Raw genomic sequence first — 115,343 nt, 5'->3', positions numbered from 1 at the left:
ACGCCATATCAGCCCGGGAAGCAGACGGAAGATGTAAAAAAAGAATTTGGGCTGAGCCGGATTGTCAAATTAGCATCAAACGAAAATCCGTTTGGTTATTCCGGGAAAGTGGATGATTATTTTTCCGGAGACAAACCGGCTCTAAATATCTATCCTGACGGCTACACGTCGGAACTGAGAACTGCACTTTCAAATAAGCTGGGGATTTCCGAACACCAGCTGATCTTTGGTAATGGGACAGACGAGGTTGTACAGATTATTGGACGCGCTTATTTATATCCCGGAGTCAATACGGTCATGGCGACTCCGACATTCCCGCAGTATAAACACAATGCGCTTATTGAAGGTGCTGAAGTCAAAGAAGTACCCACAATAAACGGATATCATGATCTTCCGGGAATGCTGGAGGCAATTGATAATAATACAAATGTTGTCTGGCTGTGTTCACCGAATAACCCGACAGGAGGTCTTATCCCGCGTAATGATTTTTTCGATTTTATTGAAAAATGTCCATCAGATATCCTGGTGGTATTAGATGAGGCATATTTTGAATATGCTGACACTCAGATACAGCCGGATGCTTTACAGCATTTAAATAAATACAAAAACCTAGTGATCCTGCGTACGTTTTCCAAAGCATATGGGCTGGCAGGGTTGCGAATTGGATACGGTGTTGCAAATAAGGAACTGATACCAAGACTTGACGTGGTCAGAGGTCCATTCAACACCTCATCAATTGCTCAAAAAGCGGCATTACTCGCTCTTGAGGATGACAATTTTATTAATGATTCGATTAGCCGCAATAACAAAATAAAACAATCATTCGAACAATTTTTGAATTCAATTGGCTGGCATTTCTATGATTCCCAGACAAATTTCCTGCTTGTCTCCACGCCAATCAGTGGTGAAAAAGCATTTCAGTATTTACAGGAAAATGGGTTTATCGTCCGTCCAGGTGAAGGGCTGGGCTCCCCTAATACAGTCCGCGTGACAATCGGCAATGAAGCGGACATGCGAGAGTTGCAGGAGATCCTATACCAGATGCATCTGAAAGTAAATGAGGGATTATTGACGTGAAAACAACAGTTACCATTATCGGACTTGGCTTGATTGGCGGTTCTTTGGCCAAGAGTCTTCATGAATCCGGAGACAATTACATTATTGGCTGTGACATAAACTCAAAGACACTTGAATTCGCAATGATGAATGAAATCATTGATGAATCCTGTTCAAATGTTACAGAAGCTGCTAAAAAAGCCGATATCGTTATATTAGGTACACCGATTACCGAAACAATTGAATTTTTGAATCAGCTGGATAAGGTCACTTTTGAACATAATGTGATTGTTACAGATGTATCCTCTGTCAAAAGAACGGTCATTGAGAAAGCGAATGCTTTAACAAATCAGCATATACAGTTCGTCGGCGGTCACCCTATGGCAGGATCGCATAAGAGAGGAATTAAGGCAGCCAAGGGACATCTATTTGAAAACGCCATTTATGTGTTGTCTCCAACTGAACATTGCCCGCCAACAGCAGTTGAAACGCTGGAAAATCTGTTAGCAGGTACAAAAAGCCGCATAATCAAATTAAGGGCGGATGAACATGATGAAATGACAGGCGTTATTTCACATTTTCCGCATTTGATTGCATCCGCACTTGTCCGGCAAGCGAAAAAATGGGAAGAAACATATGAATTTATCCCAAAGCTTGCCGCCGGCGGTTTCCGGGATGTTACGAGAATAGCATCCGGCAACCCGGAGCTGTGGCAGGATATTTTTTATCACAATAAACAAAAAATGGTGGGGATGATTGACGATTGGACAAATGAAATGACCGCGTTAAAACAGATGCTCCAAAATGATGGCAAGTCAGAGCTGACAGCCTATTTGAAACAGGCAAAGGATTTTCGCGATGGATTAGGCACAAAAGAAAAAGGTGCCTTTCCGGCTTTCTATGACCTGTATGTTGACATCCGCGACCAGACAGGAGCAATAGCTTCAGTAGCAAATATCCTGGCAGAAGAAGAAATCAGCATTACCAACATAAGAATTCTTGAAATACGTGAAGGTATCACTGGCGTTTTGCGGCTGAGTGTTTCCACCAAAGATGAGCAGCTGAAAAGCTATCAGGTTTTACAACAGTATGGTTATGATGCAATGCTTGAAGAATAAACGAACAGAGGGGTGATTCCTGTTGAAAGAGGTAACATTGACACCATTATCAGCACCACTGACCGGACAATTAAATGTACCGGGAGATAAATCGATATCTCACCGGGCCGTAATATTAGGCGCTCTTGCAGAGGGGACGACAAACATCACGAATTTTTTATCCGGTGAGGATTGTTTACGGACGGTGGAAGCTTTCAGACAGTTCGGTGTATCAATTAAGCAAAAAGGCAATTCGCTTAAAATAGACAGCAATGGACCCGCTCATTTTACAGAGCCTGCAGAGCCTCTTTATTTTGGCAATTCAGGCACCACTGCCAGACTGATGCTCGGAGTTTTGGCAGGACTGCCATTTTTTACTTCCGTTTATGGTGACACCTCCCTGGCTAGCAGGCCAATGAATCGTGTTGTAACCCCGCTTGGAAAGATGGGAGCACAAATTGACGGCCGCTCAGATGGCTCGTATCTTCCAATGGCAATTAAAGGCGGGAATCTTAAAGGGATCGATTATAACTTGCCGATTAAAAGTGCACAGGTTAAATCAGCTGTGCTTTTGGCGGGATTTCTGGCAGAAGGTGTTACAAGCGTAACGGAAGAGACCGCTTCGAGAAATCATTCGGAAAATATGCTGCAGGCGTTTGGTGCTGATATCGCGAACAAGAACCACCAAATCCGTATCACAAACCAGCATCCCTTAAAAGGCACCGATGTTTATGTGCCGGGTGACATTTCTTCAGCAGCATTCTTCATGACAGCTGCAGCGATTATCCCGGGCAGTAAATTGACATTAACAAATGTAGGGCTTAATGAAAGCCGCACCGGCATCATTGACGTGCTTAGGAAGATGGGAGCAGCAGTTGAAATTTCAAACAAACAAACAACTGGCGGCGAGGCGTTTGGAGATGTTACAATTTCTTCCCAAAAACTTAAAGGTGTTGTCATAGAGGGAGACATTATTCCAAGATTGATTGATGAGATCCCGATTATTGCATTAGCGGCTACCCAGGCAGAAGGGGAAACGGTTATCCGGGATGCAGCGGAACTGCGGTTTAAGGAAACAGATCGAATCCGAGCAGTAACGGACGGATTGACCCGTCTCGGTGCCAATGTCAAGCCAACCGAAGATGGGATGATTATTAACGGTGTATCCGGACTTGCCGGCGGAAGAGTGGCAGCATATAATGACCACCGGATTGCAATGATGCATGCCATTGCGTCTTTAATTACAAAACAAAACGTCATAATTGATGATATTTCATCGATCGCAATTTCTTATCCGGACTTCTTTGAACATTTAAACAGCATAACTGACAAAGGATAATAAAAGAAAGATAAAAGGAATCTGTTAAATACAGGTTCTTTTTTCTGCAAGGTATAAACAGTGCTCCGGGTTTTTTCTTGAATAAATAAATTGTTTTCGATATGATGAAATAATCAGAAGATATGGACGCAGAATTGAAAGGATGTTCTTAATGGACAGCACAATAATGGAAGCCGTTCATCTGATGGAGGCAAAAGAGTCGGACAAGGCGATTGCACTGCTTGAAGACTATTTACCTAAAGCAGATGATGAAGATAAATTCACCATCTCGGAATTATATATTCAGTGGGGATTTTTAACGGAAGCAATTGATATTTTAGAGGAATTATCAAATCGTTTCCCGAAAGAAACTGAAATAAAAATCATGCTGGCGGACGTTTATATCGAGCAGGACAATGATGAGGAAGCCATAAACCTGCTTAATGAAATCGAAGAAGATGATCCGGCTTATGTGCAGACACTTATGCAATTGGCGGATTTATATCAGGCTCAGGGATTATTCGAAGTAGCTGAACAAAAATTATTAACCGCCAAACATTACGAACCAAATGAACCAATTATTGATTTTGCGCTGGGAGAATTGCTCTTCTCAAACGGGGATTACCGGGAAGCCATCACGTATTATGAAAAAATACTCCAGGTTGAAAAAGAAATCGCCAACGTGTCGATTAATGACCGGCTGGCAGAAGCGTATGCAGCATCTGGTGAATATGAAATTGCCCTGGAGACTTACCAGAGCATTGACAGTGAGGATCCGGACACTCTTTTCAAATACGGTTTTACTGCCCTGCACGCAGGGCGCCGGGATATTGCCATCCAAGCCTGGAAACATGTCATCGAACAAGATATGTATTATCATACTGCTTATTATCAATTGGCAAAAGCTTACGAAGACGAAGAAATGATCAACGAGGCATATGAAACGGCCAAACAAGGCATTCAAATTGATGAATTTAATAAAGAACTGTACTTTTTCACAGGTTCAATGGCACACCAATTAAATAAAGATGAGGAAAGTGAAAAATGGGTGCGGGAAGCCGTAACACTTGACCCAGATTATAAAGAAGCCATTTTATTTTTAATTGAATTATTTAAGCAACAGGACAAAGAAGATAGCATTGTTGATCTGATTAACGACATCAAAAAAATGGGGGCCAGTGACCCTCTTTATGAATGGGAACTTGCCCGTGCGTACAATGAATTGGAATTGTATAACAATGCATTAAAACATTACCAGGAAGCATATAATAGCTTAAACCAGGATAGCGATTTCCTGAAAGAATACGGTTATTTCCTGACAGAGGAAGGGAGGATCGATAACGCCATCCAAATCTTTGAATCATACTTGCATCTGCTGCCGCTGGACCCGGAAATTGAGGAATTTGTACAACGGTTAAAGGAGTCCGAAAATATATAATCCACATGAACGTTATTTTTAAAGGAGGCTCATTAGATCAATGCAAACTCCTGTTTCTGTAAAGGATAAGAAAAGCTTTATTCAGTGGTTTCTAAACAACTATCAGTTAAAAAAGAGGGAAAGTGTGTGGATTCTCAATTACATTGTCAACCATGATAAACTGCTGTCAAATATTCATTTTGTACGGGAAGCTAAATTTTGTCCGCGCGGATTAATCATGACCAGTAACTGTTCCGATGAGGTACCGTTCCGTTTTTATAAAAAACAATTAGTGACGACCGATGCTGAAAAGTCCTTCCATGACATTCGTATGAATCAGCATGAGCCCTTATATATTCAGTTGAATTTTAATAAATCCCACCAGAATATATTTTATGCAGCGGTACTGGTCGAAAATCCGTTCATTCCGGATGAATACTTCATAACAGAAACGGATCAGAAAACAGCAAAACAATTATTGGATAAAACCATCTATGATTCCCGCCACAAATCACTTCGGGAAAAAATTGACAGCGCTTTAGATGAACGAGATCGGGATACTTTCACTGAATTATCCAAACAATTACATAAATTGGAGCGGGAGAAATCAAATCAGCCTTATTGACTTGGGCAATAGGTTGATTTTTTTTGTCTCAATAGGATAACATATAAGTTATAGTTCGTGTTCAAAAAGGGGGATAACATGGACGGGGAAGTTCGAGGGGCGTAATTTCGAGCTGCGGGATTATGCATTTAGGGAATCTAAACTCAATGTATCATTGTTACCGTACTTTTTGAACGTCCTCTTATATGAGAAATTTTTTCGTTGTATGAAGAATAGACAGGAGGGAAGGTAGTATACTATGAAATGGACAAAACAGGATTTACAGCAATATATTCAGGCAAAAGAGTATGTCGACACCATTATTTTACCATTAATACCTTTTCATTTTTCAACTGACTCAAGTTTAGAAAAGGACGCGTTTCAGCGCGAAGTTTTATCAGTTTTTATCCGCGAACTTGAAAAGGAAATAACCGGCAGGATTCTGCTGTGTCCGGACTACAACTATTTAAAATCAGCCGATAAGCATAATGAAGCCAAGCGAATCAATTCATGGGTCGATAATACCCGGTCACAGCCATTCAATCATTTATTTTTTATAACAGCTGATTCCAGCTGGAAGAAGTTCGAACAAGACTTGAAAGGAACCTTAATCTGGCTTCCGGGAATCGTAACCGAATCAATGCAAGTCAAGGAAAGGCAGTCGGTTATTTACAGTCAGGTTCAACAAGTCAGTGAGTTGATTCGTTCGTATTGGAAGGATAATAAATAACAGAATCCCCCGATTCAGATAAAATATTTGGCGGATTTTCTTAAAATGAATCAATTGATGTAATTCCGGTGAAAGTGCAAATGGATTTATATTGACCCGTTCAACAGATTGCGCTATCATGGTATTGTCCTAGTAATCTGATTTAATAAACTTGTCCGTGAAAAATGTATAGAGGGGGGAAAATCATGAGCGAAGACAAACAACCAGTATCCCGTCGACAATTTTTGAACTATACGCTTACAGGTGTAGGGGGCTTTATGGCAGCAGGCTTGATGGTTTCACCGTTAAGAATGGCAATTGATCCTGTGCTTAAACAAGGTTCGTCTGAAGGTGACTTCACCAATGTCCAGCTGGCGGAAGGAGATATTACAAAAGAGCCTCAGCGTATTGACTGGGAAGTTAAACAAGTTGATGGCTGGTATGAATCCAAGGTCAGCAAAACTGCATGGGTTTATAAAGATGACAATGGCGAAGTAGTTGCACTTTCCCCAATTTGTAAGCACCTTGGCTGTGTTGTTTCATGGGAAGGCAGCGAGGAATATCCGGAACGGTTTTACTGTCCTTGTCATGATGGGCTGTATTATAAAGATGGCGAGAATGTTCCAGGAACACCGCCGACAGCCGGACTGGATATTTATGAGCACAAAATTAAAAACGGTATGTTATTCCTTGGTAAAGCACAACCGAGAGAGGAGGCGTAAGGGGTAATGCTTCAAAAAATATATGACTGGATAGACGAGCGTGCGGATATTACGCCGATATGGCGCGATATCGCAGACCATGAAGTTCCTGAACATGTTAATCCTGCCTATCACTTCTCTGCATTTGTTTATTGTTTTGGAGGATTGACATTTTTCGTAGTGGTTATCCAAATATTGTCCGGTATGTTTTTGACCATGTATTATGTTCCGGATATTGAAAATGCATGGCGATCGGTTTATTACTTGCAGACTGAAGTCGCACACGGTCAGATTGTACGCGGTATGCATCACTGGGGAGCCAGTGTTGTTGTCGTCATGTTACTGTTACATACATTGCGCGTATTCTTTCAGGGCGCATACAAAAAACCGCGTGAACTTAACTGGGTGGTTGGTGTACTTTTATTCTTCATCATCCTTGGCTTAGGTTTCACTGGTTATTTGCTGCCTTGGGATAATAAGGCATACTTTGCAACAGAAGTTGGTTTGAACATTGCACAGGATGTTCCGATAATTGGAGATGAATTAAAGACATTGCTGTCCGGAGATGAAGAAATTGTCGGTGCACAGACATTGGCAAGGTTCTTTGCGATCCATGTTTTCTTCCTGCCTGCTGCTTTGTTCGCCTTATTGGGTGTACACTTTATATTAATCCGCAGACAGGGAATATCCGGACCGCTATAATACAAATGAAGGAGGTTAAGCTGTGCATAAGGGTAAGGGAATGAAGTTCGTCGGGGATTCCCGAATCTCCGCGGAAAGCAAACCGAACATACCAAAAGATTACTCAGAATATCCCGGCAGGACAGAAGCATTTTGGCCCAATTTCCTGTTAAAAGAATGGCTTGCAGGATCCGTGTTTTTAGTAGGTTTTTTATGCCTGACATTAGCAAATCCATCTCCGCTCGAGGGAATGGCCGATCCGACTGATGCAGGCTATATACCTTTGCCGGATTGGTACTTCTTATTCTTATATGAATTGTTAAAATACGACTTTGCAAGTGGACCATATATCTTATTTGGTATCATTATTATCCCCGGATTGGCTTTCGGCGGATTACTGTTAGCTCCTTTTCTGGATAAGGGACCGGGCAGACGGCCGCACCAGCGTCCAATTGCAGTGGGCATGATGCTATTGGGACTTACGTCAACCATCTGGCTTACTTATCAATCAGCATCCGGTGTCGATTGGGAATCACGGGCTGAAGCGAATAAACCAGTCCCGCCGTCAGAACAGGCTGATATTGACAAGGAATCCGAGGGATACGCAGTATTTGAAAACAACTGTATGAGCTGTCACGGCGAAGACCTGCAGGGAGGATCTGCCGGACCGCCGCTTATTGGCATTGAACGTTCTGCTGATGAAATTAAAGATATTGCCCAGAACGGTATCGGCTCCATGCCGCCGGGTCAGTTCAAGGGATCTGACGAAGAGTTAAATAAACTCGCTGAATTTATTATTTCGGTGAATGAAGATCAATAATTTGATGTAAAAAACACCTTTGCCAAACAGAGTTGGTGAAGGTGTTTTTAATACATTTTTAAGAAGGGATTTTGCAATGATCAAATACATACTTCTTGATAAATGGTTTTTATTCCTTCTGTTTATCTTTAACCTGTCAGGCACTGCTTACGGTTATTACTGGTACCGATACCAGTTATCCGAAACGCCTGATATATTCCTCCTGTTTGTTCCTGACAGCCCGACAGCAAGTTTGTTTTTCACGATTGTTCTATTGTTTTTTCTGTTTAGGAGAAACCTGCCTTACATTGAGGCGCTTGCTTTAATCACACTATTTAAATATGGTATCTGGGCAGTAGTCATGAACCTGCTCACCTTAATGGTGGAAGGATCACTTGGATTGACCGGTTATATGCTCATGTTTTCCCATGGGGCAATGGCGTTTCAGGGTTTACTATATGCCCCTTATTATGCGATTAAGCTGCGGCATATCGTGTTCGCAGCTATTTGGACATTGCATAATGATGTCATAGATTATGTGTTTGGCCAAATGCCGGTCTACTCATCTTTGACGGAATATATGGATGAAATTGGCTATTTTACATTTTGGCTGAGTATCCTGTCGATAGGAATAGCATATGCATTGACCATCAAGCCGAAAAATTTGCTTTCATGACGAGTTATATAATGGAATCGCCGCACATACATTAATTATGAAGATGTTATGTGAGGTGACCTCCATGAAACGCATGAAGTGTTTGCTGATTTTCATAATCGGAATATACATGTGCACACTTCTGACAGCTCCAGCCATCGCCTCAGCGCATGAGCCATTGATATTCACAACAAAAAATACCCCCAGTATGAACATGACACCTTTTTATTGGATGGTGGGAATTGTTGGCGGCTCAATAGCCATTACATTATCTTACGTCGGCTGGAGAAAATACAGAGCGGAAAAGAACAGACAATCAGAGGACGATTCAAATAATTGACGTCCAGTGAAATTTTGACTAAAATTGACCTTAGAAGGGGTTGTGCAAAAAGTCCGGCAACCTCCTTTTTTCAACATGCACTGGGAAGCAGATTGTAAAAGTTTATAAAATAAAGATGGAGGAATGAACATGCTAGGTGGTCTTGGTGGATATATAGTTTATATTGCGCTCTTGATGATAATCCCTTTATGGGCTCAATCCAAAGTAAAAAACACGTATAAAAAGTATTCCAAAAAAGCAACATCCTCTGGTATGACCGGTGCTGAAGTCGCACGTAAGATTCTTAATGACAACGGGATTTATGATGTAGAGGTTCGTGAAACAAAAGGGACGTTATCGGATCATTACCATCCAAAAAAGAAAACCGTGAACCTTTCAAGCGATAATTTTCATGGACAATCCATGGCATCATCTGCCATTGCAGCACACGAGGTGGGGCATGCCATCCAGGATGCACAGGACTATGCGTTTCTTCGCTTCAGATCGTCACTGGCTCCCATTGCTGCAACAGGATCAAATATGGCGATTTTCCTGATAATCGCGGGAATCATTTTTAGCCAAGGGTTACTGTTAGTTGGAATCATTTTCTTCTCGGCAGCTGTATTGTTCCAGCTAGTCACATTGCCGGTGGAATTTGATGCGTCCAACAGAGCGATGGCCCAGCTTGTATCAACAGGTGTCATCCGCAATAACGAAGAACGCGAAACGAAAAAAGTATTAAATGCTGCTGCATTGACTTACGTGGCTGCCGCACTTGTGGCTGTTGCTGAGCTGATTCGGTTTATCCTGATTTATGCCGCCAGTGAATAGGGGATATCATATATGTATTTAAAAGGGATGACATACCGTGTCATCCCTTTTAATATTTGAACCAGCATTATTCTATAGGGTTTTTGTTTTCATCCAATGTGAATCCTTCACCAACGACATCATGAACCGAGCTCATGGCGACGAATGCGTGGGGATCTATCTCATTTATAATATTTTTCAGCCGGACAATTTCATTCCTGCCGACGATACAGTAGAGCACATCCCGTTTTTCGCCGGTAAAACTCCCGCGGCCATCCAATACAGTTACACCCCGGTCCATCTCCTTAATGATAGTACCGGCAATTTGCTCACTTTGCCCGGAGATGATTGTTGCACCACGTGCTGCATAGGCACCTTCCTGGATAAAATCAATCACTCTCGCTCCGATATAGACAGCCAGCAGCGTATACATGCCTTGCACCATGTCAAGATAAGCGGCAATGGAAGTTGCTATGACGAAAAAGTCAAAAAGAAACATCGTCCTGCCCATACTCCAGCCCACGTACTTATTGACGAGTCTGGCAATGATATCAACACCGCCTGTTGTGCCGCCATAACGAAAGATAATCCCCAGTCCGACACCGATAAACACACCGGCAAAAAGTGCTGCCAGAGTCATATCCGACTGCAAATCAATTGCAATTGGATTAATCTGAAATATGGCCAAAAACAATGAAACGGCCAGTGTGCCAATTATTGTATAAATGAATGTATTTCGCCCAAGGAATTTCCATCCGATGAAAAAGACTGGGATATTAAGCACAATATTGGAAATGGCCGGATCCCATTCCCATAAGAAATATAAAAGTAATGTTATGCCGGTGAAGCCGCCTTCACCCAGATTGTTTTGCATATTAAAATGGACAATACCAAACGAAAAAATAGCAGATCCAAACAGAATAAATACAATATTTTTAAGTTTTAAGTCAAATATCATCAAAAAACCTCCCGTTCGAGCCGAATAGATGCTTTTTCTATTATAGACAATTAATCTGCAAAGTCAAAAGCCCAATGATTTGTCAAAATAATCCCTTTTAGCTAACATAAAAAGAGATAAGATTTATACAAAGAGGCGATTTAAATGACAGCAAATCATTCGCATTATAGAACGGAAGAAATCCAAAAAAGGGTCGACGATTACATTGGGCAGTTTAAAGAAGGTTATTTTTCACCTTTAAGCCTGATGGCCAGGCTTAGTGAGGAAACAGGTGAGCTGGCTCGTGAAGTCAATCATTACTATGGTGAAAAGCCTAAAAAGACTGCAGAAAAAGAGAAAACAGTTGAAGAAGAACTTGGTGATATTATTTTTGTTTTAACTTGTTTTGCCAACTCGCTTGATATTAACTTATCCGAAGCATTTGAGCGCTCAATCAGCAAAATCGAAACACGAGACAAAGATCGCTGGACACACAAGTGAAACAGACGAAGAACAATCATTGCAACAGGAGGTTTGGACCATGCAAATTAAAATCATATTAGCAGGACCACGCGGAAAGATGGGATCAGAGGCTGTTCGGATGGTACATAATGAAGAATCATTCGACCTCGTTGCCTGTATTGATCGAAAAAATGGGGGAAAAACATTAGAAGATATTGATACACTGCCCGCATTGGATGTTCCAATATATGAAGATCCGGAACAATGCTTTCAAGAAACGGATGCCGATGTATTTATCGATTTAACTATTCCGGAGGTCGGCTTTGAACATGCAAAACTTTCCCTTTTATATGACATACGCCCGGTTGTGGGAACATCAGGGTTCACCAAAGAACAAATTGAAGCATTGGAGGATTTATCCGTCACACACGCCACGGGCTGCATTATAGCCCCGAATTTTGCAGTCGGGGCCGTTCTAATGATGCAATTTGCCAAAACAGCAGCCAAATATTTACCCGATGTTGAAATCGTTGAGAAACACCATGATCAAAAACTGGACGCGCCGTCGGGAACTGCAGTCAAAACCGCAGACATGATAAGGGAGACCCGTAAAACCAAACAACAAGGACATCCCGATGAAAAAGAGACACTTGATGGTGCGCGTGGAGCTGAGACAGATGGCATTCACATTCACAGTGTGCGGCTTCCAGGATTAATGGCACATCAGGAAGTGCTTTTTGGCGGTCCCGGTCAAACATTGACAGTCAAGCACGATTCTTACAATCGCGCATCGTTTATGGAAGGTGTTAAACTGTCTGTCAATAAAGTGATGAAATTAGATAAACTTATCTATGGACTGGAAAATATTATTGAATAGGCGGAGATACGATGAATATCGCATTGATAGCACACGATAAAAAGAAACAGGACATCATAAATTTCACAATTGCATATAAACATGTCCTGAAAAAGCACCAACTGTTTGCAACAGGGACAACCGGCAAAAAAATAGCTGATGGTACAGGACTGGCCATTGATCGGTTTCAGTCCGGCCCGCTCGGCGGTGATCAGCAGATCGGTGCCAAGATAGCTGGCAATGAGATGGATGCCGTGATTTTTTTCAGGGATCCATTAACTGCACAGCCGCACGAACCGGATGTCACTGCGCTGATGCGATTGTGCGATGTTCATCTGATTCCGCTGGCAACCAACCCCGCAGCAGCCGAAATCATGATTCAGGCACTGGCCAGGGGAGATTTTGAATGGCGTCAGATTGTGAAACAAAACCAGCAAGAAGGTATGAATACATGAAGAAAATTGGTATCACATGCTACCCGACAGTTGGTGGTTCAGGTATAATTGCCACAGAGCTTGGCATGCTGATGGCTGAACAGGGGCATGAAATTCACTTTATAACCTCTAGTCTCCCGTTTCGTTTAAACCGGGTGCATCCAAACATTTATTATCACGAGGTTGAGCTTAATCATTATCCTGTTTTTCAATACCCGCCGTTCGATTTGGCACTTGCCAACAAGATGGCAGAAGTTATCGATCAGGAACAACTCGATATTCTTCATGTCCATTATGCAATGCCGCATGCAATATGTGCTATACTGGCTAAAGACATAGCCATACATGATGTCAAAATTGTTACAACTCTGCACGGGACTGATATAACAGTTCTCGGAATCGACCATTCACTAAAAAAAATGATCCGACATGGCATCGAGCAATCTGATGCTGTTACTGCAGTATCCAACAGTCTGGTGAAACAAACACATGAAGTGGTCGGTGCCGATAAGGGCATTCAGGTTATCTATAATTTTGTGAATGAAGCAGAATATGCCAAAGGATCTGACCATTCAATCCGGAACCATTATGGCATCCATCCCGATGATAAAGTAATTATTCATATCTCAAACTTCCGCAAGGTGAAACGAGTCCAGGATGTCATCTATACATTTCAGCAGATTCGGAAAGAAATGAGTGCAAAATTGCTTTTAGTCGGTGACGGACCAGAGTATTCAGAAATGCATCAGCTTGTAATAAAAATGGGGTTGGCTGACAGTGTATTGTTTTTAGGAAAACAAAAAAATGTCAGTGATTTGTTATCGATATCTGATTTAAAATTGCTCATGTCCGAAAAGGAAAGTTTCGGTCTTGTTCTATTAGAAGCTATGTCATGTGAAGTTCCATGTATTGGTACAAATGTCGGCGGGATTCCCGAGGTGATAAAACACAATGAAACAGGGTTTATCGTTGAACTGGGGGAGGCTGAGCAGGCTGCAGCATATGCCATTGATTTGCTGCAGAATGAACCGCGCTTAAAACAATTTTCTGTTAATGCTCTAAAACATGCCAGAAACTTTTTCTATTCACAGGACATTGTACAGCAATATATTGATTTATATGACCAACTTATTACGAATTAATACTGAAGGTGATGCTTGTGCAATTAACCGAGCAGTTCAGACAAGCAAACGGGATATTGGAACAAATCCAATCATTTGGTTACGAAGCCTATTTTGTCGGTGGATGTGTACGTGATTTATTACTGCATCGGAATATAGGGGATATAGATATAGCCACATCTGCCCGTCCGGACGTCATTCAGCAAATTTTCAATAAGGTCATCCCTGTTGGAATGGAACATGGGACGGTTATCGTGCGGCACAAGCATCAATCATACGAGGTAACAACGTTTCGTGTAGATGATGATTACGCCGATCAGCGGCATCCCGACTCCGTTCAATTCGTTAAGACAATTGATCAGGACTTAATGAGGCGGGATTTTACAATTAATGCTCTCGCAATGGACAAAACGGGAATCATAATCGATTTGTTTAATGGGAAAGAGGATATCCGAAAAAGGGTTATCCGGACGGTAGGAGACGGTTATGAGCGGTTTACCGAGGATCCTTTAAGGATTATGCGTGCACTCCGGTTTTCAAGCCAGTTGGGCTTTTCGCTGGATGAACAAACATTAAAGGCGATACAATCCGTTATAAGTGAATTAAAATCGATAGCAGTGGAACGCATTTTACAGGAAACTGCGAAATTCTTTGCTGGGCCACACATTGAAGAGGGTATGAATTATTTCCAAATGATAAACTTAGACAGGCATTTGCCCGTTTTCAAGGATAACCCTGGCATTATGAAACAGCTTCCGGATCAGCTCAAGCCGTTACGGTCTTTTGGAGCGGTTATTGCTATGTTTCATTTTGCCGCACCGGCTATAACAATTGACACATGGACAAAACAGTGGAAGTGTTCCAACAAAATTAAATTTGAGGCAGAGTCCTTCATCAAGGCATTGAACGATTATAAACATGACGGGTTGGGACCGTGGCTCGTATATGGCCTGCATATAACTGGTTACAGTGATTTTGCCTCACTGGTTAATATGCTGTTTGATGACCGATTATCTGAACAAACAGTTTATAAAATGGCTAATAACCTTCCGATTCATTCCAAACGAGAATTGGCGATCAACGGAACAGATATTCGCTGGCTTTTTCCGGACAGACAGCCCGGACCATGGATTGGTGGTGCATTGAAGCAAATAGAAAAGCAAGTCGTTACAGGATATCTCAGCAATAATAAGAATGTGTTAAAGGAATGGGTAAAATGGAATCAACACGCTACCGGTTGATTGAACTTCTTGAAACAAGTGATCATCAATATGTTTCAGGACAGTTTCTTTCGGAAAAATTAAATATCTCCCGCAGCGCAATCTGGAAACATATGAAAGAACTGGAAAAAGATGGATATGAAATTGAGGGCGTCCGGCGGAAAGGCTACCGGATTACCGGATCACCTGACAAGGTGAGTGAGAACACACTGCATTGGGGATTGCAGACAAAGTGGCTTGGTAAAAATATCATACATAAAACCACAACAAATTCCACACAGCAAGTGGCTCATCAAGCTGCCCGAGAAAATGCTGAACATGGAACTGTCATAATTGCTGATGAACAGATAGAAGGGAAAGGGAGGATGGCGCGGGAGTGGCATTCAACCAAAAATAAGGGGATTTGGATGAGTATGATAATGCGGCCATCGATCCCTCCTGCTGCTGCCCCGCAGCTGACATTGCTTACAGCTACCGTCCTGGCTGAAGTTATTACAAAATGCACGTCAGCCGAACCAAAAATTAAATGGCCAAACGATCTGTTAATAAATGATAAAAAAACAGCCGGCATTTTAACTGAAATGCAGGCTGAGCAGGATCAAATCCAATATATCGTGACGGGAATCGGGATTAACGTCAATCATTCAAATGTTGATTTTCCCGGTGAATTAAGCAATAAGGCAACCTCACTTAAAATGGAAACAGGTGACGATCAGCAAATCGTAAAAATCATACAGCAAATCTTAATGTACTTTGAGAGAGCGTATGATGCGTTTATCCGCGATGGTTTTACAAATGTTAAAAATAAATGGGAATCGTACGGATATAAGATCGGAGAATCAATTCGTATTCGAACAAACAGTGAACCATTGGAAGCAACTTTTATCGGTATTGCTGAAGATGGTGCACTGCTTGTCCAGAGTGAAACTGATGAAACCCGCAGAATTTATTCAGGAGAAATTGAATGGTTCCGAAAGTAAGATGATGTATTTACTGTAATATGTTTAATTGAGAGTAAGGTGGCATTATGAATGAGAGGTTTGTTGTAGTCGATCTCGAAACAACAGGGCATTCACCGGCAAATTCTGATAAAATTATTGAAATTGGAATGGTTGTAATCGAAAACGATGAAATTACCGGCGAATTTTCTACGTTTCTTAACCCAAACAAGCCAATCCCGGCTTTTATAACAAATTTAACAGGCATCACGGATGCTGAGGTACAGAATGCGCCTTTATTTCAGGACAAAGCGGCAGAAATAACAGCTTTGTTTGAAAATAGTTATCTTGTGGCACACAATGTACCGTTTGACCTGGGTTTTCTGAACGGTGAACTGAACATAAGCGGTTTTTCTGAACTGAATAACTCGGTATTGGATACAGTGGAACTTGCCCGTATTCTTTATCCGCAGGCTCCAGGTTTTAAATTGGAGCAGTTGGCAGACTATCTGAAGATCAGACATGATGAACCGCACCGTGCATTAGCAGATGCCCATGTGACCGCAAAATTACTGCTAACTTTAATGAGAAAGCTCAGGCAGCTTCCGTATGAAACCATTACCCATATGCTAAATCTGGAAACGGGTATGAAATCAGATTTGAATACCATACTGTGGGAACTGCAACAGGCGCTTGCTTTCTCAAATGATGAATTTGAAGGTATGGATATATATCGGGGTTTAGCTATGAAAAAAATAGCTGATACCAACCAGGAAAAACAATACTTCGATACATCTTTCGGTACCTTCCTTGATGAAATTTATGAAGCCGGCGGCGCAATGGAAGAGTATATGCCCGGGTACGAAAAACGCGGCGGGCAGCGCGAAATGTCCGAGACAGTATTTGATGCGTTTCAGACTAAAAACCATGCCCTTATTGAAGCAGAAACCGGCACAGGGAAAACATTAGCTTATTTGCTTCCGGCGATTCATGAAGCGGTAATCAAAAATAAAAAAATCGTTATTAGCACATATACAACACAATTGCAGTCACAATTGCTTGATGAAGAAATTCCATTAATTCGCCAGCTTGTGTCATTTCCATTTCGTGTCGCTCTGCTTAAAGGCAAACAGCATTATATTAGCCTTGAAAAATTTGAACGTGCACTGGCTTCTGAACAGACTGAGAATTACGATGTCATATTGACTAAAGCCATGCTGCTCGTCTGGCTGACAGAAACTGAAACAGGAGATATTGATGAGATTCAGCTTCCATCAAGCGGCTACCTGTTTTATAAACAGATTTCCACGGACACCGAGGGCACTATCGACCCATCATCGCCATGGTTTTCACGATCATATTATCAACGAGCCCGCAGAAAAGCACAGCAGGCAGATATTCTGATTACCAACCATGCCTTGTTATGTACGGATATGTTTAATGACTATCAGTTACTGCCATCCTATGATAAAGCAATCATTGATGAAGCACATCACCTGGAAGAAACAGCTTCCAAACATTATGGCTTAACACTGCATTATATCCAGGTACAAAACACGCTATCTCAAATAGGAAGAACAGACGATGCCGACTGGGTCGGAAAATTGCTTATGGACCACCCGATTAATGTTAATGATGGTTTTTCAAGCGAGGTCTGGGATGATGTTTTCGGCAATACAAAATATGAAGTCGATGATTTGTTTCGAATGCTGTTTCAATATGTTATTGAACAGAGACAAAAGGATAAATCCCTGAGTGACACCGGCAGGATTCAGTATCGTTTTGACGGTGACAAAGAAGACCCTGAACATTGGAATGTCATTAAAGAAATGGTAAGCAGGTTAACCTTTTACCTGCGTGACCTGATCCATTTGCTTTCGTTATTAAAGCAGCAGCTCGAATCCTTTCAAATACGGGATGACCACTATTTGGAAGATCTGAGAACGCACATGGAAGCACTCCAATCAATAATTGACCGGATGGAGCAGCTATTTTTAATGTCCAGTGAACATGCTGATGTAAAATGGATGGAAATGGAAGCATACGGTGCCAAAAATGCTGTGTATCTGTATAGTGAACCAACGGATATATCGACTTTACTGGCAAACGACTTTTTCAGTCAGAAGGAAAGTGTTGTATTGACAAGTGCTACATTGTCAATACGGAATTCATTTACATTCAGTCAGCAAAGGCTCGGGCTGTCACCGGAAGATGTAATCACCGCTAAAATAAACTCTCCTTTTTCCTATCATAATCAGGTGCAGTTAATGATTCCGGATGACTTCCCTGATATCAGGCACAGTTCATTGGATGAATTCGTTAACGCTGTTTGTGATGCCATTATATCGCTGGCTCAAATCACAGATGGGCGAATGCTCGTTTTGTTCACATCATATGATATGCTGCGGAAGGCTTACTATTTGTTGAGGGAAACAATTGATACAAGCACATTCATGCTGATTGCTCAAGGAATATCCAGCGGCAGCAGATCAAGGTTAAAGAAGAATTTTCAAACATTCAGCCAATCCATTCTGCTGGGGACAAGTTCCTTCTGGGAGGGCGTCGATATTCCTGGTGACGATTTATCATGTCTTTTGATTGTACGGCTGCCATTTCAACCTCCGAATCATCCTGTTTATGAAGCAAAATCGAATCAGTTTAAAGATGACGGCAAAAACCCATTTTTTGAACTAGCTTTACCAAACGCCGTTATCCGATTCAAACAGGGATTTGGCAGACTGATCCGTTCAACAAATGACCGCGGGATCGTGTTTGTGTGTGACGCACGCATCATGAAGGCACGGTATGGAAAATATTTCACTGAATCAATTCCCGCTGTACCGATAACACATGACTCAACATACGCGATCATGGAAAAAGCGCACGTTTGGTTTTAACGTATAAAAATACTGATGCACCGGATAATGCATCAGTATTTAAGGGGTATGGGGCCGGAAATTATTAGTTGAAATAAATAACACATTTGCCGCAATGCTTGTTATACTATATAATGTGGTTTGCTAATTTATTTTCAACGTTACTTATAGTGTTGGCATTGTCATCGGCAATATAAGTAGCAAAATATGATAAAATAAGCAGCATTTATAATCAAAGGATAATTAAGGGTTTTTAGAGCAGGATTTTACCAATAACAGGATGAGATAAATGAGGGACAAACGCTTATTACACTTGACATTACCCGGCTGGCTGAAATGGGGATTGGGCATCGTTCTTTTTCTGTCGGCTGCTTGTCTTGCTTTCGGCATTTATTTGTACCAGGCTGCTGAGAACAATCGAACAGCAAAGTTTGACCAAATTAAAACGCAATTGCTTGAGGAAACTAAGTTAAATTCAATCAGCAAGATCGAGCGGTTTCATGGAAAAAATGCGTTCTATACAGTTTACGGCAAAATAGAAGATGACAGCGATGTGATCCTCTTTTACCCGTTCGGCAAGAATGCCTCCGATATAATACGTGTTAATCAATCGAATATCATTGCAGAAGAAGAAATTAAAGCTGATTGGCGCAAACAGTGTGATGTTTGTACACTGTTTGATGTAAAGCCGGCCGTTATTTCGAGTGATGGCAATCAGCCGGCATGGGAAATTACGTATGAAAATGACGAAAATCAGTATGTGATGGAATATTTATCTTTTCAGGATGGATCAATCATTGAAGTGATTCGGTTCAACCAGTTATTTGATTAGGAAGGTGATAAAAATGGAATTGGCAAATCGGGTAAAAACATTAACGCCCTCATCAACATTAGCGATTACCGCAAAAGCAAAAGAGTTAAAAAGCCAAGGATATGATGTCATCGGACTTGGAGCAGGGGAACCTGACTTCAATACGCCGGAGTATATACTGAAGGCTGCCGAAGAAGCCATGCAAAATGGGTTTACCAAATATACGCCGTCCGGCGGTATTACGGAGCTTAAACAGGCAATTGCAAACAAATTCAGCCGTGATAACGGACTTACATACACAACTGAAGAAATCATCGTTACAACGGGTGCCAAGCATGCTTTATATACACTTTTCCAGGTTCTGTTAAATAAAGATGATGAGGTGATTGTGCCTGCTCCGTATTGGGTCAGCTATCCGGAACAGATTAAACTGGCTGAAGGAAAACCTGTTTTCATTAATGCAGCGGAACAAAATGAGTTCAAAATAACACCAGATCAGCTAGAAGCTGCCATAACTCCGAAAACAAAGGCAGTCATCATTAATTCACCGAGCAATCCAACAGGTATGATGTATAATCAGAAAGAACTGCAGGAGCTTGGCGACATTTGCTTGAAACATAATGTTTTAATCGTGTCTGATGAAATTTATGAGAAATTGATTTATACGAATGACAAGCATGTGTCGATGGCTGAAATTTCCAGCCAGCTGAAGGATCATACCGTTATTATTAACGGTGTATCCAAATCACATTCGATGACAGGATGGCGTATCGGGTATGCCGCAGGTCCGGCTGAAATTATTAAACCTATGACCAACCTGGCGTCACATTCAACATCCAATCCAACATCAATTGCTCAGTATGCAGCCTTGGCGGCATACAGTACTGATGAAGATCCAAACGCTGAAATGCGGGATATATTCAGTGAACGGCTTGAATTATTGTATGAATTGTTGACAGATATACCAGGCATTTCATGTGTCAAACCCAAAGGCGCCTTTTATGTATTCCCGAATGTACAGGAAGCTGTCAGTCAGAATGGCTTTGATACTGTTGATGCCTGGGTTAAGGAGTTGCTGGAGGAAGAAAAGGTTGCCCTGGTGCCGGGATCCGGGTTTGGATCTCCGGAAAACGTCCGATTATCCTATGCTGTATCAGCAGATTCACTAAAAGAAGCTGCAAAACGAATCAAACGTTTTATTTTAAACCATCAATCGTAGCTTGGAGGGTATATTTTGAAAACAACGATCTCACAAGTACCAGCATATGAAGGCAAAGAAGTGACAATTGGTGCATGGCTCGCCAATAAAAGATCAAGCGGTAAAATTGCCTTTTTGCAATTAAGGGACGGCACCGGTTTTATTCAAGGAGTTGTAGCCAAAAATGATGTGACAGAAGATGTGTTTCAGCTTGCAAAAAACATGACTCAGGAATCATCGATGTACATTACAGGAAAAATTGCAGAAGACACGAGATCTCCATTTGGCTATGAAATGCAGATAAGTAACATCGAGCTTATCCAGGAAGCAGTGGATTATCCGATAACACCGAAAGAACACGGCACAGAATTCCTGATGGACCATCGCCATTTATGGCTTCGCTCGAGCCGCCAGCATGCCATTATGAAAGTAAGAAATGAAATTATCCGGGCAACATATCAGTTTTTTAATGATCGGGGATACGTGAAAGTCGACCCGCCAATATTAACAGGGTCTTCTGCAGAAGGCACAACCGAACTTTTTCATACGCAGTACTTTGATGAAGAAGCCTATTTGTCCCAGAGCGGCCAGCTTTATATGGAAGCCGCTGCAATGGCTCTCGGTAAAGTATTTTCCTTTGGCCCGACATTCCGGGCTGAAAAGTCAAAAACGCGCCGGCATTTGATTGAATTTTGGATGATCGAACCTGAAATGGCTTTCGTTGATCATGAAGAAAGCCTGGAAATCCAGGAACAATATGTCAGTTTTGTTGTGCAGTCTGTTTTGGAAAATTGCCAGCTTGAACTCAACACACTCGGAAGGGACACATCAAAACTGGAGACTATCCAGGCACCTTTTCCCAGGATCAGCTATGATGATGCCATTAAATTATTAAAGGATAAAGGATTTACCGATATTGAATGGGGGGAAGATTTCGGTGCACCGCATGAGACGGCGATTGCCGAAAGCTTTGAGAAACCTGTTTTCATCACAAATTATCCGGCTGATATTAAAGCATTTTACATGAAGCCGCATCCTGAGCGGTCTGAAGTTGTGCTATGTGCAGACCTTATTGCGCCGGAAGGCTATGGGGAGGTTATCGGCGGTTCACAGCGTATTGATGATTTCAAACTTATGGAACAGCGTTATGAAGAGCATAACCTGACCGGCCCTGCCTATAAATGGTATCTGGAATTGCGTCAATATGGCAGTGTGCCGCACTCCGGTTTTGGATTAGGTCTTGAACGGACGGTTGCTTGGATTGCCGGGGTGGACCACGTCCGTGAAACAATTCCATTCCCAAGACTGCTGAATCGTTTGTATCCTTAATATAAGCTGGTTTTAGTTAACATCCCTTGCCAATCAAAAGCAAGGGATTTTAACATCTGTTACGGGCTGAAACATGCTATACTTAGAAATGAGGTATCCATATGACAAGATTCATTTCATTTCAGGATATTTTATTAAATCAGGTACAAGTCCCTGTTCAATTACTTGATAAATACAAAGCATTGGGACTTAATGAACAAGAAGTTATGGTCATTTTGCAGCTGCTTCGCTTTTTGCAGGAAAAAAATGATTTTCCAACACCAAATGACATAGCCAGTCATTTGACAATCAGCGAGAAAGAATGTGCGAATATTCTGCGCACTCTGATTCAGCGGGATTTTTTATCCATCGAACAATTAAAAAACGAAGCCAACCAGATTACCGAAGCCTACAGTCTTAATCCACTCTGGAAAAAGCTGTTTGCAGAAGAAACAGAACATCGGTCGGAAGGTGACGGCACACTTTTCATATTGTTTGAGCAGGAATTCGGCCGGCCGCTGTCGCCATTTGAAATTGAGATGATCAATACATGGCTGGATGAAGATAAACTTGCGCCTTCACTGATAAAAGCAGCTTTAAGGGAATCTGTTCTCATGGGAAAGCTTAACTTTAAATATATTGACCGTATTCTCCGCGAATGGCAAAAAAAAGGGATTCAAACGGTTGAACAGGCCCGCGATGCGAGTAAAGCTTTTCATGAAAATCAGGCAGCTAAAAAAGAATCTGCTCCTGGAAAACGGGACACATCCATTTATTATAACTGGCTGGAGGAGGAATAGCGGATGCTTAACAAATCACAGGTTCAGCACTGCCTGGATATCATGAAGGAAATGTATCCTGATGCAAAGTGTGAACTGAACCATGACAATCCTTTTGAACTCGTCATCGCTGTTTTATTGTCCGCTCAGTGTACGGATAACTTGGTCAATAAAGTAACCGCATCACTATTCAAAAAATATAAAACACCCGAAGATTTTCTGTCTGTACCGCTGGAGGAGCTACAGCAGGACATCAGATCAATTGGCCTTTATCGGAACAAAGCCAAAAATATTCGAAAGCTGTGCCAAATGCTGATTGATGATTACGGCGGGGAAGTTCCAAGAACGAAGCAGGAATTGATGAAGCTGGCCGGAGTAGGGCGGAAGACCGCTAATGTTGTAGCATCCGTTGCATTCAGAGAGCCGGCAATTGCTGTTGACACACATGTCGAACGTGTCGCCAAACGTCTGGCAATTTGCAGGTGGAAAGATTCCGTTTTAGAAGTGGAACAAACCTTGATGAAAAAAGTGCCCAAAGATGAGTGGGCTGATACACATCACCGAATGATTTTCTTTGGAAGATATCATTGCAAAGCCAGAAACCCGCAATGCCCGGAATGCCCGCTGCTGGATTTATGCCGGGAAGGGCAAAAGCGGATGAGAAAAGCATCTGCAGCCGGAGAAAAATAGGAAATGAAGAGAGGCAGCATCCAAAATTGGATAACTGCCTCTTCTTATTGGTTGTGGTTAACCTTGTTGATCTGCGGATTCGTTATTTTCCCCCTCACCACTTTGGGGGTTGTTATCATTTTGGTCAGCATTTCCGTTGCCATTTCCATTATTGCCATTGTTGCCTTGACCATTTCCATTGCTGTTGCCGTTATTGCCGCTATTACCGCTATTGCTGTTTCCGTCGTTTCCGCCGCCATCTTCAGACCCGCCGGAATCATTTGCCTCGGGGATGGTCACTTCTGTACTTGACTGTTCTCCTCTTACTCCCTGATTGGCACCATTTTTGCCAACAGGCGTAACAGCTATCGAATAGGTTTGACCTGGCTGAACGCCCTCACCCTCGATAACGATACCGGCTGAATCGACCGTTTGTGTCTGGAGCTGGCTGCCGCCTTGAGAAACAGCGACTTCAAATTGTGCAGGCGGACCATTATACTGCCAGGAAACGTCTATTGCCGAACCGGATGGGCTGGCACTGAGGCCATTGACTGCCGGAATGTTTCCTTCACTGTTTTCGTCTTCATTCTCCTCTTCATCTTCTTCGTCTCCTGGAACTTGAACAGTGGTTGTTGCAGGTTCGCTATTATTTGAATCCGTCGTGGCAACAACCTGAATTTCGTAAGTTGTGTCAGGCTCAACATTGGAAATTTCCATTGATGTGTCATCAGTGGATGAGAGACCTTGCATTTGGCCGCCATCGACACTTGCACTCACCTCGAAGGACGCATCTTCGCCTGAATCATAATCCCATTTGACTTGAATCGTATCCGACTCTTTATCATAATTTGCCTCCAGTCCATTTACCGGATCAAGCTGATCATATTGCTGCGATGTCTTAGATGGTTCATTTCCTTTTACAAACAGCTCGGTTACGATTTGAGATTCAGGTGTATAGTCACTTGGCAGTTTGGCAGGTCTTGATCCCTTTTCAACACCTACTTCCACAACAGAATCAGGCTTTGTGAAATCCGGTGTCTCAACATCTTTTGACAGTTCCGACATCGTGCTTTTATACAACGCGTGCGGAATTTTTGTATCCGGCAATGCTATGTTGTTGTTATTATAACCGGTCCAAACCGAAATCGTATAATTCGTTGTATATCCGCTGAACCACGAGTCCGGAGAACCCTCGATACCTTCTCGTGTAGTCGTTCCTGTTTTTCCGGCATCAGGCAGTCCGGGAACATTCGCCTGTGTGCCTGTACCTTCTGTAATCACAGTTTTCAGCATATCGGTTATCATGTATGCCGTCGACTCGGACATGGCTGTCTCAGGCTCCGGTTTTAAATCAACGGTTCTGCCGCTATCCGGGAGCTCCACTTTTGTGACAGCGTAAGGTTCGTTATAAACACCGCTATTTGCAAAGGCACGGTAGGCACCTGCAAGTTCAAGCGGATTAGTGCCTATACCTCCGCCGATCGCGTCTGTAAGCTGGATTTTACTGTCGCCAAATGAAATACCCAAACCTTCTGCAAATTGTTTAGCATTACTTGCACCAACTTCATCAAATGTTTTGACTGCCGGTACGTTCAGTGACTGCTGCAGTGCATACCGCATGGAAACCCAGCCATAGTACTGGTTGGCCCATGTATTAATCTGCTTATCACTTCCTGCAATGTCGTATGGACCGTCATCATTCAACTGGTGGTACGTCGACCATTGTTTATTTTCAATTGCGGGACCATAGTCAATAATAGGTTTGAAAGTTGACCCCGGCTGACGACTGATATCTGTTGCATAGTTCAAACCGTCATTTTCCATGCCCCCGCGAGCACCGCCGATTGCACGTATCGCACCGGTTTCTGTATCCAGTACAGTCATTCCCGCTTTCATCTTTGCTTCTTCACCATCCGGGCCGGTGACTGGTGCAGGATAGTTGATCGGACTGTCTTCGGAAAGCAAATGTTCAACGTGGTCCTGTGCATCGGTATCAATTGTCGTATAGACTTTTAATCCGTCAGTGTATATGTCAGCACCCTCAACTTTTTCTTCAACTTCTTTTCGGACCTGCTGCAGGAATGCCTGATATGGTGTCGGATCTGGTGTATCATCAGTGAGCAAGGAAGGGATATCAACTTGCCTTGCTTCTTCCGCTTCATTTTCGGAAATCTTTCCATTATTAACCATGAGGCTTAGAACAGTATTCATCCGGTCTTTTGTTAATTCAGGGTTTTTAAACGGATTATATCCAGATGGCCTTTGTGGTAGACCGGCGAGTATGGCAGCCTCGGGAAGTGTCAGCTCGCTCAGATCAGTTTTTCCGAAATAAAGCTCCGACGCTTTTCCGACGCCATATGCTCCATTTCCGTAATAAATTTTATTTAAATACATTTCCAGTATTTCCTCTTTGGAATATTCCCGTTCAAGTTGTAATGCCAGCCACATTTCCTGAACTTTAATACTGATTTTCTTTTCCGGTGACAGGAATGATTTTTCAACCAGCTGCTGGGTAATCGTACTCGCACCTTCAGAACCGAATCCATTCGTGACGTTAGCAACTAATGCACCGCCAACCCGCCATATATCAACACCTGGATGATCAAAAAACCGTGCATCCTCGGTTGAAAGGACAGCATCAATTAACACTTGCGGCAATTCTTCATATTCAACCTTGGTTCGTTTTTTAGATCCCAAGTTGGCAATCAGTTCACCATCTTTATCATATATTTGCGACGCATATGGCGTATCCAATTTAGATGCATCAATATCCGGTGCTGTGGCAATATAATAAGTGAACAATGCACCAATACCGATTCCTATAGCCAGTACAGCGATTGCGGTTATTAAGAATATTTTTTTCCAGAGCGGTTTTTTTGCAGCTTTTTTTTGCTTCCTTCTTGCTGTGCGAGATTGGCCGTTTGTTGCCATAACTCTTTTTCCTCCAATCTAAAAATAAAGCTGATCAATAATGGCTAAATAGTTAACCCTTGCCTGATAATTAAATGGAATTTTATATCCCGTTTTTTGTATCGTTTCATAAGGAATTGATTTTTTTCCATCGTTAAATTGCTGATCCCAGTATGGGAAAAAAACTTCTGCCGGTATATAGTATGTTTCATTATAGACGGAAAATCGTATAATTAAAAAACAAATACCTCCGTGTCTTATGACTCCTTTCATGTGTTCGATCTGATGTCCATGTATATTTGCCAGCGGAAACCTTGTTTTGTTTTTAGTTTCCTTTGCCTCGAAATCAATATATCTTGAGCGGTACACACCATTATAGTCAGTGGTGGAGGGCTGTTTAAAGTAACCCTCTGTTATGACGGCAGCACTTCTTTTTGGGTAGTGTACGTTTACAATCTGTACCGGTGTCGGCTTTTTATGAATAATTGCCTTATCAGTATTCCGATAAAATCCATTGGTGGCGTTAATATCTTCCTCCAGCGTCATGCCGCGGTTGCTGAATCCCATTGTGCGGTTTGCGCCGGATGCTCGTTGGACATTCTTGTTTTTTTGACCATTAGGGTAACGCATTATCCTCCCCCCAGTTTGTTACAGTATCATACCACAAAAATACAAAAATTGACTATATAACCTATAAAATGAGGTCATTACATGGGAAAACACAACTATATCCATTATATTATATCTGAAACAAAAGGGCACAATTTTGATAACGTTTCCCGGACAAAAGCCTATCAAAACTTTTATTCCGCTTTTCCCGAAATAAAATGGGCCTTGCTTGCCGGAGTCGTATCACGGAACGCAGGCTGGAATATGACCGATTTAGCCTTGCCGCCATTCCGGAAAATACTGTCTGACAATCAACGTAAACGATTGTTTATGACATACGAACGTGCTAACTGGCTCATATTTTCAGATGCCTATCCACAGCTGCTGATTTATAAACTTTCAACGCATTTAAATAAACCGATGTTTCATTTATTGCCTCGTCTTTATGTATCGCGGTTCATGCGGAAAGAATGGGCATACTTCTGGAAACACGGCGATAGAGAGCGTCTTATGACTTCGCTGATTATCAATGAGCAAAATGTTATCCATGATCCTGTCATTAAGCAGGATTTCTTTAAGAACCGGGTATTTTTACGTCCGCCTTACTTATTACAGGACATTTTGTTATTGAACGCCACTATTATACCAACCAAATCATCAACACTGTATGGAGCTTTCGTCCATGACTTTACGAATATCAGTAAACGAATTGCGCTCGGCAAGACGATTGCATCCATTTTGTTCCATCCCACCGTTTATGACGACGCGTATAAATTCGTCCGTACAGTTGAGCATACAGGCTCACGGCAGGATTATGAACGTTTCCTCGGCTTACAAACGGATAAGGCTCCTTGGCTGCGCACCATTTATCCGGTCATAACCCATCAGGATATCATTCGGAATGATTGGTATAAAAGAAGGGGGATAAAACGAAAATGGACGGATAATATTTTTCAAAACCCCGATCCAAGTATAAAAGATACATTTTATGGCAGACGCAAAATGCTTTACGGCTACTATCATTTAAAAAATATATTCACACGTAAAAAGGATTTGTTCTAAAACAAACCCTTTTTGAACATGCACTTTTAAGCCATTTTAAGTTGACGGACGGTTTGGGCCATCTAATTTTTTGCTTCGGTCCTGATTTGTTTTTTTCCGGTGATGCTTTTCGGTTTGATGCTGAGATGGTTTCTTAGCCATTATTAACTACCTCCTTCACCATTAGTCTGTCTGAACTTAAGCGAATATACACTTATTTTGCCGTTATTCTTCTAGTTTTGTCGACAGGGAAGGGAAGCAGCGATTTGTCCAGAAGTAAGTAATTAACAAATAATAATATGAGGATGAGCACAATGACGAAAACCATGAAAACCAGTTCAAAATTGAAAAAAAATCGTACGCAGGATTTTACAGATGCATTATCAGATATGACTGACCAGCTTCGTTTGCTCGATCAAAAAATCACTATGGCAGCTGATAACAGTATCCAGGAAGATTTCCAAAAACGGCAGCAGGAACTTTATCACGCAACCTACACAATAAATAAACTGGAGCAAAAACAACGAATCAGCCGAAAAAAGCTCGTTCCCGATCGTTTTACTCCTGAAAAATTGGAAAAAAGACTATCATAACGGGTGCTTTTTAACGAACCTGATGATAAAATAATCCTGTCAGATAAATTTTTGCAAAGGTCAGGGTAGTTTATGAATTTAATGCAAGAAACCGAACAGCTCAAGGAGCATCTTAAACGATTAAAAAATATATATGAAGAAAATAATCCTCCTGAAAGTAAAAAAGATAAGCAGTTTTTTCTAATGGTCAAGGAACGTACAGAACCTGTTTATGAACTGTTGGAAAAATGGGAAGAAAAAGCACTTAAAGCTGTCAAAGAGCGAAAAGTCAATCTTCATCCGCAGCAGGTTACCTCAACAAGGGAAAATATGGAACTGCTTTTGCTGAATAGCTATTATGTTGATGTAAAGCGGAAACGGTATATGGAATTAAATCATTCCGTACTTTTTATTTTTGATCAGTTGTTATATGAACTTGACGAATAAAACGCTTTACAAAGATAGGGTTTTCGATTACAATAAATTTCCATCTAAGAGGTTGTTCAAAAAGTCCGATAAAAATAGCGCTTCGAATTTCTTTGTTGGCTTGCTTTTCCGCTACTCGTGTATTTAAATGCATACACTACGTTGCTCAAAGCTTCACCGCCTCGAACTTCCTGGTCCTTTTTATCCTTCTTTTTGAACACGCACTTTAAATTAGAGGGGGATAAATATGAGTAATCAGGATTTGCTTAAAGAAGCAATAACGATTAAAAACAAAGCATACGTGCCATATTCCAAATTCCCTGTAGGTGCAGCATTATTGGGTCGTTCAGGAGAAGTTTACACAGGATGCAATATCGAAAATGCTGCCTACCCGGTCAGCTGCTGTGCAGAACGGGTGGCAATTTTTAAAGCAATTGCTGATGGTGTATACGATTTTTCTGAAATGGCCGTTGCGGCTGATACCGAACGCCCCATACCACCATGCGGTTCCTGCCGGCAGGTGATGAGTGAGTTTTTCGAAAGCAGCATGAAAATTCATCTATCCAATATCCATGAGCAGACCAAAACGTTAACAATGGACGAACTGCTGCCATTTTCCTTCCAGTCGGAAGATATGAGTGAGAGAGGCTGATAAAGTGAAACTTCAATCAGCGGAACGATACTCCGCTGATTGTTAGTTGAACCGAATCGGGCATTTACTGGCAGTTGATCCCTCAAGAGGGGACCTTACTGCCAGTTACATGCGGGATAAAATCAGCTTCTTTTTTGCACTTTGATCAGCTCTGTTGATGTCAGTTCCGCACGCTTGTTTTCTACTCATCAGTTCATCCTTCGCTGCCTGCGGTGTCTTGTACTGTCTCGCCTTCCCGCAGGAGTCCGGCACCTTGCATTTTCTTAATACCGGTTTTACTTCAACAGAGCGTTTAACAACATTATTCATTAAATCCAATAAGACAACTGTCAGGAATCATGTTATACTATCAACAAAAGAAAAATGGTACATATCGAAAAAGAATAAAAATACACATGTGAATGGACATGCTTTTTTCTTCGTTTGAAACGACTAAGCAAAGAAAAATTCGAGGTGACTGAAGATGAATACAAACCGGATTCAACTTACAGGAAAAGACATACTTGAGCAGGAATTTAAAACTGGTATGCGGGGTTATAACCAGGAAGAGGTCGATGAGTATCTTGATACAATTATTCAGGATTATGAAGCCTTCCAACAGGAAATCGAAAAATTGAGGCAGGAAAATGAACGGCTAAGGAAGCAATCCGATCAAACAAGGAGCCGTCAATCCGCACCGAATCATCAGGTGAATTATGATATTTTAAAACGCGTATCCAACCTTGAAAAAGCTGTATTCGGCAACAAATATGCTGATTCTGAGTAATGTTTTATATTACCAGTGAACTCATTTTTGAAATATGGTATAATTAGTTTAGAATCTAATTGAATACTTGCGTAATCGCTGTATATGCTTTATATGCAGAGGAAAGTCCATGCTCACACAGGCTGCGACGCCTGTAGTGTTCGTGCTTGGCAAAACCATAAGTCAAGGTAGCGACAAACGTTAACGGCAGTGGGACATCCTAACTTGAAAGACATGGATCAGTACACTTGAAAGTGCCACAGTGACGCAGTCGGATTGGAAACAGTCCGAATGGAACGCGGTAAACCCCACGAGTGAGCAACCCAAAAATAGGTAGGGGCACCCTTGATTAGGAAAATGAACCGAAAAAGGGACGAGCATTCACGTAAAATGTTCGTAGATAGATGATTACGACCGCTGTACAAGGCTGACCACCGCATAAGTACAACGGAACAGAACATGGCTTATCAAGTATTCAATGGTCTCCAATAATATGTTAACTCGAAACCTTTCTGATGCCGTCAGGAAGGTTTTTTAATTGTCTGCCTGATGTGGTAAACTGGTACTGATTCAATTCAGAAAATGAAAGGAAATACATATGTCCAATAAGGTTACGTTAATTGCAACAGCTGCAATGGGATTGGAATCAATTGTAGCCAAGGAGGTAAGACAACTTGGTTACGACGTGAACGTTGAAAATGGAAAAGTTATTTTTAATGCACCTGTATCAGCTATCCCGCGCTGCAATTTATGGCTGCGAACCGCTGACCGTATCAAATTGCAGGTTGGACAATTTAAGGCCGTTACTTTCGATGAATTATTTGAAGCTACTAAGGCATTGCCGTGGGAAAATATTATTACGGAAAAGGGAAAATTTCCTGTTTCTGGAAAATCTGTAAAATCTTCCTTACATAGCGTTCCAGACTGTCAGGCTATAGTGAAAAAGGCAATTGCCGAGCGTTTAAAATTAAAATATGGTGTTGCAGGAAAAATGCCTGAAACCGATGCAATGTATAAAATTGAAGCTTCTATTCACAAAAATCAAGCCACATTAACGATTGATACATCCGGATCAGGTTTGCATAAACGCGGCTATCGTGCTGGACAGGGGGATGCACCATTAAAAGAAACTATGGCTGCTGCACTGATTCTGCTGACTAACTGGAAACCTGATCATCCGCTAGTGGACCCTTTCTGCGGCTCCGGAACTATTCCGATTGAAGCTGCGTTAATCGGTCAGAATATCGCTCCAGGCTTCAATCGTGAATTCGCCTCTGAAAATTGGGAATGGATTGAAAACCGGTATTGGGAGGAGGCGTTTGAGGAAGCGGAGGATAAAGCGGACTACGATCAGGAACTTGATATTACGGGATCGGATATTGATCACAAGATGATTGATGTTTCAAAGGATAACGCAACGGAAGCAGGACTGGGCGATTTGATTTCCTGGAAACAAATGAAAGTCAGCGATCTGTTTATCCGAAAAGAAAATGGTTATTTAATCGGGAATCCTCCTTATGGACAGCGCATAGGTGATCAGGACGATGCAGCAGTGATATATCAGGACCTGGGAAAGGTCATGAAAGAGCACCCATCATGGAGTATCTATATATTAACGGCCTTTGAACAATTTGAACAGAAGTATGGAAAAACTGCCACCAAGAAACGAAAGCTTTTTAATGGGTTTATACAGACCAACTATTATCAGTATTTTGGAAAGAGACAATAGGGGAATATTGAATACAGACCAGGGGACATACCCTGGTTTTTTGCTTGCAGGTCGCCATTTCCGGAGTGAGCACATTTGCTTTTTAAAATAATGTCATATTTTTAGCGGGTAACAGCCAAACTAAATGCAAATGGAAAGATTGAGAAGGTGAGTAACGATTGATCGCTTCAGTAGGGATGGGAATTCCGCCAAATGAAATAACTCAACCGAAAGTAAAATCCCTGGTCTGGGAACTATTTGATAGGGCAGATACAAAATTAATCCAGCGCCTCATGCCGGTTTTCGATCATGCGCTGATTGACAAAAGGCAGTTCGCAGTTGAATCAGACTGGTTTAAGGAAAACCACACCTTCCAGGAGAAAAATAACTTATACCATGAATTGGCCATTAAGCATTCTTTGGAGGCAATCGATGGTTGCTTATCAAATGAAAAATTTCTTAAGAGACCTGTTCCATATGAAGCGGTTGACATGATTATTTTCGTGTCAAGTACAGGCGTTGCAACGCCATCACTTGATACATACATTATGAGCAAACGTTCATTCCGGGAAAACACAGCTCGTATGCCGCTTTGGGGACTAGGTTGTGCAGGCGGAGCAATCGGTCTGTCGCGTGCTTTTGATTGGATCATGGCACACCCTGATAAAAATGTGCTCGTGGTATGTTGTGAGCTGTGCAGTCTGACGTTTCAAAAAGCTGACTATAACAAGAGCAATATTGTTGGTACGGCTCTGTTCGGGGATGGGGCAGGGGCTGCGTTGTTAATCGGTGATAAATCACCGTATTTACCATACAGTAAACGTACCAAGCCCCGAATTGCAGATACCAGCTCTGCTACCAGGAAAAGCAGTCATTCAGTAATGGGATGGGAGATTACAAACAGGGGGCTGGAAGTCGTATTTTCCAAAAGCATACCGGCGCTTGTAAGCTCTTTTTGGAAGCACCATATCAGTAAATTTTTGAATGATATCGAGATCGAGAGTCAGGATGTTCATTCTTACATCGCTCACCCTGGAGGCAGGAAAGTGCTTGAAGCGATGGGGGAGATTTTACAGATTCCGCAGACAAAAGTAAGACATTCCTATAATGTACTTCGGAATCATGGGAATATGTCTTCGGCTACGGTTTTGTACATATTGCACGAATGGATGCAGGATGACATAACACCTGGAGCAAATAGTATTCTATCAGCTTTGGGACCGGGATTCAGTTCAGAATTACTGTTATTGGAGTGGCACGAATCATGACAACTTGGATGTGGTTTTTTATTCTGGCGGTTATTATACAACGCCTGACAGAACTATCGATTGCCAAAAGTAACGAAAAATGGATGAAAAGCATGGGAGGCATTGAAAAAGGGGAGAAACACTATAAATGGTTTATCATACTTCATTGCTGTTTTTTTATTGCTATTATGACAGAGACCTCACTTAATAAACATGTCCTTGCCGATATAAATTATTTTCTCTTGCTGATGTTTTTGGCTGCACAAGCAGGAAGAATCTGGTGCATTCAGACGTTGGGAAAATTTTGGAACACAAAGGTGATTGTGCTTCCCGGTGTTATCGTAATCAAAAAAGGGCCTTATAAATATGTGAAACATCCCAATTACATCATCGTAGCCGTTGAATTGTTTGTCATTCCGATGCTTGTAGGTGCACAACTGACAGCGGTACTATTTCCGTTTTTGCATCTCTTATTATTAAGGATCAGAATACCACGCGAAGAAAAAGCATTAACCAAAGCAACATAAAAATAACCAGGTTTCGCTGACAGCAGCTAGCCCTGGTTTTTCATATTTGCAGCCATATACATAAATGGTGTGTCAACAAGTGCAACGATAAATTTGATCATATACGTTGTCATAAGAATTTCCAACCAGACAGAAAAAAGGTATTCACCGAAAAATGCGATCGAACAAAAGACAATGGAATCCAGCAGCTGACTGATAGCTGTGCTGCCGTTGTTGCGGATCCATAGAAACTTATCAGATGGGAATAAACTGCGAGTTTTATTATAAATCCATACGTCAAAATATTGGCTGATGATGTATGCAGCCAAACTTCCTAAAGCAACCCTGGGAATCACTTCAAACAATGTTGCAAGCGCCCCATGTGCAAAATCATCAGGACCCGACCGAAACTGAAGGGCAATCTGCATCATGATAATCATGGGGATTACGTTGAAACACCCAGCCACACAGCATTTTTGGCATCACGCTTATATACGCTGATGCTTTCTGAAAGGCAATCGACTTTTTCCAGGATCAAAAAAGCGGTAACCCTTATCAGATTACCGCTTTGTATATATGGTTCAAATCGTTTATTGTTTTACAACATTTGCAGCTTGCGGACCGCGATCGCCTTCCACAATGTCAAATGTTACATTCTGACCCTCTTCAAGTGTTTTGAATCCTTCTTCCTGGATAGCGGAATAATGAACGAAAACATCATTTCCTTCTTCCACTTGAATGAAGCCATAGCCTTTTTCCGCATTAAACCATTTTACTACGCCATTTTCCATTGTAAATAATCCTCCTAAAAACTTTCACGTAAAACGTGTTAATACAAAGCAGACAAACAGAATTAAAAAACAGCTTCCTGCAGAAGTGTTGGATCACTATTGCATCCACTTCCATAGAAGCTGCTTGTCATTAATGATTCCATACATCTTCTTTGCTTGTGTCCAATATAGCTTATTTTAAGCCTTCAGTCAAGAAAATACCTATTTTCATCTGTTTTTTTTATTATACCGAAAGATAACAGGAAAATCATGAAATCGCTACCAAAAAAGTCTGTAAAAAACTCAATAGTTAAGTTAAACTGGAAATAAATTGATTGCGAAAGGAGCATTTCACATGAAAACTGATATCGAAATTGCGCAGGAAGCTGATTTAAGCTCTATTGAGGAGATAGCAGGCAAACTGGGTCTGGAGCGGGCCGATTGGGAGCCATACGGTCATACAAAAGCAAAACTCTCCAATACTTTAATGAAAAAGCTGGATGATAAACAGAACGGAAAAGTTATTTTGGTGACATCCATCAATCCGACACCAGCCGGAGAAGGCAAATCCACTGTAACAGTTGGATTGGGACAGGCACTTGATAAAATCGGCAAGAATGCGATGATTGCCCTCCGTGAACCATCATTAGGTCCTGTTATGGGAATGAAAGGCGGTGCAGCAGGCGGGGGATTCTCACAAGTGCTCCCGATGGAAGATATAAACCTGCATTTCACGGGTGATCTCCATGCCATTACCAGTGCCAACAATGCGTTATCAGCCATGATCGATAATCATATTCACCGGGGTAATGAATTGAATATAGATCCACGCCGTATCGAATGGAAGCGGGTTATGGATATGAACGACCGTGTGTTAAGACAGATTGTTGTAGGACTCGGCGGGCCATTGCGCGGTATACCAAGGGAAGATGGTTTTAATATTACCGTTGCTTCGGAAATAATGGCCATCCTATGCCTGGCAACAAGCCTGGGGGATCTAAAATCACGAATATCAGAGATTGTGGTTGGCTATACATATGAAGAAGAGCCTGTAACGGTTAAGGAGCTGAAAGCAGAGGGGGCGCTTGCGCTCTTGCTAAAAGACGCAATGAAACCAAACCTTGTCCAGACAACCGAAAACACACCGGCGATTATTCATGGCGGACCATTTGCCAATATTGCCCATGGATGCAACAGTATTATGGCAACAAAAACGGCTGCGAAACTGAGTGATTATGTTGTAACCGAAGCAGGTTTCGGGGCTGATCTTGGTGCTGAAAAGTTTTTGGATATTAAAACACGTGCAGGTGAATTTAGTACGGATGCAGTTGTCATCGTCGCAACTGTACGCGCTTTAAAAATGCACGGTGGAGTCGATCGGGATAATCTTAAAACAGAAAACGTGGAAGCATTAAAAACAGGGATGAAAAACCTGAAAAAACATATCGAAACAATTGAAACATTTGGACTGCCATTTGTCGTTGCCATTAATAAATTTCCGACTGATACGGAGGCAGAAACTGATTTTATTAAAACATGGTGTGAGTCCAAAAACGTTGATGTTGCCTTAACCGATGTATATGCAAATGGCGGTGCGGGCGGAACAGAACTTGCCGAAAAAATTACAGATAAAGCGGACACAGCCGATCGGCATTCATTTCATTACGTATACGATTTGGATGACTCCCTTGAAACAAAAATCAGGAAAATAGCGCAAAAGGTCTATGGTGCCGCTGATATAGAACTGTCACCTAAAGCAATGAAACAGCTTGCCTTTTATGAACAGCAGGGATGGGGAAAACTTCCGGTATGTATGGCGAAAACACAGTATTCATTGTCAGACGATCCAGCTCTCGTTGGAAGACCCGAGAATTTCACAGTAGCAATAAGAGAGTTAAGGCCATCGGTCGGCGCAGGATTCATCGTTGTATTGACCGGCAACATGATGACCATGCCAGGATTGCCTGCAAAACCTGCAGCACTCAATATGGATGTAGATCAAAATGGAAAAGTAACGGGGCTTTTCTAATGACTGCAATCGACAAGACAGTAGCAATCCGTGATTATGTATATACCATATTTAATGATGATGTCACAGGGCATGATTTCGCCCATATGAAACGCGTAGCCTTTATGGCAAGGTATTTAGCAGAACAGGAACAGGCTGATCCGTTCATTTGTGAGTCGGCTGGCTGGGTTCATGATATCGGGGACCGAAAGTTGTTTATCAATCCTGATAAGGCTGTAAATGAGCTTGATGACTTTTTACATTCCACTGGATGTACGACCAATGAAATCAGCAAAATATGGGAAGCTGTGGAAGACGTCTCGTTCAGCAAGGGTAGCGTGCCAGCTTCATTGGAAGGGAAAATCGTTCAGGATGCAGACAGACTGGATGCAATTGGCGCCGTTGGCATTGCACGGACGTTTGCATATGGGGCGGCAAACGGCCAGCTGCTCTGGCATGATCATGAGAGAAGTCGGCAAGAGACATCCATTCAGCATTTTTATGATAAATTATTATGCCTGAAAGACTCAATGAATACAGCTGCCGCTGCCCAAACAGCTGTAGAACGCCACCAGTTTATGGAGATATATTTGAACCAGTTTTTCAAGGAATGGCAATAACCTGCAATCAAAATCGGGCAGAAGTGTCAGCGACCTTCTGCCCGGAACAATTACTCACGTACAACTTCTTCATTTTCCACTCTGCCGTTATCCAGCAGCCAGTTATGCTGGAATATTTCAGTAACTGCCAATAAGGCTCCTGTCAGAACTGCACCAAAGAAGGTAACAGCTGTATCAGCAAGAAGCATCGCACCAAAATATATGATTAGGGTACTGGCTGCAAAATCCATACCGACACTCGCCCAATTTGTTTCTTCCCGTAACATTGCTCTTTCCATAAAATAACCGACAAATGCTAACACAACACCGAGAAGGATTGGCTGATACCAGTAACCGAAATCAACATTTGGAAAAATCCATGAGGCAACGTAAATTCCGATAGGGCATATGAGTAATTTTACGATTAATCCTGTCATTTAACATCCCACCTTTATCGATATGATATAGGTAGCGTGTGCGATCATGATGAAACTTATTCATTCCCTCTCTAAACTTACGATTGTGTTACGATAAATAAATTTGCCGTGATATAAGCTTTTATATTAAGATTAGGGTAGAGGTGAGAAAAATGCTGAAAGGTGAACAAGGCTACCTGGATTTATGTCAATACATATTGAAAAATGGGACGAAAAAAACAGACAGGACCAACACCGGAACCTATTCGGTTTTCGGACAGCAAATGCGCTTTGATTTGAGTGACGGTTTCCCGCTGTTAACTACAAAAAAAGTGCCATTTAGACTGGTGGCCAGTGAATTGCTCTGGTTCATAAAAGGAGATACAAACATCCGATATTTACTGCAGCATAATAATAATATATGGAATGAATGGGCTTTTAAACGATGGGTGGAAAGCAATGACTACGATGGCCCTGACATGACCGACTTCGGGAATCGCAGTCAGCAAGAACAAGAGTTTAATCAGCTTTATCAGGAACAAATGAAGATTTTCAAAAATAACATCTTAAATGATCGTGCATTTGCAGAGAAGTTTGGTGATTTGGGAAACGTTTATGGCAAACAATGGCGTGACTGGAAAACGTCACAAAATGAAACGATTGATCAGTTAAAAAATGTGATCCATTCAATCAGCCATAATCCTGATTCGCGCCGTCATATCGTTTCTGCATGGAACCCGGAAGACGTGCCAAGTATGGCATTGCCGCCGTGTCACACACTGTTCCAATTTTATGTGGCGGATGGTAAGCTTTCATGCCAACTGTATCAGCGCAGTGCAGATATCTTTATAGGTATCCCGTTTAATATAGCAAGTTATGCACTGCTGACATATTTAATCGCTCATGAATGCGGTTTGGAGGCAGGAGAATTTGTCCATATACTAGGCGATGCTCATATCTATATAAACCATGTTGAGCAGGTCAAAACACAGCTTGGCCGTAATATGCGATTATTCCCGACACTTAAAATCAATGGAGAAAAATCGTCTGTCTTTGATTTTGAATTAGACGATTTCGAATTGCTTGATTACGAACCGCATCCTGCGATAAAGGCGCCTATCGCTGTTTGAGCAGAAGGGAGGAGGTGAATATATGATATCATTACTTGCTGCTATGGACCGTAATCGCGTTATAGGTTACCGGAATGATTTACCGTGGCATCTGCCGAATGATTTGAAATTCTTCAAACAAAAAACGACCGGCCATACGATCATTATGGGACGGAAGACATTTGAATCAATTGGAAGACCGCTTCCAAACCGTGATAATGTCGTCATAACCAGACGGCACAGCAGCAAATTCCCGGATGAAATTGAAGTCATCAATAATATCGATACCGTTTTAGACTGGAATCATCAGGAGCCGGCAAATGAATTGTTTGTGATTGGCGGTGAGGAGATTTTCAAACAAGTCCTGCCGCATGCAGATCGCTTATACATCACGCTCGTTGATGATGTTTTTCAAGGGGATACATACTTCCCTGAATTTTCAGAAGCAGAATGGCAATTAACGAGCAGGGAAGAAGGGGAAAAGGACAGCAAAAACCAATATGACCATTATTTCCTGCAATACGATCGGCAAGGTGGATAACTCATGCGTATATGCGGCGTAATCCTTTCCGGCGGTAAATCAACGCGGATGGGCACAACCAAATCATTTTTGGAAATTGATGACAAACCTGTTATCACACATGTTGCCGATGAATTAAAAAAATTAAGCGATTATGTATCGGTCATTACAAACGAGCCGGAAGATTATCAATTTCTCGAACTGGATTTATTCCGTGACAGATACAAAAACAAAGGACCGCTGTCAGGTATGGAAGCAGCAATTTATCATATTGATGCTGATATTTATTTATTTGCTGCATGTGACATGCCGTTTATCCATCGTAATGTTTATCAGCATTTAATACAGTCATTGCATAACTATGAGGCAGTCATCCCGATGTATAACGAAAGAATGCATCCCTTATCCGGAATATATACGAAAAATGTACTTCCACAAATCCAGACGCTGCTTGATAACGATCAGCGAAAAATAAGAACATTATTTGATTATATTACAGTCAATTATGTAACAGACTATAACGGAATCCCAAAACATACTTTGGATAAGCATTTTTTTAATATGAACTATCCGGAACAATACGAATTGGCAAAACGGTTTTAAACTATGGTTCAGCCCTCTGCTTTTTAAGTTGCCTGGAAGCAGCCGGTCATGTTACACTTTTATCAGTTTACAAGCTATTTTCAGCTGGATTTTGAACGTTGTATATAGAATTTATTGATTGGTTGTATTATAATATACTTAAAGAAGGTGTCATATATGGGACTAGGCAGTATAGGTTTCCCTGGACTTATTTTAATTTTGGTGATTGCTTTAGTTATTTTTGGCCCTAAGAAACTTCCGGAAATAGGGAAGGCTGCCGGAAATACACTGCGTGAATTCAAAAACTCGGCACAAGATTTGACGAGTGACGTTTCTGATGAAGTGAAAGAGACGAAAGATATTGTGAAAGATGACAAAAATAAATAATCAGGCGGAGTGATTATACATGGGATTAGGCAGTATCGGTATTCCCGGACTTATTTTAATTCTGATCATTGCTTTAATCGTTTTTGGACCTTCCAAGTTACCCGAAATCGGTAAAGCTGTCGGCAGTTCACTGAAAGAATTTAAAAATGCAACAAAAGAGATTGGATCAGATGATTCCGGTAAAAATAATGAATCATCAAACAAATGAGGGACTTGACAAAGGTGTAGGGGGGTTAACCTTACATCTTCTTTTATGCTTGGATTGGGAGCGTGCACAATGTCTGAAGAACAGCGATTTGATCATGAAAAAGAGATGAATGTCGTAGGTCATCTGTCTGAACTCAGAAACCGTCTCATCGTAACGGCCGTTTTTTTCATTCTTTTTTTTATTATTGGTTTTCTCTATGTTGAAATGATTTATGGTTTTATTGAAGACGATTTGCCGTTCAAATTAAGTGTTACCGGTCTGACAGATCTTATCTCTGTTTACTTAACACTGGCGGGCGTAACAGCATTAATCGGCACATTACCGATATTATGCCTTCAAGTCTGGCTGTTTATCAGACCCGGTTTGACCAAACCTGAACGAAAAGCGACACTGCTGTATATCCCGGCTATTTTTCTTTTATTTATCACAGGCATTGCCTTCGGATATACCGTTTTTGTGGATTTTATAATACCTTTTCTGCTTTCATTAAATGATGGGATGTTCAATGAAATATTCACATACGATCGGTATTTTAAACTGCTATTCCGCATTGTTCTGCCGTTTGCTTTATTTTTTGAAATCCCGGTTATTGCAATGTTCCTTACCCACCTGGGAATTCTGACCCCGGAATTCATGCGGCGGACACGAAAGTATGCATATTTGATCCTTGTCATTCTTGGTGCGCTGATAACACCGCCGGATTTTGTATTGCAGCTTGTTGCAATCATACCATTGATTCTTTTATATGAAATCAGTATCTATCTTTGCCGAATTGTTTACCGCAGAAAACTGAAAAAACATCAGGAATTTATGGAGAATAACAGTTGAATAACGGGGTGGCTTGCAGTATGCGTTCATTTTACCACTATGCATTAACCTACAGAGGCAAAAAAACGCCGGATGATAAAAGCCGGCTGGCTGAATGGATGTTCTATGACCATGATTTTCCGAAACAGTCAGCAGACTATGATGAAATCAGCAGCTATCTGGAATGGAACAGCCCGTTTGCCAATGCTTTGGCTGTGTTTGATCAACTCTGGGAGGCTTATAAACTGAATAGATTGGATTAGACTTCGGGATATCCCGAAGTCTTATTTAAATATAATTTGGAAAATATCACCAAAAGCAATCCGTTTATTCGAGTGAACAGAAGTTTCCAATATAACACTGTTTGTTTGGCTGTCGAGCTTACTAATAGTCCCTGTCCATTCTGCCATCACGCCATTTTCATAAATCCGAAGGCAAATAGGGGAGCGGCGTCTCAAAGCTTCCAGCAGCTGATCATTTAACAACTCAACTTGCTGTTCATCAAGCTCAGGCTTTGATTTAATTTCATCTTCCTTCCACATTTCTTTTAATAACTCGGTGTGTTCCGGAAGCATTAGCGAAGCCCACTTAATGTTCCCGCGGTCTCTTGGCATTCTTCTTCACCTCACGTACTATTATAAACAAACATATGTTCGTAATGCAATAAAATAACATGACAGCAGTCCCTTATTTTCGTCATAATTCTTTTCAAACTTGTAATATCGTGTAAACTTGTGCGGTTGCCCGGGAAATAATCATCCTGATGAAGAAAGAGACAGGGGCTTTTCCGTCATTGTGTTTGGTATTATTCTGCTGGGAGGAGAATAGTCGTAGTTGAAAAATGTTAAAGGTACACCATTTTTCGGCTGAACTGCAGATAACCGCCTACACTATTATGGATTGCCCACGTACAATAACCTAAGTGACTTTATAAAAAGGGGAGGATCATAATGGTATGGCCCATCCAGCAACAGTATACCAATAGCAGTATGCTGCCGCGCCAAGGGTTTTTCCCGGGAGGACCACCTGTACCGCCTCAGCAGCACGCTCCAGGGGCAATACGGCAATTCTTATCTCCACATGTATCCCAAAGCCTATTATCGCCGGAGAGAATCAGCGGCATCTCACAGAAACTCAGCAACGTGCAGCAGGTATTAAACGTTGTTCAGCAGGCAGCACCACTTGTACAACAGTATGGACCAATGGTAAGAAACCTGCCGATGCTGTTCAAACTGATGAAAGCAGTGAATGAAAATGATTCCGAAACAGATCAAAATCAGCTTGAAAATGAACAGGAAACAGTCACGTCGAATACATCCGAGGAAGAAAACTACATGGATGAAATGAATATGGCTGCGATGAAATCAGGTGAATCAATTCCTAAATTGTTCATTTAAAAGCCATATAACCCTCGTGGAACCACCATTGCATCACAAGCACATGATTTGATTTTTTCTGTTAAAAACGAAAAAATAAGCATAGGATAACCTTGAATGGAGGTATACTATGACGACTGAATTAGCTACATTTGCCGGGGGATGCTTCTGGTGCATGGTGGAACCGTTTGACGAGCGGCCGGGTATCGAAAACATTGTCTCAGGTTACACTGGGGGCCATGTTGAAAACCCCACATATGAACAGGTTTGTTCTGATACAACCGGTCACGTCGAAGCAGTCCAAATTACATTCAACCCGGATATAATGCCATATGAAAAACTCGTTGATACGTTTTGGCAGCAAATTGATCCGACCGATGCCGGCGGTCAGTTTAATGACAGGGGTGAATCGTATCAAACGGCTATTTTCTACCATAATGAAACACAACGGCAAATAGCGGAACAATCCAAACAAAAGCTGAAGGAAAGCGGCAAATTTAATCAACCAATCGTTACACCCATTCTCCCGGCAAAGACCTTTTACAGAGCGGAGGAAGAACATCAGGACTACTACAAGAAGCAGTCATTCCATTATCGCTTGTACAAAAAAGGGTCAGGAAGGGAAGACTTTATAAAAGAAAACTGGAAACAAGGATTCGATAAATCCGATTTAAAGGCAAAACTCACACCAATCCAGTATAGTGTTACGCAGGAGAACGGAACGGAGCGGCCTTTTGCGAATGAATACTGGGATAATGAAGATGAAGGGATCTATGTGGATCTTATTTCCGGCGATGTTCTATTCTCTTCGCATGATAAATTTGATGCAAACTGTGGCTGGCCAAGCTTTACTAAACCGGTGGACCCATACCAGATTGAGGAAAAAACCGATACAAGCCATAGAATGATCCGGACTGAAGTCAGGAGCAAGAATGCTGATTCCCACTTGGGGCATGTGTTTGAAGACGGACCGCAGGATAGGGGAGGGCTCCGATATTGCATGAATTCAGCAGCGATGAAATTTATCCCGAAAGATGAAATGACGGAAAAAGGTTACGAAAACTATTTATATCTTTTTAATTAAGTCGACGATATTATAATTATGTAAACTGGACCAGGGAGATGACTAATGTGATTCATTTAGAGTGGGAAGATAATGAAACAATTAAAAAAATCGAATGTGTTCATGCTGATGCTGAAAAATTCATTGTTCACAATAAATTGACGCCAGGCAAACAGTACGAAGTAAAAAACGAAACGGACGAATTTTACTTCATTATTGATAACAGTAACCGCATTGGCGGATTTTATAAAGACTATTTCAAAGAGATAACGTGAGGCTGAGACAAAAGTAATGAATCAAAGAAAAAATCCGAACGATGGTTCAAAATTCTTCAGTTAGATTTCGAATCAGTTCGGATTTTTCTTTTATAGTATAATTCGTTTCCATCTAAACCAGCGAAGTAAAAATGCGGAGACTCCCGGGGGGAGCATAGGCCTAGATGAGACCCCGCAGTGCGACAGCGCGAGGAGGCTCATCAGCCGTCCCCGGAAAGCGAAGCATTTTTCCGCAGCGGTGGTTAAGATTCACCCATACATTTCACTTAAATATTCCAGGTATCATTCGTCTTTAATGGTAAACGTTTTAGTTATGTCCCTGCCTCATTTTATCTCTTTAAGTCCTTATACTCAGAAATATAAGTTAGCCAGCATAATTCCGAGCGTCTCCTGATAAATTTTCTCAAACTGGTCAAATGGCAGCGGATTGACACCACTTCCCAATTCAACAGTATAGCCAGAACGTCTGAACTCCTGGATAAACCAGTCCTTATAACCGGCGTAATTGTCTATACAACGTATGGCCCGGTAGCCGCTCTCATGAGCGTACTCATTTACAATGGGCTCTGAAATGAGGGGTTCCAATCCTTCAAATCCCCAATAAATTTCTTCACCCTGGGTATGAAACGCGTTAACACGCAAAAAGTTTCGTTCTTCGGCCAATTTTGCCATTGCTATAGCTTCAGGTTCTGATAATGGATGAGGACCGGGATAATCTCTAGGCTGAGGAGAATCAGGCTTCCGTGCTGCTTCAACTTCCCAAAGTGCCGGATACTGATTGTTCAGGTCAACGCCTGCAATATTTGCTTTCCAATTCGAAAAATCCTGTTTCTGATTATTAAGAGCCAAAACCTGATCCTGATATGGTCCGGCTGCAGATGCGCCATCAAGCACCAGGTCAACACCGTCCGGATTAACCATTGGAACAACTGATAAGTTTGTATCAATAAAGCAGGGGAGTACATTCAGCTCCCGTATTGGCATTCTGTTTGTTAATGCACGTGCGTATTCATTGAGGAAACGAATAATGACTGAGGTCGTTATCCACTCGTTGGCATGAAACGAGCCGTCAAGATGAATTTGTTTGTTTCCGGTGCCGATCTGCAGTTCAATGATATCTTTACCCATCACGGAACTGCCGATGGTCTTTTGAAAAATGAACGGATAAATAGTAAGTAAGCGGCCAATGTCGCGTACCATTTTATCAGATGTATAATGGTTAAAGTCCGTTATCATTAAATTATTGACACGTTCGGGGATAGTGAGTTGCGGGCCGTCCTGCAAATTTTGCGGTTCTATATCCGGATTGGCCAACTCAAGCATGTCAACCGGAAGATTCCGCTCCATTGCAATATCCCACAAGGTCTCTCCGGCAGCTATTTGATAAAATCCTTCCATATAACCGGGTATCCGCACTACTTGACCAGTCATTAATTGTTCAGGATTTAATTGTGGATTTGATTGTTCAATCAGAATCACTGGAATATCAAACAGTTCACTGTAATACCAGAACGAATCATCGGGACGGATAATAACTTCCATCAAGATCTCTCCTCAATTTTACAGATAATAAATAATATGTATGAGCGCCCATCTATGTGTACTCTGACTTGAAACAGCCAGCCATATTCTGTAATATATTTTATAGAAAGTATGTGGGGCTTTATTCTTTAAGGAGGAGATTTACTTGGCTTTTGTTATAACATCACCTTGTATAAATGAAAAATCAGGCGAATGTGTGGAAGTTTGTCCTGTTGACTGTATAGAAGAAGGCAAAGACATGTTTTATATTGATCCGGATATTTGCATCGACTGTGGTGCATGTGAAGCCGTCTGTCCGGTCGAAGCGATATACATGGAAGATGAAGTTCCGGAAGACGAAGAAAAGTACATTGGCCTGAACGCCAAATTTTTCGAAGAGGGTTAAATGTAAGCCGCTGTCTTTATTGATAGCGGCTTTTATTATGCTGCAGCCGATTCTATTCAATTCACAACCAGCGCGGTTAAGCCGCCCACTGATTGAAGTTTTATTTTATGGAAAAATTGCTGTAGCCTTTTTCATCCTGCCGCTTATCCACTTTCATATCATCCACTTTAATAGCGGGACTCAGTCCTTTTTTTAAATCATTTAAAAATGCTTGAACCTTGTTATCATCACCTTCCACTTCCAATTCTACTGAACCGTCTGCTTTATTTTGCACCCATCCCGTTAAATCGTATCGTCCAGCCTGCTGCTGCGCTGTAATTCTGAATCCGACGCCTTGTACACGTCCGCTGACAATGACATGTGCCAACATAGTTACCGTCTCCTTTATCTATAGTTCCTAATACATTGTATAGCCGTACAGCACATAATTAAAACTATACCCTTATTATATTTTCCCTATACCACAGATGATTGGCAACAGTTTTATACCAAAAAACCTTGATAATAGTCAATAACTTATTTTTCGACAATACTGTTACCGAAATTCTGTGATAATTATCACATAAATCCAAATTTTTCTTCGGTATTAATTGTTCCTTATCTTATTGGATGATATGCTTAAATCAATAGAAAGCTGTCCATACTGGCAGTATTGATTTCAAAACTAATTACGGCGAGGTGAATCAAAATGTCGGGTCCTGCGCTTAAGCATGTTGATAGTCACAGTGCTATTCATGAAGCAGCATTGAATGAAGCAATCGAATTGACGAACATGCTCGACACGCTTCATCAGAAAAACGAAAAAGAAAAAGCATTGGAATTAGCGTATGTACTTATTGAACAATGGGAAACAAGGACACTGGCACACGCTGACGCAGAGGAAAAAGGATTATATAAAGATTTGGTTGAAGAAGACCCGGAAGTGAAAGATGATATTGTTGCTTTGACACGGGATCATAATTTATTACGTCTGATTGTCGATGAAATTAAAGAAGAACTTCCGGAGACGGGGATTAATGATGCAATCATACAGCGTTTTCAATCCTTGATTATCGTCGACGAACTCCATAACAAAAAAGAAATGGAAGTGCTCCCTGACCACGATCACTAACGGCAAAATATCTATATGGAGGTGACATAATTGGGCTCTGAACAAACATCGTCCAAACAGGAACAACCGATGCGTGTCATTTTACCGGACCTGTACAACGAGGTAACAAAAAACTTAGAAGACCATCACAATATCCACAAGTATGATATCCAGGCACAGGCAATAAAAGAGGCATCAGGATATGAAGCAATTATTTACTTTGGTGACAGTTATGCACATAAGAAATCACAATATTTCTCAAACGAAGCAATCGAAAATACGAACCACGAGATTATTGAGTTTATAGAAAAAGTCGGAGATGCCTGTAAAGAAGTTATGATTGCCGATTACTTTAAAATGATGAGACCTAAATAACGCCTGAACGAGAGGAGTGGATTAGTTTGTTTTTATTTGAAGATGAGGCAAATATAGTTGATGACCGCGAAGATTTGCTTTCCATACTGAAAATGCGTTTTGGTGATATTCCCCCCAAAATTGTAGAGATGATTTATGATATTAACTCATATGAAACGCTTGAACGCCTAATTCTGGTCGCCTCCAATGTTCCAAGTCTGAAAATATTCCTCGAGGAACTTGAAGAGGGAGAAGGCAGTTTCCGGATCCTGGGCGACAGGTTTAATCCTATCGAAGCACAGCATGAAGGAGGTGAAACGGATGGAGAGCAAAAATAAACTATTCGATAAATTAAAACATATTAAGCCGGGAAACCGGATTAACGATGACTGGACTGAAGAAAGCCCCCGTCCGCGTGATTCCGAAGATATATATCGCAGAAGATGGCAGCATGATAGAATTGTTCGTTCAACACATGGCGTGAATTGCACAGGTTCATGCAGCTGGAAGATTTATGTGAAAGACGGTATTATCACGTCTGAAACACAACAGACGGATTATCCAAGCACTGGAGATGACTTCCCTGAATATGAGCCGCGCGGATGCCCGCGGGGAGCAAGCTTTTCCTGGTATACGTACAGTCCTGTCAGAGTAAAATACCCATACGTACGAAGCGATTTATATGAATTGTGGAAAGAAGAACGGAATAATAGCTCAAATCCTGTCGAGGCATGGGATAACATCGTCAGTGATCCAGTGAAACGTGAAAAATATGTAAAAGCCCGCGGAAAAGGCGGCTTCGTTCGCGCCAGCTGGAAAGACATGTGTGAAATGATTGCCAGCGCCAGCATTCAAACAATTAAAAAATACGGCCCTGACCGTGTCGCCGGCTTCAGTCCGATTCCGGCCATGTCGATGGTCAGTTATTCAGGAGGGACCCGTTTCCTGTCATTAATTGGGGGAACCATTTTAAGCTTTTATGATTGGTACGCCGATTTGCCGCCAGCTTCACCGCAAGTATGGGGTGAGCAGACTGACGTACCGGAAAGTGCTGACTGGTATAACTCCAAATATTTTATTATTTGGGGGACGAACTTGCCGCAAACACGAACCCCGGATGCTCACTTCATGGTGGAAGCAAGGTATAATGGTACAAAAGTTGTCGGTGTCAGCCCGGACTACGCAGAATATGAAAAATTTGCCGATATTTGGCTTCCGGCAAAAGCAGGGACGGACGCAGCACTTGCAATGGCCATGACACACGTTATTTTGAAAGAATTTTATGTTGACAGAGAAACACCATATTTCAACTCTTATGCCAAGAAATATACTGACCTGCCGTACCTGGTGATGCTAAATGAACATGACGGTGAATACCGCAGCGACCGCTTCCTTCGTGCATCTGACATAAATGACGAGCATGAACTCGGCGAATGGAAAACGCTGGTATGGGATGATGAAGCAGGTCAGCTGGAAACACCAAATGGAAGTATGGGCTTCCGCTGGGACGGAGGAAGTAAGTGGAACCTAGAGCTAGATAAAGGGGACGGCAGTCAAATAGATCCTGAGTTAAGTTTTATAGATAAATCGGATGAAACCGTGATGGTAAGCTTCCCTTATTTTGCTGAAAAAGAAGGAGGACTTGTCAAACGAGGCGTACCTGTCAAAACAATACAGGATGTGGACGGCAATACTCTCAAGGTGACAACCGTCTATGATTTAATGATGGCACACACAGGCGTCGGACGGAATCTTCCTGGCGACTACCCGGCTGATTATGATGATCCAAAGCCCTACACACCGGCGTGGCAGGAGTCGATTACAGGTGTAAATAAAACACACGTTATGAAAGTAGCAAGAGAATTTGCAGATAATGCCGAACGGACAAAAGGTAAGTCGATGATTGCCATGGGTGGCGGAACCAACCATTGGTTCCACAGTGACCAAATCTACCGTGCGATCTTGAATCTGGTATTATTAACAGGTTCACAGGGGGTCAATGGCGGCGGATGGGCACATTATGTCGGTCAGGAGAAAGTCCGGCCTCAGGAAGGCTGGCAGCAAGTCGCCTTTGCCGGTGATTGGCAGAAAGCCCCGCGCCATCAAAACGGCACATCCTATTTTTACTTCGTGACAGACCAATTCCGTTACGAAGCTCTTCCGGACGATAACGAAAAAACAGAATGGGGAAGCAAATATAATGCGATGCACCCGGCTGATTTGAACGCTTTATCAGCACGGCTTGGCTGGCTTCCTTCGTACCCGCAGTTTTCACAGAATTCAATTGATCTTGTAAAAGAAAGCAAGGAGCGGGGTGCAGAAAGTGAACAGGAAATTATCGACGACATTGTCAGCCAAATTAAAGATGAAAAAATCGATTGGGCAATTGAAAATCCGGACGATCCGCGAAACTTCCCTAGAGTATTCTTTAACTGGCGGTCCAACCTGCTTGGAGACAGTGGCAAAGGACACGAATTTTTTGTCAGACACCTGGTCGGCGGCGACAACCAGGTAATGGCTGAACCAGAAAACTCATGGCAGCCTGAAACTGTTAAAACAGAAAGTGAAGCACCTGTTGGAAAAGCTGATTTACTGGTCAGTGTAGATTTCCGTATGACAAGCTCAGGTCTGTTTTCCGACATTGTACTGCCTGCTGCAACATGGTACGAAAAAAACGATATCAGCAGTACCGACCTGCATCCGTTCGTCCATCCATTCAATGCAGCCATTTCACCGCCATGGGAAGCAAAAAGCGACTGGAACACATTCCGCGAGATCAGCAGAGTATTTTCGGAGCTCGCCGAAAAACATCTGCCGAAAACTGAAGAATTAGTGGCTTCCCCGCTTGGGCACGATACACCAGGAGAAATTGCCCAATCGCTCGGAAAAGTCAAGGATTGGCGTAAAGGGGAAGTTGATGCCATACCAGGTAGAACAATGCCAAGTATGAAAGTCGTGGAACGTGATTACCCGAATGTTTACCAGAAAATGACCACCATCGGTCCGCTAATCAAACAGGGCTATGGCGGCAAAGGGGTAACCATACCTGGTGAAGAAGTCTTTGATGAACTGGGTACAAGACTTGGTAAATCACGTCGGGAAGGTATCGGAAAAGACCATCCGGATTTATATTCTGACGAACAGGCTGTTAACGCCATTCTGGCAATGTCCGGTGCAACAAACGGCAAAAGGGCTGTTGCCGGATGGAAATCGCTTGAAGCCAAAACCGGACAAAAACTGGAGGATATTGCCAGCTCTCGTGCGGAGGAGGACCATACACTAAGAGACTTAAGCATCCAGCCGCGCAGTGCCATTTCAACACCGGTATGGAGCGGTCTGGAAAAAAACAATCGCCGTTATTCGCCGTTCACCGTGAACACAGAATACAATATCCCGTGGCGCACATTGACGGGACGGCAAAGTTTCTATCTCGATCATGAGATGATGCTCGACTATGGCGAAGGGCTCCCATTGTATTTGCCGCCACTAAGATATGGACCATTTCTTAAGAAAGAAGAGGGTGTGGATGAAAACGAAAATAAATCAATTACGGTCAGATATCTGACACCACACCAAAAATGGGGCATCCATACCATGTTTACGGACACAACCCATATGTCAACATTATTCAGAGGATGGCAAACAATTTGGATGAATGAAGATGATGCGGCTTCCATCGACCTCAAGGATAACGATTTTGTGGAAGTTTATAACCGGAATGGGGCCATTGCAGCAAGAGTCGTTGTCACATACCGGATACCAAAAGGAATGGCTTATATGTATCACGCACAGGACCGGACGTTGGGAGTACCCGCTACATCAATCAATAAAAAACGCGGGGGAACCCACAACAGTGTAACTAGGGTGACACTTAAAGGGACACATATGATCGGCGGTTATTCGCAATTGAGCTATGGATTTAATTATTACGGTCCAACCGGCCATCAGCGGGATACAATAGCTGTTATCAGAGCTTTGAAGGAGGTAGATTGGCTTGAAAATTAAAGCACAGGTCGCAATGGTGATGCATTTGGACAAATGTATCGGGTGCCATACATGTTCTGTAACATGTAAAAATACGTGGACAAACCGGCCAGGAACTGAGTACATGTGGTTTAATAATGTTGAAACACGTCCAGGCACCGGCTATCCGAAGCGCTGGGAAGACACAGAACGCTTCAAAGGCGGATGGGCGCTGAAAAACGGGAAACTGCAACTGAAAGCCGGGGGACCAATTTCCAAGCTGATGAACATCTTTTACAACCCGGACATGGCAACGATGGACGATTATTATGAGCCATGGACATATAACTACGAGAATTTAATTAACAGCCCAAAGAGCGAAAATTTGCCTGTAGCAAGACCGCAATCCGTCATTACAGGTGAATTTATCGACAAGCCGGAATGGGGCTCTAACTGGGACGATGACCTGGCAGGCGGTACTGAAATAGTATCGCAGGACCCGACAGTCGAGAAATTGCAGGATCACATCTCGATGGAATATGAGAAAACATTTATGATGTATCTGCCGCGAATCTGCGAACACTGCCTGAACCCTTCTTGTGTTGCTTCCTGTCCTTCAGGAGCATTGTACAAACGGGATGAAGATGGCATTGTCCTGGTTGACCAGGAAGCATGCCGGGGATGGCGCTTCTGCATGAGCGGATGTCCATACCACAAAGTATATTATAATTGGAACACACACAAAGCAGAAAAATGTAACTTCTGCTATCCTCGGACTGAAGCGGGTCTGCCAACGATTTGTTCAGAAACATGTGTCGGGCGCATCCGTTATATCGGTGTCGTGCTGTACGATGCAGATAAAGTAAAAGAAGCGGCATCTGTCGAGGATCCGCAAGACCTATACGAATCTCAGCTTTCTGTATTCCAGGATCCGTTCGACCCTGAGGTGATTGAAGAAGCAAAGAAAGCAGGCATTAATGATGAATGGATTGAGAGTGCACAAAAGTCACCAGTGTACAAAATGGCCATGAAATGGAAAATAGCACTGCCGCTGCATCCGGAGTACCGCACACTGCCAATGGTCTGGTATGTGCCGCCGCTTAGCCCAATCATGAATCATATAACAAATGAAGATGACTTAAATACAGACGGTTATATTCCTGCCATAGACCAAATGCGGATCCCTGTGGAATATCTTGCTTCCATACTGGCGGCTGATGATACCAAGCTCATCCGGGAAGTACTGCTTAAATTAACAGCCATGCGGGTTCATATGCGTGGAAAAACAGTCGGTGGCATTGACGAATTCAGACAAAGTGAATTACTGAAAGAAGCGAACACTACGCCTGAGGAACTTGAGGATATGGCTCGTTTATTAGGAATTGCCAAATATAATGAACGGTTTGTCATTCCAACGGGGAGAAGAGAAATGGATGATAACCTTTATTATGAACAGGGAGCATGCAGTCTGGAGGACCTGGCACCGCCTGAGGGTATGGCATACCTTATCGGAGGGAATAGATAATGGATAGCCAGGAACGCACATTGCTTGTAATAGGGTCTCGATTGCTGGCATATCCGGCTGATGATTTCCGAAGCGGACTAAATGATATTTATGACTGCATCGAAGAAGATATAACATCTGCCGATTTGCGCAATAGGCTTAACACCATTGTAACAACTTTTAACCTCTTCACACTTGAAGACCTAAGAAAGTTATATGTGTCAACCTTTGATCTGAGAGCTAAAAATGGCCTCTATCTAACTGCGCACGAGCTCGGTGACAGTAACAAAAGGGGCGCCGCCCTGATCAGATTGCAAAAAATTATTAATCAGGCCGGCTATGAGAGGATCGATGAGGATCTTGCCGATTATATACCAATGCTGTTTGAATTTCTGGCCGTGGCGCCGGAAAGCCAGGATAATGAACGGTTAGTAAGGCGGCTTGCAGTTGCAGTTCAGCGAATCATGAACAATCTGCCCGATGAGAATCCATATTTCAACTTTTTGTACCTTTTAATGGAGGTGGTACTTCCAAAGCCAACCAAACAGGAAATTCAAAGATTGGAATTTGATCGGGAGGAAGCAGATTTGGAAGAGTTGCCGTATCCAATCATGTATGGGTAAAGAGAGGGCTGCCAGTGATGAAGGATCAGCCTTCTCCCTGGCCCCTTTGCCAAAAGGAGGGTTAACGCGTGAGTGACATTTTCTGGTGGGTTATTTTCCCTTATGCAAGCTTAATTATTATGGTTCTTGGCTTATTATACCGCTTTGCATTTCGCCAATTGACGTGGGCGGCTCCATCGACGGAGTTCTTTGAAAAAAAATGGCTTCGCTTTGGCTCACCCTTGTTTCACTGGGGAGTAATCTTTGCTTTTTTCGGTCACATAATGGGGATTGTTGTCCCAATGAAAGTCTATGAAGTACTGGGGGTTTCTGACCAATTATACCATATGGGTGCTGTCTATGGCGGCTCTCTTGCCGGTATAGTGATGATTGCCGGGCTGATTATTCTCCTGATCCGGAAAATGGTGTTTGATCCGGTCAGAGTGCATGCGACTTTTGCGGATTTCTATTCCGTAATCGCACTTCTGATTATCGCGGGTGTAGGGACGTACATGACCATATTTGGAAATTTTACACCTGAGGAGTTTGACTACCGTTCAGCTATCGGACCGTGGTTCAGAAGTTTATTCGTCTTAAATCCGCAGTATGAGCTTATGACGAATATACCGTTAATTTTCAAGGTCCATACACTGCTGGGTTTTGGTTTATTTGCTTCGATACCATTTACACGGCTGATTCATTTTTACAGTATTCCAGTTGGATATCCGGCAAGAGCACCACAGCAATATCGGTCAAGAGCACAGTATAAAAAGGAAAGCAGCTAATTGTTAAATCAAAAAAGAACTGAAAGCAAATAATTTGTTTTCAGTTCTTTTTTGTTTGAAAAACTATAAATGTTATTCATATTCCGCAGTACAATTGAAAAATGAGACAAGCTCATATTTAAATGAAAATCATGAAACTTTTTGCTGAACTTGTACGTAATTATAGTGTAGACTGAATATTGATAGCAGAGGTCTTTATTCATCAATAATGGGAGCTGACACATATGCGACGATTTTTTCAATTTATATTTCAGACAGCAATTGGCACCTCGACAGCTGTAGTAACCGGTCTGATCAGTTTTTTTGCTTATAACGCCGCCTTTATGATGTCGGGCTTGTATGCTCTCATTGGCGGGGGCGCCAGTTATTTTTTGACAAAACAGATCATGCACTATCGCTTTTTAAAACAAAAAGGGCTGAACCGAAAAGAATATAAGTATATCAACGAAAATCTTATCGAAGCAGACGAAAAAATAAAGCGCCTGCAGCGGACATTAAAAAGTGTCCGGAGTTGGCATCAGGCAAGACAATATTTCGAAATACTTGTAACAGTCCGGAAGATTTACGCCAACACAAAAAAGGAACCTCAACGATTTTATCAGGCTGAACCCTTTTACTATAAACATTTGGACTCCCTTGTTGCGTTAATGGAAAAATATGCTTATCTAAAATCACAGCCATCCCGATCTAAAGAAATAAATGAAGCGCTGGGGGAAACAAGAGAAACCATCACTACCATGGACGGTATCATCAAAAAAGATCTGCACGTGATGCTGAATGACGACGTGAACACGCTTCAATTCGAACTGGATGTGGCCAACCAGTCCTATCGACAAGCACACAAAAACGAAAGCGAGGCATTGAAATGAACGAACAGAACCAATCAAAACAATCTGCTGACATTGACGACCTGCTGGCAAATCCGTTTGGAGAACAGGAAACCCGAAACGTTCCTGGCAACGAAAAAGACAATCCAAGCGAACTGATCGATAAATTGCCTGAAGAAAGCCGGCAGAAAGCTCTCCAGCTGGCTGATCAGATTGACCCTAACAATTATCAGTCGATCACTCAATATGGAACCGAGGCACAATCGAAGCTGCTCAATTTTTCACATTCGATGCTGGAACATGTGCAAAAAAATGATACGGGTGAAATCGGCGGTATACTGGAAGATCTGATGAAAAAACTGGAACAGGTCAATCCGGATGAGCTTAAGCCGGAGAAACGCAGTGTTTTATCGCGAATGTTTGGCAAAATTTCGAACTCCGTAAACGAAATTCTATCGAGATACCAGAAAACTGGTGCTCAAATTGACAGGATCGGTGTAAAGCTGGATAACTATAAAAGTGTTCTGACTAAAGACAATGATATGCTGCAAGAGGTGTTTGACAAGAACAAAGAATATTTTGATGCGCTAAATATTTACATTGCAGCAGGAGAGCTGAAGCGTGAAAATTTGGAAACGCAGCTTATCCCCAGATTAAAACAGAAGGCTGAACAGTCCGGCAGCCAGATGGATGTACAGGAAGTAAATGACATGATGCAATTCGCCGAACGCCTGGACAAGCGTATACATGACCTGAAGCTGAGCCGTCAGATCACAACCCAAAGTGCGCCGCAGATCCGGTTAATTCAAAACACGAATCAGGCACTTGTTGAAAAAATCCAGTCTTCCATTTTGACCGCGATACCGCTTTGGAAAAACCAGATTGCCATAGCTCTTACACTTATCAGACAGCGCCATGCCATGGAAGCTCAGAAGCAAGTGTCTCAAACAACGAATGATCTGCTCTTAAAAAATTCCGAAATGCTAAAGACCAACTCCACCGAAACAGCAAAAGAAAACGAGCGGGGACTTGTTGATATCGAAACGTTGAAACAAACGCAGGAAAACTTGCTGACTACCATCGAAGAAACAATACAGATTCAAACAGAAGGAAGAGAGAAACGCCACCAGGCAGAAAAAGAGCTGACAGGTATGGAGAAAGAACTGAAAACAAAATTACTGGAATTAAAATAGGAATCGGGTGAACTGCCCGGTTTTTTATTTTGTCTTTAAATCAAGATTATCGGAATAAAATCTGATTCGTGAGTGAAACTAAAAAACAGCACTATAAAGGTATCTGGAAGGATTGATAATATGCCAAACGCTGAAAACATGCCGCAGTTTCCACAAACTTTCTGGAAAGATTCTATTTCCTTTCCAGATTTTCCAAAACTGAAAGAATCTATTAAAACGGACACAGCAATTGTCGGGGGTGGGATTACCGGCATTACAGCAGCTTATTTGCTGAGTAAAGAAGGCATAAAAGTTACACTTATCGATGCAGGTGACCTGTTAAATGGGGTTACTGGTCATACAACAGCCAAAATAACCGCCCAGCACGGTATGATCTATGATGAATTCATCCAGCATTTTGGAGCGGAGAAAGCTTCCCTGTATTATCAGGCCTGCATGGATGCTAAAAAACTCATTGAAGACACCATACAAACACATCATATAGACTGTGATTACAGTCAGGAAGATGCATATATTTTTACAAATTCGGACGAGTACGTGCCCCAGCTCGAAACGGAAAAGAAAGCCTACGATCAGCTTGATATTCCAGGTGAACTAATTAATAGCATGCCGCTTGATATACCAGTTAAATCCGTCCTGAAAATGAAAAATCAGGCTCAGTTTCACCCGCTAAAATATTTAAAAGTGCTGGTAGATGAAGCTGTTAACAATGGTTTACAAATATATGGAAACACAACAGCAGTGGATATCGAATACAACAAACACCCAACAATTATTACCAGAGACGAATGCCGCATTAATTGCAATTATGTGATTCAGGCATCCCATTATCCATTTTATGACGGGCAGGGGTTTTATCCGACCCGGATGTATCCGGAACGCGCCTATATTATTGCAGTCAAAACACCGGAAAAATTTCCGGGTGGAATGTATATAAATGCTGAATCACCATCACGCTCAATCAGATCGGTGAACATGGATGGGGAGGATTTGTGGCTGATTGTCGGCGAAAATCATAAAACAGGCCAAGGTAAATCAACAATGAAACATTATGAAGCACTTCAAGATTATGCCGAAAAACATTTTGGCATTTCTGAATTTGTATACAGATGGTCAGCCCAGGATTTAACAACGATGGACAAGCTCCCGTATATCGGATCGGTTACCAAGAATGAGGAAAATGTTTATGTTGCAACCGGTTATCGCAAATGGGGAATGACAAACGGTACAATCGCAGCGAAAATTATAACCGACCGGATCCTTGGTAACGATAATCCCTACAGTGACCTGTTCACGCCATCACGTTTTCAGGCTGACCCTTCAGTACGGAAATTTGCCAGAATGAATGCTGATGTTGCCAAACATCTGATCAGCGGGAAACTTGAATATACAAACGATAATATTAAAGACCTGGAGCCGGATGATGCAACAGTGACCAGAATTAAAGGCAAACGTACAGGTGTCTATAAAAGTCAGGATAATCAGCTGTATGCTATTGATACAACATGCAAACATCTTGGTTGTGAAGTAAACTGGAACTCAGGTGACCGGACGTGGGACTGCCCATGTCACGGATCGCGCTATTCCTATAACGGCGAGGTCATTGAAGGGCCGGCAAAAGAACCCCTGAATAAAGTTGAACTGGAGTAAATAAAAGCAGTCATTATGTTGGCTGCTTTTAATATTGTCCGTCCACTTTAACTTCAGGTAAGAAAAGAAGGGAGGAGGGGGTAATTCACTTTTGGATTGGACAACATAATTCTAAAAGCAAAAGATTTGGATAATTCACTAAAATTAATATGTTCTTTATTACGAACGATTTTTATACAAATGTTGAATACTCTGCAGCATCCATTATGAAATCATTAATGATTGATCTGTAATGATGCGCAACGGTAATCAGTTTGACTGAATTGTTAGATGGTGCGCACATTTCATACCGAATGCAAAATACTCGGGAGAAAAACAATAAATAATACATCAAAATTATAAACTTGTAACGTATTTTTTCATCATTTGTCCCACTATCAAAAGTATACTTTAAAATGAGACAATCAGTGAAACAAAATAACTTTCCTCGTAACAACTTCTGATAATATATGTTATGTAAACTAGAAGCAAAAATGAAACAGGGCGATATTCCAGATTCCCCAGTAAAATTAAGAATTGGTTTTCCGCCCCGGTTTATAACACACCATCAGTATTTATATGATTGACTTTGTCCTTTGACTTTAAAATGCAGTTTATAGCGACCCACCAAGGGTTGATCATACCAGGTTGCCGGACAGTCGCCCGACAGTTACAGTACCAACATGCAGCATGCCCAGTTTACCTTCTCCGACCGCTTCGGCTCTAAGCAACCCCTGCTAACAGGTTGATATGCTTATTCGTTGCCCTTATAACGGCCATGTTGCCGCCCCCATAATTCTACTCTATGACTTAATTACTGCCCATTTAATTTCAAGTACAGGTGAAATCTCAATACGTAAGTCGCATGGGCGTTATACTTCATTCACATTAAACGAAATAATCCGGTTGTTATTCGGGTTATAAATAACACTAGCACGTACTGTGATGGTTTCCTGAGCTGACTGAAGGCTGAATTCATAAGTTTCCCTCGTCCGTGATACGGATTCCTCTGTTGTGCTCAGAAGGCTATATTCAGTTACATTATAACTTGGATAGGCTGTTTGTGTTATTTCAAGTAAGTATCTTCCCCACTGCTGCTGCTCAACCTGTGATACGGGCGTAATTTGGATATCAATCACGCCTTTCTGTGGATTGACACCCAATGTTTCAAACACTCTGCGATGTACGTTAAGACGATTATTTGGATACCCTGGCACCTGATCAACAACTTCCACCAACATGGATCTTCCGGTGACAGGATAACTGACTAACAATATCTGGCCGCATTGGTACGGGGAATTCTCGCCTACTGCCGCAGTCATATATAGATTATCTGACCACGGAATACCGCATTTGGTAATCTGCCCTCCTTCTGTCCATGTGGCTGTGCCGCTGATAGACTGCTGCCGGGCATCGGGATACATCACATTTTGATAATGGAACTGCGGAGTATCATATGGATGGTAAGCATATGGATACATGTTATTAAAATATGGATTTGTCGGATACATCGATTCTCCCCCTGTCTGAATCAAACTTCATCAGTACAGTATGCATCTTTGGAATAATTCGTTACAGACGCCTTGAAAATACAGTTCTTAGACAGGTTTACAAAAAAATAGAATTATCAGTAAGAGAAAGGAGCAATGAAATGAAGCAGCTTGATTGGCAGATGATTCTATTTGTCGGGGGTTATCTCATTCAGGATTACTGGCTTTATTGGGGGTTACCGCGGATTTATTATTGGAGTGGGTCATATACAAAAAGCTGAAAAATGAGCAGCTGATAAAACTGCTCACTCATCAAAGAGATTCATACTTAAATAACGTTCCCCTGTATCAGGTGCCATGCATAATACTTTTTTGCCTTTTCCAAGCCGTTTGGCAACTTTTACTGCTGCAAACACTGCCGCCGCACCTGATAGACCGATGAATATTCCTTCCTCGCGTGGAAGTGTTTTAAACATATCGACCGCATCTTCATCAACAATCTGGAGAATTTCATCATAAACGGATGTATTTAGAATATCCGGTACAAACCCCGGACTCGTGCCAACTAGTTTATGTGAGCCCGGCTTTCCTCCTGACAATACGGGAGACCCTTCTGGTTCGGCAACAGCAATATGCAAGCCGGGGATTTTTTCTTTTAACACTTCACCCGTTCCGGTGATGGTTCCACCCGTTCCAGCAGTCGCCACAAACGCACCCAGTTCTCCATCCATCTGTTCAAAGATTTCCAAAGCAGTCGTTTTGCGGTGGATATCGGGATTGGCATGATTTTCAAACTGCTGTGGGATGAAACTGTTTGGTATTTCCCTGTTCAGTTCTTCTGCTTTTCTGATTGCACCCGGCATTTTTGCTTCACTGGGAGTTAGCACGACTTCTGCTCCAAAAGCCTTCAAAATATTACGGCGTTCCTGTGTACTGTTGTCAGGCATAACCATAATAGCCCGATAGCCTTTTGCAGCAGCGTTCATAGCGAGCCCTATCCCGGTGTTGCCGCTCGTCGGTTCAATAATTGTCGCACCTGACTTGATTAGCCCTTCGTCTTCTGCCATTTTAATCATGCTGTAGGCAGCCCGGTCTTTAACACTTTTGGTTGGATTAAACGATTCCAGCTTCAAAAATATATCAGCTGCATCTTCCGGTACAATATGATGCAACTGTACAACCGGGGTCTCTCCGATTAACTCTGTCATGTTCTGTGCCACTTTCATATAAAACAACCTTCCTACCTTAAACTCTTTCCTTTATTATAAAACATTTCCATATCGTTTTCAGGTACAAGCGATCCGCCGGTTGCCCATGCAATATGAGTGGCATTGCTAAAATCGATAGCATATTTTTTGACATACGGGGTTATTTGCTGGGGACCCGGGATCCCTGCTGTTGCTGATGGTTCAAGGTAAATCCCTTCAGTATCGGCAAGCATGGCCAACAGCCGGTACAATTCATTATCTTCCAGTGTATAAATTCCGCTCACCAATTGATCACTGATTGCTGTTGCAAACTCAGAAGGCCGTCCAACAGCCAATCCATCCGCTTCTGTCCGGTTATCAATACCGAAATCCTGTACACTGACGCGGTCCATTTCCCTGGTTACAAGACCAACTAGTACAGATGGTGAATGGGTCGGTTCAGCAAAAAAGCAATGAACATGATCACCGAAAACCTGTTTCAGCCCAAAAGCGATACCTCCCGGTGATCCGCCGACACCACAAGGAAGATAAACAAATAATGGATGGTCTGCATCAACTGTAATGTTTTCCCGCTTCAGCTGTTTTTCAAGCCTCAGAGCAGCAACACTGTAGCCTAAAAATAAATGCCTGGAGTCTTCATCATCAACGAAATAACCTTTGGGATCCGCTATCGTCTTTTCTCTGCCTGCAGAAATGGCTTCACTGAAATCACCTTCAAATTCCAATACTTCAGCACCATTTTTACGAAGCAAATCCTTTTTCCATTGTTTCGCGTCAATTGACATGTATACGGAGACATTGAAACCAAGTGTTGCGCCGATAATACCGATGCTCAGCCCTAAATTCCCGGTTGATCCAACCCCGATTGAATACTGACTGAAAAACGATTTGAACCGTTCATTTGAAAACATAGCGTAATTATCATTTTTTTGCACCAGCCCAGATTCCAATGCCAACTTTTCGGCATACTGCAGGACTTCGTAAATACCGCCTCTGGCTTTTATAGATCCTGCAATCGGCAACTCATGATCGCACTTCAAATACAACGCTCCATCTATTGCAGTGAAATAACTTTCCTTCATATGATTGATTCGTTTAAGAGGTGATTCAATCATCCCGTTTGTTTCAGTTGTCTCAGGAAATTCATTTTCCAAAAAGGGTGCAAAGCGCTGCCAAAGCAACTCTGCTTCTTCTATATCGTCCCGCGTTAATGGAAACGATGGCGTCTCGTTCATATTTTTCAGATTAGGGTTCATCCAGAATACAGGTTTTAAATCCATTATGTCCCTCATTATCGGGATTTTATTTCGCCAGTCATTTAGTTCCTGCTGAGTAAAAACGATAATAAACACCTTCTTTTCGAACTGTTTAATATTACCATTCCCCATAAGGGGGCTTATCATGTCACTGAACGTAATGAAAGCAGCATCATTCGCTCAAAAACTTAATCTTTTCCCGGATTTTCCGTAAATAGTCATCACTTAAATAACCCTCTCCGCCTCTGATAATTTCCGTACCATATAGTTTCGTCGGGGCCATCTCGGGCGATTTGCTGACTCCTATAAATGTCAGAGTCTGATAGACAGAGCCTTTGATTGAAACCGGAACGACGGCGGGTCTGTATGAATTGGCACGAACACCTTCCCGTTCATACAAATAGTCAACGGCATCATACGGGATATCGTAAACTTTTCCCTCAGCTTTTCCTCGCGTATTTTCCACCAAATCTGCCTTGCCGCCATCATCGGTATTTCGGGAGAATTGAAATTCGAAGCCTTCCAAAACTCCTTTCCCTCTCACATCCTTAAAATGATGGTCCACACTCGCTTTTTTTAGCCGTTCATCGTCCATGCACGATCCGTATGCGAAATAAAGCAGGCTACTCTGCTTCAAATAGTTGTAGACCAGCCAATCCCCGGATGAAATCAACTCAGAAACTTGATTGAACGCTTCTCCCGCCACATAAACGAAAGCATTGTATTGAGCACCTTTATCGTTATAAACCGGCAGAAGCTTGCATTCAAACAAGTTATCAGAACCGTTTTCCTTATATCCTTCCAATCGGTCAATCTCAGCAAGCTGGGGTTCTGTTACTTCATAGAGTTCGCCGCAGATTTGACCGGATGTATTTTGCTTCATAACAGGATAACCACTGCTGCTGTCGTATAGCTTCCCCTCTACAAAACATTGCTGAAATATACACTGTGAATCATTCAATAAATGATGATTTTTCCCGCCTCGTCTCAGGGTTCCATAAACAAATACTTTTGGCACTGAATTCACCCCGTGTTTCTTTAATATCCAACTTTGATAATGCTCTTTATTAACAAAATCCGGCTCCTACCTTTGGAATTCGATAAAAGCCAGGTTAAGAGGATGTTCAAACAGTCGCTATCCCCCTTTTTGAACACGCGCTTTAACGAATCAGTTTTGCTAGATTATCAAATTCCAAATCTGCTAATTTTTCTTCGACAAGACGTTTATCATATTGCCATAATGCATCATCCAGTGTACAGCTGACCGGAAGATCACACCTGATTTCTGCCAGCTGTCTTGATAAATGAAGCATTTCTGTGTTCTCCCGGATTTTCTTTTGCGCACCTTTTGGCAGCCTATCGATATTTTCGAGAATCCGGTCAATCGATTCATATTCCTGAATAAGCTTTAGGGCCGTTTTTTCGCCAATTCCTTTAACGCCGGGGTAGTTATCCGATGTATCACCCATTAGCCCTTTTAAGTCTATAATTTGCCGCGGATGAATACCTTTTTGATCGACGAACGTTTCCTTTTCAAAGATTTCATAGTTCCCGATCCCTTTGCGCATGATGGCTACCCGGATCCCATCATCAACAAGCTGTAAAATATCCTGGTCGCCGGTTACAATCAGAACATCATGGTCTTTAGCATAGTGCCTCGCCAGTGTACCCATGCAATCATCGGCTTCAAAATTTTCCAGTCCGACATTGGGAATATTGAAGGCTTCCACAACCTCTTTAACGAGATTGAATTGTGGGACCAGCTCCTCCGGCGGCTCTGAGCGATTTGCCTTGTAGCCGTCATATAAATCCGTCCGGAACGTTTTGCTCCCCATATCCCAACAGCAAATAACGTGCGACGGGGCGAATTTGTTTGCTGCATCAAGAAAATACCGCATAAATTGATAGACACCATTGGTCGGCATGCCATTCTTGGTTTTCATGAAATTTCCGCGGAATGCCGTGGCAAAAAATCCGCGGAAAAGTAACGCCATTCCATCCACGAGCATTATGTTATGCTGCTTTGTCGTCATTCTGCTTTCATCTCCTCATATTCAGTTAAAATTGAAGCAAGCTGTTCGTGTTTTTTGCGTAAGGTGCCGATGTCCACCGACTGATCACTGATCATGCGCAGCTGATTATCTATATAGCTTTCAGCATACCCGGCAATAAATTGTTGCATAGAGTTCATCATGTCGTTCCACTGATTAATATAGGATGTATGCATCGTTTTGTGATTTTCAGCAATATAAGCATCCGCAAAAGGATATAGCCGATCAAACAAACTTTCTTTCATAGTTTCTTTTTCATTTTTGACAAAAAATGCTTTTGTCCCGTTAAAATGCTTCAACTCTTTATCAAATGTCTGTGCATCAAGATTTATAAATGCCTGTTCATAATCAGGTGTCGACAGCTCCGATTCTTCAAAGTCAGGAGGCATAAAAGCATTGTCGATATCGCTGCTTTTATGGGTGTATTCAAGGTAAACCTCTTGTTTCAAATCATATATAAATGATTCGATACGCAGCGAAACCGCACGCAACTCCTGTAACAGCTCGTAACCGGTGTAATCAAGGAGGTTCCATAAACTGTTTTCCAGTTGCTGTTTAGCCTCTTTGCCCGATCCCGTAATGGTTGCCGGGTTAAAGGTTTCCTTGAATAAATCATGAAACCGGATCGACAGACGCTCAAGTACATAATATAATTGCTTCTCGAGCTTTTGGCTGATTTTCTGCTCATATAAACCAGTGTCAATTTCGTCAGCCAGCCCTTTCAGTGACGATTGTTTTTCCATTAATTTTATACGTGCCTGTTCTTTTTCTGCAGCATTCATCTGCAGAGAATCCAGATACTGCCGCACTGCCTGTTTTGCCCTGTGAATATCCCGGATAGCTGACTGAATGGTGATAGAAGCTAATTCGTGATGGATAAAATGGTCGAATGACACTTCAAAGGTTTTCATTTGATCGTTTAACGCTTTATCATGTCGTTTCTCCTCAAGCGATTGTTTACTCGAAACCGGAAACAGTCTTGGGAAACGGATGCCTAAAGCAGTCAGATGTTCTTCAATGTATTGCTGCACCATGCGAAGTTCTGAAGTGTCCTCTGCAAGGTCGGAAGCATTCATGATAAAAAACATCTTATCCAGATGAAAGGCATCTTTCACCCTTCCCAGCTGCATCAGAAATTCTTTATCAGCGCGTGAAAAGGCATGATTATAATAAGTGACATAAAGGATTGCATCAGCATATTTAATATAATCAAATGCGACATTGGTATGTCTGGCATTGATTGAGTCAGCGCCGGGTGTATCAACCAGTGTAATCCCTTCCCTGGTCAATGAACAATCGTAATAAAGATCAACCGACTCAAGATAACAAGCAATTGTTTCATCTGTCACATAAGCGGCAAAATCGTCTAAACGAATTGTTTGTTCCTGTCCGATTGCAGCTCTGCTGTAATCATAGCCATTTAAGATGGCAGTCAAGTATGCCTGATGCGTTTTATGCAATTGGTCACTCTGATGAATACCGTGTTCGGTTATCCATTCCAGTAATTCATCAAGATTACCTTCTTTGGGTGAAAAGTGACTGATCAGTGATGTCAGATCTTTAACAAGCGTCGTTTCGTCTTTCATTTTAACGACTACAGTTCCATGCCTCTTTTGTTCAGAAACCGGATGTATGCGGTTAATAGCTGCTGTTGTCGGGTTAGGCGCCGATGGAAGAACATGTTCCCCGATCAATGCGTTAGCCAGGGATGATTTCCCGGCACTGAATGCGCCAAATAGAGCGATTGTGTATGACCGGTTGTTCAGCCTGTCATATTTTCGATTCAAATCATCCATAATAGACTGGAACCCGGGCAAGCCTGAAATCGTATTTATTGTATTTTCCAAATCAGAAAATATATGGCGGGTCGGATACGCTGGTTTTTCTGCTGGCTGATCAGTCATTTCCACAATAGCGGGTTCGCTTGTCTCTAGAACTGGAAAAAATTCCGCTTGTGTGATGGATACTTGTTTGACTGCCAAGTTATTTTCCATGAATTTCAAAGTATCCAATTCCGGTTCTGGATCCGCAAAGGCTGCATCCACTTTATGAATTTTTTGCTGGAGTTCATTTTTTAACGTTTCCTGCTTCTCCTGCTGCATATAAATTTGCTCCAGTTCATCACGTTCGGACTCATATGCGGCTGATTCATTGGCTATTTTCCGTGATATTTCATCATGAACGGACTCCCAAAGTTTCAGCGCTTCCTGTTTATATGCTTGCTTCACATCATGACTGATATCTTCGGTATAGCGCAGAATATAGTCACCATTCACTGTTGCACCAGGTTTGATTAACGCTTTTAGGGAGCCGGAATCATAGCTGACTGATATATTTTGAATTTTCTGTGTTAATTCCTGATTATAAAGGCCATATTCTTGCAGCAGATTCAGCAATTTATCACGAAGCCTCCATTGTACTGACGCCTCGATATTTTGTTGTAATCCATTTAACAGATCATCCACCCGTTTATAGCGTTCTTCCTCCGTCTTTTTCTTTGACCCAAACAACCCGACTTTAAAATCACTCTGCTGGGATTCCAAAAATAATTGGACAGTATCACGCAGTTTTGCCGGCATCAGGTAGGCATTTTTCAAAGTGGTGTTCAAGTCGTTGCGGAAATCTTTTTCCATCTGATCCGGTATGCTGTTTAAACGTGAGATTTCAGCATGCAGCTCATCCAGGCGCACTAAAACATCTGCTGGATCATCTCCATCTCTCAGTTCCATTTCTGCCGCTTCGTTTTCATAAAGCTGATACAAATAATCTTTATGCTCGTCAATAACCTGGTTAACAGATCGTTCGATATTAAATAAGTCGTTACTCTGTGTATCAAGCAAATAAAACAGTTTCATTTTAATATCATCGATCTGGTTATGAGGAGCATTGGCCTCAATCAAAGAAGAATAATAGATTATTTCCGGGTGAATACCCCATTGATCAAACGTTTGTTTAATTTTTTCGACGAAATTCTTAAAAGTTAGCTCCTGTTCGTTGTGTTTGTCGATCTGGTTAATAATCATGTACACAGGTATCCCATAATCCTGCGCTTTTTTTAGGAAATGCAAATTAACTTCTGACTGGACATGATTATAATCCATGACATAAAACAGGGCATCCACAAGATGTAATGAAGATTCGGTAATTAATCGGTCCGCATCATCTGCGGCATCAATGCCGGGTGTATCGATAATCGTACAACCATCAGGCAAAATCGCCTCTTTTGTGCTTATCTCGATTTCTTTGATATTGCCTTTATTTTTCGCATATTCCTTTATGATATCGATATCATATGGTTCTTCATATTCAAAAGTTGCCCCCTCGTCCGTATAGACACGTGCAGATCCTCTGCCGGACTTTATTTTAACGACGTTTGCACTTGTTGGTATCGGACTCTTTGGCAGGATTGATTTTCCGAGAAGATGATTGATCATTGAGGACTTGCCGGCAGAAAAATGACCAGTAAAACTGATCATAAACTCCCGATTATTCAATTTTTCATAGATTTGCAGCAGCTTATCAGCACTTTTGGCATCGCCATTTTCGGTTATTGCCTGGTAAAGGGCTGCCAACCGCTGCTGTGTGATTTGAGTCTGTTTTTCTTTTGTTATCATCACGCTGTTCGTTTCCCTTCCATCCAAACATTTCTCATAGTATTATAGCAAAGCATCATTGCTTGCGTCGACACTTTTCGTAAGCGGGGGCAATCAGCCATTATTCATCCGATTCAGCAATCACTTTATTATACACTGACCGGATAATATCTCCGCGGCTTATAACACCAATAACCTTATTCGATTCATCAACGACCGGTATTTTTTTGAAATGATAGCGGGAGAAAATCGACAACGCTTTTTCAATGTCATCGTCTGGACGGACGGTATATACCTTTTTCTTCATAATTTCCGAAGAGTTATGTTCAATACTGGTTTCTATTTTATGCCTTAGTCCTTCTTTTTCACTGATGAACACCATGGAAAAAGCATCATAAATTGTCCGGCCATCCGGCTGCAGGTAGCGGATGACATCACCGTCGCTGATTATCCCGATCAAATGGGCATTTTCATCAACGACCGGAACACCGCCAATTTTATGGTCGACAAATGATTTCAAAAGGTCTTTAATTTTAATATCTTCCTGAACAGAAATCACATCGGTAATCATGAAGTCCTGAATCTTCATTGTCGTCACCCCTTTGTTTATTGGAGTATCTACTGTTTCATATTAGGCAAGGATAAACTTTGCCTTCACTTTAATCGTATCATATTCCAGCATTTTAAGCGTAAAATTGATACTTATTTACATAATATTATTATGGTTAACCAAAGTGCGATCTTATAATATCTATACAGAACACTCCTAAAAAACCCCCGGTATTCATGCCAGGGGTTTTGCTACTACACAGGATATACGCCATGTTTGCGATCTGTGAACGTTATGTTTTTTGCTTCATATATCTTGTATCGTTTAATCAAGTCATCCCGTAAGTCTTCCGGGTCAACAATGGCATCTACAACCATTTCCGACGCTAAGCGGTAAATATCAATGTTATCTTTATATTCTTCCTGCTTTTCCTTTACAAAAGCAGGCCGTTCTTCTTCTGGCAATTCCGCTATTTTATTGGCGTATACAGCATTGACGGCTGCTTCAGGCCCCATGACGGCAATTTGGGCTGTCGGAAGCGCCAGGCAGGCATCCGGCTCAAACGCGGGGCCGGCCATTGCATAAAGTCCTGCACCATATGCTTTGCGTACAACGACTGAAATTTTTGGCACGGTCGCCTCACTCATCATTGCCAGCATTTTGGCACCGTGGCGGATGATGCCTGCTTGCTCCACTTTTGTTCCAATCATGAAGCCCGGAATATCCATCAGGAAAAGCAGCGGGATATTAAACGCGTCGCATAATTGAATGAACTTCGCACCCTTATCGGCTGAATCAGGAAATAATACGCCGCCCTTCATTCTCGGCTGGTTGGCAATGATCCCGACTGATTTGCCGTTTATTCTGGAGAGCCCGGTGATTAATTCAGGGGCGAATTTTTTCTTAACCTCACAAAAGCTGTCTTCATCGATAATCCGGTTAATAAAATCGTACATGTTAAATGGGGCATTCTGGTTTTCCGGAATCAGGTCTGTTATTGATTTTTCAAATTCCTTAACATCTTTCGGCTCAGCAGTTTCAGGCTTATGTCTGAAATTTGCCGGAAAATAGTCAAGGTAGTTGCGTGTGTAGGTTATGGCTTCCTCTTCAGATTTTACCAGCACATCCCCAACACCGGAAACTGAGCAATGCATATTGGCACCGCCCATTTCCTCAAGACTGACTTTTTCACCGATAACTTTTTCAGCCATCCTTGGGGATCCCAGATACATGGAAGCGTTGCCGTCAACCATGACAACTATATCACAAAATGCCGGTATGTATGCACCTCCCGCCGCTGACGGCCCGAATAGCAGACAAACTTGCGGCACCCGTCCTGACAATTTAATCTGATTATGAAAAATACGGCCTGCCCCACGGCGTCCGGGGAACATTTCGACTTGATCAGTAATACGTGCGCCTGCTGAATCAACAAGATAAAGCATTGGAATTTCCAGCTTTGCTGCTGTTTCCTGAATACGGACAATTTTTTCCACTGTCCGTTTGCCCCAGGAACCGGCCTTTACGGTGGAGTCATTTGCCATGACACACACATCCTGGCCGTTTACCTTTCCTATCCCCGTCACGACACCATCTGAAGGCAAACCTTCATCCATACAATTTGCAAAAAAAGCATCTTCTATGTCCATATCCCCATCAAATAGCAGCTCAAGCCGTTTACGGACAAACAATTTTCCTTTTTCTTTATTTTTTTGATGGTACTTTTCCTGTCCGCCTTTTTTAATCGTTTCCACACGGTTTTTAAAATCTTCAGTAAAGCTCATTTTTCATCCTCCCTGCTTCAGCTTACTCGCCCTGGTAGACAGGTTTTCGTTTTTCTTTAAATGCGTGCAGCCCTTCAAGCCGATCATCCGTCGATACTGTTTCTTTATAGCATAAATGTTCAATCGAAAGGCCCGTTGTTATATCAGCCTGAAGGCCTTGATTAATAGCCGTTTTTGCCTGACGGAGTGCAACAGGCCCGTTTTTAATAATCGACTGTGCCATTTCAATGGCTTCCTCCAGCAAATTATCTGAGGACGCAACCTGCTCGGCAATGCTCAGTTGGAATGCTTCATCAGCGGAAATCGGCTTTGCAGAAAATATAAGACGTTTAGCCTGACCTGGACCGATTAACCGCGGGAGACGCTGTGTTCCGCCAGCTCCGGGTATAATGGCCAGAGACGTTTCGGTGAGTCCCAGTTTGGCATGGTCAGCGGCTATTCTGATATCACAGGCCAATGCCAGCTCCAGTCCGCCTCCAAAAGCAGCACCATTAATTCCTGCTATAACAGGCATTTTCATATTTTCAATGTTTGCGACCGTGCTTCCGATGTATTGAACAGCCTCAACTACCTGTTCTTCGTTCATCCCCTTACGTTCCTTGAGATCAGCTCCTGCGCAGAAGACTTTTTCGCCTGAGGCAGTAATTATGGTACACCGGATTGAATCATTCGCATTAATTTTTTGAACATGTTCGTTTAATTCATCAAGCAGACCTTTTGACATCGCATTCATTGCTTCAGGCCGATTCAGAGTTAGGATGGCGATGTGATCATCTGTTATCTCATAATCAATTAATGATGCCATGATTGATCATTCTCCTTTCATGGTAATCAAGCTGAAAGTTCCGATTAAACAGCTGTCCCAGACCCCAGCAAGGGACTGGAACAATATAGAGCTTAATCATTCAATGATCGCAATGACGTCCCCTTCATTGACGAAATCACCTTCTGCAACCTTTAATTCTTTGACAGTGCCATCCGTATCAGCTGCAATTGGTATTTCCATCTTCATGGACTCCAAAATAACAACATCCTGATCAGATTCCACTTTATCACCCTCGCCTGCTGTAATTTTCCATACATTGCCTGCCATAGATGCTTTGATTTCTGTCATATTAAAGACCTCCTAGTTTGTTTTAGTCATTGGCAAATAATACGTTTCGACAAATGCTGTTGTCGTATTTCCATTTTTAAATTCCTCGTGATCAGCCACTGTTTTCAGCATCGGAATATTGGTTTTAATACCTTCAATTTCATAAGTAAATAGTGCCTCTTTCAACCGAGCAATTGCTTCACTGCGATCAGACCCTTTTACAATCAGTTTGCCGATCATCGGATCATAGTATGGTGTGACATCATAATCTCCAGTCACAGCAGCTTCATTGCGGATATGCTTACCCTCCGGCAACTCAAATTTCGAAATGTGCCCAGGGGATGGGAAAAAGGTTTCCGGATCTTCTGCATAAATCCGCACTTCAATGGCGTGGCCATCCATTTTCACATCCGATTGACTGATTGAGAGCTCCTTTCCCTCTGCAATGCGGATTTGCGCCTCGACAATATCCAGCCCGGTTATTTCCTCTGTGACCGGATGTTCAACCTGAATGCGTGTGTTCATCTCCAGAAAATAGAAATTTTCCTGTTCGTCCACAAGAAATTCAATTGTGCCGGCACTGATATATCCAAGCGCTTTAGCCGCTTTGACAGCAGTATCCCCCATTTTCTGTCTGGTTTCATCCGAGATAAATGATGATGGGGCTTCTTCCACTACCTTTTGATTTCGGCGCTGAATGGAACACTCCCGTTCGAACAAATGAATGGCATTACCATACCTGTCTGCCAAAATCTGAATTTCGACATGCCGGGCATGATCCAATTTTTTCTCCATAAACATGGCACCGTCACCAAAAAACGTCCGGGCCCGTTTGGAATTGCTTTCAAATGCTTTTGTCAACTCCTGATCACTGTTGACGGCTTGCATGCCAATTCCGCCGCCGCCCGCAGATGCTTTGAGCATAATCGGATATCCGATTTCACGGGCAATATCAATTGCTTCATCTGACGAGACTACTGCCCCGTCTGTCCCTGGAACAACAGGGACACCCGCTTTTTCCATAGCTTCTCTTGCAGCAATTTTGCTCCCCATTTTCTCCATCACTTCAGCAGAAGGACCGATAAATCGGATGCCGGCATGCTCGCATTTGTCGGCAAACTGACCATTTTCGCTCAAAAATCCGTAACCGGGATGAATCGCATCCACATTGGCCTCTTTCGCAATCGAGATGATTTTATCCGTATTCAGGTAGCTATCCTGTACACGCGGGGGGCCCAGTAAAAAGCTTTCATCAGCCATCGATACAAATGGCGCTTTCTGGTCAGCTTCGGAATAAACAGCAACAGTATCAATATTCAGATCTTTGCATGTACGGATAACCCGCGCTGCAATTTCACCCCGATTGGCAATCAATATCTTGTTTATCATCGAATCCCCCTATAGACTTATTTCCCCAATGGCTTCTTCTCTTAATTTGAATTTCTGGATCTTCCCGCTCGCGGTCATCGGATATTCGTCGGTAAATTTAATGTGTTTTGGAATTTTGTATCTCGAGATATTTCCTTCACAAAATGATCTGATATCCTCTTCTGATGCGTTTGCCCGGTCTTTTAGGATAATCCAGGCCATCAGTTCCTCACCGTATGTTTTATCCGGAACACCCACTACCTGAACATCAAGAACATCCGGATGCTGATAAAGGAATTCCTCGATTTCCCGCGGATAAATATTTTCGCCGCCGCGGATGATCATATCTTTCATACGACCTGTAATCTGGAAATAACCATTCTCATCCATTACTGCCAGATCACCGGTATGCAGCCAGCCATCACTGTCGATTGCCGCATCTGTCGCTTCCTGATTGTTATAATAGCCTTTCATGACATGATAGCCACGCGTGCACAATTCACCTGGATCACCCTGTACCTGTTCTTCTTCAGTTCCCGGTACGATGATTTTCACCTCAACGTTCGGATGAACTTTTCCGACAGTTGTTGCCTTGACTTCAACAGGGTCGTCCGTTTTTGTCTGGAGAAAAACAGGCGATGATTCTGTCTGGCCATAAGCAATGGTAATTTCACTTGCTCCCATTTTACTCATCACATCATTCATCACTTCTATCGGACATGTTGATCCTGCCATAATACCTGTCCGCAGATGGGAAAAATCATAATGTGAAAAGTTGGGATGATTTAGTTCCGCAATAAACATCGTCGGTACGCCATGCAATCCCGTACAATTTTCTTCTGATACAGCTTTCATCACTTTTTCAGGATTAAATTGCTCCAAAATAACCATTGTTGTTCCTTTTGAGACAGCTGCCAGGATACCCAGCACACAACCAAAGCAATGGAAAAAAGGCACCGGGATACAAAGACGGTCTTTATGCGTCAGCTTCATGCAGTCAGCGATCTGATTGCCGTTATTCACAATATTATGGTGCGTCAGCATGACACCTTTCGGGAATCCGGTTGTCCCTGACGTATACTGCATGTTGATGACTTCCTTGGAATTCAGTGTCTGTTTGCGCTGTTCCAGTTCATCATCTGAAACGGCTCTGCCTTTTTTCATAACTTCATTCCACGTGTAGGCATTTGCGTAATTATCTTCACTCAAAATGATAATATTTTTTAGAAAAGGAAGATTATCCGACTTTAAATTGCCTTTTTCAGCCTGCTCAAAATCCGGGCAAACACGCTTTAAGATATCGATATAGGATGTTCCCTTATATGACTCCTCTAAAATAAGCGTCGACGATTCGGATTGTTTCAACAGATATTTAAGTTCTTTTGCCTGATAATCCGTGTTTACAGTAACAAGCACTGCCCCAGCTTTCCCAGTTGCAAACTGTGACGTGATCCATTCAGGCTTATTATCTGCCCAGATAGCCACATGTTCCCCTTTTTCAATTCCCAATGACATAAACCCTTTTGCTGCCTGATTGACCATCTCATTGAATTCCTGATACGTTTTACGTAAATTCAGCTCTGGATAGACAACTGCTTCATGATGCGGATACAAATCCGCCTGCTCTTCCAACAACTCGCCTATTGTATGGTTAAGTAGTGTCATGAACTTTCTCCCCTCGTTTATTCAGTCGTTCCAATGGTCCAGTCTTTTTTGAAACTATTTATAAATTATCAGCATCCCAATTGTCTTGCGATTACCATCCGCTGTACCTCGGATGTGCCCTCTCCTATCTCAAGCAGTTTTGCATCACGCAAATATCTCTCCACTTCATATTCGCGCATATAACCGTAACCCCCATGAATCTGGATAGCCTGATTCGCAGCCCGGAAAGCAGTTTCCGTTGCATAAAGCTTGGCATATGCTGCCTCTTTTGAAAATGGCTTATCATGATCTTTAAGCCATGCTGCTTTATACACAATATTTCGTGCAAGCTCCACTTCCATAGCCATATCTGCAAGCTTGAATTGAATCGCCTGAAAGTTCGATATGGGCTTGCCAAACTGTTTACGCTCTTTCGCATAGGCAAGCGCTTTATCAAGCGATGCCTGAGCAATTCCGAGACCGAGTGACGCAATCGATATTCTCCCCCCGTCCAGTGTATACAGGAATTGGTTAAACCCTTTTTGCGGATCCCCGAGCAGGTTTTCTTTCGGAACCCTGACATTGTCCAGCACAATCTCAGCTGTATCCGATCCGCGGACACCCATTTTATCGTAGTCACTGGTGATGGTCAGACCCTTGACGTCCGTTGGCACAATGATCGCAGAGATGATATTTTTTCCCTGTTCGTTTTTTCCGGTGACGGCGGTGACAATAATTGTTTTGGCGTAGCTGGCATTGGTGATAAAACATTTCTCGCCATTAATGATATAATCATCGCCGTCTTCTCCCGCTGTTGTTTTTGTGCCCCCGGCGTCCGAACCGGCATTTGGTTCGGTCAGCCCGAATGAGCCGAGCGCTCTTCCTTCCGCCATTGGCATCAGATACTTTTCTTTCTGCTCTTCGGTGCCAAAATAGTAGATAGGACTAGCACCAAGTGAGACGGTTGCTGCAAAACTGAGACCGGTACTGCCGCATACTCTGCCAACCTCTTCCACCGCGATGGCATAGGAGAGTGTGTCACCGCCGGATCCGCCGTACTTTTCGGGAAATGGAATGCCCAATATACCGAGTTCTCCCATTTGCTCGAAAATATCCAGCGGAAATTTCTCCTCTTTATCGATTTCAATTGCCCTTGGTTTAATGACTTCTTCAGCAAAATCACGTACCATTTTCTGAATCATCGTCTGTTCTTTTGTCAGCTCAAAATTCATGTCAAACCCCCTCGTAATCATTTGACTAAAGACCGACTGGTTGGTCTGTACCGGTCATAAAAAAAGACCGCTACACGTAAAAATCCTCTTTGACGCTGCTAATCAGCAAATCCTCATATGTACTCCCTGAGACTGAATCCGATTTCAACACTGCGCGTAATATTAAGTCAACATAAATCGATCCAATTTCGTCAATGGTTTTTGCGCCGGAATCCTTATACCATTTGTATGTCCAGTTGACCATTCCCAGTATCGCCATAGCCGTTATTTCAATTGACAAATCGCCGCGGAATTCACCGGCTTCCTTTCCTTCTCTCAAAGCATTCAGCAAAATTTGTTTAAACTGATCCCGTTTTTTCTTGATGCGATTTTCGTATTCAGGTTTTAAATAAATATTTTCTTGGTAAAAAACCGAGATGTGCGGTTTATAGAGACCAAACGTCTTCACAAAATCTTTAATGATTGCCTGCAGCTTTTCGGTCGGATCAGAAAATGTTTCAGTTGCAATCATGGCCTTTTCTAATACATACGTAATGAACTCATCATGGATAACAAACAATAACTCATCTTTGCTGGTAAAATGATGATAGAAACCTCCTTTGGAAGTTCCTGTTTTCTCGACAATCTGATTGACTGTAACACCATGAAAGCCATGTTTTTCAAACAAAATCAAAGCTTCATCGATTATTTTTTTTCTTAAACTCGTTCTGACCCCTCCCTTCCGCATTCAACCGCATTATATCATATTTTTCTGAAAATCAAAAGGAAATTTTTGTTGGATAATATCGCAGACAGCCTGAATTTATGACTGCCTGCTATCATCCTATTATTGTTCTTCAAAAGGTTTCTGATATGCCGGTTCTTTCCATACTTCGGCAACTTCACCTTGATTATCACTGTCTATAACAAATGAACCGTTGCTGTACCTGTCACTGACTGACAGTTCCAGTGGGAATAAGCTGTGTTTGTCACCTTTATTTGTCCGGAAACAGATCGTATCATCTTCACCTATCATGTAGAACCCTTTCAGGCGATGGGCTTTTGTTTTTAATTCACGCAACATGCTAAGCCCCCTTCTTGCCCGGCTTGATTTCTCAAATTGATTTAGTTTCATCCGTTTTGCTGCACCGCGCTGTGTTACCGCGACAAAGGAAGGTTCGGCTAATTCATCAAACACCTGCCCACTAACAACATATTCATCGTCTTTCAGCATGATGGCCTTGACCCCTGCTGCCCGCTGACCGACTGCGGATATTTCCGACTCGTGATACCATAGGCCCAATCCTATATTTGAAGCAATGAACACATCACAGTGTCCATTCGTCTGAAACACATCTACCACTTCATCATCACCCTTGAGGTTTAGGGCAATCAACGCTTTCGAATAACGCTGCGCCTTATACAAGGATAACTCACTGCGTTTAACCATGCCGTTTCGAGTGAAAAAGACAAGATACTGTTCGTTCTCAAACGTACGGACAGGTATGCTCTGGATAATACGCTCATCTTTATCGATCGAGACAATGTTAGAAATATGCTGTCCGATATCTTTCCATCTGATGTCCGGCAGTTCATGGATGGGGAGGTAAATATATTTTCCTTTGTTTGTAAACAAAAGGATATGATCTGTTGTATTCAGTTCAAACAAACCGACTAAATGATCATCTTCTTTTATTCCCGGGTCCTCACCGTTCGATGCACCATATGACCGCGTGCTTGTTCGTTTGACATATCCGTCTTTTGTTGCCGATGCAACAATATCTTCACTGGCCACGGTCACTTCGATGTTAAAGGTCAGTTCTTCAATGTCTTCTTCAATCACCGTTCGCCGTTCATCAGCAAAAGATCTCTTAATTTGTCTTAACTCTTTTTTGATATACTGCAGAAGCTTCTTCTCGCTTGTCAGTAATGTTTCATACTCATTGATTCGCTTTTTTAAATCCTCAGCTTCCTGTTCCAGTGATGTGACGTCGGTATTTGTCAACCGGTACAACTGCAGCATGACAATCGCTTCCGCCTGTGCTTCCGTAAAATCATATTTGGCAATGATCCGTTTTTTGGCATCCTGTTTATCTTGTGATGACCGGATGGTCGCGATTAACTCATCCAGAATGGAAACTGCTTTTATCAGTCCTTCTACAATGTGCGCACGATCTTTTGCTTTATTTAAATCATAAACCGTCTGCCTTGTTACAACATCTTTCTGATGTGTTATATAAGAATCAAGGATTTGCGGCAATGATAAAAGCTTAGGCGTTTTATCCTGGATTGCAACCATGTTGAAGTTATACGTCACTTGCAGGTCTGTATTTTTATACAGATAATTTAAGATACCCTTACCATTCGCCTCTTTTTTCAGTTCAATCACAATTCGAAGCCCCGTACGATCTGTTTCGTCCCTGACTTCTGCAATCCCTTCCACTTTGCGGTCAATACGCAGTTCATCCATTTTCTTAACCATGTTTGCTTTATTGACATCATACGGAATTTCATCGATTACAATCTGCTGCTGGCCGCCGCGGATATCTTCAACAGCTGCCCTGCCGCGAACGACAACCTTTCCCTTTCCGGTTTCATACGCCTGCCGGATGCCATCGATACCCTGAATGATTCCGCCGGTTGGAAAGTCTGGACCGTTCATAACTTCCATTAATTTATCCACGGTCACTGAAGGTTTATCAATTTTCATAATAACCGCATCAACAACTTCCGCCAGATTATGCGGCGGTATATCAGTTGCGTAACCTGCTGATATGCCAGTCGATCCATTGACAAGCAGATTTGGAAATTTAGACGGCAGAACAATCGGTTCGGTGATTGTATCATCAAAATTCGGTATGAAATCGACTGTATCTTTCCCAATATCACGGAGCATTTCGGAAGCAATGCTTGATAGCCTTGCCTCGGTATAACGCATTGCTGCAGGCGGGTCCCCGTCAAGGCTTCCGTTATTCCCGTGCATTTCCACCAGGCTGCTGCGAACTTTCCAGTCTTGGCTCAGTCGGACCATCGCGTCATACACTGAACTGTCCCCGTGCGGGTGATAATTCCCGATAACGTTACCAATCGTTTTGGCTGATTTACGGAAATTTTTGTCGTGTGTATTTTTTTCTTCGTTCATCGCATATAATATTCTGCGCTGAACGGGCTTCAATCCATCCCGGGCATCCGGAAGTGCCCGTTCCTGGATAATATATTTACTGTATCTTCCAAAACGGTCCCCCAGCACTTCTTCAAGTGGAAGATCCAAATAATTCTCTGCTTGTGCCAAATCAATCCCCCCTATAACGGCATAGCGTCACATCTTCAATTAAGTTTTTATTGCGATTGGATTTTATCGTTTTCCAATATGTTTGCATCCTCAGCCATTCCAAATTCAACATGGCCTTCAATCCATTTCCTTCGCGGTTCCACTTTATCGCCCATTAATGTCGTTACACGTCTTTCAGCACGGGCAAGGTCATCAATCGTCACTCTGATCAGCGTTCTCGTTTCCGGGTCCATTGTCGTTTCCCACAGCTGATCGGCATTCATTTCACCAAGGCCTTTGTAGCGCTGAATGATATAGCCATTTTTAAATTCTTCAATTGTTTTTTTCATTTCATCATCATTCCATGCGTACACGGTTTTTTCTTTCTTGCCTTTTCCTTTGGTTATTTTGTAAAGCGGCGGCAGGGCAATATAAACCATTCCGGCTTCAACAAGCGGCCGCATATACCGATAGAAAAAGGTCAGAAGCAACACCTGAATATGAGCACCATCCGTGTCAGCGTCGGTCATAATGACAATCTTATCATATTGGACATCTTTTAAGTCAAAATCGCCGCCGACGCCTGCACCGATTGTATGAATGATTGTGGAAATCTCTTCATTTTTTAAAATGTCCTGTATCTTGGCTTTTTCGGTATTAATGACTTTTCCGCGCAACGGCAGAATTGCCTGAAATTTACGATCACGTCCTTGCTTGGCCGAACCGCCGGCGGAATCACCCTCCACAAGATACAATTCATTTTTCTTCGGGTTTTTCGATTGTGCGGGCGTCAGTTTTCCGCTCAGTAACGTATCTTTTCGTTTTTTCTTTTTCCCTGATCTTGATTCTTCCCTTGCTTTCCGAGCAGCTTCACGAGCTTCTTTAGCCTTGATTGCTTTGCGGATCAGCATTCCGGCAGCATCCGGATTCTCTTCAAGAAAGTAGGACAGTTTTTCAGATACGATAGAGTCGACAACAGAGCGTGCTTCGGGTGTCCCAAGCTTATCTTTTGTCTGCCCCTCAAATTGCAGCTTTTCTTCCGGAATACGAACCGATATGATGGCAGTGAAACCTTCCCGGATATCCGATCCTTCCAGATTTTTATCCTTTTCTTTAAGGTATGTATTTTTTCTGGCATAATCATTAAAAATTCGGGTCACAGCAGTACGTGCACCGGACTCATGCGTGCCCCCGTCCTTTGTCCGGACATGATTCACAAACGACAGAATGCTTTCAGCGAACCCGTCATTAAACTGAAAGGCAAAGTCAACTTCAATGCTTTGCTGCTGCCCTTCAAATGAAACGACCGGGTGCAATGTATCTTTTTCCTCATTCAAATACGTCACAAACGACTTCAAGCCATCCGGAAATTGGTACGCTTCCTTTAACCCATACCGCTCATCCGTTAATTCGATCTTTAGCCCTTTTAATAAAAACGCTGCTTCTCTTAACCGTTCGGATAACGTTTCAAAGTCATAATCAGTTACCGAGAAAATGGCAGGATCCGGTTTAAAATGGATAACCGTTCCTTTTTTACTGGTTTTCCCCATTTTTTCCAGAGAGCTGACAGGTTTCCCCCCATTTTCAAACCGCTGATAATATTTATAACCATCGCGGAAAATGGTTACTTCCAGCCACTCAGAAAGTCCATTGACAACAGATGCACCTACACCATGCAGTCCGCCGCTTGTTTTATAACCGCTCTGTCCGAACTTTCCGCCGGCATGCAATACAGTGAAAATGACTTCCGTTGTTGGCTTGCCACTGGAATGAACACCTGTGGGGATTCCGCGTCCTGAATCTTCCACAGAAATACTGTTATCTTGATGGATGGTTACTTTAATCACTGATCCATACCCCGCCAACGCTTCGTCGACGGCATTATCGACAATCTCAAAGACCAGATGGTGTAATCCGCGCAGATCAGTACTGCCTATGTACATTCCGGGTCTTTTTCTTATGGCATCAAGACCTTCCAGCACTTGTATCGAATCATCCGTATATTGTAAAGACTCTTTAGTCATGCAGCCCGACTCCTCTCTTCCTTTCAAGGATACATGTTCTTTAATGATTAATTCAATAGTAGAACAAACGTTTGCGAAAGTAAAATACTTTCTTTTATTTTGATTGAATTATACCTATATTACCTTAAAACACGTTTATTAGTATACTATAATTTTTACTTTAGTATTAGCTTTAATAGCAAATGCCTTCGGTTGCACTTATGCAGTAAGAAAGTATTTACACTTTCTTAATTGCCAAAAAAAGAATGACCTGGGAAGGCCATTCAGTCAATTTTAAGTTCATCAGACGAGGACTGAGTGAGCAACTTTAATACACATGTCCATTATGACAGTGAATTCACGCTTCTGTAAATAATCATATGCTTCCTGGCTGATAAGACCCTGTTGGGCCCAAAACACACGACATTCGGTTTGTACAGCTTCTTTTGCGATAGCCGGCAGAAATTCGGGGCGGCGGAACACATTAATGATGTCAATGTTCCCCTCTACCTCTGTCAACGTGTCATATGCCTTCTCTCCCAATACCCTGTCGATTTTGGGGTTTACCGGGATGATTGTATATCCCTGATCCTGCATAATCTTTGAAATCTGATAAGAAGTACGCTCAGGGTTGTCAGACAAGCCTACAACAGCAATTGTTTTTGCTGACTCCAAAATTTTTTTCACAGCCTCATTTGATGGATTTTCCCACGCCATTTGGCAGCCTCCTTTACTCTTAAAGCAAACCTTCTTCCTTCAAAAACTCGCGTGCAACATCCGCCGGATCTTGGTCTTTATAATCAACTTGATAATTCATCTGACGCATCTGGTTATCCGTTATTTTGCCACCGAGCTGATTCAATATGTCTTTCAGCTCAGGGTATTTCTTCAGTGTATCCTCACGCATCAGTGGCGCTCCCTGGTAAGGAGGGAACAGATTTTCCGGATCGTCCAATGTTACGAGATTCATTTCAACCATATAACTGTCTGTAGCATAAGCGTCTATCACATTAACCTCACCATTTGCCAGTGCGTCCTGACGAATTCCCGGCTCCATCGTCTGGACATTGGCAATATCCAGATTATAGACGTCTTGCATGCCGACATAACCATCATACCGGTCTTTGAATTCCAGTGTGAAGCCTGCGGTGATATCTTTTTCAATCTTTTTTAAATCACCGATTGATTCAAGGTTATGCTCTTCAGCTAATTCCTGTTTTGTCACGACAGCATAGGTATTATTGAATGCCATCGGTTCTAACATAACCATACCATATTGTTCCTGCATACCCTGTCTTGCCTGCTCATATACCTTGCTTTTTTTATTACTTTCAGCTTCCTGCTCCAAATGTGTGACGATTGCCGTACCGGTGAATTCAGGATAAATATCGATACTGCCGTTTTTTAACGCGCTGAAAACAAAAGCAGTTTTCCCTAAGCCAGGCTCGAGTTCAACCGACAGATCGGTTTCTTCCTCAATCAGAAGCTTGTACATATTGATCAGGATGGCCGGTTCAGAGCCAAGTTTGCCCCCAATTGTCAGATCAGCCTGTTTGGCAGGCGAAAAGAAAAATGGTGATGCTACAATTAATACAGCAATGAAAAGCATTGCGATCAGTGACTTAAATCCTGCTCGTCTGGAAAGCCGCTCAAGTCCGCGTAAAACAAAATCCAGTAAAATTGCCAGTAATGCAGCCGGTATAGCGCCAAGCAAAATAAGATTCAAATCTGCTCCGCGATCAATTCCAAGGAGTATAAGCTCACCTAAGCCGCCGGCACCGATTAGCGCGGCAATTGTCGTTGTCCCGACAATCAGAACCATGGATGTTCGGATACCTGCCATAATAACTGGCATAGCAATCGGGAGTTCGACTTTGGTCAATCGTTTTACGGAATTCATTCCCATTCCTGTGGCTGCCTCTTTTAAAGCCGGCTCAACTTCATTAATCCCGGTGTATGTGTTTCTCAAAATGGGCAAAAGCCCATACACTGTCAGGGCAATAATGGCAGGTGTTGTGCCGATCCCGAAAAAAGGAATCAAAAAAGCGAGGACTGCCAAACTCGGAATCGTCTGCATAATGGCAGACAAGCCAATAATGGGTTCAGCTATCCGCTGATATCTGGTCAGCACAAGACCAAGCGGCACAGCAATTATGATCGCAATTATTAATGAAATTAATGAAACCTGTAAATGTTCCCAGATGGTTTCCAGCAGCATACCCTGCCTGTTCTGAAAAACGGAAATGAACTCGTCCATTACTGAATCACCCCGTCTTTTGCGGCTGTTTCACGTCTCAGGTATGAGATAATATCTCTATAGGTCAATGTTCCGACAAACCGATCATTTTTTAAGACAGGATATACTTGCTGATGACTCTTCTGCAATTCATCCACTGCCTTATAAAGAGGTATGTCATTTTTAAATACTGTGAAGTCGTCCACCTGCTGCCCGTTAACCAAAGCTGAAACAAACTTGTCATCCTTGTCCTTAATGATAAATGTCCCCTGTGTTGGATAATTGCCTTCATCATATGCCGCTTTCGTTATGACACAGGATTCTGCCTCGCCGGCTATGACGTCAATCGCTGTTTGCCATGGTGATTTGCGTTCCCCGATAAAATCCTTTACAAATTTCGTTTCAGGATTCAAAACCAATTGCTGGGGAGTATCAACCTGAATGACCCGCCCTTCTTTCATGAGACACACCTTATCACCAAGCGCCAGTGCTTCGTCGATATCGTGTGTAACAAAAACAATTGTTTTCCTTATTTCCTGATGCAGCTTTTTGATATCATATTGTAATTGTTCACGACTGATTGGATCCAGTGCGCTGAATGGCTCATCCATTAATATGATATCCGGATCGGCGGCCAATGCACGTATAACCCCGACCCGCTGCTGTTCTCCGCCTGACAACTCACTCGGTCTCCGATGCATGTAAGTCGATGGATCAAGACCTACCATATCAAGCAATTCTTCACTTCTTTCACGGATTTCTTTCCGCTTCCATTTTTTCATTTCCGGAACAACCGCAATATTTTCTTCAATGGTCATGTGGGGAAATAATGCGATTTGCTGAAGGACATATCCAATGTTCCAGCGCAGTTCATGAATATTATAATCATTTATATCCGTGCCACTTATGTAAATTGTTCCTGCTGTCGGTTCAATCAACCGGTTGATCATTTTCATTGTCGTTGTTTTACCGCACCCGCTAGGACCGATCAATGTCACTAATTCACCTTCATTGATTTGTAATGAAAAATCGCTGAGAGCCTTTGTGCCATCAGGATATGTCTTTTTGACATCGCGGAATTCAATCATTTGATTCGCCCTTCCTTCATATTTTTCGGCAATATTTTACATTACCCGTTACAATCATTATAGAAACCAATTTGCGACGGAACAATCAATAAAGGTTCTTAAAACCATTACTTCATGGTAAAATAGGACAAAACCAAAAAGTATTGGAAAGTGGGAAACAGTATGGAATTTTTAGTATTTGCGATTATCGCATATTTATTGGGGTCCATCCCCTCAGGAGTGATTGTTGGCAAGCTCGGTTACAATATTGATATTCGGAAGCATGGAAGCGGCAATCTCGGCGCTACAAATACATTTCGTATTTTAGGCGTAAAAGCCGGTATTATTGTAACATTGGCTGACATCCTTAAAGGTACACTGGCAACGGCCCTCCCTTTGTTTTTTGATGTGGAAGTGTTTCGGCTTGGAATAGGTTTATTTGCTGTTCTCGGTCATACGTACCCGCTATTTGCAAAATTCAATGGAGGTAAAGCTGTCGCAACATCAGGCGGTATCATATTAGGTATCAATCCCGTGCTATTTGCAGTCATGATTACGTCATTTCTTGTCACATTGTATTTTTCCAAGTATGTTTCCCTATCATCTATGGTTACCGGCGTTATTGCAGTAATTGTTTCCATTATGTTCCGGGATTGGGGACTGGTTATCGTGACAGCGGTATTAACTATTTTTGTATTTTACCGTCACCGTGAAAATATAAAACGGATTAAAAACAAAACTGAACCAAAAATAAAATGGATGTAGCAAATGAAGCCAATAAATTGAATCTTTATTTGGACATTTAGTATACTATGATAGTAATAGTGCGTGTTCAAAGAAAAGATTAAAAAAACGGTAAGTTCCTGTTATTTTACCGGACTTTTTGAACAACCTCTAATAGCTATAAATTGGAAGGGGTCACAGATCGTTATGGACAAAGCTAAATCAATTACAAAGAAACAGTTACCGGATAAAGCCCAACGTCATAAATTATTTGGTTCTGTCGAGCCCGGTCCCAGAACAAAACCAAGTGAAAAAAGCAAAATGGCTGATTTACAAAATACAAAAGAAGACTTTTTATTTGACCTCAATGCGGTAGGAATTTCTAATGTAAAACATCCGATCACGGTTACAAGTAATCTGGAACCCAAAACACAAACAACCATCGCAACGTTTGAATTCACTTCCAGTATTGGAAAATCCAGCAAAGGAACCAATATGAGCCGTTTCACCGAACAGCTTCAGGAATTTCACCAAAAAGGTTTCGTCATTAACGTAAAAGCACTTAAGTCATTTACAAAAGACCTTGCAGAACGTTTGGACCAAAAGGATGCCGAAATCAAGGTGAGTTTCCCATGGTTTTATGAACGGCGAGGGCCTCAGTCCGGTCTTTCCGGGATGAACCATGCGGATGTCTCAATCGAGGTCAACTATGACACTGTGGCAGGATTTACCGTTAATGCCTCATTATCATCACTGATCACGACACTCTGCCCTTGTTCGAAGGAAATCAGTGAATACAGTGCTCACAATCAACGCGGGGAAGTTACGATGACTGTATCACTGGCTGAAGACTTTGATGACGAAACAACAGATTGGAAAGAATTGCTGCTGAATGCTGCAGAAAGCAATGCCAGTGCCAGATTACACCCTGTTTTAAAACGGCCTGATGAAAAAATGGTAACAGAGCAAGCATATGAAAATCCCCGGTTTGTTGAGGACCTGACACGTCTGGTTGCGGCGGACTTATATGAAATGCCGTTTGTCACCAAGTTCCATGTGCGTTGCAGGAACGAGGAATCAATTCATATGCATGATGCCGTTGCTTCAATAACGTATGACAAGGTAACAGATGAAAATCTGGAAGGATAATTGCCATTATGAAATATATCTTTATTGGCCTGATAAAATTTTATCAAAAAGCTATCAGCCCTTTTAAACCGCCAACCTGCCGATTTTTTCCGACTTGTTCGGAGTATGGGCTGGAGGCTTTTCGCCGCTTCGGTTTCTTTAAAGGCGCATATCTGACCATCCGGCGAATCAGCAAATGCCACCCCTTTCATACAGGAGGGGTTGATTTAGTACCGGAGAAACGGGAAAAATAGTGAAACTTCATGGGGTTTTTTCCACTGAATGTTAGTTGGGTCGAATCGCGTTTGGGACAGTTGCCCCCGCAGGACGCTCATGATTTCGCTTTGCAGAGTCGATGTGGGGGCTTACCGCCATTTACATGCGGGATAATTAATATCCAGGGAGCAGTGATGATTTGAAATTGAGTATAACGCATGAGGCCGCAAATTGGTATAAAGCAGAATTTGATATAGACAATCAATCCTATCTGCGTTTTTTCGTCAGGTATGGGTTCGGAGGGCAAATCCCCGGTTTCTCATTAGGAGTCAGTCGTGATGTTCCTGTTGATATGTATGCTTCCAGCAGTGTTACAGGGATAACGTTTTTTATTGAAGCAAAGGATGCATGGTACTTTGATGATAAAGACTTGAAGATTCAGCTGAATGACCAAAACAATGAACCGGAGTTTATCTATAGCTAAGAGGATGGATCAAAAGCATAGAATCAAAGCTATGATTCAAAATTCGTCCGTCAGATTTCGGATCAGTTCGGATTTTTAAGTGTTATGGGTTTTCGCCTAAACAGCGAAGGAAAAATACTGAGACTGAGGGTGTAGAGGCCTGGATGAGAGGGGGCAGCACAAAGCAAGGCTTCCCTGAGTAAGCTGCAACTTGCGAGGAATGCTGCATCATTGAAAACACCTGCAACACGACGGGCACGAGCAGGCTTATCAGCCGCCCCGGAAAGCGTAGTATTTTTCCGCAGCGGTGGATAAGGCTTATCTTAAACATTTTACTTAAATCTTCCGGCTATCATTCGTTTTTGATGTGTAACGTTTTAGTTATATCCCAATCTCTTTTGTATCAAGAGTCAGCCAATACCAGATGTATTAAGATTTGGCTTATAAACCGAATCTGTTTATTTGATCCCACTGCTTTTCTTTTCTTAATATGCTGGCTTGTCTTTCCCCGAACAAATCAAAATGCGGATGGGTCTTATCTAAATGAATCCAATCCGGGTTCAAATTATGGCGTTTTCCCCACGCAACCAGTTTTTCCAGGTCATTGCACCCGACCTTTGTTACTGTGTCACATCCTGGAAAGCGGTCATCAATCCAATAATGTGTTAAGAAACTGATAAGGCCTTGTTCGACATCTGATTTCCATTTAATTAATTCTTTCCGGTCAATTCCAAAAGCCATCAAGATTCCCCATTCACTTGCTTTAAGTATATCCGGTGCCACTCAGGAAAGGCTTTGCGCAATGATAATGGCCTGAATGATTCCTTATGAACAATCACATGCTTAGTCGTACCGCTTACCGCTATTTCCCCATTCTCCTTAGTGATTTGATAGGCATAAACTGTTCGGAGGCCATCATATTGATCAATCCACGTTTCAACGGTCGCTTTTTCACCGTAATGGACGGGTTTTTTAAAGCTAATTTGAGCATCGACAACCGGAGAGACGATATTATTTTTTTCTATATCAGTATATACAAGACCCAGACTTTCTATATATTTCGTCCGGCCAATTTCGAACCAGACGAGGTAATTGGCGTGATAAACAACTCCCATCTGATCTGTTTCCTGGTATCTTACTTCAATTGGTGTCTGTGTTTTATGCAATCTGTCTTCCCCCTGTATAAACAAAATAAAACTTCACTCAGTAGGACGGTTTCCCACTGAATGTCAGTTGAGCGAGTCGAACTTTACGGGCAGCTGATCCCCCTCTTATCTTTCTTGCCCTTGAAAAATAAAGCCATTAGGCGGGATAATTTTAGGATATATAATATTTTATCATACTTGTGTGCTGTAAAGGTAAACCTCAAACCACTTGATACATGATTTGAGGTTTCGGGCTCGAGCTATTGTTTTGCTTCATCTTTAATTTCTTGCCGCATACCTTCAATGGCTTTTTCACGGCGCTTATTTTTTTCCTTGATTTTTTCTTTTTCTTCACCGGCGGAGTGCTGCATGGTATCATGTGCTTCTTCTATATTTTGAATTGTATCCTGTACCATATTCTGCAGTTTCTCGACATTATCACTGCGATCATCCGGTTTAGGTTTATATTTATCCGTCATATTTCATCTCCTTTGCAAAATTAAGGCACCTTAAAAGGCGTCTCTAACTAAATTTTTTGCTGAAAACGAGATATTATACAAAGGTTATTTTAGTAAGAGATACTGCTATGAACTGCGGTTGGCTTCAACTTCGCTTTCCACCGAAACTAAACATCAAACGAAAAAACCTGTCCGGGATACAACGGACAGGTTACCTTACTCAACACTCCTTTTGTTTAAAGACTGCTGCATTTTCTTTTCCATGTTCTGCTCAAATCTTTCCAAAAATGTCTCATCTTGCAAAATTTGTCTGCGGTTCTCCTGGACAAGTTCATCAAATGAGAGTCTCTTTTTTAAAGAAATGGTCATCAACTCCTCTTTTATGAGCAGTATTACCATTTCTTTGAAAATTTATTACATATTTGACAATTATTGGCGAATATAAGACAATCTGATTATTCTACGATAATTTATTCATCATTTCCACCATGTAATCATAGTCCATTGGTCCGAATTTAGGCGGCTGCTGGACTTTTCCATCTGTCCCAATGAAATAAGTGGTTGGAATGTTATAAACAGAATACGCGTCCTGAATCTCAGAATTTTTATCCAGTGGTATTGGGTACGTATAGCCATTTTTATCAACGTACTCCTGGACGGCTTTGATGCCTGAATCTTTGCCAGTCAAATTAACGGCAACCACTTTTACCTGATCGCCATACTCCTCATGAAACTTTTGCATTTCTGGCATTTCTTTTTTGCATGGACCACACCAGGATGCCCAAAAATTTAATATGACTTTTTCACCGCGTAAATCGGATAATTTGAATGTCTCACCGGAAAGTGTTTTAACCTCAAAATCCGGTGCGTAATTCCCGGTTTCAATCCCTGTTTCACCCGGTGGCACAATTCCCGCACCTTTCTGGTTTCCTTCATCCTGATTTACGTTATTGGCTTGTTCCTGTTCTTCTGTATCTGTCAAGCTAATAACTGTCATACAAATCATGAATACAAGCAATCCTATCCCCAGTATTCGTTTGACCATCAGATTCACCTTGCTTTGTAACTTTATAATTTAATCGTATTGCTATTTCATCAATATGTAAAGCTAAAGTGGCAATTTGTCAGAGGTTGTTCAAAATATGCTGTTTTCCTGCCCTCCAGCTAAAAAGAAACTTCATGTCAGTTGAACAAAATTGGAGTTTTATGGGCATTAATCTCCATTTCGTGAGAGATTAATGCCATTACACGCGGAATAAACAAAGCCAATACACCGGAAAATCTATGTATTGGCTTCTGTTATATATTTTATTGTGTAACACTGCTTGCGGAATCCAGTTTATTCCGCAGCACCATTTGAAGAATGCCGCCGTGACGATAGTAATCAACTTCAACATCGCTGTCAAAACGGGCGATGGCATTAAATTCAATTGACTTGCCATCCTCATCAATAGCTGTCACCTTAACACGGTCATGCGGTTTTACATTCTCGTCAATTTCTACGTTGAATGTTTCCTTGCCAGTCAGTCCAAGTTTATCGGCACTGTCGCCTTTTTCGAACTGCAACGGCAGAACTCCCATCATGACCAGGTTCGAGCGGTGAATACGTTCAAAGCTTTCAGCAATAACTGTCTTGATGCCCAATAGGTTCGTACCTTTTGCAGCCCAGTCACGGGAAGAGCCCATTCCGTAATCTTTGCCGCCAACAACAAGCAACCCGGTACCATTTTCCTGATATTTCATGGCAGCATCATAAAATGGCATCACTTCGCCTGTTGGCCAGTATGTGGTGTAGCCGCCTTCTTTACCCTGAGCCAGGAGGTTACGGATACGAATATTCGCAAATGTACCGCGCATCATCACTTCATGGTTACCGCGGCGGGAACCGTATGAGTTAAAGTTTCTCGGTGATACACTTTTATCCTGCAGATACTGTCCTGCCGGCATATCTTTTGCGATTGCCCCTGCCGGTGAAATGTGATCAGTTGTAACCGAGTCGCCGAATTTACCAATCATACGGAGGTTATTTAATGGTTTCACGGAGCCTGCCTGTTTTGATAAACCTTCGAAAAATGGCGGGTTTTGGATGTATGTTGATTCACTGTCCCACTCAAATAATGGTTCATCCGTTGTTTTGATTTCGTTCCATTTTTCATTGGAATCAAATACGCTTTCATATTCTTTACGGAAAATCTCCGGTTTTACAACAGACTGGACAGTATCTTTAATTTCGTCCATTGATGGCCAGATATCCTCTAAATAAATTGGCTCACCATCTGCATCTGTACCAAGCTGATCCTTGGTCAAATCAACATCGACCGTTCCTGCCAATGCATATGCAACAACCAATGGCGGTGAAGCAAGATAGTTGGCTTTGACCAGCGGGTGGATACGCCCTTCAAAGTTACGGTTACCTGATAACACAGAAGAAACAGTTAAATCACTTTCTTCGATTGCTTTTTCAATTTCCGGGCGCAGCGGTCCGGAGTTTCCGATACATGTTGTACATCCATAACCGACAAGGTTAAAGCCAAGCTGGTTCAGGTACTCTTGTAATCCTGAGTCATCCAGATAACGCGTTACAACTTTAGAGCCTGGAGCCAGTGATGTTTTAACATATTCGGGCACCTTCAAGCCTTTTTCAACAGCATTTTTTGCGAGCAGACCGGCACCAAGCATGACATATGGGTTGGATGTGTTTGTACAGGATGTAATCGCAGCTATCGCAAGTGCACCTGTTTTCATAACAGACGTTTCATCATTCAGATGCTGTACTGTTGCAACTTTGTCAAACTCCGATTTATCCATGCCAAAGCCCTGATTTCCGGATGGTGCTGTAATGGCTTTATTGAATTCTTTTTTCATACCAGACAGTGCGATTAAATCTTGTGGACGTTTTGGTCCGGAAAGATTTGGTTCAAGTTCTGACAAATTGATTTCCACAAACTCGGTATACTCAGGATCTTCCTGATCAGCTGAATACCAGAGATTATTTTCTTTACAATATTTTTCAACCAGTTCAATCTGTTCTTCGCTGCGGCCGGTTAAACGAAGATAGCTTAATGCCTCCTCATCAACAGGGAAGAAACCGCATGTTGCCCCGTATTCCGGAGCCATGTTGGAAATAGTTGCACGGTCAGCGAGCGGCATGTCCTTTAAGCCCGGTCCAAAATATTCGACAAATTTCCCAACAACATTTTTCTCACGCAAAACCTGAGTCACTTTTAATGCCAGATCAGTTGCTGTCGTTCCTTGCGGGAAGCTGCCGGTAAATTTAACACCGATAACTTCCGGTGCAGGAAAATATGATGGCTGGCCAAGCATACCTGCTTCGGCTTCTATACCGCCGACACCCCAGCCAAGAACACCCAAACCATTGATCATTGTTGTATGTGAGTCAGTTCCGACAAGCGTATCCGGAAATGCATCATAAGTGCCGTCGTCATTTTCATGGCCATGAACAACGTTTGCGATGTATTCCAAGTTTACCTGATGGACAATCCCAGTTGCAGGCGGGACAGCACGATAATTTTCAAATGCTTTTTGTGCCCAATGCAAAAATTCATAACGTTCCATATTGCGCTCAAACTCAAGTTCCATATTGGCTTTCAATGCATTAGGTGTACCATACTGATCCACTTGTACCGAGTGGTCAATAACCAGGTCTACCGGTACTTCCGGATTAATCTTATCCGGCTCGCCTCCCATATCAACCATTGCTTTTCTTAACGAAGCAAGATCAACAACAGCCGGTACACCGGTAAAATCCTGCAAGATAACACGAGATGGTTTGAAAGGGACATCGACCCCTTGTCCTTCGTCTGTACCCCACTTAGACAATCCTTTAATATGTTCGTCTTTAATTACGTGCCCGTCTTGTTGACGTACGAGTGATTCCAGAAGAACCCGGATTGAAAAGGGCAGACGGGATATGTTTCCCAAATTGGCATCTTCAAGTGCTTTTAACTGATAAAAGTTGTATGTCTTGCCATTCAGATCAAATTGCTTTTTCGTATTAATTCCCATAAACAGTACTCCTCTCTGATCTTTCTGTTAAACGGCACACCAAAATATTGCTTACAAAACTTGGTTTCGGTATGCTCATACCGAAACCCTAAGCTACACTTATCAGATAAGCCAATTTTATAATGCCTTATCTGTCAAAAGAGGCTATAAATCTATCTTATATGAAATAATTCTATAAAACAATCGTTTCATGTCTGCTGATATATATTAATAAGTTATTAAAAGTGATAATAAAAAATTATACTTTTATAATTAGAGACGTATTAATAGTTATATCACAGAAACGGTAAAATAACTTTGAATGTGCTCCCGGTTTCTTCATTTTGCAGGATTTCAAGCTTTCCCTCATGGCGCTCAAGGATTTGCCGTGTAATCATCAGCCCAAGACCGGTTCCATTTTGTTTAGTTGTAAAAAAAGGCTCCCCCAGTTTATGTATGATTTCTTCAGGTATCCCCGGTCCTTCGTCTGAAATATCAATCGCCATCCCCTGCTTTTGCAATTGACTGCTAATCTTAATACAGCCGGGGGCATCCATTGCCTCAATAGCATTTTTCAAAATGTTAATAAACACTTGTTTAATTTGAGAGCGGTCACAATTAACATTTTGACTGGATATTTGCTTCATTTTTATTTCAATGTTTTTTAATTTGGCCTCGGGCTGCAAAAGAGTGACAACATCTTCAACCATTTCCGGTAATTTCACCATTTCTTTATGATCAGTCATTGGCTTTGAAATAAACAACAGTTCTGATGTAATATTCTCCATTTTTTCAATCTCATCAACCATAATATTATGATATGCATCTTCCCTGCTGACACCGGCTTGAAGCAGTTGCAGAAAACCTTTCAGAGACGTCAGCGGGTTACGGATTTCATGTGCAATTCCCGCGGCCAACTGTCCGGCAACCGACATTTTTTCAGATCGGATCATCATTTCTTCTGCTTCTTTTTTATCTGTGATATCTTTGGTAGAGGAAATATAATAATGATTGCCGCTTTCATCCGCAATAGCGGACACCAGGTTTTCCGTCCATATGTTTTTACCGTAAATATTCTGAACGTTAATATTGAATACTTGTTTGGCATTTTTAGTTTCATCCAAGTGATTTTCTATATATGAAACATCATTTGCAGGAATTAATTCATGCCACTTTGTGCCGAGTAGTTCTGAAACCTTATAGCCAAGTACTTGTTCTACAGCTTTCGAAACGTAAATAATTCTGCCGTGTTCATCCCATAAGGTAACAAATCCGCTCATATTCCGATCTATCCATTTAAGGATTGAGGAGGGCAGCGAGGCCATATTATAAAATTCCTGAGACTGCGGGGGAATTGTGGTATATTGTTCATTCTCACCGGTTTCTGTGGATTTTTTGCCATAGTTACTGGTCATCTTCTTCCCTCCTTGTTTCATGAATTTCCCATTTAGTAATTCATATGACAAATTTAATGAAAATATGGTACTATATTTGTAATATGATAACTTATATGAAGCTGTAATTGTGTTAAATTATAATACAATTTATGAATGATGTAAAAAATCATCAGCAAAAATGGTTACAATTTATTAAGCGTTATATGATACTATAATATCCTATTGAATTGAAAAATTAAAGGAAAAAAATACCAATATTATTATTTAGAACAAACAGGTGGTAATATGTCAATAATTGACGATATTTTAATCGTTTTATGGGGACTTTTAATGATAAGTCTCATGGGAATCGGCGGATTTTTTATGTTTCGCAAATTCCTGAAACAATTGCCAAAAGAAGACGGTAAATCAAACATGGACTGGGAAGAGTTTTATGTCGGACAAACAAGGCATATGTGGCGTGAAAAAGAAAAACAGTTGCTGGAAGAATTAGTCGAACCGGTTCCAGAGTTATTCAGGGACGTGGCAAGGCATAAAATAGTCGGTAAAATAGGGGAAGTTGCTTTAACGAAAAATATGAAAGTGATAAAACAGGATATAATAATCGAAGGCTATATCCTGGCAACGCCAAAACGGGATCATAAATTTTTAAAGAAAAAATTAAAAGAAAAAAATATTGATGCAACACCTTATAAACATTTGTTTGAACTCTCACGCAGCGGCTATGCTGAAAATTGGAAATCACGTTACCAGAAAGGATAATGCTGGAACAACTGAAATATAGCCGAATACTGATCTGTCCAACTCTTCTATGTGCAATATAAAATGGCAGCTTACCTTACACACTGGGTAGCTGCCATTTTACCTTTTAAACCGGTCTGTTATTCAAGTTTTTTTTCCATCTGTTTAAACTTATAAAGCATTGCAAGACGCCAAGAGAAAATCATCCCAAATGCCAGCAGGAAAAACATGCCGCTCATTTCTCCAAGGGAAATGGTCGATCCAATCACAAGTTTAATGATAATCCTGACCAATAACAATCCGAACAAAATGAAAACAAATGATTTTGATGGAATTAAATATATACTTCCGCCCTTTATTTCAAATTTGGACGTTTTAATCAAAAAGACAGAGAAAATTACACCGACCAAAACCGCTTCGAATACCTGGAGTAATTCCACTCGAAAAACTGGAAATAAAAACATAAATGCACCTGTACTCATAAATAATGGGGGTAATATTATTTTTTTGACGGATGCCGGTTTCTTGGATGCCTTTAATCGGATGAATATCATAGAAGTAGCCATAATAGCTGCGATTATGGTACTCGCTGCCAGCCAAAACATTAGCAATCACTCTTCCCCACACCAAATTAATCAGTTAAATATCATTTCCAAAATCGGGCTGACCATTAACGATCCTCTGCGATTGTTAAAATGATGGTGACAGTGACCCCGAGAACGGTGAAATAAACACCAAAATCAAATAACATGGCAGTAGCCAGCTCGAGTTCACCAAAAATCGGGAACTGGAAATAATCGTATGTATGTGACAAAAACGGCTGCTGAAATAAAAAGGACCCCAGCCCGGTTCCTACAGCAAGGAGCAGTCCGACAGGCACCAGCATACGATAGTTAATCGGCAAAATTTTCTCCAGTACGCCTGCACCATATGCCATATACATCAAAACGATTGCTGATGATGTCATTAAACCGCCGATGAATCCGCCGCCTGGTGAATTGTGACCGGCAAACAGTAAATAAATCGAGAAGCCCAGCAGAATAAATGCAATCAAAGATGTTGTTGTTCGAAAAATAAGGTCATTAGATTTATACATATCAGCCGATGCCCCTTTTCATGTCAATTGTCCAAAAAGTCGCTACTGGACTCAGTTTATTACAATTCAGGGTAAAAATCCAGTTCGCAAAAAGCTAAAAACCAGAAAATCCGAATAAGCCTGCTAAAAATGCCGTCAAGTCAGTCATCCAGTCAAAGTATAAGGCAATTCCCATAAAAATCATAATATAGCCGCCGATTTTGACAATCAATGAACTGTTGCGCTTGATCCACGTCAATTTTCCAATAAAAAAGGATAGTATTAAGAACGGAATCGAAAAACCCAATATATAACTGATCATCATTACCATTCCGAGCTCGGGATTCGTTGCCGCCAGTGAAATGACGATAACAAGAATAGGTCCCATACATGGGGTCCATCCCAGTGAGAATGCAAGACCAATAATAAAAGATCCGAAAAACCCTGCTGGACGGTTTTTGAACATAATCTTTCGGTCTTTCATAAGAAATTCAAAGTTAAATACGCCAACAATCACTAGGCCGAAAAACACAATAAGAATGGCTCCGATTTGCCTGATGATATCCCGATTTGACTCCAGAAATTCGGAAACAAATGAGGAACCGAAACCGAGCATGATAAAAATGAGCGAAAAGCCAATAAGAAAGAAAACCGTATGCAGCAAGCTTTGCTTTGTCAGCATTTTATTCTCATTTTTTAATTCATTAACACTCATACCTGTGATATATGAAAGAAAGGCCGGATAAAGCGGCAGTACACAGGGGGAGATGAATGACAGGAAGCCCGCTCCAAATGCTATAAAGACATTTATTTCTTCAGACATAGTAATCCTCCTACACTACTTCCTGACTATATTTTACCAGAAAATCCAAATGGCACTTATTCCGTTTTTGACAATAATCCGACATATTCAGTGATAAAAACAGCATAGAGAAATCTCCATCTTAAAACATTGGAAGTGTGTCATCGTATATAAAACGATGAACATCCCCCAAAAATCAGAAAAATACCCCTGTTATATGCCATAATTCAGGAGTATTTTCTCAAACATTTTAGTTTCTATGATGAATAATTTCAATTATTTTCCTTGTTGATTATTCATTTGGCGCATCATCTGATTGATTTTCTTCTGTGAAGGCTTTTGTCCCATTTGCATCATCAGCGTACGCAGCATTTGCTCATTAATTGGCGGGTTCTTCTTTAAATAGTTCATCATGTATTTTCGGGCGATAAAAAAACCAAGTGCAACTCCCGCAATTAATGCCAAGATTGCTATTAACACTACCCAAATCACGTCCATTAAAGCTTTCCTCCTTCATGTTGTCTCTCATACAGTATAGTAAATCAAAGATAAGAATACAATACTTGTCGAGCCTTGTCAGTTCCTTTTAACTGGAGAACCGGAGAAACCCAGCCAAAATCAAATTCCAATTCTCCTACCACGAAAAAATATGGCTGGTATGATCGTAACGCGGGAAAAAGCAAACTTTCCGCATCATGAATTATGTCACCCCGAAAGTTTATACGTTTTTGCTCGATATGTAAAGAAATATTGCGCGTTCCTTCATCAATGACCAAGAACTCTTCTTTGTTTTCGATCCTGACATTGGATGACTGATTTTTCAATATGTGTGATATAAGCAAGTTCGCAGGCATGTCCATCGTGATATACTGGAACTGCTTTTCCAGATCCTCTCTGTTTTGCTGACGGTGATAACTTTTAATAAATCGGCACAATATGTCACTGCGATAATAAAAAAAGCGTGCAAATTCTTCTTTTATCCAATAAATAGAGTAATGATTCAACAGAATTCCTCCTCCCTCGTACATACTATTATACCGTTTCATATTTAAAAGTTTGTCACACTGCGCAACAAAGAACCACTAGTTTTGTCGAACTCCAATTACATGCCATATTAGCTGCAGGTCAAGTGAAACTTTATTCAGTGGGGTTGCTGTCCTTTAAATTGGGATGAAAAAATGGCTCTTCCAATCGGAAGAGCCACCCTTTTACCAAAATATTTATTTCAGCAGTTGTTCAACACGATTTACGACATTTTCAACATTAAAGCCGTATTCCTCAACCACTTTATCCCCTTTGGCAGAGGCACCGAATCGATCAATGGCCAGAACATCGCCCTGATCGCCTATATATTTCTCCCATCCAAATGGTGATGCCATTTCGATGGCAAGTCTTTTCTTGACATCCGGCGGAATCACCTTATTCTTATAAGCATCATCCTGCTCTTTAAACCTGTCCCAGGAAGGCATGCTAACCACGTTAACTTCGATTCCTTTTTCATGCAGCGCTTCTTTAGCTTTTACAGCAAGCTGAACTTCTGAACCGGTTGCCAATAATAACGCATCCGGTGATTCCTTATCTGTTTCACTGATAACATACGCACCTTTTCGCACGCCTTCATGTGCATGCTCTTTGGTACCTTCCAATACAGGAAGCCCCTGTCTTGTCAGTACAAGTGCAGTCGGTTTATTGTTTGACTCCAATGCCAGTCTCCAGGCTTCGCGCACTTCATTGCCATCTGCAGGGCGAATGAGTGAAAGTCCAGGCATAGCTCTCAGGGATGGCAGCTGTTCAATGGGTTCATGTGTCGGTCCATCTTCACCAACAGCAATTGAATCATGGGTGAACACGTATGTCACTGGATTATTCATGATGGCTGACAGTCTTAGTGCCGGGCGCAAATAGTCGCTGAAGACAAAGAATGTTCCGGCATAAGGCTTAATACCGCCATGCAATGCCATCCCATTGACGGCAGCTGCCATTGCAAATTCACGTACACCGAACCAGATATTTTTTCCGGCATAATTGTTTCGGGAAAAGTCATCCTGGTTTTTAATCGTTGTCTTATTTGAACCTGCTAAGTCAGCACTGCCTCCAAACAGATATGGTACAGCTTTTGAGACTTCATTCAGGACCTCGCCGGATGAAGCACGGGTAGCTTTCGGATCATCATCTAAGTCATAAATGGGAAGGTTTTTCTCCCAGTTTTCCGGCAGCTCACCCCTTATAGCATGCTCTAATTCATTGCCCGCTTCCGGATATTTTTCTTTATAAGTTTCAAATAAACCGTTCCACTCTTGCTCAGCGTTTTTACCATCTTCAGCAATTTTTTCCCTGAAGTCGTCATACACTTCATCAGGTACATGAAATTCATCATGTTTCCAGCCGTAGTGTTCTTTTGTCAGTTTAACCTCATCTTCTCCCAGCGGGGCGCCATGTGAATCCGCAGAAGCTGACTTATTCGGTGATCCGTAGCCGATGACGGTTTTTACTTCGATCAGTGTCGGCTGATCGGTATTCGCTTTCGCTTCTTTGATAGCGTTGCGGATTTCACTCAAATCATTACCGTCTTCCACCCGGATAACCTGCCAGCCATATGCTTTGAAGCGTTCCTCCGTATTATCCGAAAATGCGCGGTTCAGCTCGCCATCAAGTGAAATGTCATTTGAATCATACAGTGCAATCAGCTTGCCCAATTGTAAATGACCTGCCAGTGATGCGGACTCATGAGAGATGCCCTCCATAAGGTCACCATCACTTACAAGCGCATACGTGTAATGGTCAATAATGGATATATCCTCTTTATTATAGGTTGCTGCAAGATGTGCTTCTGCCATAGCCATACCGACTGACATGGCAATGCCTTGTCCAAGCGGGCCTGTCGTTGCCTCAACCCCGTCAGTATGGTGGACTTCAGGATGGCCCGGTGTTCTGGAATCCCACTGACGGAACGACTTCAGATCATCAATGGTGACATCATAGCCTGATAAATGCAGCAGTCCATATAAAAGCATCGATCCATGACCTGCTGATAAAACGAAGCGGTCCCGGTTAAACCATTTGGAATTACCAGGGTTATGGGTCATGAAATCCGTCCATAATGTATACGCCATCGGTGCAGCGCCCATTGGGAGACCGGGATGACCGGAGCTTGCGTTTTCTACTGCATCAATTGCCAAAGTTCTGATTGTGTTAATGGATAGCTGTTCGATTGTTTCTGACAAAACGATACCCCTTTCCCTTGTTAACATTGATTCGTATCCTTTTTAATTCTATAATGAAACTGTTATTGTAACAAGTCATAACATGATTAATGTTTTTTGTTCTTATCTTGTAAATCACGCACTTTTTTCGGCGTGACATCCCTGCCTTCAGGATCCTTTACGGTCATTGACTTAAACTGATTTTTGAAAGATTTTCGGACATTCTGCAAATATTCTTCGCGGAGCTCCTTTTGTTCAGTCTGTTCCTTAACAGTTAAGCCTTCTTCTTTTGACTTTTTAGCTAATTGATTTATCCGATTAAGCTTTTCTTCTGAAATCATAGATGAAACCTCCTGAAAATCAATAAAGGCAAGAACAATATGACTGTTCCTGCCTTCTAATACTACACGTCAATTTATTCATATTCAAGTGTCGAGATATTCCTGATATCTGCGGTGCACAGTCGCTTTTGAAACAGAGTGCCCCAATCCATTCAATGTATCAGCAATTTCCCGGAAGGTGAGCTCATGCTGTCTCAACCGGACGACTTCTTCAATCGGAAATTCTTTTCGTTCTTTTCCCGGAGCCTTGTTGCGGTTTGACAGATTCTTGCTCGGATCAAATCCATTCTCAACGGCTTTCTTCATACCCCGCTTAATTTTTGCATTATGAATCTTCCGTTGATATTCCTCCACAATACTGACAATCTGCAGCAGCATTGAATCTGCTTCAGACAATTCCAGTTCGCCTTCATACAAAGACGTATAAATATTGACATCCAATTTTCGGAGTTGATGATACAAAGCAATTTTGGTATTCCCCCGCCCCAACCTCGTTTCATCCTGAATAAGCAAACAGTCCGCCCGTTCGTCAGAAAAATAATCCAGCATCCGAAAAACGCCTTCCCGGCTTATTTCATAGCCGCTCGCCTGTTCTTCAATACATTCCGCGACTGTAAAATGATAGGCACCGGCAAGCTTCATCAGTTCTTCTTTCTGCCTTTGCAATGATGTTTCCTGAATTTTTTTATCAGTACTGACCCGGCAATAAATAATTGCTCTCAATTTAATATCCCCTTATAAAGGTTGTTCAAAAGTCCGGTAAAAATGACACATCGAATTTCTTCGTTGGCTTATTGCTCCACTGCTCGAAACCGCGCCGTCTCGAACTTTCTGCCCTCTTTATCCTCCTTTTTGAACACCCACTTATATGTTATCCGCTTGTGATCATCGAAAAATATAAAAATATTAATGCAGATGTAAAAGCTACTAAATAAAATATATCAGTTTTCGTTATTCTTTCAAACATACGAACCATCCTTTCCTTTATAATGACAAGAACTTTTGTTCGGTTTTACCTATTATTATATACGAACAAATGATCTTGTCAACAGTTTTTTCGAACGAATGTTTGCTTCACTGAGATGAACATGCTATACTTACTTCAATAAATAATATGTGCGAGGTGTTTAATTGATGACGAAACTTTCAAAGCGGCAGGAAGCCATTCTCGATTATATAAAAGAGCAAGTGGGCGAAAAGGGTTATCCGCCGTCGGTCCGGGAAATCGCAGTGGCTGTGGGGCTTGCTTCCAGTTCAACCGTACACGGCCATTTGGCACGGCTGGAAAGTAAGGGGTTTATCAGACGTGACCCTACAAAACCACGGGCAATTGAAGTTTTAGATCTTTCAGAAGAAAGCAATATCCCAAGGGAAGAACCGCGATATGCGCCTGTTATCGGAAAGGTAACCGCTGGCATTCCAATTACCGCCGTGGAAAATATTGAAGAATTTGTTCCTTTGCCAAGTTCGGTAACAGGTACTGATGAGAATCTGTTTGTACTCGTTATTGAGGGAGAAAGCATGATTGAAGCAGGTATATTGGACGGGGATATGGTCATCGTTAAGCAGCAGACTACAGCACAAAATGGTGATATCGTAGTCGGTATGACCGATGAAGATGAAGCCACTGTAAAGCGATTCTTTAAAGAAAAAGACCACATTCGCCTCCAGCCTGAAAACGCAACGTTGGAGCCGCTTATCTATCAAAATGTGACCATTTTGGGCAAAGTAGTCGGTTTGTATCGTAATGTTGAATAGAACAGTAATAAAAACTTAACTGCTTTATAGACCATATTTTATTACTGTAGTTTTATTCAGTTATTGCAGCTATATAATATTCATTCAGTGGGATACTTTTTTCCCCACTGCATGTTAGTTGAAGGAATCGGACTTTACGGGCAGCTAATCCCCCACTTATCTTTCCTGGCTTCCTTGAAATATTGAAGTGAGGGTCTTCCTGCCCGTTAAGGCAGAATAAAACAAGGCTTGGCCATCACAGCAACATGATGCCAAGCCTTGTTTTTAATGTAAATAACATTTGGAATTTTAATAGGTTGTCAAATACTGCTCCCTCTCCCATGGATGAACAGTCGTACGGAACATATCCCATTCAATCGTTTTTGCTTCAACGAAATGTTCATATAAGTGTTCGCCCAGTGCTTCAACAACCGTCTCATCTTTCTGCATTTCCAACAAAGCGTCCTTAAGTGTTTCAGGCAAACTCTTGACACCATTCGCTTCACGCTCTTTTTTGTCCATATCGTATATGTTCTGATCAACTGATTCAGGCGGTGTTAATTTGTTTTCAACACCATCCAGTCCGCTTGCAAGCAACACTGACATCGCCATATATGGATTGGCGGCAGGATCAACACTTCGCACTTCAATACGGGTGCTTAAACCGCGGGAGTACGGAATGCGGACAAGCGGACTCCTGTTTGTGCCGGACCACGCTACATAACATGGCGCCTCATAGCCTGGAACCAGTCGTTTATACGAATTAACCGTCGGATTCGTAACTGCTGTGAAGTTTGTGGCATGTTTAATTACCCCGGCAGTGAACTGATAAGCAACATCGCTTAATTGCATTTCCCCATCTTTATCAAAAAACGCATTTTCGCCATTCCTGAATAAAGACATATTGACATGCATTCCGGAACCATTGACCCCGAAGAGCGGTTTTGGCATAAAGGTCGCATGCAGGTTATGTTTTCTTGCAATTGTCCTGACGACCAATTTAAATGTTTGAATATCATCGGCATGTTTAACAGCATCTGAATACTTAAAATCAATTTCGTGCTGACCTGGTGCACCTTCGTGATGTGATGCTTCAATTTCAAAACCCATTTCTTCCAGTTCCAGAACAATATCCCGCCGGCAGTTTTCACCCAGATCTGTTGGTGCCAGATCAAAATAGCCGCCGCGATCATTCAGTTCCAATGAAGGCTGGCCCTTCTCATCCAGTTTGAACAGAAAGAATTCCGGTTCTGTACCTATATTGAACGCATCAAAACCGAGCTCTTCCATTTTCTGAAGCTTTCGTTTTAAATTGTAACGCGGGCATCCCGCAAATGGGGTCCCATCAGGATTATATATATCACAAATAAACCGGGCCACTTTCCCTTTTTCCGAGGTCCATGGAAATACCACAAATGAATCCAGATCAGGATGCAGGTACATGTCGGATTCCTCAATACGGACAAACCCTTCTATGGATGAGCCATCGAACATCATTTTATTGTCCAAAGCTTTATCCAATTGACTGAGCGGAATCTCAACATTTTTGATATTTCCAAGCATGTCGGTAAATTGAAGCCGGATAAATCGGACATTTTCTTCCTCGATTCGTTTCATGATTTGTGCTCTCGTTAAGCCTGATGCCATTTAATTTCCTCCTAAGTCATTTTTAACAGCATATCAATCGACCACCATAAACCTTATTCCTTTATATTAGAGACATCGGAACGCTATGTAAAGTTATAACACTAACGTAAATTTTTCAGACCTGCTCTCAGTCGGTTAAAAATATTAATTCTTTCTCAACTAAATGATTAACTGCTGATTCAAGCGCAATTTTCACATGAGCATATGTTAACCCCCCTTGCACAAATGCTGTATATGGTTCCCTGATCGGGCCGTCTGCAGTCAATTCAAGACTCGCACCTTGTATAAACGTACCAGCCGCCATAATGACCTCATCCTGATAACCGGGCATTCCGCTCGGGTACGGGGTAACAAAGGCGTTAACCGGTGAATTTTGCTGGATCGCTTGGCAAAATGCAACCATGTTCTCCGCATTGTTAAAAGTAACCGTCTGAATCAGATCTGTACGAAACGTTTCATAACCCGGGCTTGTCCGAAAGCCTGCCAATTCTAAAAATCTCGCCGTCAAGACAGCACCTTTTAAAGCTTCCCCAACAATGTTCGGTGCCATAAAAAGACCCTGAAACATCTCCTGTAAGGTGTTAAATGTTGCACCAGTTTCCTTTCCAAGTCCTGGTGCTGTCAGGCGATTGGCACATTGTTCTACATACGATTCTTTCCCGGCAATATATCCGCCCGCACGGACAAGTCCGCCTCCCGGGTTTTTAATCAGCGACCCTGCGATAACATCTGCACCTGCATGCAGTGGTTCGCGTTCCTCAGCGAACTCGCCATAGCAATTATCAACGAATATAATCGCGTGTTCATTTATCGATTTGACAAAGCGGACCATTTCTTCAATTTCGCTGATTGTAAAAGACGGTCTGTCGTCATAACCTTTTGAACGCTGAACGCCAATTACTTTCGTTTTTGGAGACAGTTTTCGCCTGACTCCGGGATAGTCAACTGAGCCGTCATCCAGTAAATCGACCTGATTATATGTAATATGAAAATCGGCTAATGAGCCACTATGCTGACCGTTTATGCCAATAACCGTTTCTAATGTGTCGTAAGGTTTACCGGTAATATACAACAATTCCTCGCCCGGCCGCAAAAGGCCGAACAGAGCGGTTGATATGGCATGAGTCCCGGAAACGATCTGCGGTCTGACGAGCGCATCTTCCCCTCCGAACACATCAGCATAGACTCTTTCCAATGTTTCCCGGCCCAAATCATCATATCCATAACCAGTGGTCGAATAAAAATGAGTATCACTGACACGGTTGGATTTGAAAGCATCAAGCACCCGCCTCTGACTCATTTCGGTTACCGCTGAGATATTTGCGTGCTGCTGTTTACAGTCATGTTCTGCCTGTGTTATTAAATTTTTCAACATCAATAACTTAATGCTCCTTTAATAAGCTTTTCAGAGGATGACTTTGCCGGATATACCCACTGATAGAGTATACATTTGCATTTTCCCGAAAAAAACGCTCTGTGACGATTGTTTCCTGATCCAATCGGTACAGCAATTTTCCCTGGTCGGGATTTAAATTCACGGTATACCAGTCCCATTCATCCTTCAATGTTTCCTCCAGCTTCCTCAGCAGCCGGTGGATGTCTGACGGTTCAAGTGCGCTAATGAAAATATTGGGATGATGCATCGGAATAAAATCCTCATCAATAAGATCTTTTTTATTATACACCATCAGCTTCGGTATAATATCAGCATCCAGATCGTGAAGTAAGTTGTTCACTGTCTTTTGCTGCTGTTCTAAATCGGGATTTGCTGCATCAACCACATGCAGGATGAAATCTGCCTCGGTCACTTCTTCCAGCGTTGACCTGAATGCGGCAATCAATGATGTTGGCAGGTCTTGAATAAATCCTACCGTATCTGTTACCAAAGTCTGAAAACCTGATGGCAGCTGGATTCTGCGTGTCAAAGGATCCAGTGTGGCAAATAATTGATTCTCGACCAGCGCATCGCTTTGTGTCAGCTGATTAAATAAAGTCGATTTTCCAGCATTTGTATAACCTACAATAGCTACCTGAAAAACGTCGTTTATTTTTCGGCGCCTGCGGTATTGTTCCCGCTGCCTGACGACTTGTTTTAACTTTCTTTTAATATCATCAATCCGGCTTCTTATATGGCGTTGGTCCGTTTCGAGCTTTGTCTCCCCCGGTCCCCGTGTTCCTATTCCTGCCCCCAGACGTGACATTTCCTCACCTCGTCCGCGGAGTCTTGGCAAGGTGTACTCCAGCTGGGCGAGCTCAACCTGCAATTTACCTTCTTTTGTCCGAGCACGCTTAGCGAAAATATCCAAAATTAACTGACTTCGGTCAATGACTTGAATGCCAATGTGATCAGTCAGATTACGCAATTGTCCCGGTGATAGCTCATCGTTTGAGATAACTAAATCAGCATCCATTTCCTCTGCTGTCTCCCGTATCTCATCCATTTTTCCTTCGCCGATATAAAAGGCAGGGTGAATTCGCTGCCGATTTTGGGTGATCACTTTATCAACAGAACCCCCTGCCGTTTTAGAAAGCGACTTAAGTTCGTCAAGTGAAGATTCAAAACGCATATCATTATCTCCGGGCATTTTTACAGCTATTGCTATTATCCTTTCCTGCATGTCAAAACCTCTTCTCTAACCAATTGGTGTATCCAATATTTATCATAGCAAAGAACAATTCTCACTACAATTCGACTTCATTCAATGTCAAGACACAAGTCCTCGGCGGTTAAGTAAATCAGATCGTTAACTGAAAATGTCTCCTTCGTTAATAATCTCATTGCATGAAGTCTGATGGATTGCTCAACAACATTACGAATGTACCGTGCATTAGAAAAATTGTACTGCGTTTGGCGTTTCACTTTATATAAATGTGTCCGCAGCTTCCATTCGGCTTCTTTTGTCAGCTCATATTCCCTGCTCTGGACCATTTGTTCCGAAATCTTTATGAGCTGGGTTGTATCATAATCCTGAAAATCCAATATAAACGGAAATCTGGATTTCAAACCGGGATTCAGCGTCAAAAAACGCTCCATTTCAAATGGATAACCGGCCAATATCAATACAAAATCATTATGATTGTCTTCCATATGTTTTACCAAAGCATCAATTGCCTCTTTGCCAAAATCCTTTTCGCCGCCTCGGGCCAGGGAGTATGCTTCATCGATAAACAAAACGCCTCCCATCGCCTTCTGGATAATGGTCCGGGTTTTTTGTGCTGTTTGCCCAATGTATTCGCCAACCAGATCGGCCCGCTCCGCTTCAATGAAATGTCCTTTCGAAAGCAGATTCATCTCAAAATACATCCTGGCCAGTTTTCGGGCAACCGTCGTTTTTCCGGTTCCGGGGTTGCCTTTAAATAACATATGAAGCACTTGTCTTGTACCGGACAGTCCGATTTCTTTCCGTTTTTCATTAATGACAATCGTGGCATATATTTCCTTTATGGTCTGCTTTAATCGTTTCATGCCGATGAACGAGGAAAATTCTGCATCAATATGCGAAAAGGTATTACTTTCAGTTGAGTTCTGTTTGTCTTTATCAGTTGTTGCATCGCGGTGATTATCCTGCAGTATAATATTAATTTGACCATTTTTATTTCGATGTTTTTGCGTTTCCACATGATCACTCCTTCGTCACGATAGCATACGTGCCGAAAGAGTGAGATGTGACAAACGCCCATTTTAGTGAAACTTCATTCAGTGGACTTGCAAGATAATGATTCAAACAGACAAGAGGCTGGGGCAAAAGTATTGAATCAAAGACAAATCCGAACTATGATTCAAAATTCGTGAGTTAGATTTCGAATCAGTTCGGATTTGTCTTTTTATAGTATAATGGGTTTCCACCAAAACAGCGAAGTATTTTTCCGCAGCGATGTGTAAGACTTACCTAAACATTACACTAAAGTATTTTGGTTATTATCATTCATCTTTAATGATGAACGTTTTAGTGATGTCCCAGCCCAAATTAAACCTTTATGATTATTCTTTCTCTAGTGAGATATTTTTTACCGGGGCAAATGTGGAGATAGCGTGTTTGAAAAGCAGCTGCTGTCTCCCGTCTGTTTCAATTAATACCGTAAAATTATCAAATGCCTTAACGACCCCTCGCAGCTGAAAACCGTTAGTCAGAAATACTGTTACCGAAACATGATCCTTTCTGAGTTTATTTAAATATTGATCCTGAATGTTTACCGACTGTGCCATTCTATTTCCTCCTCTTTTCTATCTGTATTTAAATACTTCTATATATTTTACAACTTTCCTGCTAAGTCAGTTAAAATATTTCTAAATATTTCTTCGCTTGATTCGGGCGTCACCGTATACCAATTGACATTCATTTTATTTTTAAACCACGTATACTGCCGTTTTGCATAGCGTCTGGAATTCCGTTTCAGAAGATTTACCGTATCTTCAAATGACTGCTCACCTTTAAAATAAGATATAAACTCTTTGTACCCGATTCCGCGCATCGCCTGATGATTTTCATAGCCTTGTTCATACAGAGCTTTGACCTCATTCAAAAGTCCTTCTTCCAGCATACGGTCGACTCGCTCATTTATTCGTTCGTACAAAAGATTACGGTCCATTTCCAAACCTATAAAAACAGGGTGATACGGCGAATTCTCTGATTGGCTTTTTTGGTATTCAGACATCGTAATCCCGGTTGTTTCATAGATTTCCAACGCGCGGATAAGGCGTCTGTGATTATTCGGGTGAATTTTCGCAGCCTGATCCGGATCTATCTCTTTCAAACGTCTATGCATGACAGCAGATCCTTGGTCATTAAGCTCGCTTTCCAACTGTTTGGTTACGTTTTCGTCCCGTCTCTGATTGGAAAAATGGTAATCATATAGGGCGGCCTGGATATATAGACCGCTTCCACCGGCAATAATCGGCAATTTTCCACGTGAATCTATTTTATCTATGTAGTGCTGGACAAATTTTTGATAATCAGCAACCGAAAAGGGTTCTTCGGGATTTTTAATATCAATCATATAATGGGGAACCCCATGTTTCTCCTCCTCTGACACTTTTGCAGTACCAATGTCCAGACCTTTGTATACTTGCATGGAATCCCCGCTGATGACCTCTCCGTTGAAATGGCTGGCAATGTCAATGCTCAGCCGCGTTTTTCCTACAGCAGTTGGTCCTACAATTGATATGATTTTCTGTTTCATCAGCATTCCCCTATATATCTTTATTCATACGCGCGATAAGCATGCAGCATCCAGATGTATTTTTCCAGTTTGCTTTGCAGGGTTACAAGCAAATCGACTGTCGGTTCATCATGTAAGTCATCGGCAAGAGGAATCCCTTCCTCTTTTATTTCAGTTATCATCTGTCGATAATCCTCAACCAATTGTGCTGTTATTTCATCTTCTTTATCATCAGCCGTTGCTTCCACGAGCGTTGTTTCTTTCATATATTTCGTCATCGTTGCCAGTGGCTTGCCGTCAATCATCAACACTCTTTCCGCAATTTCATCCAGGTCTTCAGCCATGGTGTTATACATGTCTTCGAATACGTTATGTAATTGAAAGAAATGTCTTCCCTGGATAAACCAGTGATAACGGTGAAGTTTTACATACATGACAAAATAATTGGATAACAGCTGATTTAAAGAATTGATCAGTTTTTGATTATCCACAGGCAGCACCTCACAATCTTTTTCAGTAGTTTCTGCGAGGCGTGCCAAATTTATACATGACCCGTTTAATCATGACTGATTTTGCCGATTTTTAGCATTTGTTTATTCTCAAATTATATCTTATATAATAACGTAACTCAATCATTATTTGCGAACATTTGTTTTTGATTGGCCAAATTGTGGTCATTTCTGTGATCAACCAGAATTGCTTCCTGCTTAAACTGGACAACCTTCCAGCAGATAAATAAGTCCAGGTCCGCTGCAGCTGCAAAATTGTTCCGTCAGATTTGCCTCCTATTTTTTATCCAGTTTTTGGTATGACACGACTAATATATGAGATTTCATATAACGATAACATCAAAACTTATCATAGCCGGCGTTTCTCACTGGGGTCAAATGACAAAAACAGCCGAGAAAGACCGACTTTTCTGTCAGCTTCTGGACAAATTCTCATATGGGCGGATGTAGTATTTCAGCTTTGTACAGCTGGTCTGCCCCGCAGCCAGTGGGAATCAATCTACCATTACGTCAACCAACGCACCGCTCTTCCCTCTGTATTTATTAATTTAGATTTTGCTTAAAACAACAATCAAAAAATATTTTAAAAAATATCTTGACATCAATATGGGTTTCTAATAATATTTCGTTAAATAAAGTATTAAATTTTGAAAACATTGTGATAAGTTGCCGCGCAGAATTTAAAAATAATCAAGCGGCAACCAGTTTTCAGGATATAATGTAAGCGCTTTCCGTTCCGCCAATGGGAAAAATCTTTCCGAAATGTTTGCTCAGAAGCCAATTTTCCAAGGGAGGTAAAATCGATGACTACGGATCACTCAACAAGCGTAAGAAGGGATTTTCAGAATTTGTTCAGCCCCTTCCGGATTGGTTGCCGCGAAGTGAAAAACCGGATAGTATCAACCGCTCATGCGCCGGGGTTTGATTCAGGTTTGTTAAACAAACGCCATGTTGACTACCTTGAACGTAAGGCAGCTGGCGGCGCCGGTTTGATTATGGCCTTTGGTTCGGCAAGTGTGTACAAATATTCTTCAGCCTCGTATGGTTCAGTCAGCTTATGGGACCCTGAAAACGAATCATTATTAGAAGACCTTGCAGATAAAGTGCATGCTCACGGCGGGTTGATTATGTCTCAAGCCACCCACATGGGCAGACGAGGAGATTCCTCGATTAGCGGCCGTCCTTTACAAGCGCCATCTGCTATTTCAGAAGGGGTCCATCGTGAAACACCACATGTTTTGCGTATTGAAGAAATACCGCCGGTTATCGATGCCTTTGCTGATGCTGCAGCAAGGCTGGAACGATGCGGCTGGGATGGGATTGAGATCACTTCTTTCTCGGGGCATTTGATTGAACAATTCTGGAGCCCAGCCATCAACAAGCGGACAGACCGCTATGGAGGTGACTTGACCGGACGCATGCGTTTTTCCGAAGAGGTGATTGAAGCAGTTGCTGAGGCCGTATCCGATGATTTTATTATTGGTTTTAGAATGACTGGCGATCCTGTTACGGACGATCTGGGTCTTGACCAGGATGACATGCTCGAGATTGCCGAGAGACTTGATCGTTTGGGCCACATTGACCTATTTCATATTTCTGGCGGAAATGCTGCAACCTATGCTGCCCAATCAGCGGTTGTTCCAGGTGATACCTTTGCTCGCAGTACGTTTAACCACGCGGCACATAGAATGAAAGAAAATCTATCAGCCCCGGTATTGGTTGCCGGACGAATCCTCGAGCCCGAGCAGGCGGAAGAGGCCCTGGTCAATGAAGATTGTGATTTAGTAGGTATGACCCGGGCCATTATCGCAGATCCGGAGTTACCTCAAAAAACAATGGCAGGAGAACTGTCTCAAATCCGCCCGTGCAACGCTTGTACGGAAGGATGCATTGGCAGATTGTATATGGGCATGCCCATCATTTGCACCGTTAATCCTGCCATCGGCGACAGTTCTTTAGAAAATTTCGAGCCGGCTGATTATACGCGGCGCGTACTCATCGTTGGCGGCGGACCTGCAGGGATGGAGGCTGCACGTGTGGCTGTTGCACGCGGGCATGACGTCATGCTTTTGGAGCGCGGCGATAGGCTTGGAGGACAAATGACAGCCGCTGTAGCCGCTCCCGAACGACCGCACTATGGCAGACACATAGAGTGGCTTAAAAAGGAACTCGAGCGGCTAAATGTTGATGTACGGCTCAAAACGGCAGTGACGCCTGACAGTCTAATCGAACTGGATCCCGATAAGGTTGTGCTTGCAACAGGATCCTATCCGGACATTCTCACTGCAGCCGGCGACGTCACAGCGCGTTGTGTGACAGATATTGCAATTCTTGAACAAGACGTATCCATTGAAAAAGATGAGCGGGTTATGGTCTATGATCGTGAGGGAAAGTTTCGCGGAGCCAGTATAGCCAATTTCGCCGCAAATGCCGGTGCCTCTCAGGTTGAATTAGTCACACCGTTGTGGTCTGTCTGTGAAGATCTTGACGCCATGCAAAAACCGGAGTTGTATCGTCTGCTTGCTGAAAATCAAGTTGTCCTCTCCCCAAATCAACAGCTTGCAGGACAAAAGGATGGTTACCTCCTTTTAAATGACGTCTGGTCCGGAAACAAACGGCTGGCAGATGAGGCTGATCTGGTGGTATTCGTTGGGTATCAAACGGCAGAAGATGCACTTTACGAGCAAATGAAACAGGCAGATCCCCAGCTTAATGTTCAAATAATCGGTGACGCGATTGCACCAAGGCGTCTAAGCGATGCCATATCCGAGGGCGTCCGGATCGGCAGCATACTTTAATGAAATATTGTGATGCACGGACATCATAGTCATCAAGCAAATGACGCTGTCAGTAGCTCTATCAAACGTTCAATTGCTAAAAATTTTTTGGAAAAATCTGAATAGACACACCGTATAGGCGTCCAAAAAATCCTTGAATGGGCTGCTCAAAACGAGTTATATTATCATAACATATAATGTAAGCGCTTCATTAATCAATTGTTTTCAGTTCAGAAGTAAGGCAATTAACATATAAAGGGGGTATGATACGCAAGTCAGTTGATAAGGACTGACATCAATATTTTACACGAGGCGATTGTGGGTGGTCCGGGTTGTTACCAAGTCTCTGATAGATCGAACGTTTGGGATTTCGGCGGCAAGTGCCGGATTCAAATGCCGATCATCAACAGTAAAGTACCTTTTACGAAAATGGGAATTATATTCCTTTAAAACAAAAGGAGGCAATCGGTTTGTCTATTGAAGGAAAACCTCTATCAGAGTTTAAAACGTCTAACGATCTCGAGGAAGCGGGCGTGCAAAGACACGTTCCGGTCAATTTGCGTCAAAGCGGGGATAACGGCTCACGCATGCTTATATCGCAAAGAGTGCGCAAGTCCCCATTCTGGCACCTTTCCGAAGAATCCGGGTCATGGTGCTATTCGGTTTACAACAACATGTACCACCCGCGTGCCTATATTCCGATGGAGGAGGGCGGTCTCCTCAAGGAATACGAATATCTCACCGAACACGTCACACTTTGGAATGTCGCGGTAGAGCGGCAGATCCAGGTGAAAGGCCCCGATGCCCCGAGGCTGGTGGACTTGGCAATTACGCGTTCGGTCGAGAAAGTCAAGACAGGAAAAGCCCGCTACGTTATTTTATGCAATAACGAAGGCGGCATCATCAATGATCCGGTTCTCCTCCGTCCGTATAAGGATGAGTTTTGGTTCTCTTTATCCGACAGCGACGTGTCGCTGTGGCTACAGGCACTTAAAATCATGAACAACTTTGATTGTACAGTACGCGAAATCGATGTGGCTCCCGTACAAATTCAAGGACCAAAATCAACATCACTCATGGTCGATTTATTTGGCGAGCGCATTCATGACGTTCCTTACTACGGGCTGATGGAAGGGGAAGTGAACGATTGTCCCGTCATTGTGTCCCGCACGGGTTTCTCGGGTGAAGCAGGCTTTGAGATTTATCTCTATAATGCCAGCATCAATGCCGAACAGTTCTGGTATCCTCTCCTCGAGGCGGGTAAACCATACAATCTAAAAGTGATTGCTCCAGGCCATATCCGGCGGCTTGAAGCGGGAATCCTTTCCTATGGACAGGATATGGACCAGGAGACCAACCCATACCAAGTGGGCTTAGGGTGGCAAGTGGACCTGACTAAATCCCAATTTATCGGCAAAGAAGCCCTAACCCGCATTAAAAACGAAGGTGTCACTAAAAAACTCGTCGGGCTGAAATTCGGCGGCAAAAAGATCGACTGGTACCCGGCCGATTTCTATATGGTTTACGCGGAAAACGGTACGAAGCTGATTGGCTATGTCACCTCTGCCTTCTATTCGCCAAATCAGGGGTGCAACATTGGTTACGCAATGCTGCCCAATTTGTTCAGTATGATTGGAACCCAGCTTGAGGTATTCCTGCCCGAACCATATGCCAGCGGGCGTGTTCCGGCGGAGGTTGCGCAAACGCCGTTCAAGACTTCTGAAAACCCCGGGACGGGATATACCCAGACCGGCCGAAAGCTTGAGACGTGATAATACGCGATGCAGCGGGTCTGTTTACAAACAGGCCCGCTGCACAGATATTTCGCTATTGAGAATTGAATCTCTTTAAAGGCACTTTAGCCACTGATCGTTAGAGGACTTCACAAAATCATGACGGCCCTATTACAGGTGTCATGTAGCTTGCCTTACAATGATCATATTTAAAAGAAAGTAGGGATGAACATGATGGATCAGCAATCTTCAGCGGCTCTGTTCAATCAAACGGGGGGGCCCCGCTTTGAACTCATACCCGCTAAGGGCATCGTTGAACGGGCCACAGCGTCCCTCCCTTCCCATGCCACGTTGACAATCACCTGCTCACCGACAAATGGTATCGACGCTACGATTGATAAATCAATCGCTTTAGCGCCTCATTTCGCTCAGGTTATTCCCCATATTGCAGCGCGGATGATCCGAAGTAAAGAACATCTTACCACAGTTCTTGATCGTCTCGCTGAGAATGATTTGAACGAAATATTTATCGTTGGAGGCGATCAGGAAAAACCACTGGGCCCGTATCATCATGGCCTTGACTTATTGCAGTCCTTGGCCACACACGAAAACGGGCCGCATCGGATCGGTATTCCTGCGTATCCCGAAGGGCACCCGCATATCGATACAGACACACTCAATCAGGATTTTGCAGCAAAAGCCCCCCTTGCACATTACGCCGTAACACAAATGTGTTTTGATTCCGGGCAGGTCCTTGCCTGGCTGCAGCAGCAGCGCGCATCCGGTCTGCAGCTGCCGTGCTATCTGGGCCTACCAGGTCCCGTGAAATTGGACAAATTGCTTCGCATCGCACCCCGTATTGGTGTCACTGATTCACTCCGCTTCCTCAGAAAAAACCTGAAATTATCGAGTAGACTGATGCGCGGCTATGATCCCGGCACTTTGGTGAACGCCTACACCCCGTACTTAAATGAATCAGACTTTTGTATCGCAGGCTTTCACATTTACACGTTTAACGAACTAGACACCCTTAAAAAAGCGGGAGGTGTATAACCATACCACCTCCGCTTTGTTTATTACATGACCCGTTTAATTGTTACCATTTTTGCCTATTTTTGATATGTTGTTCTCCATGAAATTATATAACAAATTATGATATACCACAATTAACACCTTGCAAACGTTTGTTCTCAATTGTTTAATGTGTGGTCATTTGCGTGGTCACTATATTTGTTGTGGTCATTAGAAAAAGCAAGCATGGTGACTATAATATAAGACTCTAGAATCACACATAAAAATTAACCCCTAAAGAGTTAACCAATGGTAACTTCCGTGACATCATCATTGGAAGTTACCATTTTATGTTTATAATCAACCATTAAAAATTTCCTCTTGATGTGAGGGTTCACAGCTTAGGAGGCCTTGACGAGACATTTTGCAATGTTCTATAACATTTCAGAGTGCATATACATCACCGTTTCAAATAAATAATGCTTCTCTTTATTTTTGTTGCATTTTAGTTTATTGCGATATATTCGTTACCATTCTTGTGACCAATCACACAAATACCAAAATACAGGAATAAGTGCGTTAAGTCCGGGTTATTAAGTTTGTCTTTTATATCTTGCAAATATTAATTGTACCAATAATAAGCATTGTTGGCCTATCTATGTTATTTATAAACTCATTGAACAGGCACTTTTAGGTAACAAAAACTTAAATAGCATATATACAAACATGTATAATCCGTTGAATTTTCGTGGGCAACGTTGACAGATTGTGGACAAGACCAAAACCACTACCCAACGAGTTAGCCGGGTAGTGATTTGTTTTTCCCTCCCCCTAATGGCTTCATTTATTCCATTAAAGCGCCTGATTGATGAAAAATTCCAAAAGAAAAACCCTACAGTAATGCGTAGGGTTTTTCTAATGCAGTCATTATTCAATTTCAATTTTGCGTGAATTGTCTTTTATGGCTTGTTCATCTTTACCTATCGTGATTTTTAACAATCCATCTTCTAATTTTGCCTTCACATCATCTGGTTTAGCATTTGCTAAAAACAATGACCGCTG

At 42.1% G+C, this 115,343-nt stretch carries 115 protein-coding genes and 1 other RNA gene (1 of these 116 running past the window's edge); 65 read left to right on the top strand and 51 right to left on the bottom strand.

Features of this window, described 5'->3' with window-relative positions; genetic code table 11:
- The 12 genes from hisC to VK097_RS11995 all read left to right on the top strand — a co-directional run.
- On the top strand, window positions 1-1,077 hold the 3' portion of the coding sequence (gene hisC, locus VK097_RS12050) for a histidinol-phosphate transaminase (RefSeq protein WP_324212053.1). Its footprint begins 30 nt before the window's first position; the window shows 1,077 of its 1,107 coding nt (coding positions 31-1,107); the start codon falls outside the window, past its left edge; it ends in the stop codon at window positions 1,075-1,077.
- Complete coding sequence (locus VK097_RS12045) at window positions 1,074-2,174, top strand: prephenate dehydrogenase (protein WP_324212052.1); 1,101 nt, start codon at window positions 1,074-1,076, stop codon at window positions 2,172-2,174. The genes hisC and VK097_RS12045 overlap by 4 nt, the downstream gene beginning before the upstream one ends.
- Window positions 2,175-2,196: 22 nt before the next feature.
- Window positions 2,197-3,492 carry a 3-phosphoshikimate 1-carboxyvinyltransferase gene (gene aroA / locus VK097_RS12040; RefSeq protein ID WP_324212051.1) on the top strand — a complete coding sequence of 432 codons (1,296 nt, stop codon included), beginning with the start codon at window positions 2,197-2,199 and terminating at the stop codon, window positions 3,490-3,492.
- Between the two features lie 151 nt (window positions 3,493-3,643).
- The gene (locus tag VK097_RS12035; RefSeq protein WP_324212050.1) at window positions 3,644-4,909 is read left to right on the top strand and encodes a tetratricopeptide repeat protein; all 1,266 of its coding nucleotides are present in this window, start codon (window positions 3,644-3,646) and stop codon (window positions 4,907-4,909) included.
- A gap of 40 nt (window positions 4,910-4,949) precedes the next feature.
- The gene (locus VK097_RS12030) at window positions 4,950-5,513 is read left to right on the top strand and encodes a ReoY family proteolytic degradation factor (RefSeq protein ID WP_324212049.1); all 564 of its coding nucleotides are present in this window, start codon (window positions 4,950-4,952) and stop codon (window positions 5,511-5,513) included.
- Window positions 5,514-5,751: 238 nt separating this feature from the next.
- A complete protein-coding gene (locus VK097_RS12025) occupies window positions 5,752-6,222 on the top strand; it encodes a DUF2487 family protein (RefSeq protein ID WP_324212048.1) in 471 nt (156 codons plus the stop codon).
- A gap of 185 nt (window positions 6,223-6,407) precedes the next feature.
- Window positions 6,408-6,923 carry a QcrA and Rieske domain-containing protein gene (locus VK097_RS12020; RefSeq protein WP_324212047.1) on the top strand — a complete coding sequence of 172 codons (516 nt, stop codon included), beginning with the start codon at window positions 6,408-6,410 and terminating at the stop codon, window positions 6,921-6,923.
- Between the two features lie 6 nt (window positions 6,924-6,929).
- Window positions 6,930-7,604, top strand: a complete 675-nt coding sequence (gene qcrB, locus VK097_RS12015) for a menaquinol-cytochrome c reductase cytochrome b subunit (RefSeq protein WP_324212046.1) — start codon at window positions 6,930-6,932, stop codon at window positions 7,602-7,604.
- A gap of 22 nt (window positions 7,605-7,626) precedes the next feature.
- Entirely contained in the window at window positions 7,627-8,403 is a 777-nt protein-coding gene (locus tag VK097_RS12010; RefSeq protein WP_324212045.1) for a menaquinol-cytochrome c reductase cytochrome b/c subunit, read from the top strand.
- A gap of 76 nt (window positions 8,404-8,479) precedes the next feature.
- A complete protein-coding gene (lhaT, locus tag VK097_RS12005) occupies window positions 8,480-9,058 on the top strand; it encodes a lipoprotein heptaprenylglyceryl N-acetyltransferase LhaT (RefSeq protein WP_324212044.1) in 579 nt (192 codons plus the stop codon).
- Between the two features lie 64 nt (window positions 9,059-9,122).
- Entirely contained in the window at window positions 9,123-9,377 is a 255-nt protein-coding gene (locus tag VK097_RS12000) for a sporulation protein YpjB (protein WP_324212043.1), read from the top strand.
- Window positions 9,378-9,506: 129 nt separating this feature from the next.
- Window positions 9,507-10,187, top strand: coding sequence for a zinc metallopeptidase (locus VK097_RS11995; RefSeq protein ID WP_324212042.1), 681 nt, complete (start codon window positions 9,507-9,509; stop codon window positions 10,185-10,187).
- A 67-nt stretch (window positions 10,188-10,254) separates the two neighbouring features.
- Here VK097_RS11995 and VK097_RS11990 read toward each other — a convergent pair whose 3' ends face one another.
- Window positions 10,255-11,124, bottom strand: coding sequence for a YitT family protein (locus VK097_RS11990; RefSeq protein WP_324212041.1), 870 nt, complete (start codon window positions 11,122-11,124; stop codon window positions 10,255-10,257).
- A 144-nt stretch (window positions 11,125-11,268) separates the two neighbouring features.
- On the opposite strand from VK097_RS11990, the gene VK097_RS11985 reads away from it, so the two are divergent.
- The 12 genes from VK097_RS11985 (at window position 11,269) to nth (ending at window position 23,796) form a co-directional block, all read left to right on the top strand.
- A complete protein-coding gene (locus VK097_RS11985; protein WP_324212040.1) occupies window positions 11,269-11,604 on the top strand; it encodes a nucleotide pyrophosphohydrolase in 336 nt (111 codons plus the stop codon).
- A 40-nt stretch (window positions 11,605-11,644) separates the two neighbouring features.
- Window positions 11,645-12,442 (top strand): 4-hydroxy-tetrahydrodipicolinate reductase, encoded by a 798-nt coding sequence (dapB, locus tag VK097_RS11980; protein WP_324212039.1) that lies wholly within the window; start codon window positions 11,645-11,647, stop codon window positions 12,440-12,442.
- A gap of 11 nt (window positions 12,443-12,453) precedes the next feature.
- Window positions 12,454-12,876 carry a methylglyoxal synthase gene (mgsA, locus tag VK097_RS11975; RefSeq protein ID WP_324212038.1) on the top strand — a complete coding sequence of 141 codons (423 nt, stop codon included), beginning with the start codon at window positions 12,454-12,456 and terminating at the stop codon, window positions 12,874-12,876.
- Window positions 12,873-13,997, top strand: coding sequence for an N-acetyl-alpha-D-glucosaminyl L-malate synthase BshA (gene bshA, locus VK097_RS11970; protein WP_324212037.1), 1,125 nt, complete (start codon window positions 12,873-12,875; stop codon window positions 13,995-13,997). The genes mgsA and bshA overlap by 4 nt, the downstream gene beginning before the upstream one ends.
- Before the next feature lie 17 nt (window positions 13,998-14,014).
- Complete coding sequence (locus tag VK097_RS11965) at window positions 14,015-15,217, top strand: CCA tRNA nucleotidyltransferase (protein ID WP_324212036.1); 1,203 nt, start codon at window positions 14,015-14,017, stop codon at window positions 15,215-15,217.
- Window positions 15,193-16,176, top strand: coding sequence for a biotin--[acetyl-CoA-carboxylase] ligase (locus VK097_RS11960; protein ID WP_324212035.1), 984 nt, complete (start codon window positions 15,193-15,195; stop codon window positions 16,174-16,176). Before VK097_RS11965 ends, VK097_RS11960 begins: the two co-directional genes overlap by 25 nt.
- 47 nt (window positions 16,177-16,223) lie before the next feature.
- A complete protein-coding gene (gene dinG / locus VK097_RS11955; RefSeq protein WP_324212034.1) occupies window positions 16,224-19,031 on the top strand; it encodes an ATP-dependent DNA helicase DinG in 2,808 nt (935 codons plus the stop codon).
- 268 nt (window positions 19,032-19,299) lie between these two features.
- The gene (locus VK097_RS11950) at window positions 19,300-19,842 is read left to right on the top strand and encodes a cell wall elongation regulator TseB-like domain-containing protein (protein WP_324212033.1); all 543 of its coding nucleotides are present in this window, start codon (window positions 19,300-19,302) and stop codon (window positions 19,840-19,842) included.
- Between the two features lie 13 nt (window positions 19,843-19,855).
- Window positions 19,856-21,040, top strand: coding sequence for a pyridoxal phosphate-dependent aminotransferase (locus VK097_RS11945; protein WP_324212032.1), 1,185 nt, complete (start codon window positions 19,856-19,858; stop codon window positions 21,038-21,040).
- A gap of 15 nt (window positions 21,041-21,055) precedes the next feature.
- Window positions 21,056-22,348: an asparagine--tRNA ligase gene (asnS, locus tag VK097_RS11940; RefSeq protein WP_324212031.1), complete on the top strand. Its 1,293-nt coding sequence runs from the start codon at window positions 21,056-21,058 to the stop codon at window positions 22,346-22,348.
- Between the two features lie 101 nt (window positions 22,349-22,449).
- A complete protein-coding gene (locus VK097_RS11935; protein ID WP_324212030.1) occupies window positions 22,450-23,127 on the top strand; it encodes a DnaD domain-containing protein in 678 nt (225 codons plus the stop codon).
- 3 nt (window positions 23,128-23,130) lie between these two features.
- Window positions 23,131-23,796: an endonuclease III gene (gene nth / locus VK097_RS11930; protein ID WP_324212029.1), complete on the top strand. Its 666-nt coding sequence runs from the start codon at window positions 23,131-23,133 to the stop codon at window positions 23,794-23,796.
- A gap of 57 nt (window positions 23,797-23,853) precedes the next feature.
- Here nth and VK097_RS11925 read toward each other — a convergent pair whose 3' ends face one another.
- On the bottom strand, window positions 23,854-26,706 hold the full coding sequence (locus tag VK097_RS11925; protein WP_324212028.1) for a PBP1A family penicillin-binding protein: 2,853 nt from the start codon (window positions 26,704-26,706) through the stop codon (window positions 23,854-23,856).
- 18 nt (window positions 26,707-26,724) lie between these two features.
- On the bottom strand, window positions 26,725-27,315 hold the full coding sequence (gene recU, locus VK097_RS11920) for a Holliday junction resolvase RecU (RefSeq protein WP_324212027.1): 591 nt from the start codon (window positions 27,313-27,315) through the stop codon (window positions 26,725-26,727).
- A gap of 81 nt (window positions 27,316-27,396) precedes the next feature.
- Between recU and VK097_RS11915 the strand changes: the two genes are divergently transcribed.
- The 9 genes from VK097_RS11915 to VK097_RS11875 all read left to right on the top strand — a co-directional run bounded on the left by VK097_RS11915 (window position 27,397) and on the right by VK097_RS11875 (window position 34,212).
- A complete protein-coding gene (locus VK097_RS11915; protein ID WP_324212026.1) occupies window positions 27,397-28,356 on the top strand; it encodes a DUF2515 family protein in 960 nt (319 codons plus the stop codon).
- Window positions 28,357-28,649: 293 nt separating this feature from the next.
- Window positions 28,650-28,928 (top strand): hypothetical protein, encoded by a 279-nt coding sequence (locus tag VK097_RS11910; protein WP_324212025.1) that lies wholly within the window; start codon window positions 28,650-28,652, stop codon window positions 28,926-28,928.
- Window positions 28,929-29,000: 72 nt separating this feature from the next.
- A complete protein-coding gene (locus tag VK097_RS11905) occupies window positions 29,001-29,354 on the top strand; it encodes a DUF1798 family protein (protein WP_324212024.1) in 354 nt (117 codons plus the stop codon).
- Window positions 29,355-29,580: 226 nt separating this feature from the next.
- Window positions 29,581-29,985: a cytidine deaminase gene (locus VK097_RS11900; RefSeq protein WP_324212023.1), complete on the top strand. Its 405-nt coding sequence runs from the start codon at window positions 29,581-29,583 to the stop codon at window positions 29,983-29,985.
- A 463-nt stretch (window positions 29,986-30,448) separates the two neighbouring features.
- Window positions 30,449-30,751, top strand: coding sequence for a cell division regulator GpsB (gpsB, locus tag VK097_RS11895; RefSeq protein WP_324212022.1), 303 nt, complete (start codon window positions 30,449-30,451; stop codon window positions 30,749-30,751).
- A gap of 63 nt (window positions 30,752-30,814) precedes the next feature.
- Window positions 30,815-31,202, top strand: an RNA gene (gene rnpB, locus VK097_RS11890) — RNase P RNA component class B.
- Between the two features lie 126 nt (window positions 31,203-31,328).
- Window positions 31,329-32,459: a THUMP domain-containing class I SAM-dependent RNA methyltransferase gene (locus VK097_RS11885; RefSeq protein ID WP_324212021.1), complete on the top strand. Its 1,131-nt coding sequence runs from the start codon at window positions 31,329-31,331 to the stop codon at window positions 32,457-32,459.
- Between the two features lie 158 nt (window positions 32,460-32,617).
- Entirely contained in the window at window positions 32,618-33,706 is a 1,089-nt protein-coding gene (locus VK097_RS11880) for a type III polyketide synthase (RefSeq protein WP_324212020.1), read from the top strand.
- Window positions 33,703-34,212, top strand: a complete 510-nt coding sequence (locus VK097_RS11875) for an isoprenylcysteine carboxyl methyltransferase family protein (RefSeq protein WP_324212019.1) — start codon at window positions 33,703-33,705, stop codon at window positions 34,210-34,212. The genes VK097_RS11880 and VK097_RS11875 overlap by 4 nt, the downstream gene beginning before the upstream one ends.
- 26 nt (window positions 34,213-34,238) lie before the next feature.
- Here the strand turns inward: VK097_RS11875 and VK097_RS11870 are convergent, their stop codons facing one another.
- Both VK097_RS11870 and VK097_RS11865 read right to left on the bottom strand, forming a co-directional pair.
- Window positions 34,239-34,619, bottom strand: coding sequence for a queuosine precursor transporter (locus VK097_RS11870; protein ID WP_324212018.1), 381 nt, complete (start codon window positions 34,617-34,619; stop codon window positions 34,239-34,241).
- A gap of 162 nt (window positions 34,620-34,781) precedes the next feature.
- Window positions 34,782-34,982 (bottom strand): cold-shock protein, encoded by a 201-nt coding sequence (locus VK097_RS11865; RefSeq protein ID WP_068442417.1) that lies wholly within the window; start codon window positions 34,980-34,982, stop codon window positions 34,782-34,784.
- A 334-nt stretch (window positions 34,983-35,316) separates the two neighbouring features.
- Here VK097_RS11865 and VK097_RS11860 point away from each other — a divergent pair, with 334 nt between their 5' ends.
- A complete protein-coding gene (locus VK097_RS11860) occupies window positions 35,317-36,990 on the top strand; it encodes a formate--tetrahydrofolate ligase (protein ID WP_324212017.1) in 1,674 nt (557 codons plus the stop codon).
- Window positions 36,990-37,589: an HD domain-containing protein gene (locus VK097_RS11855; protein ID WP_324212016.1), complete on the top strand. Its 600-nt coding sequence runs from the start codon at window positions 36,990-36,992 to the stop codon at window positions 37,587-37,589. Before VK097_RS11860 ends, VK097_RS11855 begins: the two co-directional genes overlap by 1 nt.
- A gap of 50 nt (window positions 37,590-37,639) precedes the next feature.
- On the opposite strand, the gene VK097_RS11850 is transcribed toward VK097_RS11855, so the two are convergent.
- Entirely contained in the window at window positions 37,640-38,005 is a 366-nt protein-coding gene (locus tag VK097_RS11850) for a DUF2512 family protein (RefSeq protein WP_324212015.1), read from the bottom strand.
- 152 nt (window positions 38,006-38,157) lie between these two features.
- On the opposite strand from VK097_RS11850, the gene VK097_RS11845 reads away from it, so the two are divergent.
- The 7 genes from VK097_RS11845 to VK097_RS11815 all read left to right on the top strand — a co-directional run bounded on the left by VK097_RS11845 (window position 38,158) and on the right by VK097_RS11815 (window position 41,860).
- Window positions 38,158-39,114 (top strand): thymidylate synthase, encoded by a 957-nt coding sequence (locus VK097_RS11845; RefSeq protein ID WP_324212014.1) that lies wholly within the window; start codon window positions 38,158-38,160, stop codon window positions 39,112-39,114.
- 22 nt (window positions 39,115-39,136) lie between these two features.
- The gene (locus VK097_RS11840) at window positions 39,137-39,634 is read left to right on the top strand and encodes a dihydrofolate reductase (RefSeq protein WP_324212013.1); all 498 of its coding nucleotides are present in this window, start codon (window positions 39,137-39,139) and stop codon (window positions 39,632-39,634) included.
- A gap of 3 nt (window positions 39,635-39,637) precedes the next feature.
- Window positions 39,638-40,216 carry a molybdenum cofactor guanylyltransferase gene (gene mobA, locus VK097_RS11835; RefSeq protein WP_324212012.1) on the top strand — a complete coding sequence of 193 codons (579 nt, stop codon included), beginning with the start codon at window positions 39,638-39,640 and terminating at the stop codon, window positions 40,214-40,216.
- A 156-nt stretch (window positions 40,217-40,372) separates the two neighbouring features.
- On the top strand, window positions 40,373-40,582 hold the full coding sequence (locus VK097_RS11830; protein WP_324212011.1) for a twin-arginine translocase TatA/TatE family subunit: 210 nt from the start codon (window positions 40,373-40,375) through the stop codon (window positions 40,580-40,582).
- A 19-nt stretch (window positions 40,583-40,601) separates the two neighbouring features.
- Window positions 40,602-40,790 (top strand): twin-arginine translocase TatA/TatE family subunit, encoded by a 189-nt coding sequence (gene tatA / locus VK097_RS11825; RefSeq protein ID WP_324212010.1) that lies wholly within the window; start codon window positions 40,602-40,604, stop codon window positions 40,788-40,790.
- Window positions 40,791-40,859: 69 nt separating this feature from the next.
- Window positions 40,860-41,618, top strand: coding sequence for a twin-arginine translocase subunit TatC (gene tatC, locus VK097_RS11820; protein ID WP_324212009.1), 759 nt, complete (start codon window positions 40,860-40,862; stop codon window positions 41,616-41,618).
- Window positions 41,619-41,638: 20 nt separating this feature from the next.
- Window positions 41,639-41,860, top strand: coding sequence for a YozE family protein (locus VK097_RS11815; protein WP_324212008.1), 222 nt, complete (start codon window positions 41,639-41,641; stop codon window positions 41,858-41,860).
- A 21-nt stretch (window positions 41,861-41,881) separates the two neighbouring features.
- On the opposite strand, the gene VK097_RS11810 is transcribed toward VK097_RS11815, so the two are convergent.
- Window positions 41,882-42,211 (bottom strand): YolD-like family protein, encoded by a 330-nt coding sequence (locus VK097_RS11810; RefSeq protein WP_324212007.1) that lies wholly within the window; start codon window positions 42,209-42,211, stop codon window positions 41,882-41,884.
- Between the two features lie 336 nt (window positions 42,212-42,547).
- Here VK097_RS11810 and vrrA point away from each other — a divergent pair, with 336 nt between their 5' ends.
- The 3 genes from vrrA to VK097_RS11795 all read left to right on the top strand — a co-directional run bounded on the left by vrrA (window position 42,548) and on the right by VK097_RS11795 (window position 44,311).
- Window positions 42,548-42,994 carry a VrrA/YqfQ family protein gene (gene vrrA, locus VK097_RS11805; protein ID WP_324212006.1) on the top strand — a complete coding sequence of 149 codons (447 nt, stop codon included), beginning with the start codon at window positions 42,548-42,550 and terminating at the stop codon, window positions 42,992-42,994.
- A gap of 109 nt (window positions 42,995-43,103) precedes the next feature.
- Window positions 43,104-44,057, top strand: coding sequence for a peptide-methionine (S)-S-oxide reductase MsrA (gene msrA, locus VK097_RS11800; protein WP_324212005.1), 954 nt, complete (start codon window positions 43,104-43,106; stop codon window positions 44,055-44,057).
- A gap of 47 nt (window positions 44,058-44,104) precedes the next feature.
- Entirely contained in the window at window positions 44,105-44,311 is a 207-nt protein-coding gene (locus VK097_RS11795; RefSeq protein ID WP_324212004.1) for a DUF6501 family protein, read from the top strand.
- Between the two features lie 351 nt (window positions 44,312-44,662).
- Here the strand turns inward: VK097_RS11795 and VK097_RS11790 are convergent, their stop codons facing one another.
- Window positions 44,663-45,853 carry a M14 family metallopeptidase gene (locus tag VK097_RS11790; protein ID WP_324212003.1) on the bottom strand — a complete coding sequence of 397 codons (1,191 nt, stop codon included), beginning with the start codon at window positions 45,851-45,853 and terminating at the stop codon, window positions 44,663-44,665.
- A 145-nt stretch (window positions 45,854-45,998) separates the two neighbouring features.
- Between VK097_RS11790 and fdxA the strand changes: the two genes are divergently transcribed.
- On the top strand, window positions 45,999-46,238 hold the full coding sequence (gene fdxA, locus VK097_RS11785; protein ID WP_324212002.1) for a 4Fe-4S ferredoxin: 240 nt from the start codon (window positions 45,999-46,001) through the stop codon (window positions 46,236-46,238).
- Between the two features lie 100 nt (window positions 46,239-46,338).
- Here the strand turns inward: fdxA and VK097_RS11780 are convergent, their stop codons facing one another.
- Entirely contained in the window at window positions 46,339-46,608 is a 270-nt protein-coding gene (locus VK097_RS11780) for an acylphosphatase (protein ID WP_324212001.1), read from the bottom strand.
- Window positions 46,609-46,926: 318 nt separating this feature from the next.
- Here VK097_RS11780 and VK097_RS11775 point away from each other — a divergent pair, with 318 nt between their 5' ends.
- The 10 genes from VK097_RS11775 (at window position 46,927) to VK097_RS11730 (ending at window position 58,206) form a co-directional block, all read left to right on the top strand.
- Complete coding sequence (locus VK097_RS11775) at window positions 46,927-47,349, top strand: hemerythrin domain-containing protein (RefSeq protein ID WP_324212000.1); 423 nt, start codon at window positions 46,927-46,929, stop codon at window positions 47,347-47,349.
- Window positions 47,350-47,379: 30 nt separating this feature from the next.
- Window positions 47,380-47,703 (top strand): hypothetical protein, encoded by a 324-nt coding sequence (locus tag VK097_RS11770; RefSeq protein ID WP_324211999.1) that lies wholly within the window; start codon window positions 47,380-47,382, stop codon window positions 47,701-47,703.
- 26 nt (window positions 47,704-47,729) lie between these two features.
- Complete coding sequence (locus VK097_RS11765) at window positions 47,730-48,020, top strand: hypothetical protein (protein ID WP_324211998.1); 291 nt, start codon at window positions 47,730-47,732, stop codon at window positions 48,018-48,020.
- Window positions 48,004-51,687, top strand: coding sequence for a nitrate reductase subunit alpha (locus VK097_RS11760; protein WP_324211997.1), 3,684 nt, complete (start codon window positions 48,004-48,006; stop codon window positions 51,685-51,687). Before VK097_RS11765 ends, VK097_RS11760 begins: the two co-directional genes overlap by 17 nt.
- On the top strand, window positions 51,677-53,170 hold the full coding sequence (narH, locus tag VK097_RS11755) for a nitrate reductase subunit beta (protein WP_324211996.1): 1,494 nt from the start codon (window positions 51,677-51,679) through the stop codon (window positions 53,168-53,170). The genes VK097_RS11760 and narH overlap by 11 nt, the downstream gene beginning before the upstream one ends.
- Complete coding sequence (gene narJ / locus VK097_RS11750; RefSeq protein ID WP_324211995.1) at window positions 53,170-53,772, top strand: nitrate reductase molybdenum cofactor assembly chaperone; 603 nt, start codon at window positions 53,170-53,172, stop codon at window positions 53,770-53,772. The genes narH and narJ overlap by 1 nt, the downstream gene beginning before the upstream one ends.
- A 68-nt stretch (window positions 53,773-53,840) precedes the next feature.
- Window positions 53,841-54,536: a respiratory nitrate reductase subunit gamma gene (narI, locus tag VK097_RS11745; RefSeq protein ID WP_324211994.1), complete on the top strand. Its 696-nt coding sequence runs from the start codon at window positions 53,841-53,843 to the stop codon at window positions 54,534-54,536.
- A 224-nt stretch (window positions 54,537-54,760) separates the two neighbouring features.
- Window positions 54,761-55,405, top strand: a complete 645-nt coding sequence (locus VK097_RS11740) for a 5-bromo-4-chloroindolyl phosphate hydrolysis family protein (RefSeq protein WP_324211993.1) — start codon at window positions 54,761-54,763, stop codon at window positions 55,403-55,405.
- Window positions 55,402-56,556: a toxic anion resistance protein gene (locus tag VK097_RS11735; protein WP_324211992.1), complete on the top strand. Its 1,155-nt coding sequence runs from the start codon at window positions 55,402-55,404 to the stop codon at window positions 56,554-56,556. Before VK097_RS11740 ends, VK097_RS11735 begins: the two co-directional genes overlap by 4 nt.
- 120 nt (window positions 56,557-56,676) lie before the next feature.
- Window positions 56,677-58,206 carry an FAD-dependent oxidoreductase gene (locus VK097_RS11730; RefSeq protein WP_324211991.1) on the top strand — a complete coding sequence of 510 codons (1,530 nt, stop codon included), beginning with the start codon at window positions 56,677-56,679 and terminating at the stop codon, window positions 58,204-58,206.
- Between the two features lie 851 nt (window positions 58,207-59,057).
- Here the strand turns inward: VK097_RS11730 and VK097_RS11725 are convergent.
- The 19 genes from VK097_RS11725 to VK097_RS11635 form a co-directional block, all read right to left on the bottom strand.
- Window positions 59,058-59,696 carry a DUF3889 domain-containing protein gene (locus VK097_RS11725; protein ID WP_324211990.1) on the bottom strand — a complete coding sequence of 213 codons (639 nt, stop codon included), beginning with the start codon at window positions 59,694-59,696 and terminating at the stop codon, window positions 59,058-59,060.
- Window positions 59,697-59,980: 284 nt separating this feature from the next.
- Complete coding sequence (gene cysK / locus VK097_RS11720) at window positions 59,981-60,901, bottom strand: cysteine synthase A (protein ID WP_324211989.1); 921 nt, start codon at window positions 60,899-60,901, stop codon at window positions 59,981-59,983.
- A gap of 14 nt (window positions 60,902-60,915) precedes the next feature.
- Window positions 60,916-62,271 (bottom strand): D-serine ammonia-lyase, encoded by a 1,356-nt coding sequence (gene dsdA, locus VK097_RS11715; protein WP_324211988.1) that lies wholly within the window; start codon window positions 62,269-62,271, stop codon window positions 60,916-60,918.
- A 40-nt stretch (window positions 62,272-62,311) separates the two neighbouring features.
- Window positions 62,312-63,157: a gamma-glutamylcyclotransferase gene (locus VK097_RS11710; protein WP_324211987.1), complete on the bottom strand. Its 846-nt coding sequence runs from the start codon at window positions 63,155-63,157 to the stop codon at window positions 62,312-62,314.
- 142 nt (window positions 63,158-63,299) lie between these two features.
- Window positions 63,300-64,172, bottom strand: coding sequence for a 5'-3' exonuclease (locus VK097_RS11705; protein ID WP_324211986.1), 873 nt, complete (start codon window positions 64,170-64,172; stop codon window positions 63,300-63,302).
- Window positions 64,169-67,804 carry a dynamin family protein gene (locus VK097_RS11700; RefSeq protein WP_324212103.1) on the bottom strand — a complete coding sequence of 1,212 codons (3,636 nt, stop codon included), beginning with the start codon at window positions 67,802-67,804 and terminating at the stop codon, window positions 64,169-64,171. Before VK097_RS11700 ends, VK097_RS11705 begins: the two co-directional genes overlap by 4 nt.
- A 100-nt stretch (window positions 67,805-67,904) precedes the next feature.
- On the bottom strand, window positions 67,905-68,372 hold the full coding sequence (locus VK097_RS11695; protein ID WP_324211985.1) for a CBS domain-containing protein: 468 nt from the start codon (window positions 68,370-68,372) through the stop codon (window positions 67,905-67,907).
- 215 nt (window positions 68,373-68,587) lie between these two features.
- A complete protein-coding gene (locus VK097_RS11690) occupies window positions 68,588-70,117 on the bottom strand; it encodes an acyl-CoA carboxylase subunit beta (protein ID WP_324211984.1) in 1,530 nt (509 codons plus the stop codon).
- A 22-nt stretch (window positions 70,118-70,139) separates the two neighbouring features.
- Entirely contained in the window at window positions 70,140-70,922 is a 783-nt protein-coding gene (locus VK097_RS11685) for an enoyl-CoA hydratase (protein ID WP_324211983.1), read from the bottom strand.
- Window positions 70,923-71,018: 96 nt separating this feature from the next.
- Window positions 71,019-71,231, bottom strand: a complete 213-nt coding sequence (locus VK097_RS11680; RefSeq protein ID WP_324211982.1) for an acetyl-CoA carboxylase biotin carboxyl carrier protein subunit — start codon at window positions 71,229-71,231, stop codon at window positions 71,019-71,021.
- Between the two features lie 12 nt (window positions 71,232-71,243).
- Window positions 71,244-72,599 (bottom strand): acetyl-CoA carboxylase biotin carboxylase subunit, encoded by a 1,356-nt coding sequence (locus tag VK097_RS11675; RefSeq protein ID WP_324211981.1) that lies wholly within the window; start codon window positions 72,597-72,599, stop codon window positions 71,244-71,246.
- A gap of 9 nt (window positions 72,600-72,608) precedes the next feature.
- A complete protein-coding gene (locus tag VK097_RS11670; RefSeq protein WP_324211980.1) occupies window positions 72,609-74,243 on the bottom strand; it encodes an AMP-binding protein in 1,635 nt (544 codons plus the stop codon).
- Between the two features lie 68 nt (window positions 74,244-74,311).
- Window positions 74,312-75,454 (bottom strand): acyl-CoA dehydrogenase family protein, encoded by a 1,143-nt coding sequence (locus VK097_RS11665; protein ID WP_324211979.1) that lies wholly within the window; start codon window positions 75,452-75,454, stop codon window positions 74,312-74,314.
- A 70-nt stretch (window positions 75,455-75,524) separates the two neighbouring features.
- Window positions 75,525-76,181, bottom strand: coding sequence for a TetR/AcrR family transcriptional regulator (locus VK097_RS11660; protein WP_324211978.1), 657 nt, complete (start codon window positions 76,179-76,181; stop codon window positions 75,525-75,527).
- A gap of 99 nt (window positions 76,182-76,280) precedes the next feature.
- The gene (parC, locus tag VK097_RS11655) at window positions 76,281-78,725 is read right to left on the bottom strand and encodes a DNA topoisomerase IV subunit A (RefSeq protein WP_324211977.1); all 2,445 of its coding nucleotides are present in this window, start codon (window positions 78,723-78,725) and stop codon (window positions 76,281-76,283) included.
- A 47-nt stretch (window positions 78,726-78,772) separates the two neighbouring features.
- Entirely contained in the window at window positions 78,773-80,728 is a 1,956-nt protein-coding gene (parE, locus tag VK097_RS11650) for a DNA topoisomerase IV subunit B (protein WP_324211976.1), read from the bottom strand.
- A gap of 282 nt (window positions 80,729-81,010) precedes the next feature.
- Window positions 81,011-81,424 (bottom strand): CoA-binding protein, encoded by a 414-nt coding sequence (locus VK097_RS11645; protein ID WP_324211975.1) that lies wholly within the window; start codon window positions 81,422-81,424, stop codon window positions 81,011-81,013.
- A 19-nt stretch (window positions 81,425-81,443) separates the two neighbouring features.
- Complete coding sequence (locus VK097_RS11640) at window positions 81,444-82,964, bottom strand: ABC transporter permease/substrate-binding protein (protein ID WP_324211974.1); 1,521 nt, start codon at window positions 82,962-82,964, stop codon at window positions 81,444-81,446.
- On the bottom strand, window positions 82,964-84,031 hold the full coding sequence (locus VK097_RS11635; RefSeq protein WP_324211973.1) for an ABC transporter ATP-binding protein: 1,068 nt from the start codon (window positions 84,029-84,031) through the stop codon (window positions 82,964-82,966). Before VK097_RS11635 ends, VK097_RS11640 begins: the two co-directional genes overlap by 1 nt.
- A gap of 162 nt (window positions 84,032-84,193) precedes the next feature.
- On the opposite strand from VK097_RS11635, the gene plsY reads away from it, so the two are divergent.
- The 4 genes from plsY to VK097_RS11615 all read left to right on the top strand — a co-directional run bounded on the left by plsY (window position 84,194) and on the right by VK097_RS11615 (window position 86,561).
- Window positions 84,194-84,775: a glycerol-3-phosphate 1-O-acyltransferase PlsY gene (gene plsY / locus VK097_RS11630; RefSeq protein WP_324211972.1), complete on the top strand. Its 582-nt coding sequence runs from the start codon at window positions 84,194-84,196 to the stop codon at window positions 84,773-84,775.
- 165 nt (window positions 84,776-84,940) lie between these two features.
- The gene (gene folE2, locus VK097_RS11625; protein ID WP_324211971.1) at window positions 84,941-85,882 is read left to right on the top strand and encodes a GTP cyclohydrolase FolE2; all 942 of its coding nucleotides are present in this window, start codon (window positions 84,941-84,943) and stop codon (window positions 85,880-85,882) included.
- Between the two features lie 8 nt (window positions 85,883-85,890).
- Entirely contained in the window at window positions 85,891-86,115 is a 225-nt protein-coding gene (gene yidD, locus VK097_RS11620; protein WP_324211970.1) for a membrane protein insertion efficiency factor YidD, read from the top strand.
- A gap of 161 nt (window positions 86,116-86,276) precedes the next feature.
- On the top strand, window positions 86,277-86,561 hold the full coding sequence (locus tag VK097_RS11615; protein ID WP_324211969.1) for a HesB/YadR/YfhF family protein: 285 nt from the start codon (window positions 86,277-86,279) through the stop codon (window positions 86,559-86,561).
- A 420-nt stretch (window positions 86,562-86,981) separates the two neighbouring features.
- On the opposite strand, the gene VK097_RS11610 is transcribed toward VK097_RS11615, so the two are convergent.
- The 7 genes from VK097_RS11610 to VK097_RS11580 form a co-directional block, all read right to left on the bottom strand.
- Window positions 86,982-87,281, bottom strand: a complete 300-nt coding sequence (locus VK097_RS11610; protein ID WP_324211968.1) for a hypothetical protein — start codon at window positions 87,279-87,281, stop codon at window positions 86,982-86,984.
- The gene (locus VK097_RS11605) at window positions 87,281-87,706 is read right to left on the bottom strand and encodes an acyl-CoA thioesterase (RefSeq protein ID WP_324211967.1); all 426 of its coding nucleotides are present in this window, start codon (window positions 87,704-87,706) and stop codon (window positions 87,281-87,283) included. Before VK097_RS11605 ends, VK097_RS11610 begins: the two co-directional genes overlap by 1 nt.
- A 239-nt stretch (window positions 87,707-87,945) precedes the next feature.
- Entirely contained in the window at window positions 87,946-88,164 is a 219-nt protein-coding gene (gene tlp / locus VK097_RS11600) for a small acid-soluble spore protein Tlp (RefSeq protein WP_324211966.1), read from the bottom strand.
- 195 nt (window positions 88,165-88,359) lie between these two features.
- Window positions 88,360-88,512 (bottom strand): FbpB family small basic protein, encoded by a 153-nt coding sequence (locus tag VK097_RS11595; RefSeq protein WP_324211965.1) that lies wholly within the window; start codon window positions 88,510-88,512, stop codon window positions 88,360-88,362.
- A 91-nt stretch (window positions 88,513-88,603) separates the two neighbouring features.
- The gene (locus tag VK097_RS11590; protein ID WP_324211964.1) at window positions 88,604-89,188 is read right to left on the bottom strand and encodes a TlpA family protein disulfide reductase; all 585 of its coding nucleotides are present in this window, start codon (window positions 89,186-89,188) and stop codon (window positions 88,604-88,606) included.
- 263 nt (window positions 89,189-89,451) lie between these two features.
- Window positions 89,452-92,169 carry an aconitate hydratase AcnA gene (acnA, locus tag VK097_RS11585; protein ID WP_324211963.1) on the bottom strand — a complete coding sequence of 906 codons (2,718 nt, stop codon included), beginning with the start codon at window positions 92,167-92,169 and terminating at the stop codon, window positions 89,452-89,454.
- A gap of 275 nt (window positions 92,170-92,444) precedes the next feature.
- The gene (locus VK097_RS11580) at window positions 92,445-93,563 is read right to left on the bottom strand and encodes an ATP-binding protein (RefSeq protein ID WP_324211962.1); all 1,119 of its coding nucleotides are present in this window, start codon (window positions 93,561-93,563) and stop codon (window positions 92,445-92,447) included.
- 267 nt (window positions 93,564-93,830) lie between these two features.
- On the opposite strand from VK097_RS11580, the gene VK097_RS11575 reads away from it, so the two are divergent.
- The gene (locus VK097_RS11575; RefSeq protein WP_324211961.1) at window positions 93,831-94,307 is read left to right on the top strand and encodes a DUF2621 family protein; all 477 of its coding nucleotides are present in this window, start codon (window positions 93,831-93,833) and stop codon (window positions 94,305-94,307) included.
- Between the two features lie 119 nt (window positions 94,308-94,426).
- Here the strand turns inward: VK097_RS11575 and VK097_RS11570 are convergent, their stop codons facing one another.
- The 8 genes from VK097_RS11570 to VK097_RS11535 all read right to left on the bottom strand — a co-directional run bounded on the left by VK097_RS11570 (window position 94,427) and on the right by VK097_RS11535 (window position 100,430).
- The gene (locus tag VK097_RS11570) at window positions 94,427-94,891 is read right to left on the bottom strand and encodes a CcdC family protein (RefSeq protein ID WP_324211960.1); all 465 of its coding nucleotides are present in this window, start codon (window positions 94,889-94,891) and stop codon (window positions 94,427-94,429) included.
- A gap of 65 nt (window positions 94,892-94,956) precedes the next feature.
- Window positions 94,957-95,382, bottom strand: coding sequence for a Na(+)/H(+) antiporter subunit B (locus tag VK097_RS11565; RefSeq protein WP_324211959.1), 426 nt, complete (start codon window positions 95,380-95,382; stop codon window positions 94,957-94,959).
- A 94-nt stretch (window positions 95,383-95,476) separates the two neighbouring features.
- Window positions 95,477-96,184 (bottom strand): cytochrome c biogenesis CcdA family protein, encoded by a 708-nt coding sequence (locus VK097_RS11560; RefSeq protein ID WP_324211958.1) that lies wholly within the window; start codon window positions 96,182-96,184, stop codon window positions 95,477-95,479.
- Window positions 96,185-96,439: 255 nt separating this feature from the next.
- Window positions 96,440-96,661: a YneF family protein gene (locus VK097_RS11555; protein ID WP_324211957.1), complete on the bottom strand. Its 222-nt coding sequence runs from the start codon at window positions 96,659-96,661 to the stop codon at window positions 96,440-96,442.
- A 44-nt stretch (window positions 96,662-96,705) separates the two neighbouring features.
- The gene (gene sirA, locus VK097_RS11550) at window positions 96,706-97,167 is read right to left on the bottom strand and encodes a sporulation inhibitor of replication protein SirA (protein WP_324211956.1); all 462 of its coding nucleotides are present in this window, start codon (window positions 97,165-97,167) and stop codon (window positions 96,706-96,708) included.
- A gap of 216 nt (window positions 97,168-97,383) precedes the next feature.
- Entirely contained in the window at window positions 97,384-99,387 is a 2,004-nt protein-coding gene (tkt, locus tag VK097_RS11545; protein ID WP_324211955.1) for a transketolase, read from the bottom strand.
- Window positions 99,388-99,473: 86 nt separating this feature from the next.
- Complete coding sequence (locus VK097_RS11540; RefSeq protein WP_324211954.1) at window positions 99,474-99,707, bottom strand: DUF896 domain-containing protein; 234 nt, start codon at window positions 99,705-99,707, stop codon at window positions 99,474-99,476.
- 84 nt (window positions 99,708-99,791) lie between these two features.
- Entirely contained in the window at window positions 99,792-100,430 is a 639-nt protein-coding gene (locus VK097_RS11535; RefSeq protein WP_324211953.1) for a YneB family resolvase-like protein, read from the bottom strand.
- A gap of 411 nt (window positions 100,431-100,841) precedes the next feature.
- On the opposite strand from VK097_RS11535, the gene lexA reads away from it, so the two are divergent.
- Entirely contained in the window at window positions 100,842-101,465 is a 624-nt protein-coding gene (gene lexA, locus VK097_RS11530; protein WP_324211952.1) for a transcriptional repressor LexA, read from the top strand.
- A 288-nt stretch (window positions 101,466-101,753) separates the two neighbouring features.
- Here the strand turns inward: lexA and glnA are convergent, their stop codons facing one another.
- The 7 genes from glnA to VK097_RS11495 form a co-directional block, all read right to left on the bottom strand.
- Window positions 101,754-103,091, bottom strand: coding sequence for a type I glutamate--ammonia ligase (gene glnA, locus VK097_RS11525; RefSeq protein WP_324211951.1), 1,338 nt, complete (start codon window positions 103,089-103,091; stop codon window positions 101,754-101,756).
- 127 nt (window positions 103,092-103,218) lie between these two features.
- Entirely contained in the window at window positions 103,219-104,466 is a 1,248-nt protein-coding gene (locus VK097_RS11520; RefSeq protein ID WP_324211950.1) for a methionine gamma-lyase family protein, read from the bottom strand.
- A 7-nt stretch (window positions 104,467-104,473) separates the two neighbouring features.
- The gene (gene hflX / locus VK097_RS11515; RefSeq protein ID WP_324211949.1) at window positions 104,474-105,709 is read right to left on the bottom strand and encodes a GTPase HflX; all 1,236 of its coding nucleotides are present in this window, start codon (window positions 105,707-105,709) and stop codon (window positions 104,474-104,476) included.
- A gap of 77 nt (window positions 105,710-105,786) precedes the next feature.
- Window positions 105,787-106,710, bottom strand: coding sequence for a stage V sporulation protein K (spoVK, locus tag VK097_RS11510; RefSeq protein ID WP_324211948.1), 924 nt, complete (start codon window positions 106,708-106,710; stop codon window positions 105,787-105,789).
- A gap of 363 nt (window positions 106,711-107,073) precedes the next feature.
- A complete protein-coding gene (gene hfq, locus VK097_RS11505) occupies window positions 107,074-107,298 on the bottom strand; it encodes an RNA chaperone Hfq (protein WP_324211947.1) in 225 nt (74 codons plus the stop codon).
- 47 nt (window positions 107,299-107,345) lie between these two features.
- Window positions 107,346-108,272, bottom strand: a complete 927-nt coding sequence (miaA, locus tag VK097_RS11500; protein ID WP_324211946.1) for a tRNA (adenosine(37)-N6)-dimethylallyltransferase MiaA — start codon at window positions 108,270-108,272, stop codon at window positions 107,346-107,348.
- Between the two features lie 20 nt (window positions 108,273-108,292).
- Window positions 108,293-108,742 (bottom strand): Dps family protein, encoded by a 450-nt coding sequence (locus tag VK097_RS11495; protein WP_324211945.1) that lies wholly within the window; start codon window positions 108,740-108,742, stop codon window positions 108,293-108,295.
- A gap of 821 nt (window positions 108,743-109,563) precedes the next feature.
- Between VK097_RS11495 and VK097_RS11490 the strand changes: the two genes are divergently transcribed.
- The 3 genes from VK097_RS11490 to VK097_RS11480 all read left to right on the top strand — a co-directional run bounded on the left by VK097_RS11490 (window position 109,564) and on the right by VK097_RS11480 (window position 114,323).
- Window positions 109,564-111,558: an oxidoreductase gene (locus VK097_RS11490; protein ID WP_324211944.1), complete on the top strand. Its 1,995-nt coding sequence runs from the start codon at window positions 109,564-109,566 to the stop codon at window positions 111,556-111,558.
- Window positions 111,559-112,007: 449 nt separating this feature from the next.
- A complete protein-coding gene (locus tag VK097_RS11485) occupies window positions 112,008-113,309 on the top strand; it encodes a glycine cleavage T C-terminal barrel domain-containing protein (RefSeq protein WP_324211943.1) in 1,302 nt (433 codons plus the stop codon).
- Between the two features lie 192 nt (window positions 113,310-113,501).
- Window positions 113,502-114,323, top strand: a complete 822-nt coding sequence (locus tag VK097_RS11480; protein ID WP_324211942.1) for a methylenetetrahydrofolate reductase — start codon at window positions 113,502-113,504, stop codon at window positions 114,321-114,323.
- An 885-nt stretch (window positions 114,324-115,208) separates the two neighbouring features.
- Here VK097_RS11480 and VK097_RS11475 read toward each other — a convergent pair.
- Window positions 115,209-115,334, bottom strand: coding sequence for an Hsp20 family protein (locus VK097_RS11475; protein WP_324212102.1), 126 nt, complete (start codon window positions 115,332-115,334; stop codon window positions 115,209-115,211).
- Window positions 115,335-115,343: the final 9 nt, after the last annotated feature.

It is taken from the genome of Lentibacillus sp., from assembly GCF_035301675.1.
Lineage (GTDB): Bacteria > Bacillota > Bacilli > Bacillales > Amphibacillaceae > Lentibacillus.
This window is presented reverse-complemented; position numbering and strand designations above follow the sequence as displayed.

What these genes read in the sequence shown, in the direction of transcription:
- VK097_RS12035 (WP_324212050.1), top strand. Translation starts at nt 3,644, where the DNA reads ATGGACAGCACAATAATGGAAGCCGTTCATCTGATGGAGGCAAAAGAG.
- VK097_RS12030 (WP_324212049.1), top strand. Translation starts at nt 4,950, where the DNA reads ATGCAAACTCCTGTTTCTGTAAAGGATAAGAAAAGCTTTATTCAGTGG.
- VK097_RS12025 (WP_324212048.1), top strand. Translation starts at nt 5,752, where the DNA reads ATGAAATGGACAAAACAGGATTTACAGCAATATATTCAGGCAAAAGAG.
- VK097_RS12020 (WP_324212047.1), top strand. Translation starts at nt 6,408, where the DNA reads ATGAGCGAAGACAAACAACCAGTATCCCGTCGACAATTTTTGAACTAT.
- qcrB (WP_324212046.1), top strand. Translation starts at nt 6,930, where the DNA reads ATGCTTCAAAAAATATATGACTGGATAGACGAGCGTGCGGATATTACG.
- lhaT (WP_324212044.1), top strand. Translation starts at nt 8,480, where the DNA reads ATGATCAAATACATACTTCTTGATAAATGGTTTTTATTCCTTCTGTTT.
- VK097_RS12000 (WP_324212043.1), top strand. Translation starts at nt 9,123, where the DNA reads ATGAAACGCATGAAGTGTTTGCTGATTTTCATAATCGGAATATACATG.
- VK097_RS11995 (WP_324212042.1), top strand. Translation starts at nt 9,507, where the DNA reads ATGCTAGGTGGTCTTGGTGGATATATAGTTTATATTGCGCTCTTGATG.
- VK097_RS11990 (WP_324212041.1), bottom strand. Translation starts at nt 11,124, where the DNA reads ATGATATTTGACTTAAAACTTAAAAATATTGTATTTATTCTGTTTGGA.
- VK097_RS11985 (WP_324212040.1), top strand. Translation starts at nt 11,269, where the DNA reads ATGACAGCAAATCATTCGCATTATAGAACGGAAGAAATCCAAAAAAGG.
- dapB (WP_324212039.1), top strand. Translation starts at nt 11,645, where the DNA reads ATGCAAATTAAAATCATATTAGCAGGACCACGCGGAAAGATGGGATCA.
- mgsA (WP_324212038.1), top strand. Translation starts at nt 12,454, where the DNA reads ATGAATATCGCATTGATAGCACACGATAAAAAGAAACAGGACATCATA.
- bshA (WP_324212037.1), top strand. Translation starts at nt 12,873, where the DNA reads ATGAAGAAAATTGGTATCACATGCTACCCGACAGTTGGTGGTTCAGGT.
- VK097_RS11960 (WP_324212035.1), top strand. Translation starts at nt 15,193, where the DNA reads ATGGAATCAACACGCTACCGGTTGATTGAACTTCTTGAAACAAGTGAT.
- dinG (WP_324212034.1), top strand. Translation starts at nt 16,224, where the DNA reads ATGAATGAGAGGTTTGTTGTAGTCGATCTCGAAACAACAGGGCATTCA.
- VK097_RS11950 (WP_324212033.1), top strand. Translation starts at nt 19,300, where the DNA reads ATGAGGGACAAACGCTTATTACACTTGACATTACCCGGCTGGCTGAAA.
- VK097_RS11945 (WP_324212032.1), top strand. Translation starts at nt 19,856, where the DNA reads ATGGAATTGGCAAATCGGGTAAAAACATTAACGCCCTCATCAACATTA.
- VK097_RS11935 (WP_324212030.1), top strand. Translation starts at nt 22,450, where the DNA reads ATGACAAGATTCATTTCATTTCAGGATATTTTATTAAATCAGGTACAA.
- nth (WP_324212029.1), top strand. Translation starts at nt 23,131, where the DNA reads ATGCTTAACAAATCACAGGTTCAGCACTGCCTGGATATCATGAAGGAA.
- VK097_RS11925 (WP_324212028.1), bottom strand. Translation starts at nt 26,706, where the DNA reads ATGGCAACAAACGGCCAATCTCGCACAGCAAGAAGGAAGCAAAAAAAA.
- recU (WP_324212027.1), bottom strand. Translation starts at nt 27,315, where the DNA reads ATGCGTTACCCTAATGGTCAAAAAAACAAGAATGTCCAACGAGCATCC.
- VK097_RS11915 (WP_324212026.1), top strand. Translation starts at nt 27,397, where the DNA reads ATGGGAAAACACAACTATATCCATTATATTATATCTGAAACAAAAGGG.
- VK097_RS11910 (WP_324212025.1), top strand. Translation starts at nt 28,650, where the DNA reads ATGACGAAAACCATGAAAACCAGTTCAAAATTGAAAAAAAATCGTACG.
- VK097_RS11905 (WP_324212024.1), top strand. Translation starts at nt 29,001, where the DNA reads ATGAATTTAATGCAAGAAACCGAACAGCTCAAGGAGCATCTTAAACGA.
- VK097_RS11900 (WP_324212023.1), top strand. Translation starts at nt 29,581, where the DNA reads ATGAGTAATCAGGATTTGCTTAAAGAAGCAATAACGATTAAAAACAAA.
- gpsB (WP_324212022.1), top strand. Translation starts at nt 30,449, where the DNA reads ATGAATACAAACCGGATTCAACTTACAGGAAAAGACATACTTGAGCAG.
- VK097_RS11885 (WP_324212021.1), top strand. Translation starts at nt 31,329, where the DNA reads ATGTCCAATAAGGTTACGTTAATTGCAACAGCTGCAATGGGATTGGAA.
- VK097_RS11875 (WP_324212019.1), top strand. Translation starts at nt 33,703, where the DNA reads ATGACAACTTGGATGTGGTTTTTTATTCTGGCGGTTATTATACAACGC.
- VK097_RS11870 (WP_324212018.1), bottom strand. Translation starts at nt 34,619, where the DNA reads ATGCAGATTGCCCTTCAGTTTCGGTCGGGTCCTGATGATTTTGCACAT.
- VK097_RS11865 (WP_068442417.1), bottom strand. Translation starts at nt 34,982, where the DNA reads ATGGAAAATGGCGTAGTAAAATGGTTTAATGCGGAAAAAGGCTATGGC.
- VK097_RS11860 (WP_324212017.1), top strand. Translation starts at nt 35,317, where the DNA reads ATGAAAACTGATATCGAAATTGCGCAGGAAGCTGATTTAAGCTCTATT.
- VK097_RS11855 (WP_324212016.1), top strand. Translation starts at nt 36,990, where the DNA reads ATGACTGCAATCGACAAGACAGTAGCAATCCGTGATTATGTATATACC.
- VK097_RS11850 (WP_324212015.1), bottom strand. Translation starts at nt 38,005, where the DNA reads ATGACAGGATTAATCGTAAAATTACTCATATGCCCTATCGGAATTTAC.
- VK097_RS11845 (WP_324212014.1), top strand. Translation starts at nt 38,158, where the DNA reads ATGCTGAAAGGTGAACAAGGCTACCTGGATTTATGTCAATACATATTG.
- VK097_RS11840 (WP_324212013.1), top strand. Translation starts at nt 39,137, where the DNA reads ATGATATCATTACTTGCTGCTATGGACCGTAATCGCGTTATAGGTTAC.
- mobA (WP_324212012.1), top strand. Translation starts at nt 39,638, where the DNA reads ATGCGTATATGCGGCGTAATCCTTTCCGGCGGTAAATCAACGCGGATG.
- VK097_RS11830 (WP_324212011.1), top strand. Translation starts at nt 40,373, where the DNA reads ATGGGACTAGGCAGTATAGGTTTCCCTGGACTTATTTTAATTTTGGTG.
- tatA (WP_324212010.1), top strand. Translation starts at nt 40,602, where the DNA reads ATGGGATTAGGCAGTATCGGTATTCCCGGACTTATTTTAATTCTGATC.
- tatC (WP_324212009.1), top strand. Translation starts at nt 40,860, where the DNA reads ATGTCTGAAGAACAGCGATTTGATCATGAAAAAGAGATGAATGTCGTA.
- VK097_RS11815 (WP_324212008.1), top strand. Translation starts at nt 41,639, where the DNA reads ATGCGTTCATTTTACCACTATGCATTAACCTACAGAGGCAAAAAAACG.
- VK097_RS11810 (WP_324212007.1), bottom strand. Translation starts at nt 42,211, where the DNA reads ATGCCAAGAGACCGCGGGAACATTAAGTGGGCTTCGCTAATGCTTCCG.
- vrrA (WP_324212006.1), top strand. Translation starts at nt 42,548, where the DNA reads ATGGTATGGCCCATCCAGCAACAGTATACCAATAGCAGTATGCTGCCG.
- msrA (WP_324212005.1), top strand. Translation starts at nt 43,104, where the DNA reads ATGACGACTGAATTAGCTACATTTGCCGGGGGATGCTTCTGGTGCATG.
- VK097_RS11790 (WP_324212003.1), bottom strand. Translation starts at nt 45,853, where the DNA reads ATGGAAGTTATTATCCGTCCCGATGATTCGTTCTGGTATTACAGTGAA.
- VK097_RS11780 (WP_324212001.1), bottom strand. Translation starts at nt 46,608, where the DNA reads ATGTTGGCACATGTCATTGTCAGCGGACGTGTACAAGGCGTCGGATTC.
- VK097_RS11775 (WP_324212000.1), top strand. Translation starts at nt 46,927, where the DNA reads ATGTCGGGTCCTGCGCTTAAGCATGTTGATAGTCACAGTGCTATTCAT.
- VK097_RS11760 (WP_324211997.1), top strand. Translation starts at nt 48,004, where the DNA reads ATGGAGAGCAAAAATAAACTATTCGATAAATTAAAACATATTAAGCCG.
- narJ (WP_324211995.1), top strand. Translation starts at nt 53,170, where the DNA reads ATGGATAGCCAGGAACGCACATTGCTTGTAATAGGGTCTCGATTGCTG.
- VK097_RS11740 (WP_324211993.1), top strand. Translation starts at nt 54,761, where the DNA reads ATGCGACGATTTTTTCAATTTATATTTCAGACAGCAATTGGCACCTCG.
- VK097_RS11735 (WP_324211992.1), top strand. Translation starts at nt 55,402, where the DNA reads ATGAACGAACAGAACCAATCAAAACAATCTGCTGACATTGACGACCTG.
- VK097_RS11730 (WP_324211991.1), top strand. Translation starts at nt 56,677, where the DNA reads ATGCCAAACGCTGAAAACATGCCGCAGTTTCCACAAACTTTCTGGAAA.
- VK097_RS11725 (WP_324211990.1), bottom strand. Translation starts at nt 59,696, where the DNA reads ATGTATCCGACAAATCCATATTTTAATAACATGTATCCATATGCTTAC.
- cysK (WP_324211989.1), bottom strand. Translation starts at nt 60,901, where the DNA reads ATGAAAGTGGCACAGAACATGACAGAGTTAATCGGAGAGACCCCGGTT.
- dsdA (WP_324211988.1), bottom strand. Translation starts at nt 62,271, where the DNA reads ATGGGGAATGGTAATATTAAACAGTTCGAAAAGAAGGTGTTTATTATC.
- VK097_RS11705 (WP_324211986.1), bottom strand. Translation starts at nt 64,172, where the DNA reads ATGACGACAAAGCAGCATAACATAATGCTCGTGGATGGAATGGCGTTA.
- VK097_RS11700 (WP_324212103.1), bottom strand. Translation starts at nt 67,804, where the DNA reads ATGATAACAAAAGAAAAACAGACTCAAATCACACAGCAGCGGTTGGCA.
- VK097_RS11695 (WP_324211985.1), bottom strand. Translation starts at nt 68,372, where the DNA reads ATGAAGATTCAGGACTTCATGATTACCGATGTGATTTCTGTTCAGGAA.
- VK097_RS11690 (WP_324211984.1), bottom strand. Translation starts at nt 70,117, where the DNA reads ATGAGCTTTACTGAAGATTTTAAAAACCGTGTGGAAACGATTAAAAAA.
- VK097_RS11685 (WP_324211983.1), bottom strand. Translation starts at nt 70,922, where the DNA reads ATGGCATCATTAATTGATTATGAGATAACAGATGATCACATCGCCATC.
- VK097_RS11680 (WP_324211982.1), bottom strand. Translation starts at nt 71,231, where the DNA reads ATGACAGAAATCAAAGCATCTATGGCAGGCAATGTATGGAAAATTACA.
- VK097_RS11675 (WP_324211981.1), bottom strand. Translation starts at nt 72,599, where the DNA reads ATGATAAACAAGATATTGATTGCCAATCGGGGTGAAATTGCAGCGCGG.
- VK097_RS11670 (WP_324211980.1), bottom strand. Translation starts at nt 74,243, where the DNA reads ATGACACTACTTAACCATACAATAGGCGAGTTGTTGGAAGAGCAGGCG.
- VK097_RS11665 (WP_324211979.1), bottom strand. Translation starts at nt 75,454, where the DNA reads ATGAATTTTGAGCTGACAAAAGAACAGACGATGATTCAGAAAATGGTA.
- VK097_RS11660 (WP_324211978.1), bottom strand. Translation starts at nt 76,181, where the DNA reads ATGCGGAAGGGAGGGGTCAGAACGAGTTTAAGAAAAAAAATAATCGAT.
- parE (WP_324211976.1), bottom strand. Translation starts at nt 80,728, where the DNA reads ATGACTAAAGAGTCTTTACAATATACGGATGATTCGATACAAGTGCTG.
- VK097_RS11645 (WP_324211975.1), bottom strand. Translation starts at nt 81,424, where the DNA reads ATGGCGTGGGAAAATCCATCAAATGAGGCTGTGAAAAAAATTTTGGAG.
- VK097_RS11640 (WP_324211974.1), bottom strand. Translation starts at nt 82,964, where the DNA reads ATGGACGAGTTCATTTCCGTTTTTCAGAACAGGCAGGGTATGCTGCTG.
- VK097_RS11635 (WP_324211973.1), bottom strand. Translation starts at nt 84,031, where the DNA reads ATGATTGAATTCCGCGATGTCAAAAAGACATATCCTGATGGCACAAAG.
- plsY (WP_324211972.1), top strand. Translation starts at nt 84,194, where the DNA reads ATGGAATTTTTAGTATTTGCGATTATCGCATATTTATTGGGGTCCATC.
- folE2 (WP_324211971.1), top strand. Translation starts at nt 84,941, where the DNA reads ATGGACAAAGCTAAATCAATTACAAAGAAACAGTTACCGGATAAAGCC.
- yidD (WP_324211970.1), top strand. Translation starts at nt 85,891, where the DNA reads ATGAAATATATCTTTATTGGCCTGATAAAATTTTATCAAAAAGCTATC.
- VK097_RS11610 (WP_324211968.1), bottom strand. Translation starts at nt 87,281, where the DNA reads ATGGCTTTTGGAATTGACCGGAAAGAATTAATTAAATGGAAATCAGAT.
- tlp (WP_324211966.1), bottom strand. Translation starts at nt 88,164, where the DNA reads ATGACGGATAAATATAAACCTAAACCGGATGATCGCAGTGATAATGTC.
- VK097_RS11595 (WP_324211965.1), bottom strand. Translation starts at nt 88,512, where the DNA reads ATGACCATTTCTTTAAAAAAGAGACTCTCATTTGATGAACTTGTCCAG.
- VK097_RS11590 (WP_324211964.1), bottom strand. Translation starts at nt 89,188, where the DNA reads ATGGTCAAACGAATACTGGGGATAGGATTGCTTGTATTCATGATTTGT.
- acnA (WP_324211963.1), bottom strand. Translation starts at nt 92,169, where the DNA reads ATGGGAATTAATACGAAAAAGCAATTTGATCTGAATGGCAAGACATAC.
- VK097_RS11580 (WP_324211962.1), bottom strand. Translation starts at nt 93,563, where the DNA reads ATGACCAGTAACTATGGCAAAAAATCCACAGAAACCGGTGAGAATGAA.
- VK097_RS11575 (WP_324211961.1), top strand. Translation starts at nt 93,831, where the DNA reads ATGTCAATAATTGACGATATTTTAATCGTTTTATGGGGACTTTTAATG.
- VK097_RS11570 (WP_324211960.1), bottom strand. Translation starts at nt 94,891, where the DNA reads ATGTTTTGGCTGGCAGCGAGTACCATAATCGCAGCTATTATGGCTACT.
- VK097_RS11565 (WP_324211959.1), bottom strand. Translation starts at nt 95,382, where the DNA reads ATGTATAAATCTAATGACCTTATTTTTCGAACAACAACATCTTTGATT.
- VK097_RS11560 (WP_324211958.1), bottom strand. Translation starts at nt 96,184, where the DNA reads ATGTCTGAAGAAATAAATGTCTTTATAGCATTTGGAGCGGGCTTCCTG.
- VK097_RS11555 (WP_324211957.1), bottom strand. Translation starts at nt 96,661, where the DNA reads ATGGACGTGATTTGGGTAGTGTTAATAGCAATCTTGGCATTAATTGCG.
- VK097_RS11540 (WP_324211954.1), bottom strand. Translation starts at nt 99,707, where the DNA reads ATGATTTCAGAAGAAAAGCTTAATCGGATAAATCAATTAGCTAAAAAG.
- lexA (WP_324211952.1), top strand. Translation starts at nt 100,842, where the DNA reads ATGACGAAACTTTCAAAGCGGCAGGAAGCCATTCTCGATTATATAAAA.
- glnA (WP_324211951.1), bottom strand. Translation starts at nt 103,091, where the DNA reads ATGGCATCAGGCTTAACGAGAGCACAAATCATGAAACGAATCGAGGAA.
- VK097_RS11520 (WP_324211950.1), bottom strand. Translation starts at nt 104,466, where the DNA reads ATGTTGAAAAATTTAATAACACAGGCAGAACATGACTGTAAACAGCAG.
- hflX (WP_324211949.1), bottom strand. Translation starts at nt 105,709, where the DNA reads ATGCAGGAAAGGATAATAGCAATAGCTGTAAAAATGCCCGGAGATAAT.
- hfq (WP_324211947.1), bottom strand. Translation starts at nt 107,298, where the DNA reads ATGGCACAGTCGGTAAACATTCAGGATCAATATTTAAATAAACTCAGA.
- miaA (WP_324211946.1), bottom strand. Translation starts at nt 108,272, where the DNA reads ATGAAACAGAAAATCATATCAATTGTAGGACCAACTGCTGTAGGAAAA.
- VK097_RS11490 (WP_324211944.1), top strand. Translation starts at nt 109,564, where the DNA reads ATGACTACGGATCACTCAACAAGCGTAAGAAGGGATTTTCAGAATTTG.
- VK097_RS11480 (WP_324211942.1), top strand. Translation starts at nt 113,502, where the DNA reads ATGATGGATCAGCAATCTTCAGCGGCTCTGTTCAATCAAACGGGGGGG.